The sequence below is a fragment of the Massilia sp. BSC265 genome, assembly GCF_000740675.1.
In the GTDB taxonomy this organism is placed as follows: domain Bacteria; phylum Pseudomonadota; class Gammaproteobacteria; order Burkholderiales; family Burkholderiaceae_D; genus Telluria.
Window position 1 is genome coordinate 1 of the sequence record NZ_JPXI01000022.1, and the last position, 115,343, is coordinate 115,343.

The 115,343-nt window shown below is 65.8% G+C and carries 81 protein-coding genes and 1 tRNA gene (1 of these 82 running past the window's edge); 44 read left to right on the top strand and 38 right to left on the bottom strand.

The features are described from left to right. Nucleotides 1-2 precede the first annotated feature (2 nt). The 10 genes from tuf to rpoC all read left to right on the top strand — a co-directional run bounded on the left by tuf (nt 3) and on the right by rpoC (nt 13,772). A complete protein-coding gene (gene tuf / locus MA09_RS03495; RefSeq protein WP_036245544.1) occupies nt 3-1,193 on the top strand; it encodes an elongation factor Tu in 1,191 nt (396 codons plus the stop codon). A 99-nt stretch (nt 1,194-1,292) separates the two neighbouring features. Beyond that, a tRNA-Trp gene (locus MA09_RS03500) sits at nt 1,293-1,368 on the top strand. Between the two features lie 36 nt (nt 1,369-1,404). Then, complete coding sequence (gene secE, locus MA09_RS03505) at nt 1,405-1,794, top strand: preprotein translocase subunit SecE (protein WP_036245545.1); 390 nt, start codon at nt 1,405-1,407, stop codon at nt 1,792-1,794. Further along, nucleotides 1,794-2,408, top strand: coding sequence for a transcription termination/antitermination protein NusG (gene nusG, locus MA09_RS03510; protein ID WP_036245552.1), 615 nt, complete (start codon nt 1,794-1,796; stop codon nt 2,406-2,408). Before secE ends, nusG begins: the two co-directional genes overlap by 1 nt. Nucleotides 2,409-2,519: 111 nt before the next feature. Then, nucleotides 2,520-2,951 (top strand): 50S ribosomal protein L11, encoded by a 432-nt coding sequence (gene rplK, locus MA09_RS03515; RefSeq protein WP_020653552.1) that lies wholly within the window; start codon nt 2,520-2,522, stop codon nt 2,949-2,951. Beyond that, nucleotides 2,951-3,646, top strand: a complete 696-nt coding sequence (gene rplA / locus MA09_RS03520) for a 50S ribosomal protein L1 (RefSeq protein ID WP_036245554.1) — start codon at nt 2,951-2,953, stop codon at nt 3,644-3,646. Before rplK ends, rplA begins: the two co-directional genes overlap by 1 nt. A 271-nt stretch (nt 3,647-3,917) precedes the next feature. Further along, nucleotides 3,918-4,442, top strand: coding sequence for a 50S ribosomal protein L10 (gene rplJ, locus MA09_RS03525; RefSeq protein ID WP_036245556.1), 525 nt, complete (start codon nt 3,918-3,920; stop codon nt 4,440-4,442). A 69-nt stretch (nt 4,443-4,511) separates the two neighbouring features. After that, nucleotides 4,512-4,889, top strand: coding sequence for a 50S ribosomal protein L7/L12 (gene rplL / locus MA09_RS03530; protein WP_036245558.1), 378 nt, complete (start codon nt 4,512-4,514; stop codon nt 4,887-4,889). 299 nt (nt 4,890-5,188) lie between these two features. Further along, on the top strand, nt 5,189-9,298 hold the full coding sequence (rpoB, locus tag MA09_RS03535; RefSeq protein WP_036245559.1) for a DNA-directed RNA polymerase subunit beta: 4,110 nt from the start codon (nt 5,189-5,191) through the stop codon (nt 9,296-9,298). A 226-nt stretch (nt 9,299-9,524) separates the two neighbouring features. Next, nucleotides 9,525-13,772: a DNA-directed RNA polymerase subunit beta' gene (rpoC, locus tag MA09_RS03540; RefSeq protein WP_036245561.1), complete on the top strand. Its 4,248-nt coding sequence runs from the start codon at nt 9,525-9,527 to the stop codon at nt 13,770-13,772. An 80-nt stretch (nt 13,773-13,852) separates the two neighbouring features. Here rpoC and MA09_RS03545 read toward each other — a convergent pair whose 3' ends face one another. From MA09_RS03545 to MA09_RS03570, 6 genes are all read right to left on the bottom strand, one after another. Further along, complete coding sequence (locus MA09_RS03545) at nt 13,853-14,767, bottom strand: hypothetical protein (protein WP_036245562.1); 915 nt, start codon at nt 14,765-14,767, stop codon at nt 13,853-13,855. Between the two features lie 84 nt (nt 14,768-14,851). Then, nucleotides 14,852-15,805, bottom strand: a complete 954-nt coding sequence (locus MA09_RS03550; protein ID WP_036245563.1) for a hypothetical protein — start codon at nt 15,803-15,805, stop codon at nt 14,852-14,854. Between the two features lie 53 nt (nt 15,806-15,858). Then, complete coding sequence (locus MA09_RS03555; RefSeq protein WP_081897402.1) at nt 15,859-16,284, bottom strand: hypothetical protein; 426 nt, start codon at nt 16,282-16,284, stop codon at nt 15,859-15,861. Beyond that, on the bottom strand, nt 16,281-17,195 hold the full coding sequence (locus MA09_RS03560; RefSeq protein WP_051933136.1) for a CsgG/HfaB family protein: 915 nt from the start codon (nt 17,193-17,195) through the stop codon (nt 16,281-16,283). Before MA09_RS03560 ends, MA09_RS03555 begins: the two co-directional genes overlap by 4 nt. Then, complete coding sequence (locus tag MA09_RS03565; RefSeq protein WP_036245564.1) at nt 17,192-17,617, bottom strand: curli assembly protein CsgF; 426 nt, start codon at nt 17,615-17,617, stop codon at nt 17,192-17,194. Before MA09_RS03565 ends, MA09_RS03560 begins: the two co-directional genes overlap by 4 nt. Nucleotides 17,618-17,639: 22 nt before the next feature. Continuing rightward, nucleotides 17,640-18,068: a CsgE family curli-type amyloid fiber assembly protein gene (locus MA09_RS03570; protein ID WP_051933137.1), complete on the bottom strand. Its 429-nt coding sequence runs from the start codon at nt 18,066-18,068 to the stop codon at nt 17,640-17,642. Nucleotides 18,069-18,547: 479 nt separating this feature from the next. Between MA09_RS03570 and MA09_RS03575 the strand changes: the two genes are divergently transcribed. From MA09_RS03575 to MA09_RS03590, 4 genes are all read left to right on the top strand, one after another. Beyond that, the gene (locus tag MA09_RS03575; protein ID WP_161783191.1) at nt 18,548-21,244 is read left to right on the top strand and encodes an ATP-binding protein; all 2,697 of its coding nucleotides are present in this window, start codon (nt 18,548-18,550) and stop codon (nt 21,242-21,244) included. Between the two features lie 134 nt (nt 21,245-21,378). Next, entirely contained in the window at nt 21,379-22,299 is a 921-nt protein-coding gene (locus MA09_RS03580; protein WP_036245565.1) for a hypothetical protein, read from the top strand. A 223-nt stretch (nt 22,300-22,522) separates the two neighbouring features. Then, nucleotides 22,523-23,044: a superoxide dismutase family protein gene (gene sodC / locus MA09_RS03585; RefSeq protein ID WP_036245566.1), complete on the top strand. Its 522-nt coding sequence runs from the start codon at nt 22,523-22,525 to the stop codon at nt 23,042-23,044. Between the two features lie 55 nt (nt 23,045-23,099). Then, nucleotides 23,100-23,609, top strand: a complete 510-nt coding sequence (locus MA09_RS03590) for a hypothetical protein (protein WP_036245567.1) — start codon at nt 23,100-23,102, stop codon at nt 23,607-23,609. Between the two features lie 12 nt (nt 23,610-23,621). Here MA09_RS03590 and hpaR read toward each other — a convergent pair whose 3' ends face one another. Next, nucleotides 23,622-24,110 (bottom strand): homoprotocatechuate degradation operon regulator HpaR, encoded by a 489-nt coding sequence (gene hpaR / locus MA09_RS03595; protein ID WP_036245568.1) that lies wholly within the window; start codon nt 24,108-24,110, stop codon nt 23,622-23,624. Between the two features lie 115 nt (nt 24,111-24,225). On the opposite strand from hpaR, the gene MA09_RS03600 reads away from it, so the two are divergent. Beyond that, on the top strand, nt 24,226-25,167 hold the full coding sequence (locus MA09_RS03600) for a bestrophin family protein (RefSeq protein ID WP_036245569.1): 942 nt from the start codon (nt 24,226-24,228) through the stop codon (nt 25,165-25,167). 169 nt (nt 25,168-25,336) lie between these two features. Here the strand turns inward: MA09_RS03600 and MA09_RS03605 are convergent, their stop codons facing one another. From MA09_RS03605 to MA09_RS03615, 3 genes are all read right to left on the bottom strand, one after another. Further along, complete coding sequence (locus MA09_RS03605) at nt 25,337-26,992, bottom strand: M28 family peptidase (protein ID WP_036245570.1); 1,656 nt, start codon at nt 26,990-26,992, stop codon at nt 25,337-25,339. 73 nt (nt 26,993-27,065) lie between these two features. Beyond that, a complete protein-coding gene (locus tag MA09_RS03610; RefSeq protein WP_081897404.1) occupies nt 27,066-29,414 on the bottom strand; it encodes a M28 family peptidase in 2,349 nt (782 codons plus the stop codon). A gap of 124 nt (nt 29,415-29,538) precedes the next feature. Beyond that, nucleotides 29,539-30,204, bottom strand: a complete 666-nt coding sequence (locus MA09_RS03615) for an energy transducer TonB (RefSeq protein ID WP_036245572.1) — start codon at nt 30,202-30,204, stop codon at nt 29,539-29,541. A 335-nt stretch (nt 30,205-30,539) separates the two neighbouring features. Between MA09_RS03615 and MA09_RS03620 the strand changes: the two genes are divergently transcribed. The 6 genes from MA09_RS03620 (at nt 30,540) to MA09_RS23980 (ending at nt 36,810) form a co-directional block, all read left to right on the top strand. Then, a complete protein-coding gene (locus MA09_RS03620; protein WP_229413159.1) occupies nt 30,540-31,190 on the top strand; it encodes a response regulator transcription factor in 651 nt (216 codons plus the stop codon). Nucleotides 31,191-31,195: 5 nt separating this feature from the next. Beyond that, entirely contained in the window at nt 31,196-32,134 is a 939-nt protein-coding gene (locus tag MA09_RS03625) for a hypothetical protein (protein WP_051933139.1), read from the top strand. Beyond that, on the top strand, nt 32,131-33,645 hold the full coding sequence (locus tag MA09_RS03630) for a sensor histidine kinase (RefSeq protein ID WP_036245573.1): 1,515 nt from the start codon (nt 32,131-32,133) through the stop codon (nt 33,643-33,645). Before MA09_RS03625 ends, MA09_RS03630 begins: the two co-directional genes overlap by 4 nt. An 18-nt stretch (nt 33,646-33,663) precedes the next feature. Further along, nucleotides 33,664-35,364, top strand: a complete 1,701-nt coding sequence (locus MA09_RS03635) for a M14 family zinc carboxypeptidase (RefSeq protein WP_036245574.1) — start codon at nt 33,664-33,666, stop codon at nt 35,362-35,364. A 421-nt stretch (nt 35,365-35,785) separates the two neighbouring features. Further along, entirely contained in the window at nt 35,786-36,082 is a 297-nt protein-coding gene (locus MA09_RS24435; protein WP_152594547.1) for a hypothetical protein, read from the top strand. Between the two features lie 95 nt (nt 36,083-36,177). Beyond that, nucleotides 36,178-36,810: a C39 family peptidase gene (locus MA09_RS23980; protein WP_161783192.1), complete on the top strand. Its 633-nt coding sequence runs from the start codon at nt 36,178-36,180 to the stop codon at nt 36,808-36,810. Between the two features lie 934 nt (nt 36,811-37,744). On the opposite strand, the gene MA09_RS03655 is transcribed toward MA09_RS23980, so the two are convergent. From MA09_RS03655 to MA09_RS03685, 7 genes are all read right to left on the bottom strand, one after another. Continuing rightward, nucleotides 37,745-38,917 carry a glycosyltransferase family 4 protein gene (locus MA09_RS03655; protein ID WP_051933141.1) on the bottom strand — a complete coding sequence of 391 codons (1,173 nt, stop codon included), beginning with the start codon at nt 38,915-38,917 and terminating at the stop codon, nt 37,745-37,747. After that, nucleotides 38,917-40,128 carry a TIGR04063 family PEP-CTERM/XrtA system glycosyltransferase gene (locus tag MA09_RS03660; protein WP_036245577.1) on the bottom strand — a complete coding sequence of 404 codons (1,212 nt, stop codon included), beginning with the start codon at nt 40,126-40,128 and terminating at the stop codon, nt 38,917-38,919. The genes MA09_RS03655 and MA09_RS03660 overlap by 1 nt, the downstream gene beginning before the upstream one ends. 15 nt (nt 40,129-40,143) lie before the next feature. Further along, nucleotides 40,144-41,421, bottom strand: a complete 1,278-nt coding sequence (gene wecC / locus MA09_RS03665; RefSeq protein ID WP_036245578.1) for a UDP-N-acetyl-D-mannosamine dehydrogenase — start codon at nt 41,419-41,421, stop codon at nt 40,144-40,146. After that, on the bottom strand, nt 41,405-42,541 hold the full coding sequence (wecB, locus tag MA09_RS03670) for a non-hydrolyzing UDP-N-acetylglucosamine 2-epimerase (protein WP_036245579.1): 1,137 nt from the start codon (nt 42,539-42,541) through the stop codon (nt 41,405-41,407). The genes wecC and wecB overlap by 17 nt, the downstream gene beginning before the upstream one ends. Nucleotides 42,542-42,982: 441 nt before the next feature. Further along, a complete protein-coding gene (locus MA09_RS03675) occupies nt 42,983-44,788 on the bottom strand; it encodes a DUF885 family protein (protein ID WP_036245580.1) in 1,806 nt (601 codons plus the stop codon). Nucleotides 44,789-44,804: 16 nt separating this feature from the next. Next, nucleotides 44,805-45,941 carry a branched-chain amino acid ABC transporter substrate-binding protein gene (locus tag MA09_RS03680; RefSeq protein ID WP_036245581.1) on the bottom strand — a complete coding sequence of 379 codons (1,137 nt, stop codon included), beginning with the start codon at nt 45,939-45,941 and terminating at the stop codon, nt 44,805-44,807. Nucleotides 45,942-46,032: 91 nt separating this feature from the next. Further along, a complete protein-coding gene (locus MA09_RS03685; protein WP_036245582.1) occupies nt 46,033-46,518 on the bottom strand; it encodes an Lrp/AsnC family transcriptional regulator in 486 nt (161 codons plus the stop codon). Between the two features lie 147 nt (nt 46,519-46,665). Here MA09_RS03685 and MA09_RS03690 point away from each other — a divergent pair, with 147 nt between their 5' ends. The 4 genes from MA09_RS03690 (at nt 46,666) to MA09_RS03705 (ending at nt 59,597) form a co-directional block, all read left to right on the top strand. Next, nucleotides 46,666-48,633 (top strand): aminotransferase class V-fold PLP-dependent enzyme, encoded by a 1,968-nt coding sequence (locus tag MA09_RS03690; RefSeq protein ID WP_373887834.1) that lies wholly within the window; start codon nt 46,666-46,668, stop codon nt 48,631-48,633. Between the two features lie 154 nt (nt 48,634-48,787). Continuing rightward, complete coding sequence (locus MA09_RS03695) at nt 48,788-56,947, top strand: GH36-type glycosyl hydrolase domain-containing protein (RefSeq protein ID WP_152594548.1); 8,160 nt, start codon at nt 48,788-48,790, stop codon at nt 56,945-56,947. Next, nucleotides 56,944-57,810, top strand: a complete 867-nt coding sequence (locus MA09_RS03700; protein WP_036245583.1) for a hypothetical protein — start codon at nt 56,944-56,946, stop codon at nt 57,808-57,810. Before MA09_RS03695 ends, MA09_RS03700 begins: the two co-directional genes overlap by 4 nt. A 128-nt stretch (nt 57,811-57,938) precedes the next feature. Beyond that, nucleotides 57,939-59,597, top strand: a complete 1,659-nt coding sequence (locus MA09_RS03705; RefSeq protein ID WP_036245584.1) for a CehA/McbA family metallohydrolase — start codon at nt 57,939-57,941, stop codon at nt 59,595-59,597. Between the two features lie 117 nt (nt 59,598-59,714). Here the strand turns inward: MA09_RS03705 and MA09_RS03710 are convergent, their stop codons facing one another. Continuing rightward, the gene (locus MA09_RS03710) at nt 59,715-60,293 is read right to left on the bottom strand and encodes a TMEM165/GDT1 family protein (protein ID WP_036245585.1); all 579 of its coding nucleotides are present in this window, start codon (nt 60,291-60,293) and stop codon (nt 59,715-59,717) included. Between the two features lie 131 nt (nt 60,294-60,424). Between MA09_RS03710 and MA09_RS03715 the strand changes: the two genes are divergently transcribed. Next, nucleotides 60,425-62,278 (top strand): M1 family metallopeptidase, encoded by a 1,854-nt coding sequence (locus MA09_RS03715; RefSeq protein WP_036245586.1) that lies wholly within the window; start codon nt 60,425-60,427, stop codon nt 62,276-62,278. Between the two features lie 28 nt (nt 62,279-62,306). Next, nucleotides 62,307-63,920 (top strand): serine hydrolase, encoded by a 1,614-nt coding sequence (locus MA09_RS03720; protein ID WP_081897407.1) that lies wholly within the window; start codon nt 62,307-62,309, stop codon nt 63,918-63,920. Between the two features lie 95 nt (nt 63,921-64,015). Here the strand turns inward: MA09_RS03720 and MA09_RS03725 are convergent, their stop codons facing one another. Continuing rightward, a complete protein-coding gene (locus MA09_RS03725; protein ID WP_036245588.1) occupies nt 64,016-65,587 on the bottom strand; it encodes a S1C family serine protease in 1,572 nt (523 codons plus the stop codon). Nucleotides 65,588-65,712: 125 nt separating this feature from the next. Next, a complete protein-coding gene (locus MA09_RS03730) occupies nt 65,713-66,513 on the bottom strand; it encodes a class I SAM-dependent methyltransferase (RefSeq protein ID WP_036245589.1) in 801 nt (266 codons plus the stop codon). Between the two features lie 389 nt (nt 66,514-66,902). Between MA09_RS03730 and MA09_RS03735 the strand changes: the two genes are divergently transcribed. The 10 genes from MA09_RS03735 to MA09_RS03780 all read left to right on the top strand — a co-directional run bounded on the left by MA09_RS03735 (nt 66,903) and on the right by MA09_RS03780 (nt 80,062). Further along, complete coding sequence (locus tag MA09_RS03735; protein WP_036245590.1) at nt 66,903-68,537, top strand: TldD/PmbA family protein; 1,635 nt, start codon at nt 66,903-66,905, stop codon at nt 68,535-68,537. Nucleotides 68,538-68,552: 15 nt separating this feature from the next. Continuing rightward, a complete protein-coding gene (locus MA09_RS03740; protein WP_036245591.1) occupies nt 68,553-69,887 on the top strand; it encodes a TldD/PmbA family protein in 1,335 nt (444 codons plus the stop codon). 135 nt (nt 69,888-70,022) lie between these two features. Beyond that, a complete protein-coding gene (locus tag MA09_RS03745) occupies nt 70,023-71,660 on the top strand; it encodes a TldD/PmbA family protein (protein WP_036245592.1) in 1,638 nt (545 codons plus the stop codon). 12 nt (nt 71,661-71,672) lie between these two features. Beyond that, entirely contained in the window at nt 71,673-73,010 is a 1,338-nt protein-coding gene (locus tag MA09_RS03750; protein WP_036245593.1) for a TldD/PmbA family protein, read from the top strand. Between the two features lie 10 nt (nt 73,011-73,020). Next, nucleotides 73,021-73,641: a DUF4159 domain-containing protein gene (locus tag MA09_RS03755; protein ID WP_036245594.1), complete on the top strand. Its 621-nt coding sequence runs from the start codon at nt 73,021-73,023 to the stop codon at nt 73,639-73,641. A 3-nt stretch (nt 73,642-73,644) separates the two neighbouring features. Continuing rightward, on the top strand, nt 73,645-74,649 hold the full coding sequence (locus MA09_RS03760; protein WP_036245648.1) for a MoxR family ATPase: 1,005 nt from the start codon (nt 73,645-73,647) through the stop codon (nt 74,647-74,649). Nucleotides 74,650-74,651: 2 nt separating this feature from the next. Next, nucleotides 74,652-75,557 carry a DUF58 domain-containing protein gene (locus tag MA09_RS03765; protein ID WP_036245595.1) on the top strand — a complete coding sequence of 302 codons (906 nt, stop codon included), beginning with the start codon at nt 74,652-74,654 and terminating at the stop codon, nt 75,555-75,557. Then, nucleotides 75,554-76,525, top strand: a complete 972-nt coding sequence (locus MA09_RS03770) for a BatA domain-containing protein (protein ID WP_036245596.1) — start codon at nt 75,554-75,556, stop codon at nt 76,523-76,525. The genes MA09_RS03765 and MA09_RS03770 overlap by 4 nt, the downstream gene beginning before the upstream one ends. Next, a complete protein-coding gene (locus MA09_RS03775) occupies nt 76,509-78,512 on the top strand; it encodes a DUF4175 family protein (protein WP_036245597.1) in 2,004 nt (667 codons plus the stop codon). The genes MA09_RS03770 and MA09_RS03775 overlap by 17 nt, the downstream gene beginning before the upstream one ends. A 23-nt stretch (nt 78,513-78,535) precedes the next feature. Next, a complete protein-coding gene (locus MA09_RS03780; RefSeq protein ID WP_036245598.1) occupies nt 78,536-80,062 on the top strand; it encodes a hypothetical protein in 1,527 nt (508 codons plus the stop codon). Nucleotides 80,063-80,105: 43 nt separating this feature from the next. Here the strand turns inward: MA09_RS03780 and MA09_RS03785 are convergent, their stop codons facing one another. The 6 genes from MA09_RS03785 to MA09_RS03810 all read right to left on the bottom strand — a co-directional run bounded on the left by MA09_RS03785 (nt 80,106) and on the right by MA09_RS03810 (nt 90,616). Beyond that, on the bottom strand, nt 80,106-80,936 hold the full coding sequence (locus tag MA09_RS03785; protein WP_036245599.1) for a hypothetical protein: 831 nt from the start codon (nt 80,934-80,936) through the stop codon (nt 80,106-80,108). Nucleotide 80,937: 1 nt separating this feature from the next. Further along, complete coding sequence (locus tag MA09_RS03790) at nt 80,938-83,301, bottom strand: hypothetical protein (protein WP_036245600.1); 2,364 nt, start codon at nt 83,299-83,301, stop codon at nt 80,938-80,940. A 2-nt stretch (nt 83,302-83,303) separates the two neighbouring features. Then, complete coding sequence (locus MA09_RS03795) at nt 83,304-85,496, bottom strand: glycosyl transferase family protein (protein ID WP_081897408.1); 2,193 nt, start codon at nt 85,494-85,496, stop codon at nt 83,304-83,306. A 3-nt stretch (nt 85,497-85,499) separates the two neighbouring features. Then, nucleotides 85,500-87,758 carry a hypothetical protein gene (locus MA09_RS03800; RefSeq protein WP_152594549.1) on the bottom strand — a complete coding sequence of 753 codons (2,259 nt, stop codon included), beginning with the start codon at nt 87,756-87,758 and terminating at the stop codon, nt 85,500-85,502. A gap of 50 nt (nt 87,759-87,808) precedes the next feature. Continuing rightward, entirely contained in the window at nt 87,809-88,117 is a 309-nt protein-coding gene (locus tag MA09_RS03805) for a hypothetical protein (RefSeq protein WP_152594550.1), read from the bottom strand. Nucleotides 88,118-88,813: 696 nt separating this feature from the next. After that, a complete protein-coding gene (locus MA09_RS03810) occupies nt 88,814-90,616 on the bottom strand; it encodes an alpha/beta hydrolase (protein WP_081897409.1) in 1,803 nt (600 codons plus the stop codon). A 309-nt stretch (nt 90,617-90,925) separates the two neighbouring features. On the opposite strand from MA09_RS03810, the gene MA09_RS03815 reads away from it, so the two are divergent. Genes MA09_RS03815 through MA09_RS03835 form a run of 5 tightly spaced genes read left to right on the top strand, consistent with a single transcriptional unit; the run spans nt 90,926 to nt 97,938 of the window. Beyond that, nucleotides 90,926-93,679, top strand: a complete 2,754-nt coding sequence (locus MA09_RS03815; protein ID WP_229440540.1) for a cation-transporting P-type ATPase — start codon at nt 90,926-90,928, stop codon at nt 93,677-93,679. Next, nucleotides 93,676-94,449, top strand: coding sequence for an enoyl-ACP reductase FabI (gene fabI / locus MA09_RS03820; protein ID WP_036245602.1), 774 nt, complete (start codon nt 93,676-93,678; stop codon nt 94,447-94,449). Before MA09_RS03815 ends, fabI begins: the two co-directional genes overlap by 4 nt. A 56-nt stretch (nt 94,450-94,505) precedes the next feature. Next, entirely contained in the window at nt 94,506-95,921 is a 1,416-nt protein-coding gene (locus MA09_RS03825) for a bifunctional enoyl-CoA hydratase/phosphate acetyltransferase (RefSeq protein WP_036245603.1), read from the top strand. Further along, nucleotides 95,918-97,108, top strand: coding sequence for an acetate/propionate family kinase (locus tag MA09_RS03830; protein ID WP_051933144.1), 1,191 nt, complete (start codon nt 95,918-95,920; stop codon nt 97,106-97,108). The genes MA09_RS03825 and MA09_RS03830 overlap by 4 nt, the downstream gene beginning before the upstream one ends. After that, on the top strand, nt 97,099-97,938 hold the full coding sequence (locus MA09_RS03835) for a universal stress protein (RefSeq protein WP_036245604.1): 840 nt from the start codon (nt 97,099-97,101) through the stop codon (nt 97,936-97,938). Before MA09_RS03830 ends, MA09_RS03835 begins: the two co-directional genes overlap by 10 nt. A gap of 30 nt (nt 97,939-97,968) precedes the next feature. Here MA09_RS03835 and MA09_RS03840 read toward each other — a convergent pair whose 3' ends face one another. The 4 genes from MA09_RS03840 to MA09_RS03855 all read right to left on the bottom strand — a co-directional run bounded on the left by MA09_RS03840 (nt 97,969) and on the right by MA09_RS03855 (nt 104,140). After that, nucleotides 97,969-99,669 carry a cation:proton antiporter gene (locus tag MA09_RS03840; protein ID WP_036245605.1) on the bottom strand — a complete coding sequence of 567 codons (1,701 nt, stop codon included), beginning with the start codon at nt 99,667-99,669 and terminating at the stop codon, nt 97,969-97,971. A 32-nt stretch (nt 99,670-99,701) separates the two neighbouring features. Next, a complete protein-coding gene (locus tag MA09_RS03845; protein WP_200883025.1) occupies nt 99,702-100,670 on the bottom strand; it encodes a universal stress protein in 969 nt (322 codons plus the stop codon). Between the two features lie 96 nt (nt 100,671-100,766). Then, nucleotides 100,767-103,148 carry a TonB-dependent siderophore receptor gene (locus MA09_RS03850; RefSeq protein WP_229440541.1) on the bottom strand — a complete coding sequence of 794 codons (2,382 nt, stop codon included), beginning with the start codon at nt 103,146-103,148 and terminating at the stop codon, nt 100,767-100,769. Nucleotides 103,149-103,420: 272 nt separating this feature from the next. Next, complete coding sequence (locus MA09_RS03855) at nt 103,421-104,140, bottom strand: autoinducer binding domain-containing protein (protein WP_229440542.1); 720 nt, start codon at nt 104,138-104,140, stop codon at nt 103,421-103,423. Between the two features lie 122 nt (nt 104,141-104,262). Between MA09_RS03855 and MA09_RS03860 the strand changes: the two genes are divergently transcribed. Both MA09_RS03860 and MA09_RS03865 read left to right on the top strand, forming a co-directional pair. After that, nucleotides 104,263-105,507, top strand: coding sequence for an alpha/beta fold hydrolase (locus MA09_RS03860; RefSeq protein WP_229440543.1), 1,245 nt, complete (start codon nt 104,263-104,265; stop codon nt 105,505-105,507). A 2-nt stretch (nt 105,508-105,509) separates the two neighbouring features. Continuing rightward, nucleotides 105,510-106,466: an alpha/beta fold hydrolase gene (locus MA09_RS03865; RefSeq protein WP_036245611.1), complete on the top strand. Its 957-nt coding sequence runs from the start codon at nt 105,510-105,512 to the stop codon at nt 106,464-106,466. Between the two features lie 7 nt (nt 106,467-106,473). Here the strand turns inward: MA09_RS03865 and MA09_RS03870 are convergent, their stop codons facing one another. From MA09_RS03870 to MA09_RS03905, 8 genes are all read right to left on the bottom strand, one after another. Beyond that, nucleotides 106,474-107,250 carry a spermidine synthase gene (locus MA09_RS03870; protein ID WP_036245614.1) on the bottom strand — a complete coding sequence of 259 codons (777 nt, stop codon included), beginning with the start codon at nt 107,248-107,250 and terminating at the stop codon, nt 106,474-106,476. Nucleotides 107,251-107,411: 161 nt separating this feature from the next. Further along, entirely contained in the window at nt 107,412-108,020 is a 609-nt protein-coding gene (locus tag MA09_RS03875) for a glutathione S-transferase family protein (RefSeq protein ID WP_036245615.1), read from the bottom strand. 10 nt (nt 108,021-108,030) lie between these two features. Then, nucleotides 108,031-109,395: a PAS domain-containing sensor histidine kinase gene (locus MA09_RS03880; RefSeq protein WP_229440544.1), complete on the bottom strand. Its 1,365-nt coding sequence runs from the start codon at nt 109,393-109,395 to the stop codon at nt 108,031-108,033. Between the two features lie 5 nt (nt 109,396-109,400). After that, nucleotides 109,401-110,732 (bottom strand): sigma-54 dependent transcriptional regulator, encoded by a 1,332-nt coding sequence (locus tag MA09_RS03885; protein ID WP_036245618.1) that lies wholly within the window; start codon nt 110,730-110,732, stop codon nt 109,401-109,403. Nucleotides 110,733-110,762: 30 nt separating this feature from the next. After that, on the bottom strand, nt 110,763-111,995 hold the full coding sequence (locus tag MA09_RS03890) for an ABC transporter permease (RefSeq protein WP_036245620.1): 1,233 nt from the start codon (nt 111,993-111,995) through the stop codon (nt 110,763-110,765). A 17-nt stretch (nt 111,996-112,012) separates the two neighbouring features. Then, entirely contained in the window at nt 112,013-113,323 is a 1,311-nt protein-coding gene (locus MA09_RS03895; protein ID WP_036245621.1) for an ABC transporter permease, read from the bottom strand. Between the two features lie 17 nt (nt 113,324-113,340). After that, nucleotides 113,341-114,063, bottom strand: coding sequence for an ABC transporter ATP-binding protein (locus MA09_RS03900; protein ID WP_036245622.1), 723 nt, complete (start codon nt 114,061-114,063; stop codon nt 113,341-113,343). A gap of 40 nt (nt 114,064-114,103) precedes the next feature. Then, nucleotides 114,104-115,343: the 3' portion of an efflux RND transporter periplasmic adaptor subunit gene (locus MA09_RS03905; RefSeq protein ID WP_036245623.1), read on the bottom strand. It continues 26 nt past the right edge of the window; 1,240 of the gene's 1,266 nt are visible here — the last part of the coding sequence; its start codon lies off the right edge, out of view — the gene reads right to left on this strand; its stop codon occupies nt 114,104-114,106.

Genomic DNA, 115,343 nt, shown 5'->3' on the forward strand with positions numbered 1-115,343 from the left:
AAATGGCAAAGGAAAAATTCGAACGGACCAAGCCGCACGTCAACGTCGGCACCATCGGTCACGTTGACCACGGCAAAACCACCCTGACGGCTGCAATCGCAACCGTTCTGTCGAAGAAGTTCGGCGGCGAAGCCAAGGCCTACGACCAGATCGACGCGGCTCCGGAAGAAAAGGCACGCGGCATCACCATCAACACCGCGCACGTCGAGTACGAAACCGCAAACCGTCACTACGCCCACGTTGACTGCCCGGGCCACGCCGACTACATCAAGAACATGATTACCGGTGCGGCGCAGATGGACGGCGCGATCCTGGTGTGCTCGGCCGCCGACGGCCCGATGCCGCAGACCCGCGAGCACATCCTGCTGGCGCGTCAGGTTGGCGTTCCGTACATCATCGTGTTCCTGAACAAGTGCGACCTGGTCGACGACGCAGAACTGCTGGAACTGGTCGAAATGGAAGTGCGCGAGCTCCTGTCGAAGTACGAGTTCCCGGGCGACGACCTGCCGATCATCAAGGGTTCGGCACGTATGGCCCTGGAAGGCCAGGCTGGCGAGCTGGGCGAAGATGCGATCATGGCCCTGGCCGACGCTCTGGACAGCTACATCCCGACCCCGGAACGTGCCGTTGACGGCGCCTTCCTGATGCCGGTGGAAGACGTGTTCTCGATCTCGGGCCGCGGTACCGTGGTGACCGGTCGTGTCGAGCGCGGCATCATCAAGGTCGGCGAAGAAATCGAAATCGTCGGTATCGTCGACACCGTCAAGACCACCTGCACCGGCGTGGAAATGTTCCGCAAGCTGCTGGACCAGGGTCAAGCTGGCGACAACGTCGGCCTGCTGCTGCGCGGTACCAAGCGTGAAGACGTCCAGCGTGGCCAGGTCCTGGCCAAGCCGGGCTCGATCAAGCCGCACACCGACTTCACCGGCGAAGTGTACGTCCTGTCGAAAGACGAAGGCGGCCGTCACACCCCGTTCTTCAACAACTACCGTCCGCAGTTCTACTTCCGTACGACTGACGTGACCGGTTCGATCGTGCTGCCGGCCGACAAAGAAATGGTCATGCCAGGCGACAACGTGTCGATCACCGTCAAGCTGATCGCTCCGATCGCGATGGAAGAAGGTCTGCGCTTCGCAATCCGCGAAGGCGGCCGTACCGTCGGCGCCGGCGTGGTTGCCAAGATCATCGCCTAATAAGCGATGCAAGAGGGAAGCGTACAACGCTTCCCTCAAACAGCATTGTCTGGTACGCGCGTACCGTGTATAATGCTGGATTCAGCGAGAAGTTTTCGTAGGGGTGTAGCTCAATTGGCAGAGCGTCGGTCTCCAAAACCGAAGGTCGCGGGTTCGATTCCCTCCGCCCCTGCCACCGAATTCTGGTGCGCAGCACCGAAAGTAAAGAAGAATGTCCAATCAATCCGTGCAAACTGTCAGCACCTCGAATGACAAGTTCAAGGTCGCACTGGCGGTAGTTGCCACGATTGCAGGCGTTGTCGGGTTCTTTTACCTGAAAGGCCAAAACAAACCAGCCTTGGTCGCCGCCGGCGCCCTCGTGGCTGGTTTAGTTTTTGCTGTCCTGCTTTTGTGGACTTCGACCACCGGCCGTGAATTCCTGAGCTTCGCCAAGGAGTCGGTGCGCGAGACCAAGAAAGTTGTTTGGCCGACCCGTCGGGAAGCTACCCAGATCACCGGCATCGTGTTCGCCTTCGTGGTCGTTACTGCGATCTTCCTGTGGGGCACGGATAAGATTCTCGAATTCCTGTTGTACGACCTGATCCTGGGGTGGAAGAGCTAATGAGCGATAACGTGCAAGACAACGCGCCGGGCCAAGACCCGGCGCAAGACGCTGGTGCGGCTCCCGTGAGTGTCCCGGTCAGCAACAAGCGCTGGTACGTCGTACACGTCTACTCGGGCATGGAAAAGAGCGTCATGCGCGCCCTCACCGAGCGCATCGATCGCGCCGGCATGCAAGAGCAGTTCGGCCGCATCCTGGTCCCGACCGAAGAGGTCGTCGAGATGCGCAACGGCACCAAGGCCGTTTCCGAGCGTCGTTTCTTCCCGGGCTACGTCCTGGTTGAGATGGAAATGACGGACGAGACCTGGCACCTGGTCAAGAACACCAGCAAGGTCACCGGCTTCATCGGTGGCAAGTCGAACAAGCCGACGCCGATCCCGGCGCGCGAGATCGACAAGATCATGCAGCAGGTCCAGGAAGGCGTCGAAAAGCCGCGTCCAAAAGTCCTGTACGAAGTGGGCGAGCAGGTCCGGATCAAGGAAGGCCCGTTCACCGACTTCAACGGCAACGTCGAGGAAGTCAACTACGAAAAATCGAAGGTGCGTGTTTCTGTCACCATCTTCGGTCGCGCAACTCCGGTGGAGCTGGAGTTCGGGCAGGTAGAGAAAGTCTAAAACGCCGTTACGGAGCGTTCGCAGCAGCAAGGCGGAATCCGGAAAGAGGAGCCCCGCCGAAGAGTAGTAGCGGTGGGGCGCTACTACTCAATGCCAATCTAGGAGCCATTCATGGCAAAGAAAATTATTGGCTTTATCAAGCTGCAAGTCGCAGCCGGTAAGGCAAACCCATCCCCACCGATCGGCCCGGCACTGGGCCAGCGCGGCCTGAACATCATGGAATTCTGCAAGGCGTTCAACGCCCAGACCCAGGGTTTCGAGCCGGGCATGCCGATTCCTGTCGTGATCACCGCGTTCGCCGACAAGTCCTTCACCTTCGTGATGAAGACCCCGCCGGCAACCTACCTGATCAAGAAAGCCGCTGGCATCACCAAGGGTTCGCCGAAGCCACATACCGACAAGGTTGGCACGCTGACCCGTGCCCAGGCTGAAGAAATCGCAAAAACCAAGCAGCCGGACCTGACCGCCGCCGACATGGACGCCGCAGTGCGTATCATCGCTGGCTCGGCACGTTCGATGGGCATCACGGTGGAGGGTGTGTAATGGCTAAGCTGTCCAAGCGCGTCAAAGAAATGAAAGCAAAAGTGGACCGTAACAAGGTCTACGCGTTCGACAACGCTGTGTCGATCGTCAAGGAATTCGCCACCGCCAAGTTCAACGAGTCGATCGACGTCGCCGTGCAACTGGGCGTGGACCCGAAGAAGTCGGACCAGGTGGTCCGCGGTTCGGTCGTCCTGCCAGCAGGCACCGGCAAGACCGTGCGCGTCGCTGTCTTCGCATCGGGCGACAAGGCTGAAGCTGCCAAGGCAGCCGGCGCCGACATCGTCGGTATGGAAGACCTGGCAGAGCGCGTCAAGGCCGGCGACATGCCGTTCGACGTCGTGATCGCTTCGCCGGACACCATGCGTATCGTCGGTACCCTGGGCCAGATCCTGGGCCCGCGCGGCCTGATGCCGAACCCGAAGGTTGGCACCGTGACCCCGGACGTGGCTGGCGCCGTGCGCAATGCCAAGGCCGGCCAGGTCCAGTACCGTACCGACAAGGCAGGTATCATCCACGCGACCATCGGCCGCAAATCGTTCTCGGACGAGCAGCTGAAGACCAACCTGGCAGCGCTGCTGGACGCCCTGAACAAGGCCAAGCCGGCAAGCTCGAAGGGCGTCTACCTGCGCAAGGTCGCGATCTCGTCGACCATGGGTGCCGGCGTCCGCGTCGACCACGCTTCGATCGCTGCTTAAGCTGTAAAGAATCAAGTCCTCGCAAAACAACGCGAGGCGCATCTTTGGGCTGTCGGGGCAGAACGCCGCTCCGGCAGGCAATCAAAGACCGTTGGGCCGATGGCAGAGGTTGAGCCGGACGTTAATACACCACCCAACGCAGATGGTGACCCGAACAAGTTTTGTAGTCCACGCTGCGTGAGTTCATCCGCGTTAGATTGACTTCTTAACTTCGGACGCCGTGTTCGAACCGATGCAGACATGTTGTCCGCATCATTTAAGGAGATTGACCGTGGGTCTTAATCTGAATGACAAAAAGGCCGTCGTCGAAGAGGTAAGCGCAAAAGTTGCAACCGCGCAGACCATCGTCGTGGCTGAGTACCGTGGCATCCAGGTTGCTCACTTGACCAAACTCCGTGCAACCGCACGTGCCCAGGGCGTCTACCTGCGTGTTCTGAAGAACACGCTGGCTCGTCGCTCGGTTGAGGGTACGCAGTTTGCCGCGCTGGCTGATTCCATGACCGGTCCGCTGATCTACTCGATCTCGGACGACGCCGTTGCAGCAGCGAAAGTCATCAACGACTTCGCTAAAACCAACGACAAGCTGGTCGTGAAAGCCGGTAACTACGCTGGTAAGGCACTGGATGTCGCTGGCGTGACCGCGCTGGCAAGCATCCCGAGCCGTGAAGTCCTCATCGCCCAGCTGCTGGGCGTCATGCAGGCACCGGTGTCGGGCTTCGCACGAGTTCTGGCTGCAGTCGCAGCACAAAAAGGCGAAGGCGCAGCTGCTCCGGCAGCGGAAGCCACCGAGGCGTAATCGCTTCGCGACTTTTTGTTCAAGTAGAAGCAAACCTGTACTACACACACACAATATTTGGAGTTTCAAATGGCAATTAGCAAAGAAGAGTTCCTGGACGCAGTTGGCGCAATGTCGGTCATGGAACTGAACGACCTGGTCAAGGCTTTCGAAGAGAAGTTCGGCGTGTCGGCAGCTGCAATGGCAGCACCGGCAGCTGGCGGCGCCGCTGGCGGCGCAGCTGCTGCTGAAGAGCAGACCGAATTCAACGTCGTGCTGGCTGAAGTCGGCGCGAACAAGGTCGGCGTCATCAAGGCCGTCCGCGAAATCACCGGCCTGGGCCTGAAGGAAGCCAAGGATCTGGTCGACGGCGCACCGAAGACCGTGAAAGAAGCCCTGCCGAAAGCTGACGCTGAAGCCGCTAAGAAGAAGCTGGAAGAAGCTGGCGCCAAGGCCGAGCTGAAGTAATACATATGCATTGGGCACTCTTCGTAGTGCCCAGCGCGGGAGTCAAAGCTTGCGGAACCTGCCGAAAGGGAGGGGATGCGGCTTTGGCTCTTTTGTCGTCCCTGCGGCAAACACAAGCAACCGGGACGCCGGACCGACCATGCAGCACCCAGCATCACCGGCTTCAGAAATATCGTAACACAGCAGTACGGCTGTCTTAATCACCTGGCGGGAAAGCAGAGGCTTCAGGCCTTGCGTGTGGTGCCACCACCACTGGCAATTCCTGAATTCTCATCCTTTCTGTCACTCACGGAGTGTCCATGCACTACTCATTTACTGAGAAGAAGCGCATTCGCAAGTCGTTCGCGAAGCGCGCCAACGTTCACAACGTTCCTTATCTTCTGGCTACCCAGCTCGAATCCTACGAGAATTTCCTGCAGGCCGACGCCGCTCCGTCCGTCCGCAAGAACGAAGGCCTGCAGTCGGCCTTTACCTCCATCTTCCCGATCGTGTCGCACAATGGTTTTGCGCGCCTCGAGTTCCTGTCCTATGTGCTGGGCGACCCTGCGTTTGACGTGAAAGAGTGCCAGCAGCGCGGCCTGACCTTCGCGTCGCCGCTGCGCGCCAAGGTGCGTCTGGTGATCCTGGACAAGGAGTCGCCGACCAAGCCGGTCGTGAAGGAAATGAAAGAGCAGGAAGTGTACATGGGCGAACTGCCGCTGATGACCACGAACGGTTCGTTCGTCATCAACGGTACCGAACGCGTCATCGTCTCGCAGCTGCACCGCTCGCCGGGCGTGTTCTTCGAGCACGACCGCGGCAAGACCCACTCGTCGGGCAAACTGCTGTTCTCGGCACGTATCATTCCTTACCGCGGCTCCTGGCTGGACTTCGAATTCGACCCGAAGGACATCCTGTTCTTCCGCGTCGACCGTCGCCGCAAGATGCCGGTCACGATCCTGCTGAAGGCCATCGGCATGACGCCGGAGCAGATCCTGGCGAACTTCTTCGTCTTCGACAACTTTACCCTCCGCAATGAAGGCGGCGAGCTGGAGTTCGTGTCCGAACGCCTGCGTGGCGAAGTCGCGCGCTTCGACATCGTCGATCCGAAGACCGGCAAGACCATCGTCACCAAGGACAAGCGTATCAACGCCAAGCACGTCCGCGACATCGAGAACGCCGGCATCAAGAGCATTTCGGTTCCGGAAGACTACCTGCTGGGCCGCGTGCTGGCCAAGAACATCGTCGACCAGGACACCGGCGAAGTCATCGCCGTCGCCAACGACGAGCTGACCGAAGAGCTGCTGGGCAAGCTGCGCGACGCGGAAGTCACCGACATCCAGACGCTGTACACCAACGACCTGGACCAGGGCGGCTACATCTCGCAGACCCTGCGCACCGACGACACCGCCGACCAGACCGCCGCTCGCGTGGCGATCTACCGCATGATGCGTCCTGGCGAACCGCCGACCGAAGAATCGGTGGAAGCGCTGTTCAACGGCCTGTTCTACAGCCCGGAACGCTACGACCTGTCGGCTGTCGGCCGCATGAAGTTCAACCGCCGCATCGGCCGTGACGAACTCGTGGGCGACATGACCCTGTCGAACGAAGACATCCTGGCCGTGATCAAGATCCTGGTCGAGCTGCGCAATGGCCGCGGCGAAGTCGACGACATCGACCACCTGGGCAACCGCCGCGTGCGTTGCGTCGGCGAACTGGCTGAGAACCAGTTCCGTGCCGGCCTGGTGCGCGTGGAACGCGCCGTCAAGGAACGCCTCGGCCAGGCCGAAGCGGACAATCTGATGCCGCACGACCTGATCAACAGCAAGCCGATCTCGGCCGCGATCCGTGAATTCTTCGGTTCGTCGCAGCTGTCGCAGTTCATGGACCAGACCAACCCGCTGTCGGAAGTCACCCACAAGCGCCGCGTCTCGGCACTGGGCCCGGGCGGCCTGACCCGCGAACGTGCAGGCTTCGAGGTGCGCGACGTGCACCCGACCCACTACGGCCGCGTGTGCCCGATCGAAACGCCTGAAGGCCCGAACATCGGCCTGATCAACTCGCTGGCACTGTACGCCCGCCTGAACGAATACGGCTTCCTGGAAACCCCGTACCGCAAGGTCGAAGGTTCGAAGGTGACCGACAAGATCGAATACCTGTCGGCGATCGAAGAAGGCCGCTACATCATTGCGCAGGCAAACGCCGCGATCAATGAAGAAGGCCAACTGGTCGACGAACTGGTGTCGGCGCGTGAAGCTGGCGAAACCATCCTGGTCTCGCCGGAGCGCATCCAGTACATGGACGTGGCCCCGGGCCAGATCGTGTCGGTTGCAGCTTCCTTGATTCCGTTCCTCGAGCACGATGACGCGAACCGTGCACTGATGGGCGCCAACATGCAGCGCCAGGCCGTGCCTTGCCTGCGTCCGGAGAAAGCCTTCGTCGGTACCGGCATCGAGCGCACCGTGGCGGTCGACTCGGGCACCACCGTGCAGGCCCTGCGCGGCGGCGTGGTCGACTACATCGACGCGGGCCGTGTGGTCATTCGTGTCAACGACGACGAAGCGCAGGCTGGCGAAGTCGGCGTGGACATCTACAACCTGATCAAGTACACCCGTTCGAACCAGAACACCAACATCAACCAGCGTCCGATCGTGCAAGTGGGCGATCGCGTGGCACGCGGCGACGTCATCGCCGACGGCGCCTCGACCGACCTGGGCGAACTGGCACTGGGCCAGAACATGCTGGTGGCGTTCATGCCGTGGAACGGCCTGAACTTCGAAGACTCGATCCTGATCTCGGAAAACGTGGTCAAGGACGACCGCTACACCTCGATCCACATCGAGGAACTGTCGGTCGTGGCACGTGACACCAAGCTGGGCGCGGAAGAAATCACCCGCGACATCTCGAACCTGGCCGAGAACCAGCTGGCTCGCCTGGACGAATCGGGCATCGTGTACATCGGCGCCGAAGTGCAAGCCGGCGACGTACTGGTCGGTAAGGTCACCCCGAAGGGCGAGACCCAGCTGACCCCGGAAGAGAAGCTGCTGCGCGCGATCTTCGGTGAAAAGGCATCGGACGTGAAGGACACCTCGCTGCGCGTGCCGTCGGGCATGGTCGGCACCGTCATCGACGTGCAAGTGTTCACCCGCGAAGGCATCCAGCGCGACAAGCGCGCCCAGCAGATCATCGACGACGAGCTGAAGCGCTACCGCCTGGACCTGAACGACCAGATGCGTATCGTGGAAGGCGACGCCTTCCAGCGTCTGGAGCGTATGCTGGTCGGTAAGGTCGTCAACGGTGGCCCGAAGAAGCTGGCGAAAGGCGCCGTGATCACCGCCGAATACCTGGCGGACCTGGACAAGTTCCACTGGTTCGACATCCGTCCGGCCGACGACGACACCGCCAACGCACTGGAAGCGATCAAGGAATCGATCAACGAGAAGCGCCACCAGTTCGACCTGGCCTTCGAAGAGAAGCGCAAGAAGCTGACCCAGGGCGACGAGCTGCAGCCTGGCGTGCAGAAGATGGTCAAGGTCTACCTGGCCGTCAAGCGCCGCCTGCAGTCGGGCGACAAGATGGCAGGCCGCCACGGTAACAAGGGTGTGGTCTCGCGTATCGTGCCGGTGGAAGACATGCCGTTCATGGCCGATGGTACCCCGGCCGACGTCGTGCTGAACCCGCTGGGCGTTCCGTCGCGTATGAACGTCGGTCAGATCCTGGAAACCCACCTGGGTTGGGCAGCGAAGGGCCTGGGCCTGCGTATCGGCGACATGCTGCGCGCACAAGCCAAGGCCGAAGAACTGCGCGGCTTCCTGGGCAAAATTTACAACGAAACGGGCCGCAAGGAAGATTTGGACAGCTTCAGCGATGAAGAGATCCTGACCCTGGCGAACAACCTGAAGAACGGCGTGCCGTTCGCAACGCCGGTGTTCGACGGTGCGCACGAGACCGAGATCCGCCGCATGCTGGACCTGGCGTTCCCGGACGAGATCGCGAACCACCTGGGCATGACCCCGTCGAAGAACCAGGTCACGATGTTCGACGGCCGCACCGGCGAAGCATTCGAGCGCAAGGTGACCGTCGGCTTCATGCACATGCTGAAGCTGCACCACCTGGTCGACGACAAGATGCACGCCCGCTCGACCGGCCCGTACTCGCTGGTGACGCAGCAGCCGCTGGGCGGTAAAGCCCAGTTCGGTGGCCAGCGCTTCGGTGAGATGGAGGTGTGGGCACTGGAAGCCTACGGCGCGTCCTACGTGCTGCAGGAAATGCTGACCGTGAAGTCGGACGACGTGAACGGCCGTACCAAGGTTTACGAGAACCTGGTCAAGGGCGATCACGTGATCGATGCCGGCATGCCGGAATCGTTCAACGTGCTGGTGAAGGAAATCCGCTCGCTGGGTATCGATATCGATCTCGAGCGCAGCTAAGCAGGGCCGGCATGGCCGCCAGCCTTCGGGCTCGGCCTGCTGACCCTGAATCGTCGCCCCGGCGCAGGCTGGGGCCTAAGCCCGGTGGAAAAGCCGGCACACTTGGATCCCCGCCTGCGCGGGGATGACGCTTTCAAGGGAAGCAGCTCAGCAAGCACCGGCGAAAATCGGTGAGAAGCTGGCGGAAGTTGTACCAAGTAAAGAATTCAATCACCTGGAGTGATACATGAAAGCACTGCTCGATCTATTCAAGCAAGTTCAGCAAAACGAGAGCTTCGACGCCATCAAGATTGGCCTGGCGTCGCCCGAAAAAATCCGTTCGTGGTCCTACGGCGAAGTCAAGAAGCCGGAAACCATCAACTACCGCACTTTCAAGCCTGAGCGCGACGGCCTGTTCTGCGCCAAGATCTTTGGCCCGATCAAGGACTACGAGTGCCTGTGCGGCAAGTACAAGCGCCTGAAGCACCGCGGCGTCATCTGCGAGAAGTGCGGCGTCGAAGTCACGCTGGCCAAGGTGCGCCGTGAGCGCATGGGCCACATCGAGCTGGCCTCGCCGACCGCGCACATCTGGTTCCTGAAGTCGCTGCCGTCGCGTCTGGGCATGGTCCTGGACATGACCCTGCGCGATATCGAACGCGTGCTGTACTTCGAAGCATACGTCGTGACCGATCCGGGCATGACCCCGCTGAAGAAGTGCCAGATCATGTCGGAAGACGACTACGCCGCCAAGTACGAAGAGTACGGCGACGACTTCACCGCATTCATGGGCGCCGAAGGCATCCGTGAACTGCTGCGCTCGATCGACATCCACCGCGATGCCGAAGCCCTGCGCGTCGAGCTGAAGGAATCGAAGTCCGAAGCGAAGATCAAGAAATACGCCAAGCGCCTGAAGGTGCTCGAGGCGTTCCAGCGCTCGGGCATCAAGCCTGAGTGGATGATCATGGAAGTGCTCCCGGTCCTGCCGCCGGAGCTGCGTCCGCTCGTCCCGCTGGACGGCGGCCGTTTCGCGACCTCCGACCTGAACGACCTGTATCGCCGCGTCATCAACCGTAACAACCGCCTGAAGCGCCTGATGGAACTGCGCGCTCCGGAGATCATTACGCGTAACGAAAAACGCATGCTGCAGGAAGCAGTGGACTCGCTGCTGGACAACGGCCGTCGCGGCAAGGCGATGACCGGCGCCAACAAGCGTCCGCTGAAGTCGCTGGCTGAAATGATCAAGGGTAAGGGCGGTCGTTTCCGTCAGAACCTGCTGGGCAAGCGCGTCGACTACTCGGGCCGTTCGGTCATCGTGGTCGGTCCGCAGCTCAAGCTCCACCAGTGCGGCCTGCCGAAGCTGATGGCCCTGGAACTGTTCAAGCCCTTCATCTTCAACAAGCTGGAACTGATGGGTCTCGCGACCACCATCAAGGCTGCCAAGAAGCTGGTCGAGATCCAGGAACCGGTGGTCTGGGACATCCTGGAAGAGGTCATCAAGGAACACCCGGTCATGCTGAACCGTGCACCGACCCTGCACCGTCTCGGTATCCAGGCGTTCGAGCCGGTCCTGATCGAAGGCAAGGCCATCCAGCTGCACCCGCTGGTCTGCGCGGCGTTCAACGCCGACTTCGACGGTGACCAGATGGCAGTCCACGTGCCGCTGTCGATCGAAGCGCAGATGGAAGCGCGCACCCTGATGCTGGCCTCGAACAACATCCTGTTCCCGTCGAACGGCGAACCGTCGATCGTGCCGTCGCAGGATATCGTGCTGGGTCTGTACTACGCGACCCGCGAGGCCATCAACGCCAAGGGCGAAGGCATGATGTTCCCGGACGTGTCGGAAGTCATCCGCGCGTACGACAACAAGGAAGTCGAGCTGGCCACCCGCATCACCGTGCGTATCGTCGAGTTCCCGAAGAACGCCGAAGGCGAATTCGAGCGCACCGTAACCCGCTACGAGACCACCGTCGGCCGCGCCATCCTGTCCGAGATCCTGCCGAAAGGCCTGCCGTTCTCGGTGCTGAACCGCGCGCTGAAGAAGAAGGAAATCTCGAAGCTGATCAACACGTCGTTCCGCAAGTGCGGCCTGCGTGCGACCGTCGTCTTCGCGGACAAGCTGATGCAGTCGGGCTTCCGCCTGGCGACCCGCGCCGGCATCTCGATCGCCGTCGACGACATGCTGATCCCGGACGTCAAGAAGGGCATGATCGCGACCGCCGAAGCGGAAGTGAAGCAGATCGAGCAGCAGTACGCCTCGGGTCTGGTCACCGCCGGCGAGCGCTACAACAAGGTCGTCGACATCTGGGGCAAGACCTCGGATGAAGTCGGCAAGGCGATGATGGACCAGCTGAAAGTGGAACCGGTCACCAAGCGTGACGGCACCGAAGGCACCCAGGAATCGTTCAACGCGATTTACATGATGGCCGACTCGGGCGCCCGTGGTTCGGCAGCCCAGATCCGCCAGCTGGCCGGTATGCGAGGCCTGATGGCCAAGCCGGACGGTTCGATTATCGAAACGCCGATTACCGCGAACTTCCGCGAAGGCCTGAACGTTCTGCAGTACTTCATCTCGACGCACGGCGCCCGTAAGGGTCTGGCCGACACGGCGCTGAAGACCGCGAACTCGGGTTACCTGACCCGTCGACTGGTTGACGTGACCCAGGACCTGGTCGTGACCGAAGACGATTGCGGCACCACCAACGGCACGCACATGAAGGCGATGGTCGAAGGCGGTGAAGTCATCGAGCCGCTGCGCGACCGTATCCTCGGCCGCGTGACCGGTACCGACGTCGTCAATCCGGAAACCCAGGAAACCGTGTACGAAGCCGGCACCCTGCTGGACGAAGACATGGTGGAAGAGATCGAACGCCTCGGCATCGACGAAGTGAAGGTCCGCACCCCGCTGAACTGCGACACCCGCTACGGCCTGTGCGCCAAGTGCTACGGCCGTGACCTCGGCCGCGGCATGCTGGTGAACAGCGGCGAAGCAGTCGGCGTGGTCGCTGCACAGTCGATTGGTGAGCCGGGTACCCAGCTGACCATGCGTACCTTCCACATCGGTGGTGCGGCATCGCGTGCAGCAGTGGCATCGTCGGTCGAAGCCAAGTCGAACGGCACCGTGCGCTTCACCGCCACGATGCGTTACGTTACCAACGGCAAGGGTGCGCAGATCGTCATCTCGCGTTCGGGCGAAGTCCTGATCACCGACGACCACGGCCGCGAGCGTGAGCGCCACAAGGTGCCGTACGGCGCGACCCTGATCGTCAAGGACGGCCAGGTCGTCAAGGCCGGCACCGCGCTGTCGACCTGGGATCCGCTGACCCGTCCGATCATTACCGAGTACGCCGGTACGATCAAGTTCGAGAACGTGGAAGAGGGCGTTACCGTCGCTCGCCAGGTGGACGAAGTGACCGGCCTGTCGACCCTGGTCGCGATCGATCCGAAGCGCCGCGGTTCGGGCAAGGTCCTGCGTCCGCAGGTCAAGCTGCTGAACGAAGAAGGCCAGGAAGTGAAGATCGCCGGCACCGAACACGCCGTGACGATCGGCTTCCAGGTCGGCGCGCTGATCATGGTGAAGGACGGTCAGCAGGTCTCGGTGGGTGAAGTGCTGGCACGTATCCCGACCGAATCGCAGAAGACCCGTGACATTACCGGTGGTCTGCCGCGCGTTGCCGAACTGTTCGAAGCACGTTCGCCGAAAGACGCGGGCATGCTGGCGGAAGTCACCGGTACCGTGGCATTCGGTAAGGAGACCAAGGGCAAGCAGCGCCTGGAAATCACCGACATGGACGGCAACAAGCACGAGTTCCTGATCACCAAGGACAAGCAAGTGCTGGTGCACGACGGCCAGGTGGTGAACAAGGGCGAGATGATCGTCGACGGTCCGGCCGATCCGCAGGACATCCTGCGCCTGCTGGGTATCGAAGCGCTGGCCCGCTACATCGTGGACGAGGTGCAGGACGTGTACCGTCTGCAGGGTGTGAAGATCAACGACAAGCACATCGAGGTGATCGTTCGCCAGATGCTGCGTCGTGTGCAGATCACCGATGCCGGCGATACCGACTACATCGTTGGCGAGCAGGTGGAGCGTTCGGAACTGCTGGAAGAGAACGACAAGGTCAATGCCGTCGGCAAGCTGCCGGCGCAGTACGAGAACGTGCTGCTGGGTATTACCAAGGCATCGCTGTCGACCGACTCGTTCATCTCGGCCGCATCGTTCCAGGAAACCACCCGCGTCCTCACCGAAGCGGCGATCATGGGCAAGCGCGACGGTCTGCGCGGCCTGAAGGAAAACGTCATCGTCGGCCGCCTGATCCCTGGCGGTACCGGCCTGGCATTCCACCGCGCCCGCAAGGAGAAGGAAGTGTGGGAGGCGGAAGAGCGCCAGGCACTGCTGCAGCAGGAGAAGGCCAACATGGCCGCCGAGCTGCAGGCGATGGAAGACCAGCAGCAGGCTGCGGCTTCGGTCGAGCAGCATCATGGCGAGGGCGAGTGATCGCTGTAGCTAGCTGAAATGAAGACGGCACGCCGAGGGGTGCCGTTTTTTTTTGAGATAACAAAGATGGAATGACCGGATCAGTGCTGGTGGATGCTGGTCCAGTTGCCGTTGCCGACCTGGCTGACGTTGGCCACATAGCCACTGCCTACCTGCCGCACCAGCGCGGTGTTGTTGTTGCCAAGTTGCCCGATGAGCGCTGTGTTGCCGAACACCGTCAAGGTGGGGCTGGACTGCGCAAGACGCACCACGTTGTGGTTGCCGTTCTGGTTGATGTCGGCGTAGTGAATAGCGTTTTCCTGAGAAGCATCGGCACTGTTACCCGTCCCTTGTTGACGGATCATCAGGAACGGACCATCGGTATTGGTTTGCACGGTGCTGACCCTGTTTCCGACGCCGTCCTGGACGATGAGCGGTCCCGAGCCCAGCACCGAATTCGTCACGGCGGAGGCGCTGTTGCCATCGCCAATCTGCGTGATGTTCGGCCCGCCGTACACGGCGTTCTGATGCCTGATCGTGATGCGGTTGTTGTTGCCCGTTTGCGAAGCCCGGCTGCTGGAGTCGGTAATGTTGATCTGCTCGAGGACAGTGACGTTGCCCAAGCCATTCTGGTCAACCGTGGCGTCACTGTACTGGACCCCGGTTTGCCGGATCGTGCCGCTGTTTCCATTGCCGATCTGCCGTACGATCCCGTTGACGGGCCAGATCGATTCGTCTTGCGTAACGCTTGCCCTGTTGCCTGATCCTTCCTGATAGATGATCGCTGCAGTCGTTCCGATCGGTCTCGAGTTGAGCTGGACGACCCTCCCGAGGTTGCTGTTGCCGAGCTGGGTAATGGTGGCGCTGGTAGAGAGCAGCGGCGACTCCACCTGTTCGACATCGGACCTGTTGCCATTGCCTTGCTGCGTGACCGTGACAGTTGGCGCGGCCGAAGAAAGATGGCAGGCACACGCCAGGACAGTGCCGACCGAGATAGCCAAGACCTTCGCTTTCATGGATGACTCCTTCAAGTGAACAGGGGCTTATCGCAGATCACCCAGCGCCCCTAAGGCTGAGGAACAAGGTGCCGGCAGGCCAACTCAGTGCTGGTAGATGTTGGTGTAATTGCCCGAGCCTGTCTGGTTGACGTTGGCCACATACCCCTGGCCGGCCTGGCGCACGAGCGCGGTATTGCTGTTGCCGACCTGGGCAATCAGGGCGTTGTTGCCGGCCCCAACTTGGTCGATCCGCGCCAGGTTGTGGTTGCCGTTCTGGTCGATGCGCGCGGTCAGGCTGCCGCCCAGCTGGGCGGCGTCGGCACGGTTGCCCGATCCCTGCTGGTAGATCGAGAGAGAGTTGTCGAACTCGCCGCCACCTTGCACCGTGTTTGCACTGTTCGCGGTGCCGGTTTGCACGATGGTGGGGCCGCCTGCGAATGCCCCCTCGCTGATCACCGATGCGGTGTTCCCGTCGCCGTTCTGGGTGACATCCGGGCCGGCATACAGGCCGCCGAACTGGCGGATCGACACCCTGTTGTTGCTGCCGTTCTGCACGGCCCGCACGCTCGTATCGGCACTGCTGAGCTGCTCCACGGCGGCGACGTTGCCCGCGCCGGTCTGCTCGACGATGGCCGTGCTCGAGGTGACGATTTCCTGCCTGATCGTGGCGGTGTTGGTATTCCCCAGTTGCGTGATCCGCGCTTCGAGGGGACCGGCCGCCCTGATGGTGCCGTCCTGCGTGATGCCAGCGTTGTTTCCCGAGCCGTTCTGCTGGATATGCGCCGCACCGTTGTTGGGGGCGCGCTGGAACAGGCCTCCGGTGGTCGCGCCGGGACCGCCAACATGGTTGTTATCGCCAATCTGGACGATGGTCGCCAGTGGGCCCGACCTGCCCGACGGATCCGGTGTTCCGAAACCGACCTGCTCCGCTTGCAGGGTATTGCCATTGCCCTGCTGCGTCACCGTGACGCTCGTCTGCAAATTCTGGGCCGCTGCGCCATGGCAGACGCATGCCAGGGCCACGCCGACTGCGATTGTCGAGAGTGCGAATTTCATGGGGGTTGCTCCTCAAAGTGGACAGGGGCTTAGCGAAACTCCACCCAGCGCCCCTAATGCTGAATGATGGTTGCCGTCTTGCCGTTGCCGTACTGGGTGATGCGCGCCATGCCTTGTCGCCCGTGCTGCTCGATGCGGGCGGAGTTGAGGATGCCGTGCTGCTCGATGTCGGCGCGGTTGCGCAATCCGCCCTGCACGATGGTGGCGTCGTTCTGTTGGCCGTATTGCGCTACGTAAGCCTGGTTCTCCAGCCCGCCCTGCAGCAGGCTCGCGCTGTTGCCGGTCCCATCCTGCGTGACCGAGGCCTGGCTTTGCTGGCTGGCCAGGCCCACGACCAGGCGTGCCGTATCGGCGGCAGGCTTCACGAGGGCAGGGAGCGCGAGTTCAGACCGGGCCAGATCGTTCGCCTGGACGCCAGTCGCCACCAGCAGGACGCAGGCCGGCAGCACGAGCCGCCATGTGCGCGGCGCCGCACTCATTGCAGACTCCCTGCGCCCACGGCTGCGATTTGCCGATCCTCGCTCTTCTCATTGCCGGGGACGGGCATGCGCATGGCCGAACGGTGGGGCTGTATCTGTTTGAGGTAGCGCTGCACGACCGGGTGGGACAGGTCCTTGTCGTCCTGGAGCGCCCAGTTGCCGGCATTGATGCCCTGCACGATGAGGTGGGCGACGGCGGCCTCGATGGCTTCGTTGACGCACAGTTGCGTCGGCTCGTTGCGCGTCACGCCCGCCTCGAACTCCGCCAGGTCCTTCACGTTGACGAACTTGAAGACGCTGGGGTGGAGCTCGTAGGAGTAGACCGTCTTCGTGGTGGACACGCTCTGCAGGATCTGGCCGCCGCGGATGTCCACCGTGCGCAGGTTGACGGTCACCTGGTCGACCCGGTACTGCGTCGAGAGCCCGATGCCGAGGAAGCGCGCGCCCACGCCGCCGGTGCGCACGTTGCTCTCGTAGGCGACGATGCCGCCTTCGATCAGCACCGATGCGGCCAGCAGCGGCGGGACCTGCACCGCCGGGGTGCCCGGCGGCTGCGGCGTTTCCAGCGCGCGGATGATCTTGCGCTCGGTGAGCAGGTTCTGCAGGTTCTCGCGCTCGACCGGGACGAACCAGTTGGAATCCTGCAGCGCCCGGATCAGCATCGACGAGGCGCCCTGGGTCACCATGGTGGAGAAGGAGCTGTCCGGCGCCGGCTTGTACTGGCCGGTCTGGTCACGGATGCCATACACGGCCACGGCGATCTTGCCCTTGGGCGCAGGCAGCTCAAGAAGGTCGCGCGTGACGGCGGTGTCGGGCGTGAGCTGGGCGTCTTCGCGCGTCCTGGAGGGAGGGTGCGAGCAGCCAACCACCAGCAGCATGGCGGCCAGCGCGATCGGCAGGCGGCTGTTCATTGGCCCACCTCGAACGAGGTGACGACGCCCGTGGCTTTTTCCGTGGTCGTCACGCGCAGGACGCCGCCGCCCAGGTCGGTCACCGTGATGACGAAGTTTTCGGTGGAGAAGGTGCCGGGAATGAGCTTGCCGTCCTGGCCCATCAGCTTGGAGGTAGCGGAGGAAGCCAGCTGGCTCAGCACCATCCGCTCGAGCGTCTGGTTGAACTGCTGCAGCGGCGTCTGGTTCAGCGACGAGCTGCCGAGACCGGACTTGGCGCCATGCTTGTTGGTGGCCGACGCCAGCGAGAGCAGGGTCGGCCCGTTGTTCGGATGGCCGCCGAAGTTCGGATTGACCGGCGTATACACCAGTTCGGTGGCGCAGGCAGCACTGCTCCAGAACATGAGGCCGCAGGCGAAGTACAGGAACGCTCGTGGGGACATGGCTTACTCCTTCATGACAGGATCAGAATTCGTCGCGTGCGAGATCGGCGTCGTGGACCAGCTGGCGCTGGCGTTCGATGTCGAGGATGGACTCGTAGACGCTGTCGGCAGCGCTGGCCGCGAGCGCCTGCAAGCCGGCGCGCGCCGGCGGCAACTGCAGCTGGAGCAGCCGCCGCTGTGCAAACTCGACCCAGACCTGGCTGCCCCAGCGCGCCGAGGGGCGCTCGCCAATGGCGAGGGTGTAGCGTTCGCTGCCGGGCTTGTCGCGCCATTCGGCGATGAAGTGTTTGCAGAACTCCTGGCCTGCAACCGTGACCGCCTGGTTGGTGATGATGCCCCAGGCGTCTTGCTGTGTCTCGCGGCTGCCTTGCGGTTCCGGCGCTGCATATGCGACGGGGGGCCATGCGAGCGGAAAGATCGAGAACAGGATGCAGCAGGTTTTGCTCATCATCAGGAGACTGTTGCAAAAAATTTATAGATGATTGTAAAAATTATATGAACCGAGTGTGAACGAGGATACGGGCTCGGCATTTGAGGCCTGTCACACTTGCCGGGCGTGTGGGGCAATGCTGTGGGCAGGGCCAGCGCGATGTGCTGGCGTGGGGAAAGAATGAGGGTGATAACGGAAGAAGGGGATCGGATTTGGCGGCAGGATGCTGCGTTCATTCCGACAAGGGGCCGTACTACACCGAATACGGCGTCCTGTGCAGATCGTCAATGTCGGCAAGGTCGACTACTGTCCGCAGAGCTTCCCACAATGTTGTCCACTTAACTCATCCGTACGCCGATCCCTTGTAATGACTGCTATCATGCACCGCTGAGTTATCGGTTTTTTCACAATTTTGCCTTCCGAGCAACATGCCCTGGCCCTTTGACGCGACTTCGGATGCTACGAGCGCATCCGCCCCAATGACGGAAATGGAGCGCCGCATGCGCGCCTTCCCCTGGGAGACCACGCCCGTCGGCCCGGTTGCAAGTTGGCCCCAAAGCCTGAAAAGCGCCGTCCGCACCGTACTCGACCTGCGCCTGCCGGCCTACCTCGCCTGGGGCGACGAGTACGTCCAGTTCTTCAACGACGCCTACCTCCCCATCCTCGGCGACAAGCAGGATGCGGCCCTGGGCAATGACGTCCGCGTCACCTGGTCCGAGATCTGGCCGACCATCGGACCGATGTGGGAGCAGGTGCGCCAGGGCACGGCGCTCGGCTCCGAAGGGCTGCCGCTGACCATCAACCGCTACGGCTACTACGAGACCTGCTACTTCAGCTATTCGTACAGCCCGATCTACGGCAACAGCGGCAAGGTCGAGGGCGTCTTGGTCACCTTTGCCGACATCACCAAGGCCGTGCTGGGCGAACGGCGCCGGGCCTACCAGGTCAAGCTCGCCGACACCCTGCGCCGCGAGACCGAATTCGGTCCCATGCTCAAGGCCACCATCGGCCTCACCAGCGAATACTTCACCAACTCCAACGTCGCCTACGTCGAACTCGACGAACACAAGCGCACGTTCACCGTGAAGGAAGAGTGGAAGGACGGCGTCGAGACCGGCGGCGCCCAGGGCACGCTGCCCGTGGACATGCTGTCGCCGAACCAGCTCGAGGCGCTGCGCGCCGGCACCACCCTCTGCATCGACGACGTCTCGACCGACCCGGAATGCGCCGCCGTCGCCAAACCTTGCCTGATGCTCGGCATCCATTCGGTGGTGGTCATCCCGCTCAAGGATGGCGACCGCCTGCACGGCGCCGGCTTCCTGTACAAGGACCATCCCTACCGCTGGACCGACGACGAGCGCACCCTGGCCGAAGACCTGGCGCGCCGCACCTGGGAGGCGCTGCGCCGCATCCGCGCCGAGGAAGCGCTGCGCGCAGAGACGCGCATGCTCGAGCTGCTCAACCGCGCCGGCAAGGTGCTGGCCTCCACCCTCGACATCGACACCCTGCTGCAGTCGGTCACCGACGCCGCCACCGAGCTGACCGGCGCCGAATTCGGCGCCTTCTTCTACAACGGCCAGGACGCCAACGGCGACGCCTACCTGCTGTACACGCTCAGCGGCGCCCCGCGCGAAGCCTTCGAACACCTCGGCCATCCGCGCCCGACCGCCATCTTCGGACCCACGTTCGATGGCAGCCCGCCTCTCCGCAGCGACGACATCACCAAGGACCCACGCTACGGCAGCATGGGCCCGCACCACGGCATGCCGAAGGGGCACCTGCCGGTGCGCAGCTACCTGGCCGCCTCGGTCAGCTCGCGCTCGGGCGAGGTGCTGGGCGGCCTGTTCTTCGGCCATTCGCAGCCGAAGATGTTCGACGAGCGCACCGAGCAGCTCATCTCCGGCTTCGTGGCCCAGGCCGCGGTGGCGATCGACAACGCGCGCCTGTACGAACTGGCGCAGCGCGCGGCGAAGGAGCGCGAAGGCATCCTGGCCAGCGAGCGCGCCGCTAGATCCGAGGCCGAGCGCCACAGCAAGATGAAGGACGAGTTCCTCGCCATGCTGGCGCACGAGCTGCGCAACCCGCTGGCGCCGATCACCAACGCGGCCCAGCTGCTCAAGATGCCGGGCGTCGACGAGAGCCTGCGCCTCAAGGCCGGCAATATCATCTCGCGCCAGGTGCGCCACATGACGGAGCTGGTGGACGATTTGCTGGACGTCTCGCGCGTCACCCGCGGCCTGGTGAAGCTGGAAACCGAGACGCTGGAACTGACGGGCGTGCTGCGCGCCGCCGTCGAGCAGGCGCGCCCCCACATCGAGGAACGCAAGCATGCGCTGACGGTCGAGGCGCCCATGCATCCGGTGCTGGTGGCAGGCGACCGCACGCGCCTGGTGCAGGTGCTGGTCAACCTGCTGAACAATGCAGCCAAGTACACGCCGCAGGGCGGCAAGATCACGCTGCGCCTGGAAGCCGGCCCGGAGCAGGCGCGCATGACGGTCATCGACAACGGCACCGGCATGGACGCCAAGCTGCTGCCGCACGTGTTCGACCTGTTCACCCAGGCCGAGCGCACGCCGGACCGCTCGCAGGGCGGCCTCGGGATCGGCCTGGCGCTGGTGAAGACCATCGTCCAGATGCACGGCGGCCAGGTCGAGGCGCACAGCGATGGGCCGAATTTGGGCTCGTCGGTGTCGGTGCTGCTGCCCCTGGCGTTCGAGGCCGAAGCGAGCATGGCGCCGGCGCCGCCGCGCCGGGTGGGCGATGCGCAGCCGGTGGTGCCGTGCATGCTCACCATCGTGGACGACAATGTCGATGCGGCGCAGTCGCTGGCGGTGCTGCTGCGCGAGCAGGGGCACACCGTGCACGTGTTCGACGGCGCCGTGCGCACGCTCGCCGCCGGCGAGATCGCGGATACCCACGCCTTCATCCTCGACATCGGCCTGCCCGACATGACCGGCTACGAGCTGGCGCGCCGCCTGCGCCGCGACCACCCCAAAGCCAGCTTCATCGCGCTTACCGGCTACGGCCAGGCGCGCGACCGCGACCTCTCGAAGCAGGCCGGCTTCGACCATCACCTGGTCAAGCCGGTGGAGTTCCGGGCACTGGCGGACATCCTGGCCCGGCTGCCGCAGTGCCAGCCGGTCGATGTGGCGCAAGAGGGTGTGGCAAGGGAAGCGGATATTGCAGACGTAAGTTGATTGTGAGTTGACTTTGTTGCTATAACTCAGCAATATTGTTGAATCCCCGACATCTTTATCGTCCCGTGTCCCGTAAAAAGAACAGTCGCCAGTGGGCGCGCCTGCGAATCCTGTGTTCCGGCGGCCTGCACCTGATGACCCTCATCCCCGATGCGCTCGAGCTGGTGCGCGAGCTGATCCCCAACAGCGCGTCCCAGCTGTTCCTGCACGCGCAACAGACGCCGGAAGACCTGCATGAGGCGAGCGTGCTGGGCGTGCTGCCGCCGCCCAACGGCTACTTTTATGGCGATTCGGTCGACTTCGGCGTGGCGCCAGGCGAAGCGCGCGCCCGCGCCGCCCACGTGCTCGAGGTGCGCCTCGGGCAGGCAGCCAACCCGCTCGGCACCCTGACCCTGTTGCGCGACGACGGCCCGCCTTTCGATGCGGACGACGAGGAAGACCTGGGACGCGTCGCCAACTACTTCGACCATGCGCTACGCAACGCCGTCACAAGCGGCAACGGCCTGCTGGGGGTGATCGAGGACGAGGCCATGCTGTTGGCCACGACCAATGGCGACATCCTGTTCCTGAGCGACTCGGCCGGCGCGCTGCTCGACCAGCTGGCCTCGCAGGAGCAGCAGGTATTCGACCGCTCTACCGTTCCGCCGTTCTGCCTGCGCCTGGTGGAGTCGGTGGTGTACGGCGAGCGCTATCCGTGGCGCGTACCGGCCGGGACGCTGGAGCTGGCCGGCGGCGTGCTGGAAGCGCGCGCGCAGTGGATGAGCGCCGGCTCCTATGACGCCATCCACAGCCGCACCGTCGGCATCTTCCTGAAGTTCGTGGTGCCGATGCCGCTGCGGATCTGGCGTGCGCTGGGCAGCGTCGAGCTGTCGCCGCAGCAGATGGAAGTGGCCTTCTGGATGGGCCTGGGCGGCGGCCGAGAAGCCGCGCGCTCGCGCATGGACGTCAGCGATGCCGTGCTGCGCGACTGCGTGAAGGCGGTCTACGAGAAATTCGGGTGCACCTCCGAGGCCGGCCTGCTGGCCATCCTGCGCCCCGCCATCTCTAGAATGTAAGCGAAAGCAGCGGCGAAGCGGCGAAGGGCTCGGTCGACTTCATTCACCTCTACGACAACGGCCCGGCATCGCTCGGCTGGACGCGTCGCCGCAAGCCGCAGGGCGCGAAATGGGCAATCGATCCGGCGCAACGGGGTGTTCACCGGAACATCCCCCACGCAAGGGGATGGAATACACTTGCGTGGTTTTCTATCATCTCAACCGGATCTCGAAGGAGGTTTGTATGAACATTCGATGGATGTGCGCCGTCATGCTGGGCGCCACTTGTGCCCTTGCCAATGCCGCCGACATGAAGGTCACCATGAAGATGGCGACCGAAAAAGGAGAGGGGGCCGAGGTCGGCACCGTGACCATCAGCGAAACGCGCTACGGCCTCGTGTTCACCCCGGCGCTCACCAAGCTGCCGGCTGGCCTGCACGGCTTCCACGTGCATGAAAACGGCAGCTGCGGTCCGAACCAGAAGGATGGCAAGCCGGTGCCTGCGGGCGCTGCCGGCGGCCACCTCGACCCGTCCAAGACCGGCAAGCACGGCCTGCCCTGGGGCGACGGCCACCTCGGCGACCTGCCGGCCCTGACGGTCGACGAGAAGGGCGCCGCCACCAACCCGGTCTTGGCCCCGCGCCTGAAGCTGGCAGACGTCAAGGGCAAGGCCCTGATGATCCATGCGGGCGGCGACAACCATGCCGACCACCCGGCACCGCTCGGCGGCGGAGGCGGCAGGATCGCCTGCGGCGTCATCCAGTAGCCATCCCTGGCACATCAGCGATGAAATTAAATTTCAAAATAGGCAAGAAAAAGAAATGAAATTTCACTCCCTGATGAGTCTGGCCTTGCTCCTGCTGGCATTCGACAGCGGCGCCATGCTGCTGCACCCCGAGGCTTTTCCTGCACCGCAAACCAAGGTATCCGCCGTCCCGGCAGACGTGCCAGCCCTGGAGGACGGCAGCCCCGGCGACGCAGCCGGTGCCCGGGCCTACCAGAACGGCGACCTGGGGCTGGACATCCAGGGTACGGCAGGCGCCGAGATCCTGCGCGCCGTCCTCGCTTTCTTCATCCATGACGCCCACGCCGCCACGGCGACCGAAGCACCTTCCCCCGCAAACGGGGCCAGCCATGCGCAGGAGCAGGTCATGGTGCAGGCTGCCGAGCCGGCCGGACACGCGCTCCCCGAACCATTGTCGCTCAGCCTGCTGGGTATGGGTTTCGCCGTGCTCGGCTTGACCCGGCGGCGTGGGAACGGGTTCGCCGGGTTGACGCCGGCCCTGCGCCGGCACTTGTTCCCGTGGCCGGCACTGTGCTGGCTCGACTGAGCTGCCTGCGCTTCACTCTCCGGCCTGCTGCCCCTGCCGGCCATCTTCCGGCAGTTCCACCTGGGCCACCGGCGTCGCCTGCGCCGCGATGAAGCCGGCCAGCGCGGCCGACACATCGTCGAGCACGCGCTTGCCCCACGCCTTTTCCATGAGCCGGTACTGACGCTCGATCAGCGGCGCGATCTCGTCGAACAGCGAATCGCCCTGCGGCGTCAGGCGCACCATCACCCGGCGCGCGTCGGCCGCCACGCGCCGGCGCCGCACCAGTCCCATCTCTTCCATGCGCGCCAGCACGCCCGCCATGCTCGGGCTCAGGATCCGGCACAGCTCGCACAGCTCGCGCGGCTCGAGCTGTCCGTGCTCGTCCAGCGCGCGCAGGATGCGCCACTGCTGCTCGGTCACGCCAAAGTGGTTCAGCACCGGGCGGAAGTGCGACATCAGCACGTCGCGCGCTATTAACAGCTGCTGCGGCAGGTCGCGGTTGGTGATACGGCGGGACACTTTTACTCCATTCTGCAGGATGGCAAGCTTGACTGGCTAACATATTAGTGATTAACTTGCGAACATATTAGCGAATATCGGCGTGGGCCGATATCATTTTCAAGCGGCAGAGATCGTGATTATCCGAGACAGGCCTTCCGGCCTCAGGCTGTTCCTGGTGCTGCGCGGTTCGGTCCTGCCGCGCATCCTGCCCACGCTCCTCGTCAACGTGGCGATCGCCATCATGGTCACCTGGACGCACGGCGTGCTCGGCGGCCTGAAGATCACGGTCACCCCCATCCCGTTTACCCTGATCGGCCTGCCGCTCGCGATCTTCCTCGGTTTCCGCAACAATTCGGCCTACGACCGCTTCTGGGAAGGGCGCAAGCTGTGGGGCGAGCTGGTGCTGCGCAGCCGCAGCCTGGCGCGCCAGTGCACGGGCTTGATAGGAGGCGACGGGCCGGCGCTGGCGCGCAACGGCATGAACGACCTGCGGGTACGCATGGTCCTGCGCGGCATCGCCTTCTGCAGCGCCTTGCGCGACCAGCTGCGCCACCGTCCGCCAGACCCGGGCCTGGCCCGTTTCCTGGCGCCGCAGGAATTCGAGCGCATGGAAGGGGTGCGCAACAAGCCGGACTACCTGATGCGCAGAATGGGCCAGGACCTCGGCCAGTGCGTGAAGGAGGGCCGCATCGACGCCTGCCTGGCCGCCAACATCGATGCCACCCTGACCGCGATGACTGCCGCCGCGGCCGCGTGCGAGCGCATCAAGAACACGCCCATCCCTTTTTCCTATTCGGTGCTGCTGCACCGCACCGCCTACCTGTACTGCTTCCTACTGCCCTTCGGCCTGGTCGACACCATCGGTTTCATGACGCCGGTCGTGGTGGCGATCGTGGCCTATACCTTCTTCGGCCTCGATGCCCTCGGCGACGAGCTCGAGGAACCGTTCGGCATGGAGCCCAACGACCTGCCGCTCGACGCCATCTGCCGCACGATCGAGATCGACCTGCGCACTGCGCTGGAAGACGAGGACCTGCCGCCGGCGCTGGAGCCGGTCGATTTCTGCCTGATGTAATTGCCGAAGTCGGCCTGGCCGAGCCGTACAGGGCGATGCCGACGCTTGAATTGCCGCGAACCGTAGGGTGGTCGGCTCCGCCGACCGCGCGTTCAACGCTCGCATGAACAGACATAACGGCTGCGCATGCACCGGTTGAACGCGCGCACGGCGAAGCCGTGCACCCGACTTATTTGGCTGCGGTACGAGCTTTACCGAACGGATCCCCCGCCTTCCACTGCGGCGCCTTCGGCGAATCCGCCACCATGCGTCCCAGGTTCAGCGTGAACTGCGCCTGCTGCACCATGCCCGACAGGTCCCAGCTCGGATCGTATTCATCGTTCGCCTGGTGGTAGCGTGCGCCGTAGGCCTTGCGCTTGGCGTTGTTCGCTTCGACATCCTTCACCCAGCTGCTGCCCGCACCCACCGAGAACGCCGGCACGCCGGCCTTGGCGAAGCTGAAGTGGTCGCTGCGGAAGTAGCCGCCGCCCAGGTCAGGCTTGCTTGGTGCGATCGTCAAGCCCATCCTCGAGGCGGTGGCGGCCGCCATTGCGCCCAGGTCGGTGCGCTCGCTGCCGGGGGTGCTGACATCCTTGACCAGTCCCACGAAGTTCAGGCTGTCCAGGTTCAGGTTGGCGACGGTCTTCTCGATCGGCCACAAGGGCGCCGCGGCATAGGCCGCGCTGCCCAGCAGGCCCTGTTCTTCCGCGGCGACCCACAAGAACATCTGGCTGCGCTTGGCCGGGTTGCGCACGGCTTCCTGCGCCATCGCCAGCAGGGCGGCGGTGCCGGAGGCATTGTCGACGGCGCCGTTGAAGATGGTGTCGCCCTCGGTACCCTGCTTGCCCATGTGGTCCCAGTGCGCGCTGTAGACCACCAGCTCGTCCTTCAGCTTCGGATCGGTGCCCGGCACGATGCCGGCCACGTTGAACTCGTTCAGCGTACGCACTTCGGCGCGCGCCTCGCCCTTCACACGGGCGTTCAGGACGACCGGCTTGAAGTTCTTGTCTTCCGCGGCGGCGCGCAGCTTGTCGAGGTCCTGGCCGGCGGCAGCGAACAGCTTGCGCGCGGTGGCGTCGGTCATCCAGCCCTGCAGGCCGGTGCCCAGCTTGCCCTCGGCCAGCTGGAAGCGCTCGGCATTGGCCCAGCTGTTCTGCACCACGCTCCAGCCGTACGAGGCCGAGGCGTCGGTGTGGATCAGCAGGACGCCGGCCGCGCCCTGGCGCGCCGCTTCTTCCAGTTTATAGGTCCAGCGGCCGTAATAGGTCAGGCCTTCGCCGTTGAAGCGCTTCGGTTCAAGGGCGGTCGGCTTCGGATCGTTCACCATCATCACCAGCACCTTGCCCTTGAAGTCCTGGCCCTTGAAGTCGTCCCAGCCTTCTTCCGGCGCGTTGATGCCGTAGCCCACGAAGACCATCTCGGCGTCGAGCGTGTGGTCGGCTTTCGCATCGCCCGGACCCCAGACCCAGTCGGCGCCGAACTCCGCAGGCAGCGGCTGGCCGCCGGCGATCAGGCCGATATTGCTCTTCGAGGGCAGCGAACGCACGCCGGCGATCTTCACCGGCTGGCGGTAGCTGCCCTTGTTCGCAGGCTGCAGGCCGATCGCGGCGCTCTGGGTTTCGAGATAGGTGACGGTCAGTTCGCCGCCGCGCTGGCCGGTGCCTCGCCCTTCGAGGGCGTCGGACGACAGGAAGGCGAGGTGGGCGCGCAGGGGCGCTTCCTTGACGGTGGCGGCTTGCGCCGACTTGGACATTGACACTTTCTGCGGGGCCGCGTGTGCCGGGTAGGCCAGCGCCAGGCCGCTTGCGAGGGCGGTGAGGACAACGGAGGAGACGATCTTGTGCATGGTTTCCTGCTGCTTGGGTTGAATGGATGGTGCACGGCGTGCCCGCGTGCACCAGCCATTGTATGCCAACAGCTCAGTAAAACCGCAGCACGTCCGCGGAGACCGTCATGCCCGTTCCCGGCATGCGCGGCGGCGCGCCGGGCGGCAGCAGGTGTTCCGGAAGTCCCGGGATGCGCTCCTCGACGATCACCGCCAGCGGGTCGTCGTTCGGTGCGTCGATGGTGAAGCGCAGTAGCTGGTCTTCCATCCCGTACAGCGACAGCGACAACGGGGTTTCCTGCGCGATCAGGACGCGACCGTTCAGGCTGGCGCGGCGCGGTTTGGTGCCGGTCACATGCATCTGGATGTGCGGCGCGCGGTTCTTCGAGCGCAGCGTGAATTCCACCTGGCGCAAGGGCGGATTGGGCGTGGGCGCGGCCAGCCGCGGGTTGCGCAGCATGGTCGCTTCCGGAAAGGCGATGCGGTCCTCGCGCGGCGCGATCGCGAACCACTGGCGCGGGCTGTGCCAGCCGAACACGTCGACGTAGATACTCGGCTTGTCCAGGTTCGGGAACAGCTGCTTCGACCAGGCGTCGAGCGGGCGCTGTTGCCCATCCTGCGGCAGCAGCCAGTAAGCGCGCCAACTGTTCATGTCCTTGAAGTAGACCAGGCGGTTCGGCTCGACGATCGGCCGCTCCTGCAGCGCAGGACCAGAGGCCTGGCCCGGCAGCGCCATGCAGGCTGCGAAGGCTGCGGCTACTCCCGCGCCGACCACGCGTCCCAGCGGCAGCAGCAGGAACAGGCTGGCAAAGCACAGCAGAATGGCGGTGATCAGCACCGCCACCACGTACAGTCCCTGCGGGCCGAGCTCCGTCCAGGCGTCGCGCAGCGCCGGCAGGATGAGCAGCGTCGCAGGAAGCAGGCCGGCGGCCAGGATCAGGACGCGCAGCGGAAGTGGAAGCAGAATCGGCCGCGGCGCCTGCAGCGCCGTGAAGGCGGCCAGCGCCGCGGCCAGCGGCCATGCCAGCAGCCAGGCGGTCTCCGGCGCCCACAAGAGACCCAGCAGCAGCGCCAGCGTCAGCCAGGCCATCGTTCCCAGGAACACGGATGTCGCGCCGGTCAGCCTGCGCAGCAGGTAGAGCGCGCCGACGAACAGGCAGGCGCCAGAAACCAGGAACACGATGGCCGGCCCGGTCTCCTGCGCCTGCGCCAGCGCGGCCAGTTCGTGACGTCGCTCCCACAGCAGCATGCGCATCGCCAGCAGGATCAGCGCCACGCCGAAGAAGCCCTGCACCAGCGGCGCGACCGTGGTGTCGGTCCCGCCCAGGGCCTGGCGGTAGCCGTGCGCCAGCATCAGGCAGGACAGCGCCGCCAGGCTCCAGCACAGGATCGCGGAATGCTGGAAGCTGCCGGCCAGCGGCAAGGTGAACCAGGCGTGCGGGCCGGAGGTGCCGCGTGCGAGCGTCTGCCCGCCGAAGTGGCGCGCCAGGCGCAGCATGCTGTCGCCCAGATTGGCCAGCATGGCCGGGTCGAGGCGCTCCACGGTATCGAGCGCGCGTCGGCCGTCGAAGGGCCGGCCGGTGTTCACGAACAGCAGGGCGGGGGCATCGATGGCGGCCAGCGGACCGATGCGCGGCGTGTCCGGACGCAGCTTGTAGAGGCGCGCCATCAGCGACGAGCCCCCCATGCCGGGCACCGCCTGCGTCCAGCCGCCCAGCGCGCCGCTGCCCGCGCCGGTGGCTGCATAGAGTTGCAGCGGCCCGGCGCTGCCGAAGGCGTCGAACTTGAGCGTCAGGCCGATGCTGCGCGCCAGCGGATGCTGCTCGGCGAAGCCCTTGGCGCCGAGCCCGCCGACCTCTTCGCCATCGAGGAACAGCATGACGATGTCGTTCTTGTGCGCCTCGGGATGCGCCGGGCCGAGGTGTAGCGCCCGCGCGGTCTCGATCATGGCCGCCACCTGGGCCGCGCCGCGCGCCGCGCCAAGGGTGGCGTTGCCGCTGTCGTAGTGCGCCGCCAGCAGCAGCGCGGGGCGGCGCGCCCGGTCCGGCGCGCTGCCGGGCAGGCGCACCACGATGTTATGCACGACGCCGAGCGTCACATCGGTGCCGCCCCAGAAGCGGACGGTCGACTTCTGCACCATGGTGGTTTCTACCCGCGGCCGCAGGCCCATGGCGCGCAGCTGTTCGAGGATGTAGTCGCGCGCCCGGGCATTGGCGGCGGTGGCGATCGGGCGCGGCTGCGCGGCCAGCACGGAGACGTGGCCCATCATCCGGTCGAGCGCGGGCGGTGCAGAAGCCGCATGGGCGGGCGGGGCGGTGCTGCGGGTCGCGCTCCAGGCCAGGATGGCCAGTACGGCAGCGGCAAGCAGGCCGGCCGCCAGCACGGCCAGCGTTCTCCCGGCAGGGGCGCGCGATGGCGCCGTCGGTATTCCAGTGGTCGGCATGGTGCTTCTTTCTCCTTTATTCGTGTTGTTGTCGGTGCTGCTGCGTCGCCGGTGGCGGTCTCCTGGCCGCAGGGCGAAAAAAAAGCCCGCGATGGGAAGCGGGCGAAAAAGGGAAACGGAAAGGCTATTCGAGCGTCCAGACGTAGGCAATCTGCCCCCATCCGGCCTGGGCCACGCCGTTGAGCATGGCCGGCTTGAACTGGCACAGGCTCAGGGCATTCAGCGCGGCGCGGTCCAGTTCGCGGTGGCCGCTGGTCTTCTGGACCCGCGCATCCTGCACCCGGCCGTCGGCGCCGACCAGCAGGGCCAGGGTCACGGTGCCGGTGTCGCCGTTGCGCGCCGCGTTCATTGGATAGTCCGGCTTGGCGCAGCCGTCGGCATTGGCCAGTACGGCGCTGCCCATCTGGCCTGGAGTGCCGTGGGCGCTCGCCTGCCGGGCCGGCGGCGCGTCAATGGCGGCGGGCTGCGCGGGCTCGACGGCCGGTTCGGCGTCACGGGCGGCCTGTATCGCTTCCTCGACCGGGGGCAGCGACACCTCGACTTCCGGCGTCGGCACCACGACCGGCGGCTTGGCGACCCTCACCTGCGGCTGTGGCGGCACCGATGGCGGAGGAGGAGGCGTATCGGGCTGGATCCAGACCGTGGCGTCCTCGATCAGCTTTGGCAGGGTGATGGCCTTGGAATTCATCACATTGATCAGGCCCATGCCTACAAGCACGTGCAGGCCGGCGACGACTGCGAACTTGCCGGCCTTGCCGCCGGTTCCGTCGTTGAGTTGCGTGAAGTGCATGGCGATCTCCTTTTCTTGTTGGATTCTACGACGTCATCGTAGAACTTTTTACGTAAGGAAAGATGTGAAACTGACAGCTGATGGAATCAATATATGCTAGGGCTTGGTAGTCTGTAAAGCGCTTTCTTGGTAATTTTTCTTCCGGTCGAACGCCGTCAGACCGAAAGAACGGGGAACGGTTGGGGTCTCGCGTCCCGGCCCGTTGTATGAAATAATCCTCTTATAACCCGCATGCTTACTAATCCTTGGCACACAGCCCTGCCACAGATTGGTAAGCGAATGGCAGCGTCATATTGCGTGTGCCGAAAGGCGGGTGATCTACAGGAGTGAAAGTGGTGTCCGAACAGAAAAAACCGATCCGCGTCATGCTTGCGGACGATCACCCGATCGTCATGACCGGGTTCGCCATGTCGCTCGAAGCGGCCGGCATGCAAGTGGTGGGGCAGGCTAAGACCCCGAGCGAGGCGGTGGCGCTGTATGCGTCGCAGCAGCCCGACGTCGTCATCCTCGACATGCGCTTCGGGACCGAGCTCACCGGCCTGGATGCTGCGCAGAGCATCCTGAAGGACGACCCGCGCGCCAAGATCATCTTCCTGAGCCAGTTTGACCAGGACAGCCTGATCAAGGAAACCTACCGCATGGGCGCGCACGCCTTCGTCACCAAGGATTGCGACCCGTCCGACCTGGTGACCGCGGTGCGCCATGCGCATGACGGCAAGCTGTACTTCCTGCCGCAAATCGCCTCGCGCCTGGCCAGCATGGCGGTGCGCGGCGACGTGACGCCGCAGTCGCAGTTGGACGAGCGCGGGCTGGAGATCTTCAAGCTGATGGCCGAAGGCCTGACCAACGCCGAGATCGCCGAGAAGCTCGACCTGTCGACCAAGACCATCAGCAACATCAGCCAGTCGATCAAGGAAAAGCTGGGCGTGCACCGCCAGGCCAACATCACCCTGCTGGCCGTGAAGCACGGCCTGATCGAACCCTGAGACCAATGCGCTTTCCGACGTCCCTGCGCGCGGCCGTGGCTGCGCTTGCGCTCCTTGCCGGCGTGGCCCAGCCCGCCCTGGCGCAGCCTGACCTGGCACGCAAGGACGAGGAAGTAACCGGTTTCCGCTTCCAGATCCTCACCGGCGACGACAGCGAGGTCACCCGGCGCATCGCCGAAGACCTGTACAAGCGCCTGGTGCCCACCTTCGCGGGCTTTCGCACCGAACTGGGCCAGCCCCGCCGCATGCTCTACGTGGCGATCGGCCCGGCCGCCCTGCGCGACGCGGTGGCGCGCCGCTGCGACTGCGTGATCATCTCCGCCTTCACTTCCAGTCAGGTGTGGCGCGCGCTCACCGCCAGGACCCCGGCCGCGCGCGCCGGCCTGATCACCGCCGTGTATGCCGAGCCGGCGCCGGCCGACCAGCTGCGCCTGGCCGCGCTGCTGTACGGCCGCCCGGTGCGGGTCGGCGCCATCCTCGGCGAAGACACGACCTTCCTGCGCCCGGCGCTGGAGTCGGAGGTCGACGTGCAGCCCTTCGCCGCCGGCGACGACATCAACCACACGCTCAACCGCATGACGCGCTCCGAGGTGCTGCTGGCCATGCCCGACGGCGACGTCTACAACCCGGAAAACGTGCGCAACATCCTGCTCTCGACCTACCGCCGCAAGCAGGGCGTGATCGGCTTCTCGGCCGACATGGTGAAGGTCGGCGCGCTCGCCACCACCTATTCCGAGATCGAGGACATCAATACCCAGGTGGCCGAGATCGCGGCCGCCTTCGTCGTCACCGGCGACCTGCCGCCGCCGCAGTTCCCGCGCTACTTCCGCACCGTGGTCAACGAGGGCGTGGCGCGCTCGCTCGACGTGCGCGTGACCGACGGCGCGCGCCGCTTCTCGAACCTGCCGGCGAAGCTGGCCGCACGACAGGCGGTCAAGCCATGAAGCTGCGCTTCTGGCGCGGCTGGAGCATCGGCCAGCGCATGGCCTTCATCACCATGCTGCCGGTGACCTTCCTGTTTACCTCCTTCGTGTGGTATTCCTATTATTCGCACCGCGCCCAGGTGGCCGACGAACTGGCCGAGCGCGGACGCACCCTGGCGCGCGCGCTGGCCGAGACCAGCGAATACAACGTCATCTCGGGCAACCTGTCCGACCTGCGCCTGACCATCAACGGTCTGGTGCAGTCCGACAGCAGCATCTACCGCATCGAGGTGGTCGGCACGGACGGCATCCAGGCCGTGCGCGTCGATTCCGAGTCGGCCATCGACGCCCAGCCGCACCACTACGAGGCGCCGATCAAGAAGCAGGTGGTGTGGATCAACCTGTTCACCGACAACGGCACGCCGCACGTCTCGGCCTCGAGCGACCTGCGTCCGCCGACGCTCACCACCGAAATCGTCGGCTGGGTGCGGGTGACGATGTCGCCCTCGAACATGATGGCCAAGCAGACCCGCCGCTTCCGCTTCGAGGTGGGCATGGCCGCGCTGGCGCTGGCCGCCAGCGGCGTGCTGGCCTGGGTGCTGGCGCGCTCGCTCACGGTGCCGCTGCGCGAGGCGATCGGCGCGCTGAGCCGCATCCGCAACGGCGACTTCCGGGTGCAGCTGCCGGTCAACTCGGGCGGCGAGGTGGGCGAGCTGCAGGCCTCGATCGGCGAGATGTCGCTGGCCCTGGACGAATCCAAGCGCGACCTCGAAAACAAGGTGGCCGAGCGCACCCGCGACCTGCTGGCCTCGCGCAACGAGGCGCTGCGCGCCGACGCCGACAAGCGCAAGCTGATCCAGAAGGTGAACTCGATCATCGAGGACGAGCGCAAGAGCATCGCGGTCGAGATCCACGACGAGCTGAACGCTTCCCTGATCGCCGCGCGCCTGGAGGCGCAGTCGATCGGCGCGCTGGCCGCCAAGGCGCCGCCGACCCCGGAGATCGAGGAGATCGGGCGCAAGTCGCAGGCCATCACCAAGCTCGCGCTCGACCTGTACGCCAACGGCCGCCGCCTGGTGCGGCGCCTGCGCCCCGAAGTGCTCGACATGCTGGGCCTGCACGGCGCGGTGGAAGAGATGGTGCGCCACTACGACGGCAGCGCCGGCTGCAGCTTCGAATTTCATGGGGAGGGCGATTTCTCGCGCCTGTCGAACGAGCTGGCGATTTCCGCCTACCGCATCGTGCAGGAAGCGCTGTCGAACGTGATGAAGCACGCGCATGCGACCTCCGCCCAAGTGCGCCTGGTGCTGGACGAAACCGCGCAGACCCTGCGCATCGTGGTGGCCGACGACGGCAACGGCTTCGACCCGGCCAGCGCCTCGGAAGGCATCGGCATCATCGGCATGCGCGAGCGCGTCTACGCCGTGCACGGTGTGATGGACGTGCGCTCCAGCGTCGGCGGCGGCACCGTGGTGGCGATCACGCTGCCGCTGCATACGCCCGCGACCGTCGCGCCGGCCCCGACGTTTTAACCCCCAATACAACTCAATATGTCCACTGAACTGCTGACGCCCTATGAATTAAGTGAACTTCGGGGCAACCCGAACCAGACCACCACGCACGCGGAGTGCATCGCCTGGTACGAAGACCTTGCGCGCCGTTATCCGACCGTGCTGCGCTTCCAGCAGGTGGGGGTGTCGGATGCCGGCGTGCCGATCCACGCGGGCGTGGTGAGCAGCGACGGCGTGTTCGACCGTGACGAGATCAAGCGCGCCGCCCGCCCGGTCTTCTTCAACAACAACGGCATCCATCCGGGCGAACCGGAAGGCGTCGACAGCTGCATGGCGCTGGTGCGCGACTTCTGCACCCAGCCCGAGCGCCTCGCCGCGCTGGGTAGAACCGTGTTCCTGTTCGTCCCGCTGTACAACGTGGACGGCAGCCTGAACCGCGCCGACACCTCGCGCGTGAACCAGGACGGCCCCGAGCAGTTCGGCTTCCGCGGCATGAGCCGCCACCTCGACCTGAACCGCGACTTCATCAAGTGCGACAGCCTGACCGCGCAGGTGTTCAACAAGCTGTTCACGGCCTGGGACCCGGACGTGATGGTCGACACCCATACCTCGAACGGCGCCGACTACAGCTACACCATGACCCTGATCCACACCCAGCCGGACAAGCTGGGCGGAGAGTTGGGCGAGTTCCTGCGTTCGACCATGCTGCCCGCCATGTACGCCGGCATGGAAGCGCGTGGCTGGCCGACCTGCCCGTATGTAAATCCGGTCAAGGACAGCCCGGACGACGGCATCGCCGACTTCCTCGAAACGGCGCGCTTCTCGACCGGCTATGCGGCCCTGCACCACACGATCGGCTTCATGCCCGAGACGCACATGCTCAAGCCGTTCAAGGACCGCTACGCGTCGATGCGCGCGCTGGTCGAGACCGCGCTGGACTTCACGGTGACGCATGCGGAGCAGATCCAGGCATTGCGCCGCGCCGCCAGGCAGCTCGGGCGCACTCGCGCCGAGTGGCCGATCCACTGGGCGATGGACGAGGCGAACCCGGGCAGCTTCCGCTTCAAGGGTTACGAGGCCAAGTACAAGCCGAGCGTGCTGGGCACCTATTCGCGCCTGTGGTACGACCGTTCGAGCCCGTGGGAGCGCGACATCGCCTGGTACAACCGCTTCCCGGCCGACGTCCACGTGCCGGCGCCGCGCGCCTACGTGGTGCCGCAGCAGTGGCGCGAGGCGATCGAGCGCCTGCAGTGGAACGGCGTGCGCATGGAGAGGGTCGAGGCGGATCGCATGGAAGAGGTGGACTACTACCACATCGTCTCGGTCACCTCGCGTCTGAACGCGTATGAGGGCCACATGTTCCACGACGACGTGGTGCTGGAAAAGCGCCGCGGCCTGGTCCAGCTGCGCGCGGGCGATGTCATCGTGCCGCTCGACCAGGACAATGCGCGCTATGCGGTCGAGACGCTCGAGCCGCTGGGCCACGACAGTTTCTTCCGCTGGGGTTTCTTCAACAGCGTGCTGGAGAAGAAGGAGGCGTATTCGGACTATGTGTTCGAGGACCACGCGGCTGAGCTGCTCAATGACGAGCCGGCGCTGGCGGCGAAGTTCGCGGCGTGGAAGGAAGCCAATCCGGCGCTGCTGGGGAACCAGGAGGCGGTGCTGGACTTTATCTTCGCGAATTGCGAGCGCTATCGTGAGCCGGAATGGCGCCGCTATCCGGTGTTCATGATTGGCTGATCTCGATCTCGCTGACGGTATACCCGAAAACAGACGTGAGATGCCATGATTTCGCTAGACCCATTGGAAGTGATGTTTGTGAACATCCGGGATGGAGCCGGGTAGGATACGTCCCAGCCTATGCTTTGGGGTTATTTCTTTACCGACGAGTCGCGGGAAAGGCTTGAGTCCTTCCTGCCCAGCCTCGAGAAGGAGGGCTACCGCTTCGTCAACCTGTTCGTCCCGGAACGCGATGAAGGAGTAGAACCTTATTTCCTCCTGCGCATATGCGCCAGGCTGAAAACCGGGGCAAGTATCAAAGGATATGCCGAGTGCGCTGTGCCCCGTTATCCATCTCCCGTTTGAGAATAATCAAATAGGAAGCCGTCGTAGGTAGCATCGTGGACCTCTCGCTTAGGCGAGTTTCTGAAGGAGGTCAATCATGCTGAAACAACTTACTGCAGGAATTGCACTCGCCTCGATCGTGGGCATGCCAGCCTTGGCTGCGCCCGAGCGGATGACGAGCGCACAACTGGACGAGATCGTCGCCGGTACCGACTGCGGCTGTCCGCCGCCAACGGGCAAGGAGAAGGGAAATAACGGGTGGGGCAATGGCGCCGACCCGAGCAATCCAGGCAGCGACAACGGCCGGACAGCACCGTCGAAGACCAACAACGACAATTTGCCGCCGGGACAAGACCGGCCTAACACCAACCCGACCGGCTCGTCCGGACGATGAGTGGTGCTCACAGGGGCAGGTCCTGGACCTGCCCCTTCCTCCCTCTCCCTGGACTGCGCACGCTGGTACTGGCGCTGGCCTGCCAACTGCTCGTCTTGCCCGCCTGGGCCGAACGTCCGGTACGCTCGCTGCTCGAGATCCGGCGCGAAGCGCTTGTTGTGCAGCGCTGGGACAACAGTTGCGGGGCCGCTGCCCTCGCTACCGTGCTGCGTTACTACAAGGGCGTGCCGACCGACGAGGAAGCCGTCGCGCGCGGCATGCTGCGCCAGACCGACGCTTTGCGGGTGCGTGTGCGTGGAGGCTTTTCCTTGCTCGACATGCAGCGCTACCTTGCACGGATCGGCTTGCAGGGAGACGGTTACACGCGCATGAGGCTGGCCGACCTTGCGCAACGCACACCGATGATCGTGCCGATCACCCTGAACGGCTATCCGCATTTCATCGTCATCCGCCGGGTCACCACGACGGGCGTCAACATCGGGGACCCCAGCTTCGGGAATTATGAGATGGCAGCATCTGCCTTCGCCGCAACGTGGAAAGGCATCGGATTCGAGATCACACAAGGAAGCGGTGAGCCACGACATGAAAGAACTGACAATCGGCGCAGTGTTGTTCGGGGCCGTGATGACCTGCAGCGCCCAGACCAACCAGGAGTTGCAGCGCAAGATCGCGGAGCAGGCGGCGACGATCGAACGCCAGCAGCAACGCATCGAGCTGCTGGAGCGTGAGCTGACCCCGGCGCGGGTCGGGACCGACACGACGGCCAGTGCGGCGCCGCAGGACGCAGCCGCCGACAGCAACCGTGCGCTCGAACGCGCCCTGGTCAGGGAACGCGCAGTGCTGCTGTCGTCCGGATCGGCCGAAGTCGAACCGAACTTCGTGGCCTCGCACAGCTCGGGCGACGGCGGGTTTCGCCGCACCTCCTTCGGCCCGGGGGTGACGCTGCGCGTCGGCCTGCCGAAGCGATGGCAGGCGGAGGCATCGCTGCCCTATGTGTTCGAAGAGATCAGGATCGGCAGCCAGAAGACGCGTTCGGATGGCGTCGGTGACCTGTCGGTGGCGGCCTCGCACCAGATCATCACCGAATCTGACAAGCTTCCAAGCGTCATCGGCGGTCTCAGCTACCAGGCCGCGACCGGCCGTAACACCAGCTACGAGAATGGTCCCCTGGTCGCGCTGGGCGGCGGCTTCCCTTCGCTGCAGGCCTACGTCAGCGCCAACAAGCGCGTCGACCCATTAGTGTTTTTCGGCAGCCTGTCGGCTACCCGATTCCAGGCCCGCGACAAGGACGCTGGCCGCGTCCGGCCAGGGAATATCTACGGACTACGCTTCGGTACGGCGCTGGCGACCGCACCTGCAACCTCGCTGCGCGCCGCCTTCAGCATCAACGTGCTCGACAAAACGCGGATCAACGGCGCCCGCGTTCCCACCGACGACGTGAATGCGTTCCTCGAGCTGGGCGGCTCCGCCGTGCTGACAGCAGACACCGCCATCGACATCCTGTTTGCTGCGGGACTGACCCGCAACACGCCCGACTTTCGCCTGATGGTGTCGGTGCCGACACGGTTTTGATCTGCAGCGACCTTAGGCGGAGGCCGGTCGGCGGTCCAATGGAATGCGCCGACCCGTGCCCGCCTTGCGGCGAAGCGGTGCGGAGGGCCCTCAGGCCAGGGCCAGCTTGCGCTCCTGCCGGAGGATGCCCTGGAAGATCGTGAGCTGGCCCGCGGTGGTGTCGTCCCAGCTGAAGCGCTCCGCATAGCGCCGGGTGGCGGCGCGGTCGGGATAACTGGCGCGCAGGCGCTTCACGCCCTCGGCCACGCCTTGCGGCGTGCGCTCGTTCATCAGGACGCCGGCCTCGGGGGCGGCCACCACTTCCGGCGTGCCATGCACCCGGCTGGCCACCACGGGCGTGCCGCAGGCCATCGATTCGAGCAGCACGTTCGCCCAGCCTTCGCGGCTGGAGGACAGCACCATCGCATCGGCCGCGTTGTACTGGGCGCGCAGCTGGTCCTGCGAGACCGCGCCGAGGAAAGTCACGCGGTGATCGACCTTGAGGCTGCGCGCCAGGTTTTCCAGCATCGGCCGGTTCGGGCCTTCGCCGGCGATCACCAGGCGGGTGTCCGGCAGCAGGGGCAGGGCGCCGATGCTCAGCTCCTGCGCCTTCTGCGGCACCAGGTGGCCGACCGTCAGCAGCGTGAATTCCTTGTTGGCCTGGCGCTCGAGCGGCCGGAACAGCTGCAGGTCGACGCCGTTGCGCAGCGTGGTCACGCGCTCCGGGTCGCCTCCCAGGGCGATCACTTCGTCGCGCAGCGCATTGGCCACGGTGATGACCGCGTCGGCGCGCCGGATGGCCCACTTGATCATCCTGCGCGGCAGGGCAAATTGCGGGAACAGCGTCACGTCCGAGCCGCGCGCGGTGATCACCAGCGGCTTGTTGAAGTAACGGGCCAGCATGGCGGCCGCCACGCCGTCCGGATAGAAGTAGTGGGCGTCGATCAGGTCGAAGTCGAAGCCTTCGTCGATGAGACGGCCGATGGCCGGCTTGGCCGCCTGGGCCAGCAGCAGCGGCGCCACGTTCATGCCGATCTTGGGCAGCACCAAATAAGGCGGGTGTTCGACCTGCAGGCCGAAGCGCACTTCAGAGCGCGGCACCTTGGCCTGGCGTGCATACTGGCCGAAGACCGGGTTCTTCGAGGGGAACCAGGGCGCCGGCGCCACCACGCGTGCCTCGACCTGGCCGCTGGCCACCAGGTGGCGCAGCCGCGTCTGGACGAAAATGCCGTGGCCCGGCTTTTCGCTGTTCGGGAACAGCGTGGAGAACGTCAGGATCTTCATCAGGCGGTGGCTCCGGTCAGGCGGCCGTAGATGCTCTTGTAGCGGGTCACGCTGGCTTTCCAGTTACGCTCGGTTTCCACGTACTGGCGGCCGGCGTCGCGCAGCTTGGGCCACTCGGCCTGGGCGTCCACCAGGGCGCCGACCTTGTCGGCCAGCGCGCGCGGATCGTCCGCCTTGAACAGCACGCCGGTCTTGCCGTCCGCGATCAGTTCGAGGTGGCCGCCCACGTCGGACGCGGCCAGCACGCGGCCCTGGGCCATCGCTTCGAGCGGCTTGAGCGGCGTGACCAGGTCGGTCAGGCGCATCGACAGGCGCGGATACACCAGCACGTCGAGCAGGTCGTAGTACATCTGCACCTGGTCGTGCGGCACGCGGCCGGTGAACACGACCTTGTCGGCAATGCCGAGATCCTTGGCCAGCTGGCGCAGGCGTGCGTCCTCGGGGCCGCCGCCGACCAGCAGCACGCGCAGGTCCGGGCGTTCCGCGGTCAAGGCCGGCACCGCGCGCAGCAGGATGTCCAGGCCTTCGTAGGCATAGAAGGAACCGATGAAGCCGATCAGGCGCGCGTCCGCCAGGCCCAGTTTCGCCTTCAGGGCCTGGTCGGCCACGCCGCCGACGGCGAACTTGTCGATGTCGACGGCATTCGGGATCACCGTGATCTTGTCGGCCGGGATGCCGCGCGCGACGATGTCGCGGCGCAGGCCTTCGCAAATCGTGGTCACGGCATCGGCGCGCTTCAAGGCGTAGCTCTCCAGTGCCCGGGTCAGGCGGTAGCGCAGGCCGTTCTCGGTCGCGGTGCCATGGTCGACCGCGGCATCCTCCCAGAAGGCGCGCACTTCATACACCACCGGGATGCCGAATTTCTTGCCGGCGCGAAGCGCGGCGATCGCATTCAGCGACGGCGAGTGGGCATGCAGCACGTCCGGGCGGACGATCGGGATGATTTCCGCGAGGCGGCGCTCCAGGCCATCGATCACCTGTTTCTGGTTCAGTACCGGCAGCTTTCCAAGGAAGCCGTCGACGACCGGCGTGCGATAGAAATGCAGGCCTTCCACCGTTTCTTCCAGCGCGCTGCCGGAGTTCTGCTTGGATCCGGTGACGTGGAAGGTTTCCCAGCCCATCGCGCGCTGCTCGCGCAGGATCGAACGGGTACGGAAGGTATAGCCGCTATGCAGCGGAATCGAGTGATCCAGGACGTGGAGGACACGCATTGTTGTTCCTTTGATTTACTTGCGGGTGCTGGCGAAGCCGCAGGTATCGATGACGACCTTGCCTTCAAACAGTTCCTGTTTCAGCGCCAGGAAAGGCTTGTGGTTGACCAGCATGACAACGATCTGCGAGCGCGCCAGCGCATCCTGCGGCGTGCGCAGTTCGCCCTTGTCCAGGCTGGCCGGCAGCGCCGAGATGTTCGGCTCGACCACGATGACGCGGCAGTTGTGCGCCGAGGTGATGGCCGACACGATGTCGAGTGCCGGGCTTTCGCGCAGGTCGTCGATGTCCGGCTTGAACGCCAGGCCGAAGCAGGCGATCGTCACGTCGGATTCCTGGCGGCCCGGATGGGCGGCGAGGAAGCGTTCGATTTCCTGCTTGACGTTCTCCAGCACCCAGTGCGGCTTGTGGTCGTTGACCTCGCGGGCCGACTTGATCAGCTTTGCCTCTTCCGGCGCGCTGTGCACGATGAACCATGGGTCCACGGCGATGCAGTGACCGCCCACGCCCGGGCCCGGACGCAGCACGTTGACGCGCGGGTGGCGGTTGGCCAGCGCGATCAGTTCCCACACGTCGATGCCCAGCTTGCCGCAGATGATCGACAGCTCGTTCGCGAACGCGATGTTCACGTCGCGGAAGGAGTTTTCGGTCAGCTTGCACATCTCCGCGGTGCGCGAATTGGTTTCGATGCATTCGCCCTGCACGAAGGTCTGGTACAGCTCGATGGCGCGGGTCGAGCACTCCTTGGTGATGCCGCCGATGATGCGGTCGTTCGAGACCAGCTCGTGGATGACCCTGCCCGGCAGCACGCGCTCGGGGCAGTAGGCGATGTTGATGTCGGCGTCGTCGTTCGGGCCCTGTGGAATCTTCAGGTCGGGGCGCTCCTCGGCCAGCCAGCCGGCCAGCTTCTCGGTCGTGCCGACCGGCGAGGTCGATTCGAGGATGACCAGGTCGCCTTTTTTCAGCACCGGCGCGATCGAACGCGCCGCCGCTTCGACATAGGTGATGTCCGGCTCGTGATTGTCGTGGAACGGGGTCGGCACGGCGATCAGGAAGGCATCGGCAGGCTGCACGGTGGTCGTGGCCCGGAGGTAGCCCTGGTTCACCGCGGCGCTGACGATCATGTCCAGGTCGGGTTCGACGATATGGGTGTGGCCGCCGTTGATGGTGTCGACCGCGTGCTGGTTGATGTCAACGCCAATGACGTTCTTCTTGCGAGAAGCAAACATTGCAGCCGTTGGGAGACCAATGTATCCCAAGCCGATCATTGCAATAGTATCAAACGAGCTGCTCATGATTTTCCCTCAAAAAGTTTACGATTTGCAAAGCGGACGTGCCGTCGCCATAGGGATTGGCGGCGTTGCTCATCCGGGAGTATTCGGCGGCATCGGTCAGCAGGGTGCGGGTGCCGTCGACGATCGAACGGACCGAGGTGCCGACCAGGCGCACGGTGCCCGCGGCCACGGCCTCGGGGCGCTCGGTCGTGTCGCGCATGACCAGCACCGGCTTGCCCAAGGACGGCGCTTCTTCCTGGATGCCGCCGGAATCGGTCAGCAGGATCGAGGCACGGTTCATCAGGTAGACGAAAGGCAGGTAACCCACCGGATCGATCAGGTGGATGTTGGGATTGCCCTTCAGGATGCGTTGTACCGGTTCCTGCACATTCGGATTCAGGTGCACCGGATATAGCACCTCGACATTGTCGAGCTGGCTGATGTCGTTCAGTGCGTGGCAGATGTTCTCGAAGCCGGTGCCGAAGTTCTCGCGGCGGTGGCCGGTCACCAGCACCAGTTTCTTCTTGCTGTCGAGGAAACTGAACTGCGACTCCATCTCGCGCCGCAGCGTTTGGTCAGTCTCCAGGCGCCGCACCACATCCAGCAGGGCATCCACGACGGTATTCCCGGTCACGCAGATATTTTTCGCAGGAACGCCTTCGTTGAGCAGGTTCTGTTTCGCATGCTCCGTCGGCGCGAAATGCACTTTGGCGATCGCCCCGGTCAGCTTGCGGTTGATCTCTTCCGGCCATGGGGAATAAATATTCCCGGTGCGCAGGCCGGCTTCGACATGGCCGACCGCAATCCGTTCGTAATACGCCGCCAGGCTGGTGGCCATGGTCGTGGTGGTGTCGCCATGCACGAGCACGTAGTCCGGGCGCCAGTCCCGCAGCACCGTGCGCATCCCGGCCAGCACTTTGGCCGTGATGTCGGACAAGTCCTGGCCGGGCGTCATGATATCGAGATCGAAATCGGGCTTGATCGAAAACAGCTCGAGTACCTGGTCCAGCATGGACCTGTGCTGAGCTGTGACACAGACTTTGACTTCGAAATCGGCAGCGGCGGCAAGTTCGCGCACCACCGACACCATTTTGATCGCCTCGGGCCGGGTGCCGAAGACGGTAAGTATCTTGAGGGTCATCTGCTCTTACTTCTTACTATATGTGTGCGTTCCGGATGGTGCAGGTGTCTGAGCCACAGTTCAACTGCTGAAAAATGTTGCGTTTCGTGCATTTGTGTCAAGTTACTGCAACATTGTCCCTTACAAATATGCAATTTGTCAAAAGCACCACTCCATTTCCGTGCGGAAACAATATTGGCGTAGCCTACACTATTTTTGACTCGGCGAGCGCACTGTTGAGCTGAGGATTTCCAGGCGGGCTCCGGGGTTTATTGCATGTCAACACTATAAGGTTTTTGCAGGGTTCGCAGGCATATTTCGTTTCCATTAATGCCACGTTGTGGCGTCTTTGCACCTGCTTCGGCGCGAAGATGCCGACCGTCCTACAGAGGACCGTACTCGAGCGTGCATGAAAAAACCGGGGCGCACCCCGGTTTCTCATCCTGCACAGTCTTGCTTCGCTTACTTTGTCTCAGCAATCCAGCGATCCACTTTGGTCTCCAGCACCGCCAGCGGCAGCGTGCCTTCCCCCAGCACGATCTCGTGGAACTTCGGCAGGCTGAACTTGCTGCCCAGCGCCGTTTCCGCCCGCTTGCGCAGCTCCATGATCTTCAGCGAACCGATCTTGTAGCCCAGCGCCTGTCCCGGCCACACCATGTAGCGCTCGATCTGTGCCCGTGCCTCGGCTTCCGAGTAGCCCAGCGTATCCTGGAAATAGGTGATGGCCTGCTCGCGGCTCCAGCCCTTCGCGTGCAGCCCGGTATCCACCACCAGGCGCGCCGCGCGCAGCATCTCGTCGTTCAGGTGGCCGAAGTAATCTTCCGGCTTCTCGAACAGCCCCATCTCCTTGCCCAGGGTCTCGGCGTACAGCGCCCAACCCTCGGTGAAGGCATTGTTGCCGCCGAACTTGCGGAAGTTCGGCAGGCCCAGTTCCTGCACCAGCGCAATGTGGAAGTGGTGCCCCGGCTGGCCTTCATGCAGGTAGAGTGTCACCATGCCGGTGCTGCCGTACTGCTTCGGATCGTTCACCACCGACCAGAACACGCCCGGGCGCGAGCCGTCCGCGGCCGGCGGGGTGTAGTGGTCCGAGGCGGTGGCGCGCGACAGTTCCGGCTCCAGGCGCAGGTCGAGCGGCGCCTTCGGCATCAAGGTGAACAGGGCCGGCAGCTTGGCGCGCACCTTCGCGTCCAGCTCGCGGTAGACGTCGATCACCTGCTGGTCCGAGGTGAAGGGCTTGAACTTCGGCTGCTCCGACACCCAGCGCGGCAGGCCGGCGGCCGGGCCGGTGTAGCCCATCTTCGGGCCGGTCAAGGCGTACTCGCCCTGGATGCGCGCCACTTCCTTCAGGCCGATTTCGTGGATCTGTTCCGGGGTAAGGCTTGTCGTGGTCATCGCCGCCACGCGTGCGGCGTACCAGGCGGCGCCGTTCGGCAGGGCGTTCCAGCCGGCGCTGGTGCGCGTCTTCGGCAGGTAATCCTTCTCCAGGTAGGTCGCCAGGCGCTTGAGCGCCGGATTGAGTTTGTTCCCGATCGTCTTGCGATAGGCCTGCCTCAGGCTGCGCTTTTCGCTCGCCGTGAACTTGGCCGGCATGTTCTTGATCGGCGTGTAGAAGATGCTGTCTTCAAGCTTGCTCGCCACCAGTTGCTTGAACTGGGGCAGGGCGGACTGCATCGGCTCGCGCGGCTGCACCACGCCGCGCTTGACCCCTTCGCGCATGTTGGTGATCGACTGGTCGATGTGCGGCACCAGCTGGGCCAGGCGGCTCAGGTAGGCGCGGTAGTCGCGTACGGTATTCAGCGGCTGGGCGCCCTGGCCGCTGGCGTAGTTCGCCAGGATCACCGGCATGCTGATCATCTGGTCGATCGGGATCAGGTGTTCCGGGAAGGGAGCCAGGCGCAGCGCGCTCTCCAGCTCGAACTTGAGGATGTCGTGGCTGGTCTGGTCGCGGCTGCCGAGGCGCTCGCGCGGGATGCCGGACAGGCGCTTGAGGTAGCTGCGGTACAGCGCGAACTGCTGCTCGCGCAGCTTCGGCGAGATCGACAGGCCCAGCTTGTCGTTGAAGCGGCTGTCGCCGTTCTCGGTGGCCCACACCGGCTCGAAGCGGGCCAGCGACTCGTAGTATTCGTCGGCCAGCGCATTGATCTGGCGGCTCTCCGGGGTGGCGGCCGCGGAGGCGGGCTTGGCCGCGTCCGCCTGGGCGGCGCCGGCGGGCCCGCAGGCGAGCAGCGCGGCCGCGGCCAAGGCTGCCAGCTTGAAGCATGCTTTCATGGCGTTTCCTTGTCAATCAGTAGCTGGCCAGCGGCGTCAATGCGCCGTTCTTGAAGGTGTAGACCGTGACGGCCGTCTTCTTCAGGTTGCCCTTCGGGTCATAGCCGTAGGTGCCGACCACGCCCTGGTAGCTGATGCTGTGCATGGCCGCGCCGACCTTGGCGGCATCGACCGAGTTGGCCGACTTCATGGCCTGGGCGATGAACTTGGTCTGGTCATAGAACGAGGGCGCATACACGTCCGGGTCACGCTTGAAGCGCGCCTTGTAGGCGTTGATGAAGGCCGGGCCGCCCGGCTGCTTGGCGACGATGGCGCCGGCCTGGGCGCAGCGCACGTTCTCGCCGACCGCCGGGCCGCCGAGTTTCGCCATCTCGGGGCTGCACAGGGTGTCGCCGCCGAGCAGCGGCACGTTCAGGCCGAGCGCCTTCATCTGGCGCGCCATCGGGGCGGCCTGCGGGGCGTAGCCGCCGAAGAAGACCGCGTCCACGCGCTTGGCTTTCAGGGCGGTGAGGATGGCGGCAAAATCGGTCGCCTTGTCGGTGGTGTACTCGTGGCCGGCGACCTTGATGCCGTTGGCCTGCGCCTGGCGCTTGAATTCCATGGCGATGCCCTGGCCGAAGGCGGTGCGGTCGTCGATGACGCCGACGTTCTTCACCTTCAGTTCCTTGGCTGCATAGGCCGCCACCGAGCCGCCCACCTGGGTGTCGCTGGCGACGATGCGGAACACGGTCGGGTAGCCGCTTGCCGTGATCTTGGGATTGGTGCCGACGGTCGACATCAGGATGCCGTTGTCGTTGTAGACGCGCGAAGCGGGAATCGCCACGCCCGAGTTGTATGGGCCGAGCACGAATTTCACCTTGGCGTCGGCGAACTTCTGCGCCACGTTGACGCCCTGTTTCGGGTCGCCCTGGTCGTCTTCGGACTGCAGCTCGAAGCGCAGCGTATTGCCCCCGACCTGGATCTTCTGTGCGTTCAGTTCCTCGATGGCGAGGCGTACGCCGTTCTCGTTGTCCTTGCCGGCGAAGGCATTCGCGCCCGACAGCGGGCCGCTCACGCCGATTCTAACGACCTGTTCGGCGGCGTTGGCAGTATTGACGTCGATGGCGAGCAGCGCGGCCAGCGCGAGCGGCGCCATGTGCAGTTTGGATGGCATTCCCTGGGTCTCCGTTGTGTTCGAACGGACGCCATCATGACACGAAACCTGCTGCTGGTTAAGCAGCGCTGATCCAGGTTGGATCCAGAAGTCAGGCAGCCAGCCCGTGCGAGATCAGCTCCAGCGGCAGCGCGGTGGTGCACTTGATCTGCTCCATCGAGAAGGCCGAGGACACGCCGGTCAGGCGCGCCGTCTTGATCAGCTTCTTGTAGAAGCGGTCATAGCCCGCGATGTCGGTGGTGACGACCTTGAGCAGGTAGTCGACGTCGCCGCTCATGCGGTGGAACTCGAGCACTTCCGGCAGCGCGATCACGGCCGCGGCGAAGCGCGCCAGCCATTTTTCGTCATGTTCGGTGGTGCGCACGCTGACGAACACCGTGACCGGCAGGCCGACCTTCTCGCGGTTGACGATGCTGACCCGGCTTTCGATATACCCCTCTTCCTCGAGGCGCTTGACGCGCTTCCAGCATGGCGTGCTGGAAAGGCCGACCTTTTCGCTGAGGCCGGAAATGGAGAGGGTGGCATCCGCCTGCAATGCGGCGAGAATAGCGCAATCAAACTTGTCGAGAGAGTTCATTTTCCCTGTATCGATATATTGAGAACGTATATGCCAGTTCCGCGCCAAAAAGCGGATAAATTAGTATATGTTCACCAGCACGACTTTGTAACATATTCACTAACGATAACACGATCCGCAGCAACTAATTACTTTTTTGTAATTGTGATGATGAACAACGAAGTCTACCTCGACGCCAACGCCACATCGCCGGTCCTCCCGGCCGCCATCGAGGCGGCGCTAGCATGCATGCAAGCCAGCTTCGGGAACCCGAGCAGCAGCCACGCCTGCGGCCTGCGCGCCAAGGCCCTGCTGGATGCCACGCGCGCCGCGGCACGCCGCGTGCTGGGCGCCCCCAAGGGGAGGCTCATGTTCACCAGCGGAGCGACCGAAGGCATCCAGGCCGCCGTGCTGTCAGCACTGTGCGCGGTACGCGAGCGGCGCGCGCGGGGTGAGGCCTGCGGCGACCTGCTGCTCTACGGCGCCACCGAGCACAAGGCCGTGCCGGAGAGCCTGGCGCACTGGAACCGCCTGCTCGGCGTCGGGCTGGAACTGCGCGCGCTGCCAGTCGACGGCGACGGGCGCCACCGCCTGGATGTGCTGCGCGAGCTGGCGCCGCGCGCCGCTTTTGTCTGCACCATGGCGGCCAACAACGAAACCGGCGTCGTGTCCGACCTGGACGGCATCGCGCGCGTGCTCCTCGACACCCGCAGCCCGGCCCTGTGGATGGTCGACTGCGTGCAGGCGCTCGGCAAGCTTCCGCTGGCGCTCGACGCCACCCGCATCGACTACGCGCCCTTCTCGGGCCACAAACTGTATGCGCCGAAGGGCATCGGCCTGCTGTACGTGCGCGAAGGTGCGCCCTACACGCCGCTGATGTGCGGCGGCGGCCAGGAAGCCGGACAGCGCTCCGGCACCGAGAACATGGCCGGCATCGCCGCCCTTGGCGCGGTGCTCGGCGCGCTGGAGGAGGGCGGTACCTTCCGCACCTGCGCGCAGCTGCGCAGCTACCGCGACCGCCTGGCCGGGAGCCTGCGCGAAGCCTTCCCGGGCCTGGTGTTCAACGCCCCGCTCGAGCATGCCCTGCCGACCACGCTGAATTTCTCGGTGCCGGGCATGAGCAGCAAGGAGCTGCTCGACCTGTTCGACGCCGCGGGCGTGCGCGTCAGCGCGGGTTCGGCCTGTTCGGCCGCCAAGGCGGCGCCGAGCTATGTGCTGGACGCGATGGGCGTGCATCCAGAGCGCAGCGCCTCCGCCGTGCGCCTGTCCTTCGGCCCGCTGGTGGACGACGGCTTCATCGAGGCCGCCTGTGCCAGGATCGAACATTGTGGCCGCGCACTGGCGCAGGCCAGGCCCGCAGCACCCCTGCAGCAGCTCGAGTCGGGCGGTGCCAGCGGCTGGCTGCTGTTCGACGACGACGGCCGCCACTGCATCGCGATCGATCCGCCGGAAGCGCAGGCAGCCCGTCTCGCCGCCGACCTGCGCGCACGCGATTGCCGCCTGCTGGCCTGTTTCGACACCAGCCATGGCGCCGGCGGAGCCGATGCCCTGTGCGATCTCCTTGGGCTGAGCCCGGGCTGGCCGGGCGGCGCCCAGCAGGTGCAGTTCGCCGGCAGCACGCTCGATGCCATCGCGCTCGGCCGGGACGTGCTGGCGAAAGCCGGCGATGGCTACCTGCTGGGACGCCCGGAGAATGGCGTGCTGGCGGCGGAGGCGGTGCATTTCGTGTTCGGCATGGCGCCCGAGGACGCCGGCCTCGACGCGGCCCTGTGTTGCCACCGGATCGGCGAACCGGCGGTGTCCCGTCCCGGCGCCGACGCGCTGCCAGACGAGGGCATCGACCTCGACCCGACGACGGCCGCCGCCTACCTGGCGGCCCACCCCGACGCCCTGCTGGTCGACGTGCGCGAGCTGCCGGAACATGCGGCGGCCTGCGCCCAGCTGCGCGGACGCAAGGCGCAGCACGTGCCGCTGTCGCAGCTGGCCGGCCAGGCCGCGCACTGGCTGCGCGAACCGCGTCCGCTGGTGTTCCTGTGCCGCAGCGGCAACCGCAGCGCCCGGGCCGCACGCCTGCTGCGCCGCCTCGGCCATGCCCAGGCCTGGCATGTCGCCGGAGGATTGGCGCTGGCCGGCTGAATCCCCGCCTGTGTACGCCACCGCACAGTGGCTACCGCTGGCTTCTTCTAGCATGGCGGTGGCCGTGCGCGCCCTGCGTTTCCCTTCCCACTGACTCGCTTCAGGCGCGCAGCGCCAGCGGTCGACAGCGCGCGCCTCTGTGTCGAGGTCCCTGTTGAAGCAAAAGAAGAACCCGAAGGCTGAATCCGGCGGCGCCCCAGTCATGACCGACGCGCGCGATGACGGCGCGCCCGGCCTGCGGGTGCAGCTTGCCGAACTCGCCGGCGCATTCGACGCCGCATGCGATGCGCTCGACCGCGCTCGCCAGCGCGGCAGCGAGCTTCCGCCCGCCGCCGGCGCCATCCTCGACAACACTCCCCTGGTCGACGCCCAGCTGCGCCAGGCGCGCAGCCAGCTGCTGCACGACCGCGGCGTGCTGCCGGTCCACGCAGGCGAAGCCCGTATCCTCGTGCTGGCGCGCGAAGCGGCAAGCCGGGACGACGGCCGCATCGAACGCGAGGGCCTGGCGAGCTTCCTCGACGCGTCCCGGCGGGAGGCGCCGCTGCAACTGGCCGAACTGCGCCTGCTCCCAGCAGCCCTGCGCCTGGCGCTGCTCGACGGCCTGCGCCAGGTGGCCGTGCGCGCCGCCCGCGCCTGCGAGGAGCGCATCCTTGCCGCCGACTGGGCCGGCAGGCTGCTCGACACGGCCGCGCACCGCTCCGGCGACCTGGTCCTGCTGGTGGCCGACATGGCGCGGCAGGTGGAGCCGATGGGCAGCAGCTTCGTGGCGGAACTGGCGCGCCGCCTGCAGGGGCAGGGCCCGGTCGTCGCGCAGGCGCTGGCCTGGATCGACGCGCGCCTGGCGGACGAAGGTTCCAGCATCGGCCAGATGGTAGCGGCCGAGCGCGACACCTTGGCGGCGGACAGCACGCGGGTGGTGAACAGCCTGGCCAGCCTGCGCCTGCTTGGCGGGATCGAATGGCGGCTGCTGGCTGAAGGCGCGAGCACCGTCGAGCCCATCCTGCGCGCCGACCCGGACGGCAGCTATCCGCGCATGGACGGTCCGACGCGCGACCTGTACCGCCTCGCCATCGAACGGCTGGCGCGCAGCAGCGGCCGTCCTGAAACCGAAGTGGCGCAAGAGGCGCTGGGCCTGGCCGGCGTGAACCGCGTGCCGAGCGAAGGAGGGCTCGACGCACGGCGACGCCATATCGGCTACTACCTCGCCGGCCCCGGCCTGCCGGCACTCGAAGCACGGCTGCAGCCGAAACCCGGCCTGGCGGCAGGTCTGGGACGGCGCCTGCGATACGCGCCGCTGGCGGCGCGTATCGCCGGGATGGGGATGTTCACGCTGCTGTTCGCGCTGGCTGTCGTCATCGCTGCGCGCCAGCAGGGCGCCGGGCTGGGGCTGCAGGCCGTCATCGGACTGCTCGCCCTCATCGGCGCGAGCGGGCTGGCGCGTTCGCTGGCCGACATGATGGCCGGCTGGCTCGCGTCGCCGTCCCCCACGCCACGCATGGATTTCGGCGACGGCATCCCGGCGGAAGCACAGGCCCTGGTGGCCGTGTCGGCGCGCCTGGTCAACAGCGCCCAGGCCGATGCGCTGTGCCGCGACCTCGAAGTGCGTTATCTCGCCAACCGCGACCCGCGCCTGCGCTTCTGCCTGCTGGCTGACCTCTACGACGCGCCGGCGGAGACCATGGCCGGCGACGAAGCGCTGGTGGGGCATGTCGCCGCCGCCATCGATGCCCTCAACCGCAAATACGCACGCGAACACGCCTTTGCCACCCTCGACGAGGACGGCCAGCCCGCAACGAAAAGGGTCCGCGTCGAGCCCTTCCTGCTCTTGCTGCGCCCGCGCACCTGGAACAGCGGCGAACACGAATGGATCGGGCGGGCGCGGCGCCGCGGCCAGCTGGCCGACCTGAATGCCTTCCTGGCGGGAACGGGGCGAGAGCGTTTCGCGACGGTAGCCGGCAATACGGCCGGGCTGGCCGAAATGCGTTACGTGATCACGCTCGATGCCGCCACCGACCTGCCGCGCGATGCGGCGCGCCGCCTGGTCGGCGCCATGGCCCATCCGCTCAACCAGCCGGCCCTGGATGCCGGCGCCACCCGCGTGGCCGAAGGCCACGCCATGCTGCGCCCGGCCACCGGCGCGGCGCTGCCGGGGCCGCAGGCCTGCCGCTACCAGCGCATGTGGCTCGAAGCCTACGGCACCTGGGCCGCAGGCCTGGCGGGGCGCGAGTGCGAAGCGCAGGGCATGTTCGGCTGGTCCGCCATCTACGAGGTCGATGCCTATGAACGGGTGCTGCGCGGCCGCCTGCCGGACGACGCGCTGCCGGCGCCGGGCATCGTGGATGAAGGCTGCCTGCATGCGGCGAACGACTGCGACGTGCGGCTTGCGGAAGCGCTGCCCGGCAGCTACGGCGAACATGCCGCGCGCCGCCACCGTGCGGTGCGGGCCGCCTGGCAGGTGGCCGGCTGGGTCAAGCCCAAGGTTCGCCTGGACAGCGGCCAGGGCAGCGGAAAGCGCAGCGGCCAGAGACAGCCCGCCGAAGCCAACCCGATGACCGCCGCGGCCCGCTGGCAGTTGTTCGATGCCCTGCGCGACAGCCTGGTGGCGCCGGCGCTGGCGGCCCTGCTGGTCCTGTGCTGGAGCCAGCTGGCGACGCCGGCGTTCTGGACCGCCGTGGTGCTGTCGGTGTTCTTCCTGCCGGCCCTGCTGGGCAGCCTGGTGGCGCTCGCCGACAAGCCGCACGACGCGCCCTGGCGCCAGCACCTCGACAGCTGGGCGCGCGGGGCGCGCGTGCCGCTGGTGCGCGCGGCGCTGGCCACCAGCTTCCTGCCGCATGCCGCCTGGTGCCAGCTCGATGCCGTGGCGCGCGCGCTCTGGCGCAGCCGGGTGTCGCGCCGGCGCCGGCTGGAATGGCGTCCGGCGGCATTGGCGCGCCCGGCCAGGGTGGTGGCCAACAACTGGCTGACCATGTGGTTCGCACCGGCGCTGGCGGTGGCGACAAGCCTGCTGCTGACCTTTGCCAACCCGTATTCCCTGTTCACGGCCGCACCGGTCCTGCTGGTATGGTTCCTGTCGCCATTGCTGGCCTGGTGGACCAGCCTGCCGCAACGCGCGCAGCCGCGCCTGCCAGCGGCGCGGCTGGTCGGCCTGCAGCGCCTGGCACGCCGCAGCTGGAGTTTTTTCGAGGATCACGCCGGTCCCGCCAACAACTGGTTGCCCCCGGAAAGCGCGCAGGAACATCCCCATCCCCTGGTGGACGCCCGTACCACGCCCGCCGGCATGTCGATCTTCCTGCTGTCCACGCTGGCGGCGCGCGATTTCGGTTTCATCGCGCCGGGCGAGCTGCTGCGGCGCCTGGATGTCTCGCTGGCCTCGATGGCCCTGCTCGAGCGCTGGAAGGGCCATTTCCTGGCCGCCTACGACAACACCACCCTGGCCCCCGTCGAGCCGGCGTTTGTGTCTACCCGTGACAGCGGCTGGCTGGCGCTCGGCATGCGCACGCTGGCCGCCGGGCTGGACGAACTGCCGGATGCGCCGATCTCCGGGCCGCGGGCACTGGACGGGATCCGTGCGGCACTGCACGTGATCGACGAGCTGGCCCAGCACCAGGCGCAGGGCGTGCGCGAACTGGTGGCCGCCGCTTGGCGCGCGCTCGACCCGCAGCGCTGCCGCGCGGCCGATACCTTGCCCGGCCTGTCCGAGTGCCTGCGTCACGTGACGGCCGCGGCCGATGCGCTGGAAGCCGGCCTGCCGGAGACGGTCGATGCCGCGCTGCGCGACTGGGCGGCACGCCTGGCCGCACAATGCCATGCGGTGCAGGACGAGCTGCTGGCGCTGGCGCCCTGGATGCGCGCCGAACAGGAGTACGTGCTTGATGCCAGCCTGACGCGTATCCCGACGCTGCGCGAGCTGGCGATCCTGGAGCTGCCGCCCGGCAGCCATCACGGCCTGGCGCGCCTGGTGCGCGAGGGACGCCAGCACGCGCAAAAGCTGCTCGCGGAGTGCGCCCGCCTGGCCGGGCAGGCGCGCAGCTTCGCCGGCATGGATTTCGCCGCGCTGCTCGACCGCGACACCGGCCTGCTGGCCGCCGGTTGCCAAGTGCGCGAAGGACGCGACGGGCGCCTGGATGCGGCCAGTTGCGACCTGCTGGCCGCGGAAAGCCGCATGGCCAGCTTCCTGGCGGTGGCGCAGGGCCAGCTCGGCCAGGGCCACTGGTGGGCGCTCGGACGTCCGCTGCGCATCGCCGGACCGGAACAACTGCTGCTGTCGCGTACCGGCAGCCTGTCGGACTACCTGGCGCCGCAGCTCCTGATGCCGACGTGGCGCGAAACCCTGCTCGACCATGCCGGCCGCGCCGCCGTGCGGGCACAGGCGGCACATGGCGCGCGCCACGACATGCCCTGGGGCTTTTCGGAGTCGAGCTGCAACGCGGTCGATGCCCAGCTGCTGTTCCAGTCCGGACGCTTCGGCATTCCCGCGGCGAGCCTGGAGCGCAGCCTCGATGCCGGCCTGGTGGCGGCGCCCTATGCGGCACTGCTGGCATTGCCGGTGGCGCCGGCCCTCGCGTTGGCCAACCTCGAGCGCATGGCGCAGGATGGCCTGGCCGGCGACTACGGCTTCTTCGATGCGGTCGACCACACCCCCGGCAGGCTGCCGCACGGCGAACGCCGCCACGTGGTGCGCGCCGTCGCCACCCGTCACCAGGGCATGGGCCTGCTCGCGCTGCTCCAAGTGCTCCACGGGGCGCCGATGCAGCGCCGCTTCAGCCTCGACCCGGAGCTGCGGGCGGCCCTGCCGCTGCTGCAGGAACCGCTGCCGGCCTGCGGCGCATTGGCCCGGGCAAGGGACGCAACGGACGACAGGGCGCATCGGCACGCCGGCCCCGCCCAGGGACGGGTCATCGACCGGGCCGACGCCGCCATGCCCGATGTGCAGCTGCTGTCGAACGGCAGCTACCACGTGATGGTGGACAGCATTGGCGCCGGCTACAGCCGCTGGGGCGAACTGCTCCTGAGCCGCTGGCAGCCGGACCCGCTCGGCGCGCGCGGCGGCCTTGCCTGCGTGCTGCGCGACGGCGCATCCGGTGAACTCTGGTCGCCCACGCTGGCGCCGCTCTACGGCGAGCCGGAACGCTACGAGGCGGTGTTCGCGGAAGGGCGCGCCAGCTTCCGCCGCGAAGAGCGCGGACTGGCGATCCTGAGCGAGGTGGTGGTGGCGCCCGAGGACGACATCGAGCTGCGCCACATCCGCATCCGCAACAAGGGAACTGCGGCACGCACGCTGGAAGTGACGAGCCAGGTAGCGCTGCTCGCGCCCGAAGGGGCTGCACCGCAACTGCGCATCGACGCACCGACCCAGGCCATGCTCTGCACCCTGGGGCCGGGCGCCCCGACCGTCCTGCACCTGATGGCGGTGCGCGGCGACGCCGGCGCGCCGGAGTACAGCGGCAGCTGCCACGACCCGGCGGGCCCTATGCCGCCACTTGACGATGGGGTACAGGCATCCCAGCCCGCGCTGGCAATCCGCCGCAGCATCACGCTGGCGCCGGAGCAGGAGGTCAGCATCGAGCTGATGCTGGGCGTCGCCCCGACGCCGGCTACCGCGCGCGAGCTGGCTGCGCGCTACGCCGGAACGCAGGCGGTGGGACAGGCCGTGGAAGCGGCATGGACGCACGGCCAGGCCTTCCTGCGTGCCGCAGGCATCAGCGAAGCCCAGGCCCAGCTCTACAACCGCCTGGCCGGCTGCCTGCTCGACCCGGTGCCCGGCCTGCGGGCGGACGCCGGCGTCATCGAACGCAACGTGCGCGGACGCGCCGCCCTGCGCCCCTATGGCGTGGACGGCAGCCGCCCGCTGCTGGTGCTGCAGCCCGGCCCGGACAGCAGCCTGGCGCGCGAGGTTTTCCAGGCGCATGGCTACTGGCGAGCACGCGGCTTCGAGGCCGACCTGCTGGTGCTGTGCGAGGGCCGCGCCGTGTTCGACCAGGTCATGGCGCTCGCACCCCGCGAAGCGGAGGACATCCACGTCCACCAGTTGGCGGACGTGCCGCAGGAAGACCGTATCCTGCTGCGCGCGGCGGCGCAGGTGCTGCTGCTCGGAGAACGCGGCAGCCTGCTCGAGCAGCTGCGCCGCGCAGCGCCGTCATTGCCGGCGCTGCCGACGCCCTTCGTGGGGCAGGAACAGCCCGCGCCCTGGACGAGCGAGGCGCGCTTGCCGGATGACGAGGCGCTTCGCCATGACAAGGACTTTGGCGGCTTCTCGCAGGACGGGCGCGAGGCCGTGATCCGGAGCAGCCAGGCGCTGCCGGCGCCATGGGAAAACGTACTCGCCAACGGCATGTTCGGCGCCGTGCTGCCGGAGTCAAGCCCAGGCCACACCTGGTGCGGCCGGCGCACCCTGGCCTTGAGCGCGCCCCAGGGCGAAGCCTTCTACCTGCGCGACGAGGACAGCGGCGCCGCATGGTCGCCGACGCCCTGGCCGATGCCGTCGGGCGAGCCCTATCGGACGCGCCACGGCTTTGGCTACACCCTGTTCGAGCACGTGGCGCACGGCATCGGCTCCGAACTGCGCTGCTTCGTGGCGCCCGGTGCGCCGCTCAAGTACGCAGTGCTCAAGCTGCACAACACCTCCAGTGCGCCGCGCCGCCTGTCCGTCACCGGCTACGTGCAGTGGTGGATGGACGATATAAGAGCGACGCCCGGCCTGCAGGTCGTGACCAGCGCCGACGTGGCCAGCGGCGCACTGGTGGCGCGCAACGCGTTTGGAAACTGCCTCGGCGACGGTTTCAACGACAAGGTCGGCTTCTTCCACCTCGATGCGCCCCAGGTAGCCGCTACCGGCGACCGCCGCGAATTCGTCGGCCGCCACCGCAGCCTGGCGCGGCCGGCGGCGCTGGAGCGCAATGGCCTGGCCGGCACGCTGGGGGCCGCCCTCGATCCTTGCGCAGCCTTGCAGACGCGGGTGGAGCTGGCGCCCGGCGCCGGCATCGAGCTCGTGTTCCTGCTCGGCGTCGCCGGGCCGGACCAGCTGGCGGCGAGCCGGGCCGCGCAGCAGTACGGCGGCGCCAAGGCGGCGGCGCTGGCGCTGCGCCAGGTGCATGCCTTCTGGGACGAGCTGCTCGGCAGCCTGCGCGTGTCCACGCCGGATGCCGCCTTCGACCTGTTCGCCAACGGCTGGCTGTCCTACGGCGCGGTGGCCTGCGCCATGGGCGGCACTCCGGCCCAGCAGCTGCAGGGGGCGATGGCGGCGGTGCACGGCAGCCCGGCGGTCCTGCGCGATGCGCTGCTGCGCGCTGCGCGCGCGGACATCGGCGCGGCGGGCGCGATGGTGGAAGACTTCCTGTGGCTGCCCTATGCGCTGCACCGCTACGCCAGCGTGACCGGAGATTACGGCATCCTGCGCGAGCCGGCCGGCGGCGACCCATCCAGCGGCACGCGCCTGGCGCGCGACGACCTGTACCAGTACTGCGTGCACGGCCTGCGCGGCTGCCTGCGCTTCGGGCTGCACGGCATGCCGCTGCAGGATGCGCGCATGCACGAGGACGAAGAAGAACTGGATGCCAGGGGCGAGAGCGTGCGGCTGGCCTTCCTGCTCGCCGGCGTGCTGCAACGTTTCGCCGAAGTGGCCGACCGTCGCGCCGATTTCGGCTTTGCCACCACCTGCCGCGGCGCCGCGCTGGCGCTCAAGGCGCAGGCCGAGGAATACGGCTGGAACGGCACCGCCTATGGCGAAGGCGACGCCGCCACCCAGGCCTGGGCCGCCATGGCGGGCGCCGCGCCCGGCCGCGTCCAGGCGGTGCTCGCCGCACTGGATACGTCCGAGACGGACGACCTGCGCACGGCCGCCTGGGCGGCGCTGGCCCTGGCCGGACAGGGCGCCGGCACGCCGGCCTGGGAGCTGGCCCGTCGCCTGAACCCGCTTGCGGAGGATAGCGGCACACGCGTGCGCCCGGCCTGCGCACCTTACTTCATGATGGATGCCGTAGGAGCCGGGCCGGCCGCCGGCTGGATGCAGATGCTGCTGACCGACGGGCTGCTCGGCCTGCAGCGCACCGTCGACCGCCTGGTGCTGGCGCCGCAGCTGCCGGCGGGCTGGGACAGCATCGGCTTCCGCTACCGCAACGGGCGGACCGGTTATCATGTGACGGTTTTGCCGGCCGCGTCGGGCGAACTCCTGGTGCTGGACGGCACGCCGCAGGGGGGAAAGACGATCGAACTCGTCGACGACGGGCGCGAGCACAAGGTGGAACTGTATGTGGAACGCAGGCCGGAAGACGCGTTCGCCGGCCATCACGACAATGAGTCAGGAACAAGGACATGAACAAACGATTGACCACATGGACCGGCGCCGCCTGCGCCGCCCTGCTGTGCTGCGCCGCGCCGGCAAGCGCGGTGGACTGGAGCGACAACGCCGTCAGCTACCGCTACGGCACCCGCTTCGCCGAGCCCTTCAACCCGGAGCACATCAAGAAGCACATCGTGGCGTTCACCCACGCCAGCGGCTACAAATACGGCAGCAACTACCTCAACCTGGATGTGCTCAAGTCCGACAGCACCGACCCGCGTTCGCTGGGGAGCAGCAGCGGCGCGACGGAGGCCTACCTGCTGTACCGCCACACGCTCGACATCGGCGCGCTGCGCGGCCAGGAAATCCGCTTCGGCAAGGTCAAGGGCGTGGGCCTGACGCTCGGCTTCGACGTCAACCACAAGGAGGACGTCGGTTACAACTCGCGCAAGCGCATGCTGGTGGCCGGCCCCACCCTGATGTGGGACGTGCCGGGCTTCCTGAACACCAGCATCCTGTGGCTGCGCGAATCGAACGCGCCGAGCGGCGCCTTCCCGCCGATCTCGAACGTGCGCGGGCGCTATACCTACGAGACGCACCCGATGTTCGGCGCCAGCTGGGGCATTCCGGTGAACGAACACTGGTCCTTCGAAGGCTTTTTGAACTTCATCGCCGAGAAGGGGCTGGACGAGACCGGCAACCCGACCAGCGCCGAGACCAACCTCGACATGGCGCTGATGGTTGACATCGGCCCGCGCCTGGGCTACGCGAAGAAGAAGATCCGGGTCGGCGTCGGTTACCAGTTCTGGAACAACAAGTTCGGCAATTCGCGCCGGACGACGGGCGGGGCGGGGCAGCGGGCGAGTACCCCGATGGTGCGGGCGGATTTTCATTTCTAGGGCTTTTGCCCAAGCCTTTCAAGGAGTCCGCAAAGCACTTGAATTTGCTCAAAAATTGTAGATAAATTTACAATTTTTGAGTCAAATTGGCGCAAGGTGTTTTCCCATGCAATTGCAAAAATTGCATCATGAAAACCATCACCTTGCCCCCCACTATTGGTGCGCTGTTGCTGGCCCTGTGCTGCAACAGCGCTGCCGCGGCTCCGGCCGAGCACAAGGAATTCGAAGCCACCCTGCACGCGCCCTTCCAGGGCACGGCGGCGGCCGACCGGGCGGATGCGCGCCGAGCCTTCAGCCTGAACTTCAGCTATCCCGGCCTGGAACAGCCGGGAACCGTCTACTGGAAGCTGGAGCTGGTCAACGCGGAAGGACGCGTCGTCCGGCTCTGGCGTGGCGACAGTCCCATCGCCGGTGAGTCCGCTTCCGTCCGGGTCGCCTGGGACGGCCGGCTCAAGGGCACGCCCGCGCCTGCCGGCCTGTACCGCGTGCGCATGCGCGCCGTCCTGCGCGGCGTCTCACACGATGAACATCACGACCCCGTCGAGCAGGACTGGCAGATCGCGGTCGGCGCCCCGGCAGGGCAGCGCATGCCGCGCTTTGCCCCGCTGCCGGGCGTACGAGATGCCGCAGCTGCCGGCACGGCGATGGCCCCCGCCACGGCCTCGCTGCCTTACACGGTCTACCTGGGCAACCTGCACAGCCAGAGCAACCACAGCGACGGCGGCGGCGCGCTCGACGCATGCAAGGGCGCGCAGGATCCGCTCAAGGCGCCCTACGGACCCGAAGCGGCCTTCGCCTATGCCCGCGGCCACGGCCTCGACATCCTGGCCGTCTCGGAGCACAACCACATGTATGACGGCTCGGACGGCACCAATCCCAACGCCGACCCGGCCAAGGCGAAGGAACTGTACAAGGCCGGCCTGACCAGCGCCGCTGCCTTCAATGCCACCAAGCCGGGCTTCCTCGCGCTGTACGGCATGGAGTGGGGCGTCATCAACAACGGCGGCCACATCAACATCTTCAACAGCGACGAGCTGCTGGGCTGGGAGACCAACGCCCTGGGCGAACTCCTGGCCGATACGCCGACCCCGCGCAGCGACTACGGCGCCCTGTACGCCCTGATGCGCCAGCGCGGCTGGGTGGGGCAGTTCAACCATCCCGCGCACAGCGGGCAGTTCAAGGTGAACGGCGTGCCGCTCGCGTACACGCCGGATGGCGACGAGGCGATGGTGCTGTGCGAGGTGATGAACAGCACCGCTTTCTCGACCAACGACACCGAAACCGAAACGCGTCGCAGCAATTTTGAACAAGCCTGCAACCGGCTGCTGGAAGCCGGCTACCACCTGGCCTTCAGCACCAACCAGGACAACCACTGCGCCAACTGGGGCGCGTCCTACACCAACCGCACCGGCGTCCTGCTGCCCAACGGGACGGCCCTGACGCGCGACAGTTTTGTGGCGGCGCTCAAGGCGCGGCGCGTGTTCGCCACCATGGACAAGGGATCGCAGCTGATCCTCACCGCGAACGGCAAGCTGATGGGCGAGCGCTTCACCAACCGCGGGCCGCTCACCCTTCGCGCCAACTTTGCATCCAGCGCAGGCAAGAAGGTGGCGGCGGTGTCGATCTTGGCAGGGGTGCCGGGGCGGAACGGCACCGTCACCGAGGTCTCGAACCTGGCCACGAGCACCTTCACGCCGGCATCGGGCAAGCACTTCTACTATGCGAGGGTGACGCAGGAGGACGGCAACGTACTGTGGTCGGCGCCGGTGTGGGTGACGCAAGAATAACCGTGGATCGTAGGGTGGGCGGGTTTCCCGCCCACGCGTTCAGCCAGCGGTAGCACGGACGCGATGCGGCCTTCTTCCGCTAACTATCACCGCGTGGGCGGGGGGGACCCGCCCACCCTACTGAAATCCGAGGGATTCGCCTGCTCCCAACAAGGTCGCCACGCCGAGCACCGCGAAGATCAGCGCCGCCAGCCCGTGCACGAGCTTGAGCGGCACGCGGTTCGCGATCCGTTCGCCGAAGACCACCGCCGGCACGTTCGCCAGCATCATGCCGAAGGTGGTGCCGGCGACGATCGCCGCCATCGATTCGTAGCGCGCCGCCAGGGCGACGGTGGCGACTTGCGTCTTGTCGCCCATCTCGGCGATGAAGAAGGCGAGCAGGGTGGTCACGAAAACGCCGAAGCGCGCCAGCGGCACATCGTCCGCATCGACTTTGTCGGGAACCATGATCCATGCCGCCATGGCGAGGAAGGACAGGCCCAGCACCCAGCGCATTACCTCGGGCCCCAGCAGCTCGCCCACCAGGGCGCCGACGGCGGCGGCGAAGGCATGGTTGAAGAGCGTCGCCACGAAGATGCCGAGCACGATCGGCAGGGGGCGGCGAAAGCGCGCGGCGAGGAGGAAGGCCAGCAGCTGGGTCTTGTCGCCGATCTCGGCAAGTCCCACGATGCCGGTCGATACGAGAAAGGCGTCCATGAAGCGGCGGGTACGAAAGTCTCGATCATAGCAGAGCCGTCTGTGCATACAGCGCGCGCCAGCCCCATGCGGGTGCTTTCCGGCCACGAATGAAGATGCTATTCTGCCCGCTTCCTTCCACGCGAGAGACCATGAAGACAAGCACCCTGCTGCGCGCCACGGCCTGCGCCTTCCTTTGCCAGTGGAGCGCCTACGCGTTCGCACTCGACCCCCTCAGCTACGCCAAATACGACCAGGTCAAGACCACGGCCCTGCACCTGGACCTGAAAGCCGACTTCACGCGCAAGACCCTGGCCGGCTACGCCGACCTGACCCTGAACTGGATCGACAAGTCGGCCGCCACGCTGGACCTCGACACCCGCGAGCTGAACATCTCCAAGATCGAGGCGCAGGACGCGAAAGGCGCCTGGAAGCCTGTCAAGTACATCCTCGGCAAGCTGGATACCGAAAAAGGCCAGGCCCTGCAGATCGCGCTGCCCGGCCAGCCGGCCAAGGTCCGCATCCACTACCAGACCGCGCCCACCGCGCCGGCGCTGCAGTGGCTCACGCCCAAGCAGACCATGTCGGGCAAGTACCCCTTCATGTTCAGCCAGTCGCAGCCGATCGCCGCGCGCTCCTTCGTGCCGATCCAGGACACCCCGGCGGTGCGCTTCACCTATACCGCACGGATCCAGGCCCCGGAGGGCATGCGCGTCGTGATGAGCGCCGATAACGACCCCAAGGCCACCGGCAAGGGCGGCTGGAAGTTCACCATGCCGCAGCCGGTGCCGTCCTACCTGATCGCGATCGGCATCGGCGAGCTGGAAGCGCGCACCCTGGGCCCGCGCACCGGCGTCTACGCCGAGCCGATGCGCATCAAGGCCGCCGAATACGAGCTGGCCGACACCGAGAAGATGGTGGCCGCGGCCGAATCGCTGTACGGCCCGTATCGCTGGGGACGCTACGACATGCTGGTGCTGCCGCCGTCCTTCCCGATCGGCGGCATGGAAAACCCGCGCCTGACCTTCCTGACCCCGACCATGATCGCGGGCGACCGCAGCCTGGTCGACCTGGTCTCGCACGAGCTGGCCCACAGCTGGTCGGGCAACCTGGTAACCAACGCCTCGTGGAAGCACTGGTGGCTCAACGAAGGCTTCACCACCTACGTCACCACCCGCATCCTCGAGAAGATGTACGGCGAGGAGGTGGCGACCATGAACCTGCAGCTCGAGCAGGAAGAAGCGCTCGACTCGTTGAATAGCATCCCGAAAGAGAAGCAGGCGCTCGTCACCCGCCATCCGGACACCAGTTCCGAGCACTACACCGACGAAGGCTTGGCCTATCCGAAGGGCGCCTGGTTCCTGCGCACCCTGGAGCAGCGCGCCGGCCGCGCCGCTTTCGATGCCTTCCTGCGCGGCTGGTTCGACCAGCACGCCTTCCAGAGCGTGACCACCGACCAGTTCGTCGCTTTCCTGCGTGCGAACCTGCTGGCGAAGAACCCGAAGATCATGAGCGACGCCGAGCTGGATGAGTGGCTGTACGGTCCGGGCATCCCGGCCACCGCACAGAAGGCGGTCTCGGCTCGCCTGGCCAAGCTGAACGACACCACCGCCCGCTGGCTCAAGGGCGACATCAAGACCGCGCAGCTGCCTGCCAAGGAGTGGAATGCCGCCGAGTGGATGAAGTTCCTGAACGACATCGACAACAAGGCCAACGCCGCCAAGCTGGAAGAACTGGACAAGGCCTTCGGCCTGGCCAAGACCGGCAACAACGAAGTGGCCTTCCGCTTCTACCGCGCCTCGGTGCACGCCGGCTATCGCGGCATCCGCCCGGATCTGGAAGCCTTCCTGATGAGTGTGGGCCGCCAGAAGTTCGTGGTGCCGCTGTACGGCGCCCTGCGCGCCAACGCCGAAGACCGGGCCTGGGCCGAGCGTGTGTATAAAGCTGCGCGCGAGCGTTACCACCCGGAGACGCAGGGCAGCGTCGACAAGCAGATGACCAAATAACAGATAGGGGATGAACAGAGTGTTTGCCATGAATCGCATCGCAGCCGCGGCCCTGATCGCGCTGACCGCTTCCGCCACCGGCGCCGTGTTTGCCCAGGACGCAGCGCCTTCCAGCGCCGCCGTGGCGCCTGCCTACGACCTGCGCGCCGACGTCGAGCGCGTCATGAAGGAATTCGACGTGCCGGGCATCGCCATTGCCGTGGTCAAGGACGGCAAGGTTCTGGCCTCCGAAGGCTTCGGCGTGCGCAAGCGCGGCGAGCCGGCCAAGGTCGACGGCAAGACCATCTTCGAGATCGCCTCGAATTCCAAGGCCTTTACTGCTGCCGCGCTGGCCATGCTGGTCGACCAGGGCAAGCTGGGCTGGGATGACCCGGTGATCAAGCACCTGCCGGACTTCCGCATGTACGACGCCTACGTCACCGCCGAGATGACCATCCGCGACCTGCTGGTGCACCGCAGCGGCCTGGGCCTGGGCGCGGGTGACCTGATGTGGTGGCCGACCACCACCTTCACCACCGACGAGATCATCCACAACCTCCGCTACATCAAGCCGGCCACCAGCTTCCGCAGCGCCTACGCCTACGACAACCTGCTGTACATCGTCGCCGGCAAGATCATCGCCACCAAGTCGGGCAAGACCTGGGGCGAGACCATGCACGAGTGGATCCTCAAGCCGGTGGGCATGACCAACACCACCACCAGCCTTGTCGAAAACGCGAAGTTCACGAACGTCTCGGCGCCGCACAGCAAGATCAACGGCAAGGCGGTGCCGGTCAAGGCCATGCCGGTGCCGAATGCGGATGGTGCGGTGGGCATCAACACCAGCGCCGAGGACATCGCACGCTGGATGCAGGTGCTGCTGGATGGCGGCCGGGTGGGCAAGGATGCATCCGGCAAGGAAGTGCGCCTGTGGTCGGACAAGCAGGCGCGCGAGATGTGGACTGCCCAGACCCCGATGACGATCAGCACGCCGCGTCCGCCGCTGGCCGCCACCAAGCCGAACTTCTACGCCTACGGCCTGGGCTTCCAGCTGCGCGATTACCAGGGCAAGCTGGTGGCGATGCACGGCGGCGCCCTGCAGGGCTTCTATACCCGCGTGCTGCTGGTGCCGGAAGCGAAGCTGGGCATCGCGATCTTTACCAACGCGGAAAGCAGCCCCTCGCTGAACGCGCTGCAGTACCGCCTGCTCGACCAGCACCTGGGCGCGGCGCCGACCGATTGGATCGGCCGCATCGCGGACATCGACCGCGAGAACCAGGCCAAGGAACAAGCCCGCATCAAGAGCGAATCCGCCACCCGCGCGGCGACGTCGAAACCGTCGCTGCCGCTGGCCTCGTACGAGGGCGAGTATGAGGATCCGTGGTACGGCAAGGCGAACATCAAGCGCGTGAACAACAAGCTGGTGATGTCGTTCGCGAAGACGCCGGACCTGACCGGTGAGATGGAGCACTTCCAGCACGACACCTTCATCGTGCGCTGGAAGGAGCGCAACTTCAATGCGGACGCCTACGTGACCTTCTCGCTGGACCACGACGGCAGCATCGAGCGGGTGCGCATGAAGCCGGTGTCGACGGAGACGGACTTCAGCTATGACTTCCAGGATCTGCTGTTCGTGCCGGTGAAGAAGGACAGGAAGGTCTGATCTACTGCCTGCTGACCGCGTGGGCGGGAGACCCGCCCACCCTACGATGCGATTCCTGTAGGGTGGGCGGCTACACGTAGAGATATCGAAACGTTTTACTTCCCGTTCCACACCTTCATCATATCCTCCGACCCCTGCGTCCGGATCCCGTTATCCGACAGGATCGCCTCGGTCGCATCCAGCGTCGCCTTGCGCGGCAGGATCATGTTCTCGCCATAGCGCTGGTCGAACTTGAACACGACGTGCTCGTCCTTCAGGTCGCGCAGCGTCGCCACCAGGTGGGCCAGGCTGCGGATCTTGACGCCGTTCACCGTATCGACCACCGAACCGAAACGGTTGTTGTAGCCGCGTACCAGCGGGTGCGGGAAGAACGGGCCGCTGATCACCACCAGCTCCTCGCGCGCCGCGTCCGGCGAATCGCCGCGGCGCGTCATCAGGGGGCTGTCGTTGAACGCGTAAGCGTTCGCTGCAGCCGCATTCGCCACCAGGAAGGATGCGAATTCGCTGGTCGCACGGGTGAACACCACCGGGCCGTAGACGAAGTAGGAGGGGTAGCCGCCGTTCAGGTCGGGAATCAGCAGCGGACGCGGGCCGCTGGTCGGTACCTCGACCTTCATCGGCTTGCCGCCGCGGATGATCGTCATCGGCACCTTGCCGTTCTGCGCCACCTGCTGGATGCGGTACTGGAAGCGCACGCGCAGGTTCGAGCCCAGCTTCACCATGCCCTGGTTGTCGATCGGGTGCTCGCCGATGTGGGTGATGATGTCGCCTTCCTTCAGCGGCCAGCTGGCATCGGTTTTGTACGGACGGTGCACCAGCGCGCCTTCCACCGACCTGTCGAGCTTCAGGAACTGGCGCAGCGCCGGGTTCTCGAGGTTCTGGACGCTGTCGTGCAGCAGCGGCTTGCCGTCGTAGCGGCCGTCCGCCACGTCCTTCAGGAACAGCTCGATCTCTTCGTTCGGGATCACGTAGCCGATGTTCTGGGCATTGGCCGCCATCGAGAAGGCCAGGCCGATCATCTTGTCGCCTGCGATCACCGGGCCGCCGCTGTTGCCCGGGTTGATCGGCGCGTCGATCTGGATGCGCAGGCCCGAGCTGAACGAGCCGTAGCCGACGAACTCCACGCGCGAGACGATGCCGCGGGTGGTCGACAGCGAATTGCCGCCCACCGGGTAGCCATAGGCGAAGACCGCCTCGCGTACGTCCGGCAGCACGGCGGCGCGCTGCACCGGCGGACGCTTGTCGAAGAAGGACGGGTCTTCCAGCTCCAGCACCGCCAGGTCCAGGCCGCGCGCCAGCGCGATCACCTTGGCCGGCACCCGGTCGCCCGACTGGCTGGCCTGCACCTCGACCTGGCTGGCGTAGGCCACCACGTGGGCATTGGTCAGGATGCGCTTGCCCTCGATGATGACGCCCGAGCCGGTCACGTCGTTAGGAGAGGCCTTGGTCCAGGGCTTGTACGGGTCCGGACGGCGCACGGTGGCGAAGATCTTGACCACCGAGTTCTCGACCGCCGGCAGGGCCGGGGCCTTGGTGGCGGACGGGGTGGCGACGGCCGTCGACGGCGGAGTCGATGGGGTCGGCGCTGGAGGCGGGGAAGTGTCCTGTGCGTGGACGAAGCCGCTCAGGGCGAATGCCACGGCGGCGGCGAGGCGTGCGATTTTCATGGATTCCTTCGGTGGTCGAACAGTGCGAATAATCTTGTGATACAAATCGCAAGAATATACACGCTCGCCGCCGAAGGATATACACCAATCGTCACGAGAGGCAGGCCGCATCCCGCTCGGTCGGATTACTGCTTGACGAACTTGAGCGTCATGCGGTCGCTCTCGCCGATCGCCATGGCCTTCTCGCGATCCTTGTCCTTGTTGGCCAGCACCGGGGGCAGGGTCCACACGCCTTTTTCATGGTTGGCGGTGTCCTTCGGGTTGGCGTTGATCTCGGACTTGGCGGCCAGCTTGAAGCCGGCGCTTTCCACCGTCTTGATGACCCAGGCTTCGTGCACGTAGCCGCTCGAGGCTTTTTCGTCCTGCTTCATCGAAGCCGGCAGGCGGTGGTCGACGATGCCCAGCACGCCGCCCGGTTTCAGCACCTTGTGGATTTCCTTGAAGGTGTTCTTCAGCGCGTCTTCACCGCTGCCGACCCAGTTGTGCAGGTTGCGGAAGGTCAGGACCATGTCGACGCTGTTCGGCGCCGCGATCTGGATGGTGGCAGGCGGTTCGAATACGGCTGTCGCGACCTTGTCGTAGATCGCCGGGTTCGAATCGAGCTTGTTCTTGAAAGCCATGCCATAGCGCTTGTCAGGCGCGATCGCCTGGCCTGCGCCGATCAGCTTGCCCTTGTCGCGCAGGTAGGGCGCCAGGATCTCGGTGTACCAGCCGCCCGACGGCACCAGTTCCACCACCGTCATGTTGGGCTTGATGCCGAAGAAGGTCAGTGTCTCGTACGGATGGCGCCACGCGTCGCGCGCCTTGTTGGCGGCGCTGCGGTGTTCGCCCGCGATGGCGGCTTTCAGGGCGTCGTCTGCCAGTGCGACGCTGGAGGCGCCCGCCATGCCGGTAGCCAGCATCGCGGCCAGGATCAGTCGTTTCATCGGTTCGAAGTCTCCAAGTGATTGTGTGCGGCCGGGCAGAACGCCGCCGCCGCGCAGATGATCGGCCACACTTGGCGGACAGTCAAGCGTTCCTTGTGTATGCATATTGTCGCTCTGGCGCTGTCCGGATGAGTGTCCGCAGCGGACACCCGGACACCTGAGCGGACACTTTCCCCGGACAGTGGACGGCTGACAAATCATGGGTTTCAACGACGCTTTGATCTGGCACAACAATTGCCTATTCAAAACCTCGAGTTGCTGCTAAGGTTGACAAGTTTGCCGGGGCCGCCAGCCCCGGTTGAAACCTATCCCTCCGCAGTAAATACAAGAGCGGGCCGCACCACAAGGCGGGACCGCTGCCCAGAAGTAGGTTGATTTCAGGAGACTTTATGGAACGCCGTACCTTTCTCAATTTCAGCAGCCTGGCGCTCGCCTCCACGCTCGTCCCCTTCACCCGCGCGATCGCAGCGGAAGAACTGCTCAGCTCCATGCCCACGGCCGCCAAGAAGGCGCTGGCCGACGTCGCGCTGAACGCCGCCACCAAGGCGGGCGCCAGCTACGCCGACGTGCGCATCGGCCGCTACCTGAACCAGTTCATCACCACGCGCGACCTGAACGTCGAAAACGTGGCGAACACCGAGTCGGCCGGCGTCGGCGTGCGCGTGATCGCGAACGGCGCCTACGGCTTTGCCGCCACCTCGGACATGTCGAACGACGGCATCGCCAACGCGGCGCGCCAGGCGGTCGCCATCGCCAAGGCCAACGCCAAGCTGCAGTCCGAACCGGTGCGCCTTGCACCAGTGAAGGGCGTCGGTGACGTCTCCTGGTCCACCCCGATCAAGAAGGACTGGCGCACCGTGCCGATCAAGGAGAAGGCAGACCTCTTGATCGCCGCCAACAAGGCCGGCATGGAAGGTGGCGCGACCTTCATGAATTCGATGCTGTTCCAGGTGAACCAGCAGAAGTACTTCGCCTCCACCGACGGCTCCTACATCGAGCAGGACGTGCACCGCCTGTGGGCCCCGTTCCAGGCCACCGCCGTGGACAAGACCACCGGCAAGTTCCGCTCGCGCTCGGGCCTGGGCGCGCCGGTCGGCATGGGCTACGAATACCTCGACGCGCGCAAGGAAGACAAGCTGAAAGCCGCCGGCGGCGTCGCCACCCTGTATACCGGCTCCTATGACATCATCGAGGACGCGCGCGCAGCCGGCCGCGATGCCAGGACCAAGCTGACCGCCAAGTCGGTCACCCCGGGCAAGTACGACCTGATGCTGTCGCCGGAACACCTGTGGCTGACGATCCACGAGAACGTCGGACATCCGACCGAACTGGACCGCGTGCTCGGCTACGAAGCCAACTACGCCGGCACCAGCTTCGCCACCCTCGACAAGTGGCAGACCAAAGGCTTCAAGTACGGCAACCCGATGGTCAACCTGTACGCCGACAAGACCACCCCGGGTTCGCTGGGCGCGGTCGGCTACGACGACGAAGGCGTCAAGACCAAGCGCTGGGACATTATCAAGGACGGCATCCTGGTCAACTACCAGGCCACCCGCGACCAGGCCCACATCATCGGCGAGAAGGAATCGCACGGCTGCTCCTACGCCGACAGCTGGAGCTCGGTGCAGTTCCAGCGCATGCCGAACGTCTCGCTGGCGGCCGGCAAGAAGCGCCTGACCCCGGACGAGATGGTCAAGGACATCAAGAAGGGCATCTACATCGTCGGCGACGGTTCCTTCTCGATCGACCAGCAGCGCTACAACTTCCAGTTCGGCGGCCAGCTGTTCTACGAGATCAAGGACGGCAAGATCGGTCCGATGCTGGAAGACGTGGCCTACCAGGCCAACACCCAGGAATTCTGGAACGCCTGCTCGGCCATCTGCGACGAGCGCGACTGGCGCATGGGCGGTTCCTTCTTCGACGGCAAAGGACAGCCGCCGCAGATCAGTATCGTGTCGCACGGGTCGTCGACCACGCGCTTCAACGGCATCAACGTGATCAACACCGCCCGCAAGATCGGCTAAGGCAAGAGGACCCTCATGAGCATCCTTACCCAGGACCAGACCAAGCGCATCACCGACCGCGTGCTGTCGCTCTCGAAGGCCGACGAGTGCATCGTCAACATCGAAGGCGCCCGCATCGGCAACATCCGTTTCGCCCGTAACGCCGTGTCCACCGCCGGCCTGTCCGACGACACCCGCCTCAGCGTGCAGGTCGCCTTCGGCAAGCGCCAGGGCACCGCCACCATCAACGAATTCGACGACAAGTCGCTGGAAAAGGCCGTGCGCCGCGCCGAAGACCTGGCGCGCCTGGCGCCGGAGAACCCGGAATTCATGCCGGCGATCGCCAAGACCGGCTATAAGTCGTCCGAAACCTACGTACAGCGCACCGCCGCCATCGACCCGGAATTCCGCGCCCAGGCCGCCGCCTATGCGATGGAAGCCTGCCGCAAGAAGGGCCTGGTCTCGGCCGGCTTCTTTACCGACCGCGAGACTTTCGAAACGGTCGCCAACTCGAACGGCGTGTTCGGCCACCAGGTCGCCACCTCGCTCGACTTCACCTGCACCGTGCGTACCGAAGACGGCCGCGGTTCGGGCTGGGTCAAGCGCTCGGCGCGCGACGTGGCCCGTTTCGATCCGCGCGAAGCGGCCGACGTCGCCATCGAGAAAGCGCTGCGCTCGGTGGACGCCAAGGCGCTCGAGCCGGGCCGCTACACCGTGGTGATGGAGCCTTCCGCCACCAGCGACCTCTTGACCTTCATGATCGGCGGCTTCAATGCCCGCATGGCCGACGAAGGCCGCAGCTTCCTGTCGAAGAAGGGCGGCCAGAACCGCCTGGGCGACAAGCTGTTCGACCAGCAGGTCAACATCTGGACCGACCCGTGGGACAAGGACGTGCCGGTGCTGCCGTGGGACAACGACATGCTGCCGCGCGAACGGATCCACCTGGTGAAGGACGGCCGCATCAACGCGCTGAACTACTCGCAGTACTGGGCCAGGCAGAAGGGCCAGCGCGCCATCGGCAGCGCCGGCAACATCATCATGGCCGGCACCGACAAGAGCACGGCCGAGCTGATCGCCAACACCAAGAAGGGCGTGCTGGTGACCCGCACCTGGTACATCCGCATGGTGGACCCGCAGTCGGTGCTGGTGACCGGACTGACCCGCGACGGCACCTTCTACATCGAGAACGGCAAGGTCAAGCACCCGATCAAGAACTTCCGCTTCAACGAGAGCCCGGTGACCATGCTGAACAATATCGAGGAAATCGGCAAGCCGCTGGTGATCGGCGGCGACGAGGCGAACTACTCGATGCTGATCCCGGCGATGAAGATCCGCGATTTCAACTTCACGTCGCTGTCGGACGCTGTTTAAAACGTAGCGTGGGCGGCTCTGCCGCCCACGCGGTGATAGGCAAGGGCTCCGCTTTCGAGCGGGATGGTCTCGCTGCCAACTATCACCGCGTGGACGGGGAACCCGCCCACCCTACGAAACCCATACGGATATCAAATGGAACGTCGTAAATTCCTCCAGATCGGCGCCGGCACCGCGGGCGCCATGCTCATCCCCGTCTTCGGCAATGCCATCGCCGCCGATGAGCTCATGAACGCCATGCCGGCCAGCGCCAAGAAGCTTCTGGCCGACACCGCGCTGAACGCGGCCACCAAGGCCGGCGCGTCCTATTGCGACGTGCGCATCGGCCGCTACCTGAACCAGTTCATCATCACGCGCGACCTGAACGTCGAGAACATCAGCAACACCGAGTCGACCGGCGTCGGCGTGCGCGTGATCGCCAACGGCGCCTACGGCTTCGCCTCGACCAACAACCTGACCCCGGACGGCATCGCCAACGCCGCGCGCCAGGCGGTCGCCATCGCCAAGGCCAACGCCAAGCTGCAGACCGAGCCGGTGCGCCTGGCCCCCGTGAAGGGCGTCGGCGAAGTGGCCTGGGCCACCCCGGTCAAGAAAGACTGGCGCGCCATCCCGGTCAAGGACAAGGCCGATATGCTGATCGCCGCCAACAAGGCGGGCCTGGCTGCCGGCGCGAGCTTCATGACCGCGTCGCTGTTCCAGATCAACCAGCAGAAATACTTCGCCTCCACCGACGGCTCCTACATCGACCAGGACGTGCACCGCCTGTGGGCGCCGATCAATGCCACCGCCGTCGACAAGGCCAGCGGCAAGTTCCGTTCGCGCGCGGGCCTGAGCTCGCCGGTGAGCATGGGTTACGAATACTTCGACGCCAAGGCCAGCGACAAGGTGCAGGCCGCCGGCGGCGTGACCACGCTGTACACCAATTCCTACGACATCATCGAAGATGCCAAGCTGGCGGGCAAGCAGGCGCGCGAAAAGCTGAGCGCCAAGTCGGTCGAGCCGGGCAAGTACGATCTGGTGCTGTCGCCCGAGCACCTGTTCCTCACCATCCACGAGAACGTCGGACACCCGACGGAACTGGACCGCGTGCTCGGCTACGAAGCCAACTATGCCGGCACCAGTTTCGTGGGCCTGGACAAGTGGGAATCGAAGAAATTCAAGTACGGTTCCGAGCGCGTGAATTTCGTGGCCGACCGCACCACTCCTGGTTCGCTCGGCCTGATCGGCTACGACGACGAAGGCGTGCCCGCCAAGAAGTGGGACATCATCCGCAACGGTATCCTGGTCAACTACCAGGCCACGCGCGACCAGGCCCACATCATCGGCGAGAAGGAATCGCACGGCTGCTCCTACGCCGACAGCTGGAGCACCATCCAGTTCCAGCGCATGCCGAACATCTCGCTGGAGCCGGGCAAGGCGCGCCTGACCCCGGACCAGATGGTCGCGGACGTCAAGAAGGGCATCTACATCCTCGGCCGCGGCTCCTACTCGATCGACCAGCAGCGCTACAACTCCCAGTTCGGCGGCACGCTGTTCTACGAGATCAAGAACGGCAAGATCACCGGCCAACTGGAAGACGTGGCCTACCAGACCAATACCCAGGAATTCTGGAACGCCTGCTCGGCCATCTGCGACGAGCGCGACTGGCGCATGGGCGGCTCGTTCTTCGACGGCAAGGGGCAGCCGAGCCAGGTGAGCGCCGTCTCGCACGGCTCTTCTACCAGCCGCTTCAATGGCATCAACGTCATCAACACCGCACGCAAGATCGGTTGAGGAGGGGACAATATGAAACAACTGAACCAGGAAGAAGCAAAACGCATCGCCGACCGCGTGATCGGTTTTTCGAAAGCCGACGAGTGCAGCGTCTCGATCGAAGGCAACCGTACCGGTAACATCCGCTTCGCGCGCAACAGCGTGTCGACGGCTGGCCTGACCGAAGACACCCAGCTGGCCGTGCGCGTCGCCTTCGGCAAGCGCGTCGGCACCGCCGTCGTCAACGAGTTCGACGACAGGTCGCTGGAAAAGGCCGTGCGCCGCGCCGAGGAACTGGCGCGCCTGGCGCCGGAAAACCCGGAGTTCGTGCCGGCCGTCGGCAAGCAGGAATACCTGGCCACCAAGACCTTCGTGCCGAGCACGGCCGCCATCGATCCGGCCTACCGCGCCGAAGTGGCCGCCGCCTCGATCGGCCAGGCGCGCGCCAAGAAACTGGTCACCGCCGGCTTCTTCACCGACAGCACCCGTTTCGCCTGCATCGCCAACTCGAAGGGCGTGTTCGGCTTCCAGGAATTCACCGATCTCTCCTTCACTTGCACCGCACGCACCGAAGACGGCCGCGGTTCGGGCTGGGTGACCCGCTCGGCGGTCGATGCGCGCCGCTTCAACGCGCGTGAAGCGGCCGAGATCGCGATCGACAAGGCGCTGCGCTCGGTCGATGCGAAAGCGCTGGAGCCTGGCCGCTACACCGTGATCCTGGAACCGGCGGCAACCTCGGAAATCCTCGGCAACATGTTCAGCTCTTTTGGTGCGCGCGCCGCGGACGAAGGCCGCAGCTTCCTGGCCAAGAAGGGCGGCGGCAATCGCCTGGGCGAGAAGCTGTTCGACGAGCAGGTGAACATCTGGGCCGACCCGTGGAATCCGGACGTGCCGGTCGCTCCATGGGACAACCAGACCATGCTGGCCCGCAAGCGCACCGACCTGATCAAGAACGGCCGCGTCGCGTCGCTGGGCTACTCGCCGTTCTGGGCGCAGAAGACCGGCAACCAGGCCACCGCAGGCCATGGCAACATGATCATGGCCGGCGGCACCAAGTCGCTGGACGAGCTGGTGGCCGACACCAAGAAGGGCATCGTGGTCACCCGCACCTGGTACATCCGCATGGTGGACCCGCAGTCGCTCCTGATTACCGGCCTGACCCGCGACGGCACCTTCTACGTCGAGAACGGCAAGATCAAGCACCCGGTGAAGAACTTCCGCTTCAACGAGAGCCCGGTCACCATCCTCAACAACATCGACGAGCTGGGCAAGCCCGAGATCATCGGTGGCGACGAGGTGCCGTTCCAGATGGTGCTGCCGCCGATGAAGGTCCGCGACTTCAACTTTACCTCGCTGTCCGACGCGGTCTGAGTTTCAAGCAATGGCATCCTACGATTTCTACTTCACCCGCCTGAGCTACGAATCGGGCGACTGGGACGTGGATATCCGTATGCCCAGCAACGTGCTGAACTCGCTCGTCGAGTACACCACGTTGCGGGTGGATCCGACCGAGCGCATCGTCGCCCTGTCGGATCCGAAAATGCTGCAGGCGCCTTTCTGCTACTTCGCGGGGCACAAGCTGGTGCAGTTCACCCCGGCGGAACGGCGCAACCTCGAGAAATACGTGCGTGGCGGCGGCTTCGTCTTCGTGGACGACTGCAACCACGACATCGACGGCTTGTTCGCCAAGTCCTTCGAGGCCGAAATGGTCAAGATCTTCGGCGCCTCCGCACTGAAGAAGATCCCGAATACGCACCCGCTGTATTCCTGCTTCTTCAAGTTCGACGGGCCGCCGACCACCGGCGGGGAACTCAATGGCTGGGGCGACGACCTGGTGCACGAGTACCTGAAGGCGATCGAGTTCGGCGGGCGCATCCGCCTGCTGTACTCGAACAAGGACTACGGATGCGAGTGGGACTACGACTTCCGCAACAAGCGGTTCCTCGCGGTCGACAACACCCGCTTCGCGGTCAATATCATTCAATATGCGTTGGGAGCGTAAGTGGTGGCTGAACGTGATGCGGTAGCGTGGAGTGAACAGGAAATCGCCGGACTGGTGGAGAAAATCGGCGCGCTAAAGAGCAGCATGGCGCGCGTGATCATCGGGCAGGAAGAGGTGGTCGACCTGCTCGTGACCTGCCTGCTGGCGGGCGGCCATGCGCTGGTCGAGGGCGTGCCGGGCCTCGGCAAGACCCTCTTGGTGAAGTCGCTGGCCCAGGCCACCGACATGGAATTCCGCCGCGTGCAGTTCACGCCGGACCTGATGCCCTCGGATATCGTCGGCACCGAGATCCTGGAAGAAGACGCCGCCACGCGCCAGCGCGTGTTCCGCTTCCAGCAGGGCCCCGTGTTCACCCAGGTGCTGCTGGCGGACGAGATCAACCGCGCGCCACCCAAGACCCAGTCGGCATTGCTCGAAGCCATGCAGGAGCGGGCCGTCACCTTTGCCGGCACCACCCACAAGCTGCCGCGCCCGTTCTTCGTGCTGGCGACGCAAAACCCGATCGAACAGGCCGGCACCTATCCGCTGCCGGAAGCCCAGCTCGACCGCTTCCTGCTGCGCATCGACGTGGTCTATCCGACCGAGGACGAAGAGGTGCTGATGGTCTCGCGCACCACCCACGCGGGCCTGGACGACGCCGAACCGGCGATGACGGTCGAGACGCTGCTGCGCCTGCAGCAGCTGGTACGCGATATCGAGATCGGCGAACACCTGCTGCGCTACGCCACCCGCCTGGTGCGCGCCACCCGCCCGGATTTGACGACGGTGGCGGCGGTGAAGCAGCACATCGGCTGGGGCGCCGGTCCGCGCGCCGGCCAGGCACTGGTGCTGGCCTCGAAAGCCCGCGCCCTGATGCAGGGCCGCCTGGCCGTTACGCGCGACGACATCCAGGCCATGCTGCTGCCGGTGCTGGCGCACCGCGTGCTGCGCAACTTCGAGGCGGAGGCCGACGGCATCGCCATCGCCGACATCCTGCAATCCCTGCGTAACGAGATCCGGGTCGATTAATCTTGTCGCTGGCGAAGACCGCGCTGATCGCGCACACGCAGAAGCTCGACCTCGTGATCCGCCATGTGCTGGCGGGGCTCGGCCATGGCATCCACGCCGGGCGCGAGCGCGGGGCGGGCGTCGAATTCTCGGAATACCGGGCCTATGCGCCCGGGGACGAGTGGCGCCGCGTCGACTGGAAGCTGCTGGCGCGCGCCGACCGCTATTTTGTGCGCGAGGCGGAGCGCGACAGCCACGTGGCCGTATGGCTGGTGCTGGACGCCAGCGCCTCGATGCTCGAGCCCAGCCGGCTGGTAGCCGGCGTCGACAAGCTCGCCTATGCGCGCACGCTGCTCGGCTGCGTGGCGGCCATTGCCCAGCGCCAGGGCGACGCCTTCGGGCTGGTGGTCCTGAACGGCGGGAGGGTAGCATTCACACCGGCGATGCGCGGGCCGCGCCAGCTGCAGCGGGTGCTGCTGCAGCTCAGCCGCGTGCAGGCGGAGGGTGACCTGCCGGATGCCGACACCCTGCGCGCCAGCCTGCACTTTGCCCAATCCCCCAGCGTCATCTTTGCGGCCAGCGACCTGCTCGACTGGCCGTCGCCGCTGTCCCAGGCCTTGATCCGCCTGCGCGGCATGCGCCACGACGTGCGCGTGCTGTGCCTGCAGACGCAGGCGGAAGTCGATGCCAGTTTTTCCGCAAATGTGGCTTACCGCGACCCGGAGCAGGGGGAGGGTGTGTACCGCTTCGGCAAGGACCTGCAGGAAGGCTACCGCCAGAACCGCGAAGCACACTTCGCCGCCGTCACCGCGGCCTGCCGCAAGAGCGATATCCCGATCGTGTCCGCGCGTATCGAGCAGCCGCCGGGCGAAGTCCTGCGCCGGATGTTGTGTCCAACATCCCTACGCCGCCCCGGGAGCCGCTCATGAACCAGTTATGGTGGTTCGCATTACCGATTCTGCTGCTGCCAATCTGGTGGCACCGCCGCAAACGCGAACAGCACAAGGCCGAGCTGCTGGCCACGAGCCGCTTCCTGCCGCGCGCCGAGCCGCGCCAGACGCGTGAATGGCGCTGGAACGATCTCATCCTGCTGCTGGTGCGTTGCCTGATGCTGGCCACAGCCATCGCCTGGCTGGCCGACCCGGTCATGCCCTGGCGTGGCGATACGGTGATCGTCGCCACCGGTACCGACCCGACATGGGCAGATGCGCAGGCAGCGCAGGCCGGGCTGGCGAAGGCCGACCGGCTCACCATGCCGGCCGCGCAGACGATCGGCTGGCTGCGCGCCCACCAGCGCGAGTGGCGTCCGGAGGCCCGCCTGCTGGTGCTGGGCGACGTGCCGATGCCGGCGCTGGTGCCGGAGTTCGGCCGCCGGATCGAATTGCGCACCCTGGCGCGCCAGCCGGGAAAGGCCGAGCGCCGCGTCTACATTGCCAGCGAGCGCCCGGAACAATGGCGCCGCGTGTTCACGCTGGAGGGCATTGCCATCGACGAGGCGCCGGGGGCGAACACCACCCTGGTCGTCTGGGACCGCAAGGAGGCGCCGCCGGCATCGCTGCGCGCGCCGCTGTGGCTCGTCGCCGATATCGCCGCCTTCCCGGAACTGGGCAAGGCGTCGCAGGTGGGCGGCCTGCGCTACGCGGACAGCGCGCGCGGCCGTTTGTGGCATTCGGAAGCCTGGCCGCCGACGACGGCGGATGCCGCGCGTACCTTGCTGGACAACTGGCAGCGCCTGCATGCCGGCCCCCCGAGCCATACCGCACCTTCGCGCATCTTCGAGGCATCGGGCGCCGCCCGTGCGCCGGAGCCGAGCGGCGCGCTGCGCGACATGCTGATGGCCGCGTTGGTGGCACTGTTCGTACTTGAAAGGATACTCACGCATGCAAGACGGCGCTGAGATCATCCAACGCGTCTGGCGCGCCGCCCAGTTGCGCCGGCTGCCCTTGTGGGTTGCCGGGGCCTTGCCCTGGCTGGCCATCCGCTCGGCTCCCGGCCTGATCGCCTGGACCATGTGGTGCGCCTGGGACTGGGCCATCCTGCGCCGCCGCGTGGGTGCCGAATGGACCTCCTGGCTCGACGGCGCCGTGCCAGAGATGGAAGACAGCAGCGCGCTGCTCGAGCACGCGCCGACGCCGGTCGCCCAGCTGCAGCGCCGCCGCATCCTCGACCGCCTCGATGCCAGCGTGAGCGGCCAGCAGCTGCGCCGGATCGCGCGCGGCCGCGTGACGGCCGGGGTGCCCTGGTTGTTGGGCAGCGTGGTAGCCGCAGCCGCCGTCTGGTTCGCCACATCCGCTCCCCAGCAGGGTGGCAGCGCCGCACCCGGCAAGCTCCCGGCGGCGATCGCGGCACCGGTCATGAGCCAGCTGGTGGTGCGCGCCGCGCCGCCGGCCTATACCGGCGTCGCGCCGATCGAATCGGCGCCGAAGGACATGCAGGTGCCGGAGCAGACCCTCATGAGCTGGTGCCTGAAGAACCCGTCGGCTGCGGAAGAAGCCATTGAACTCAGCAACGGCGAGCTGCTCAAGCCGGGCAAGGAATGTGCGCGCTGGACTGCCTCCGAATCCGTGTTCTGGCGCTGGCGCGGCAAGCGCTACACGGTCAAGGTCATTCCCGACCAGCCGCCGGAAATCACGATCACCGCGCCAACGCAGATGGTGCAAGAACTATCCGAAACAGCCACCAGCGCCGCCATGGGTGTGAAGGTGCGTGACGACTACCTCATCAAGCGCGCCACCCTGCACATGACGCTGGCGCGCGGCAGCGGCGAGAACATCCGCTTCACCGACCGCGAGATGCCGCTGCCGGCCTCCCCCGACCCGAAGCAGCGCAACTGGTCCAAGCACTGGTCGCTGGCGGAGCTGGGCATGGAGCCGGGCGACGAGCTCTACTTCTTCGTGCGTGCCACCGACAACGCGGCACGTCCGCATACCGTGCAGTCGCCGACCTACACGCTGCGCCTGCCGGCGCCGCTGGAGGAAGCGGAAGAAGAGAGCGCCGCGATGCCGATGCTGGTCAAGCCGCAGAGCCTGCGCAGCCAGCGCCAGATCATCATCGATACCGAACAGCTGATCGCCGACATGCGCAGCACCAGGATCGGCAAGGACGAGGTGGTCGAGCGCAGCCAGAAGATCGCCAGCGACCAGGGCGCGCTGCGCCGCCGTTACGGCCAGTTCCTGGGCGAGGAATCCTCGCTGTTTACGGACGGCGAAGGCGAGGGCGAGCATCACGAGGGTGACGGCCACGACCATGGCGGCGGGGAAGGCAGCACTCAGGACATTCTGCACGAGTACGGCCACGCCCACGACGAAGCCGAGAACGCCACGCTGTACGACGAAGACACCAAGAAGGTGCTGCGCCGCGCGCTGGCGGCGATGTGGGACGCCGAGAAGGCCCTGCGCGCCATCACGCCGAAGGTGGCCCTGGCGCCCGAGCACAAGGCGCTCGAGGTGATCAAGGAACTGCAGCAGGCCGAACGCATCTACCTGCACAAGACCGCCTTCGTGCCGCCGCCGATCAAGGAAGAAAAGCGCATGACCGGCGACATGGACGGTACCGCCAGTTACCGCCGCGAGCAGGGCGGCGCCGACAAGCGCGTGCCGCAAGACCTCGGCCAGCTCGTACAGGCCCTGTCCGGCGACGGTCCGCTGCCGGCCCTGTGGACCCGCGCCGCCCGCGACTGGGTGCGCAGCCGCCTGCAGGACGACGACCAGCGCCTGTCGGCCCAGAAGGCGATCCAGGACGTGGCTGACGGCTGTGTAGCCTGCCGCCCGGTGCTGCGCGCCTGGCTGCGCCAGGGAGCAGGGCAGGGGCAAGTGCTGCTGCAGGCCAGGCCCACGGTCGAGACGCCCTTCGTGCGTGCGTGGCGCGAAGGGGCCAAGCCATGAGCGAAATAATGATGAGCACATTGATGAGCACAAGCGTCATGCTCGCCCTGATCGGCCTTGCCGGCCTCGCCAGCGCGGGCCTGTACGCCTGGCGCCGCAAGTTCATCGACGCCGTGCTGGTGCTGGTCGCCGCGGCCGCGCTCGGCCTGTTTGCAGCCGGCATTCGCCTGCCGGGCGATGCTGGCCAGACGCTGACGCTCGATCCGGACGCACCGGCACCAATGCTGGAGGGTGTACGCGCCTTCGCCGTCAAGGGTGACGGCCTGCGCGCCGCGCAGTGGAACGACCTGCCCGCGCTGCCGCTGCAGTGGCAGCGCCCGGAAGGCGGCACCCTGCGCCTGCACTACCCGCGCCAGCTTGCGCTCGGCCGCACTTTCACCCTGCGCGTACAGCGCGACGATAAAACGGACGCGCGCCTGCAGCTGCTGGCCGAGAACGGCCAGGTGATCGCGGATGCCCGCGGCACGGGCGACCTGGTCGTCAACTGGTTGCCCCCGCTGGCCGAGCGCGTCGTGTTCAAGGCGCGCCTGCTGGATGCTGCCGGCAAAATGGTAGCCGAGGGACCGGTGCCGCTGACCATTGTCGAACCGAACATCCTGCAGGTGCAAGGCCGCTTCGGCGCGCCGTCCTTCGACCTGCGCACCCTGAACGAACTGCTGGCCGGCAGTGGCGCGCTGCTCGACTGGCAGGTAGTGCTCGGTCGCGGCATTACGCGCACCGAGCTGCCTTTGGAAGAAATGAAGGCGCCGAACCTCCTGCTGATCGACGCCGCCTGGTTCGAGCGCGCCAGCGGTGCCGAGCGTTCCGCGCTGCTGGGCCGCGTGGCCGGCGGCGTGCCGCTGCTGGTGCTGGGCGCGAATGCCAACGATCCCGGCATCTGGTCGCGCACGCTGGGACTGCGGCTGCAGGCGCAGCCGGCGGACAAGAGGATCGGCACGCCGTTCGAGTTGCCGGTCGCACCGCTGAACCCTGCCGCGCGTGAAGCAGGCGAGTGGACCGGCTCGGACAACATGGTGTGGACCCGCAACTGGCAGAAAGGCCGCATCGCCTGGCTGGGCGCCGGCGAATGGCACCGCCACGCAATCACCGAACCGCAGGCGCTGGCCTCGTGGTGGCAGGGCGTGCTGGACCGCGTGGGGGTGGAACTGCCCAGGGACGTGGAATGGCTGGAGCCGGAAGAATTGCCGCTGCCGGGCCAGCGCATGGAGCTGTGCGCGCGTGGCGTCAAGGGTGAGGTATCGTTCCCCGACCTTCGACTGACGCGCAGTTGGTCGCCGCGGACCGATGCCGCCTGCGTGGCGGTGTGGCCGGAGCAGCCGGGCTGGCTGCAAGTGAAGGATGCGAAGGCGGGCACGCACGCGGTCTACGTCTACGCCCCCGGCGACTGGCCGCAATGGCAGGCGGCGCAGCGCCGTGAGGCCACCGGCCGTTATGCGGCCCGTACCCCGGTCAAGGCACGGGAAGGGGCCGCACGCGCCTTCCCGGCCTGGCCGTTCGCGCTCGCCTTTGCCCTGGGGATGCTGCTGCTGTGGTGGCGCGAACGCCGTTAGGGCCGGTCTGGCGGCTGCCTGTCGAAGCCCACTGACCTGCCTGCTAGCGCAGCAGCTCCTGGACGGTCGAATCGGGAACGTAGTGAGGGCCGTCGAAGAGATAGGTTTTGTAGCCGGTGTAATGCCGCAGCTGCCCGGCTATCTCCTCTGCTGTCGCTGCGCGAAAACCGCTTCCCGGACCGGGACGGAAGGCCTCGACGATGATGCGGACACGTTGCTTGCCTAGGCGTTTGGCCAGCACGTCGGCATAGTGCCGCGCAGTGTGCGCGTCGCGTGCATGGACGCCGACGCCGTCCTGGAAGAACACGCCAACGTCGGAAGGCAGCCATTGCGCAAGCTTCGCCGCAAGTTCCTCCGGTCCCAGATTGGCGCTGTCGTAGGCGCTGACCCACAAAGGACGGGGCAGCGAATCGAGCACTGCCTTGAGCTTGCCACCGTCGGCCCAGGTCGGATCGATCTCGACGGGGAAATACCACCCGGAGATGTTCAGCGGCATCGGGATGCGGGCCAGTCGCGCCGACGCCCGGCCAAGCTCGGCGACGTCGGCACGCGCCCTCGCTTCATCGAAGCGCCCTGCGAGCCCGACGATCACCTCGCGCGCCCACGGTTCGGAAGCAATCCTTTTCCAGTCAGGCAGCACCGGTGCTGCCGGCAGTCCGCTTCCGGCGACAAAGCTCGTGTCATCGACCACCGTCCACTGGATCAGCAGTTCGCTCGCTCCAAGCAGCTGCCAGCTCCCGCGCGGGTCGACCGTCGCGTTATCGACTTGCCACACGATGCCGCTGACGGCAGGTCGATCCGCTGGCGGCGGCGATGCGCAGCCGGTGAGCCATGCCGCAAGGAGCAGGCCGGCTGCAAGGCGCAGCTTGTTCATGTTAATACTGGGTCGAGAGCGCGAAAACGGTACCGGCCACGCGGCGGTCCCCCGCGGCATGTGCCCGGTACTGGACAAGAACATCGATGTAAGAGCGCGGTGCGGCATATCGGTCTCCCCTGAACCAGTAACGCATGCGGACGCCGGGCCCAAGGGCGGCCGAATGTTTCTTTGCAGCGTCAGAATTGTAATCGGCAGCAAGACTCAGGTGCGGCGTGACGAGGAGCGCGGGAGAGATGTTGCTGAACCGGAAAGTGTGTCCGAGCTGGGTCTCGCTGGACAGATAATTCCGGCCTGCCTCGAGATAGCGCCCCGCCTCGATGTAAAACTGTCCGGTGAACCAAAGGGTGCGCGAGGGCGCGATGTCGGTTCCGGTACCTGCCGAGTAGGCGCCCTGGACCAGCCAGTCGCTTGTCGATGCAGAACCGAGCGCCACCAGCTTGTTGAGGGAAAAGAGCAGGTTGTGCGCCGACCACGGCTTCCAGCGGACGCCAAGCATGCCCTGCACGCTGGCCGCGCCTTTCGGCGCACCTGCTTCGGCAGCCACGGTGTCGAACAGGCGGCCGTAGAGTTCGACCATCTCGCCATTGCGATAACCGAACGGACGCCACCACGTCTCGACTCCCAGCTGCGTATTGTCGTTGCGTACCTGTCCCGGGCTGCCGATCGTTCCGCGCGTATCGCTTGCGCCGTAGCGAAGGCTGGCCTGGGTTCCCCATCGGCGCCCCAGCTCGGCAATGGCTCTTTGCATGCCGAAGCGCTGCTCCGCCGTGGCGGGGAGGCTGCCTGCGTCCTGTGCGTCGAGCACGCGCGAGAAATAGCGGATTGCCGCAAGATCCTGGCCGCTATGTACGGCGGCATAAGCTGCATCCGCCAGGGCAGCCCCTCCCATCTGACCCAGGTCATCCGCCTGCTGGAAGTATCGGGTCGCAAGCGCGCTGTCGTTGACGCGCAAACTCAGGTATGCCCGTTCCAGGGCGGTGATCGACTGCATGCTGGTCGGCTCGCCTTCCAGCATGACGCGTGCCTCCATGCCGCGACCGGTTTCGATCAGCGCGGTCAGGGTGTGCGCGGTCGGGAGCTTGCCTGTAGTCAAGGCCTGGTTGAAATCCCGCCTTGCCTGCTCCGCACGGCCGAGTTGGAGATTGAGCTCCGCACGGGCATACAGCAGCGAGGCATCGTCTTCCACTTCGCGCAGCAATGCGTCCGCCAGCGCCAGGGCTTCATGCTGGCGTTTCGCGGCGCTCAAGCCCTGCAGTAGCAGGCGCCGGAAGGGAATGCTGTCGGGCGACAGGGATACGGCTTCCCGGGCCCGCTCGACCGCCAATGCAAAATTGCCCTGCGCATAGGCCGCGTAGGCTTCCTCCGCCGCCCTGTACGCAGGACTGGCGCCGCTTGTCGCCGGCACGAGGCGGCAGGCTTCCATCTCGCAGCGCAGCTCTGGCAGGCGCCCCGAAGGCAGGGTGCCCGCATGTTGCGGGGCCCGCGCCAGGCCGGCATCGGCGGCGGCAAGCCCGATCGCCGCACGTTCATCGTCATCGGCGGCGGACGAGATGGCTCTCGCGAACCCATCAGCGGCCTGCTTCTCCTCGCCGCGCGCCATGTCGGCCCATGCGGCCAGTGCCAGGAGCGCCGGCGACGTCGGGTGCGCAGCTTGTGCCGCGCTGGCCGCTTCTTCGAAGCGGCCGACCGAAACAAGGGTGTGCACAAGGATGGTCCGCGTTACCAGCGAGGCGGGATCGAACCGGATGCTCGCGCGCGCTGCCTGAATCGCACCGGCATGATCCTTTGCCTGCAAAGCCAGGTACATGCGTTGCCGCCATGTCAGGGCCAGGGTCTGCTTGGCCCGCAGTGCCGCCGCATGTACTCCCGGATCCCGCGGGAAGCGCGCCAGCGCGGCGGCGAGCGTTTCCTGAAGCGCTTGCTCGGCACCGCTGCCGGCCACGGCATCGATCAAGAGCTGGGCGTAGCGCGGATTCGCGGGGTCGGCGGCGACTGCTCGCCGCGCCGCGGCCGCTGCAGCCGGATAGTCGCGCAGCGCGTAAGCGCGGTAGGCCTCGTCGGCATGGCGAAAGCCCCGTGCGCTCGGCCTGGCGCCCGAGACCTTGCCGGCCTGTGCCGCCCTGCCGGCGCGAACACTGTCATTCAAGAGCTTGCGCAATCGCGGCAGGTCGGGCCGCAGCCTGACCGCTTCGCGTGCAAGTTCTTCAGCCGCTTTGTAATTACCCGCCGCATATTGCTTATAAGCTTGTTCAGCGATCGTGTAGGCGGGCCCCGTCAAAGGGAGTTCGCTTTGCGCCACGGCGGGCGTTGCGGCGGACAGGGCGAACAGCACGGGAATCAGGATGGTCGTTTTCAATGTCATGGTCAGGCTGCCATCGGCACGGCCGGCGCCTCGGCCGTCGTGACGATGTGTGCAAGGGCATTGTCATCATTGGCGCGGATTTTTGCACGCTCGCTGTGGGCCCGCTGTTCCGCCAGCGCTTTTTCGATGATTTCCTGGCTGATCATTCCTCTGTCTACCATGTAGTCGCCGATGCGGCCGTGCTGCGCTGGTCGATAGTTCAGTAAGGCCGACTCGAACCGCGCCCGCTCGATGTGCCCCTGGGCAATGAGGATGTCGCCCAGCAGCGGCACGGTGCCGTGGCTGACCTCGAGGCTGTGGCCGTCGCCGCGCAGCAGGCGCAGGCCTTCTGCAATTTCGCCTTCGCGCACGATCTGCTGCAGCGGCTTCTTGCCGAGCACCGTAGCGACCCGTTCGAGCGCAGAATCGTCAAGCGGACTGGCCACTGCCAGCAATGCCTGGCCGCCTTCGTCCTCGCCGATGTACAGCGCCCTGAGTTGCATCGCCAGCTCGAGCGGTATCGCATGCCGAAGCCGCAGTACGCTGTGCCTGTCGAGCGTGGCACGCGGGAGATCCGCCTGGTAGGCGATGGCCTCGGCAAGCGTTTCGTCGTCGAGCCAGCCTTTGGAAACCAGCAGGCGGCCGAGCGGCAGGCGGTTGCTTTGCTGGTCCTTCAGGGCAATCTCCAGATGCGTCTCGTCGACCGCCTGCCATGACTGGAGGAGCTCGCCCAGCCGTTGATGGTTGCGCTTGAGCTGATCTGTGGTGGGGAAGTCGTGCATGGTCTTGTCCCAGGCCAGGCGCTGGCCGCGGAACAGGTAAAGCAGAAAAAGCTTCCATGCGCGTGCAACCGCCATGAAGTTGACGAAGTTGGCCACGATCATCCGCGGCACGGAGAGGAGGCCATGCCGCCATCCATAAAGCTGGTTCACGAAATAGATGCGATGCAAGGCGCGTACCACGAACGCACCGGCGTTGAGATACAGGATCGAATCCCACCACGTTTCGGACAAGAACATCGACGGGTAGTGGTTCGACCACCAGCCGAACTCGGCGGCTACCTGGAAGCAGATGAACTGAATGAACAGGAAATAGGCGAGCATGCTGACGAAGGCCGTCACGATGCCTTTGCGGTCGTGCAGCAGCAGGTAGCGCGAGGCAAGCGAACCCGACCAGGCAATCTGCTCCCAGCTCTGCAGCCCGATACCAAGGACCCAGCGTGCTTTCTGCCGGTAGGCGGTGCGGAACGTATCGGGGAAATACTCGCGCACCGACAAAGGCATTTCCAGCAATAATTGCTCTTCTTTGCGCGTGCCGAACCAATGGCGGCGGGTCACCTTGTACTGGACAGGGAACTTGGCGAAGATCGACTGCATCCCCATGCGCGAAAGCTTGGTCCCGATATCATAGTCTTCGGTCAGGCTGCTGGTGTTGAATGGCTGGTTGTCCGTTTCCGAGCACAAGGCCTGGAGGGCCCGCCGCGAAAAGCAGGTTCCCACGCCGGCCGAGGGGACCATGCCGGCAACGCTCTCCCGCACCACCATGTCCTTGGCGTGGCTCTCCGCGAATTCATCCATGTAGGTGCCGGCGACGAGTTCGTACCATTCCCGCTCGAGCGAAGCGACCGGCAGTTGGATCATGTCCTTGCGCGGCAGCAGGTAGTTGAAAAAGCGCAGCTCCAGGGGATGGAGTACGTCTTCGCTGTCGTGCAGGATGACACCGGCAAACTCGGTGCCGGTCTCGCGTTCATGGAGAAAAATCGCCTGTACGACCCAGTTCAGGCAATCGGCCTTGCAGGTGGGACCGGGATGCGGCACTTCGACCCGCTTGAGCTGCTTGTAGCGGCGCCGCATGCGCTCGACTTCCTTGATCGTTGCGGCATCGTTGACGTAGGTGCCGACGAAGACGACATAGTTCCGGTAATCCAGCACAGCCACCATGTTCTCGATCATGGCTGCGATCACGTCGTACTCCAACCACGCCGGCACCATGATGGCCAGCGGCTGCTCGCCCTTTGCGCACAGGTCGGCCGACGTCAGCGGGCGGTAATTTTTTTTCTCGACCGCCAGGCGCCGGTAGATGGTCCGCACCCAGTACCATGCGTCGATGAAGATATCATCCAGCGCCGAGAGCAGGATCACGATCGCGACGAGCGCGGCCATGAGTTCCAGCGCCGCGTAATAATCGGCCGCAAGGTAGTCGAGCGCGAAATCCATGCCTCAATGTTCCGTATTGCCTGATGCCTTGCGGCGGGCCCGGCTGGCCGCAACGAGCAGTCCGATAAACCCGATGACGAGCAGGATGGCGGCCCCAGTCCATAACTCGCGCGTGCTCAGCAGCTCGGCGGTTTCGTCGATGATGTCCTGGCCATCGGGGTTGTCGCTGTTGATCTCGAGGACCACGCCATTGGCCGCCACGGCCGCGATGTCGGTACGGCCAAGCTGGAAGGGCTTCTCGATGACCGGGGTACGGGCAGCGATGGAATGGAAAACCACGCCGTTTTGCCCTGCCGTGCGCGCCACTTCCAGCAAGGCCACACCGTTCAGGCCCGTGATGTCGAGCAGGGGACGGTCGGCGCTGGCCAGGACGAGGCGCGTGTCCTCGACCCGGACCTTGGCGTGCTCCTGCTTGACCGCTACGTCGAAGGCGAGGAAGGCAGCGCTGGGCTGCAAGGCATTTCCTTTCGCTACAACCTGGAATCGGGCGTGCGAAGGCATGACGCCGACGCTTTCGGCCACACGGATGAGGGTCGGCAGGGATGCACCTGGCGCGTCGAGGTAGTGCGCCGGTACCGCGACCTCGGCGCCGGCGATGAACTGCGGATGCATTCCCGAGAAACTCGCCTCGGGGTCCGCTTTTTTCAAGACGATGTGACTCGAGGGCAGTACATTGACAGGATAGGCTTCGGGCGTCTCCTTGCACTGGTCGCTGAACATCTGGCGCACGAAGCTCACCCGGAGCGTGTTGCTGGGCGCCAGGGCGTAGCGCGGAATGCCGGCGATGATTCTTTGCCGTTTTCCATCGGTCGACAGCTGCGCCGACGCCAGCAGTACGCCGTTGAGCATGACCGAAGCAATCGGCGGCGTGCGGCCGGGGCTGGGCGTGGCTGCCAGGTCGAACACCAGTTCGGCCGGACGCTTGCCACCCGACGCGACCTGGGCAAGGCTGAAGTTCACTGCCCATTCACCGCGGGCAAGCACGTCGAAACTGCCCAGGTTCGCGCCGAGCGCAGCGAAGGTCATCTTCTCCCGCTCGCCACTGATGTCGTTGACCACCGAAACGATGCCGCTCGCCGTATGGCCCAGCCGGCGCCAGAAATCGCCGAACAGGGCTGCGGCCTTTTCGCCGGCATCGGGGGCGATCGCAATCACTGGCTTGCCGAGCAAGTAGTCGAGACGGACTTCCTTCGGCTGCATCGCGCGTTCGTTCGCCTGCAAGGCTGTCTTTTTCCAGTCCATGAATGCCGCCAGCAGCTCGGGATTGCCTGTCCGGCCAAGTTCCTCGGCGAGGGCGTCGAAGCCGCCGCGGATGGCGTTCAACAGCGCGGGGTCGGCAACGACGAGATCCGCCGCATACGGGCCGCGCTGGCCGAGCGCCAGCAGGGCGCCGACCTCGGCCTGGCTGCCCAGCTTGCGCGTGCCGCCCGAGGCGATTGCCGCGAAGGCGGGAACCGACATCAGCGAGGCGGGCACGGATACCTGGCCCAGATCGATCGACTGGCCCACTGCCGGTAGCGTCACGATGCGAACCCGGCGATTCGCGCGTTCGAGCGCCACGCCGATGCGCCACGCGCTGTCGTAGCTGCCCGGGGAGATTCCTTTGCCGGCCACCAGCAGCACCGGGGCGCCGGGCAGGGCGCCCCAGGCGGTCTTCACGTCCTTCACGGCCTTGCTGTCGAAACGGTAAGAGAAGAATGTGGCCGGCTCGATACGCAGGATGTTTCCAGGCGTACGCGTATCGGCGCAGGCTGACTCGGCCGCAACAGCCGTCGTCCATTTCAGGCCGAGGCGCAGGAAGCCGCTTTCGCGCGGCCCCGCGTCCACCCCGATGACGCTGCCCGCATCACCCTTGTCCTCGACGGCTGTCCGCGACGAAACCGGATAGCCATCGATCGACACCACCATCGACGTGCGTCCGCCGTCGGAGCGCATGTAATTGGCGGCCAGCTTGATGGTGCCGTCGGCGATGGGCACGCCGGCAGGCACCGGCAGATACAAGTCGCGCTGATTGTCCGGCGAACCGAGCACGACAGGACCGGCCAGACCCAGGTCTTTCAGCGTGATCTCGCGCCGGATCCATGGATCGCCGGCGAGATTGCGGAAGAAGCCTGCCGCAGTGTCGCCCTGCGTCATTGCTTGTGCTTGCGCTTGCGCCGACGCTGGCGGCAGGGTGAAGGCCGCGACAGCGATCAGGCAAGCAAGGGTTGTGGCGATTCGTGGAGCGTGTATGGTGTTGCGAAGGTTCTCGAGCATTGGCATGGTAAACATCGCCGGCGTCCCGCGGGGCGCCGGCCTTATGTGGAAACGATTCAGGCAGCGGCCAGGGCGGGGGCAGGCAGCGGGAGGTCGACGCTCAACTCATCGACTTCGCGGCCAAGGATGGCGTCCACGATGCGCGACGGCGCCGTACCGACGAGCTTGACGGTGCCGGCGGCCAGGGCCTCCGGCCTCTCGGTCACGTCGACGGTGTTGCCCGCGAAGGTGCGGGCCGTCAGCGTGTTGAGCGTCTGGCTGGGCGTCATCAGCCCGAGGTCGTAGTCGGACTTGATTGCGAATAAATCGCGCACCTGTTCCAGCACCTGCCGAAGCTGGCCGGTGGCGCAGACAACACTTTGCACCCCCGGTTCCTGCGACCGGCGCTGGACCAAGGGAGCCATTTGCATCGCTTCAGGCCGGGTACCAAACACGCTGAGTATTTTCATATGCCATTCGATGGAGAAGTGGACGATCACACCGTTCGATCCTGAACGAACGCAGTTCCTGCCAATCGCCAGACGGCATCAGGAAAAAAGTTTGCTATCTTCGGAAAAATCCAGCCAGCAAGGACGGTGTAGGATTCATCCTACATTATAGTAAAAAAGTATCGCTGGTTTAGGTGACGTCATTAATTTTGTCAATTATTGCGTGTTTCGTTGTGGAAAACTGACGTTAAGTTTCGAAATTTATATTGCACATAACGTCGTATAGTAGGCAATTTGACACGATGATTTTGAGAAATAGATTTTGAACTGCAACTGGACAGGCGCATCAATTGAATGGCTGGCGCCAGGAGAGTTGCCGCTGCCGGGCCAACGCAGGAAACCGTGTACATGCGGGTGAGGGTGGTATGTGCTTTCCCGGCCTGGCCGCTTGCGCTCGCCTTCACGCTGGCGATGCTGCTGCTCTGGTGACGCGAGCGCCGCCAAGAGAATCGCTCCCTTACGAACGGAGCACAGGCGCTGCCGGCGTACCGGATATCCGGGCTGGCGACATGGCTGTGCTGCGAGCGCGTGCGGGGAAATCCTGGCTGGGTCCTCGTGGCTGGAACGGCCGCATTACGCCTGGAGCACGTAGGTCCCGGGGGCATCGATACCAGGAACGGTTGGCGGTGGCGCGCGCCTGCCGCCCGCATGGCTTGCCAGCCATGCTTGCCAGGCTGGCCACCAGCTTCCCTCGTGCGTCGGCGTCTGTTCCTGCCAGCTGTCCGGGTCGAGGTAGGGGGCGTCGTGCGCACGACTTGCGACCTGGTAGGTACGCCCCGGCGTTCCCGGCGGGGATACGACGCCGGCGTTGTGTCCGCCCGAGGTGAGCAGGAAGCTCACTTCGGTGTCGGTCAGATGAACGATCTTGTACACGGAGCGCCACGGCGCGACGTGATCGGTCAAGGTGCCAACGGCGAACACGGGGACGCGGATGTCGTTCAGCGACACCGGGCGTCCATCGACGATATAGCGCATGCTGGCCAGACTATTGTTCAGAAACAGCTTACGCAAGTATTCCGAATGCATGCGATACGGCATGCGCGTGGTATCGGCGTTCCACGAGGCCAGGTCATTGTGGCGGTCAGGAATGTCGAGCAGGTAGTGGCGCTGCCGGCGCGACCAGATCAGGTCGTTCGAGCGGAGCAGCTGGAACGCGCCGGCCATCTGGTGGGTGTCGAGGTAACCCTGTTGCCACATGGTGGCCTCGAGAAAGCTGACCTGGCTTTCGTCGATGAACAGGGAGAGTTCGCCGGGTTCGGTAAAGTCGACCTGCGCGGCGAGCATGGTCATGCTGGCCAGGCGCTCGTCGCCATGGCGTGCCATCGCCGCGGCCGCGATGGCCAGCAGGGTCCCGCCCAGGCAATAGCCGCAGGCGCTGACCCTGGTGGTTTCTTCGCCGTCGACGATGGCATCGATGGCAGCCATGACACCAAGGCGGCGGTAGTCTTCCAGCGACAGGTCGCGGTCCTCCGCTTGTGGATTTTTCCAGGAGATCATGTAGACCGTGTGGCCATGGTTCACCAGGTAGCGCACCAGGGAATTTTCGGGCGACAGGTCCAGGATGTAGTACTTCATGATCCAGGCCGGCACGATCAGCACCGGAACCTCGTGGACCGTCGGTGTCGCCGCGTCGTAGCGGAGCAGCTCCATCAGCGGGTTGGACAGCACCACTTTGCCCGGTGTGACCGCCACGTCTTTTCCAGGCCTGAAGCTGACTGGTGCCGGCGCGCGCGACAGCATCCGGCGCGCATCGTCGGCGGCGCGCATGGCACCGTTGAGCAGGCTGCGGCCACCGCTGTCGAAGGCGATCCGCTGCGCGACCGGGTTAGAAGCCAGGAAATTGGAGGGTGCAAGGCTATCGAGCATCTGCCGGGCCACGAAAGAGACCACGTCCGTGTGATGCTGCGACACGCCGCGTACCCCGGTGGTAGCCCGGTGCCACCACTGCTGGGTCAGCAGGAATCCCTGGCTGATCTGACGGTACGGCCAGGCATGCCATTCCGGACCGTTGAAACGCTTGTCCTGGGCCAGGGGCTGCACAGGGTAGGCGCCGCAATGCAGCCAGCGCTGCCAGCTCACGGCCGCCTGCGTCCCCAGTTCGAGCAGCTTGTTGGGCGAGAGCAGCAGATGGGATGCCCAATCCTGCCAGGCCCCTGCAAGCGCAGCTGGGGAAATGTTGCCCGTCAAGCGGCCAAGCCATGCATTCAGATGAAGGTCGATCTCGGCCTGCTCGATATGCGATTCGGGATAGGCGTGCCGCGTCCCCCCTTGCCAGCTGCTGCCCTCCCGCGCCCGCTCGCTGAGCGGCACGGTCTGGTCCGCCGCCAGTGTGGACCTGGACAGGTCGTTGCCGCTCTCGGTTTCAGTGCCTTGCATTGTGTACTTTCAGGACGTCGTGCTGGTGAGTAGGGCGAGCCTTATTAGATATGGCGCGCGCCGCGCTTGTTTTTGACCTAAGTCAAAAATGCATCAGATTTCGACGCCGTGAGCCTGAAGTTGGCTAACACCCCGTCTCATCCTTCATGAATCGCGCTAGCATTCGACGCATGAGCAGGACCGGCAAGCACACTTCCGACGACGAAGGAAGTCCGTGCGGAATTCCGGTTCCCGATCGAAGCAGCCCGACAGGAGAACAGCGTGCCCGATGCAATTACCCCTCGGTCCGATCAGGCTGACTGGCATACCTTGTCCATCGAGACTGTCTACGAGGCCTTGCACAGTTCACCGGCGGGACTCAGCCAGCAGCAGGCGCAGGCGCAGTTCGCGCGGCACGGGCCGAACCGCCTGCCCGCAACGGCGCGGCGCAGCGCACTCCTCAGCTTCATCCTGCAGTTCCATAACATCCTGATCTACGTCCTGCTGGGCTGCGTCGTGGTCACGGCGGCCCTGGGCCACTGGATCGATGCCGGCGTCATCCTGGCAGTGGTGCTGGCCAATGCAGTGATCGGTTTCATTCAAGAAGGCAAGGCCGAGAGGGAAATGGACGCCATTCGCGGGATGCTTGCGCCCCATGCCAATGTCGTTCGCGAAGGCGAGCGCATTTGTATTGAGGGAGCACAACTGGTGCCCGGCGATATCGTGCTTCTCGAAGCGGGCGACAAGGTTCCCGCCGACCTGCGCCTGGTCAGCGCCCACGGCCTGTCGGTGCAGGAAGCGATACTGACCGGCGAGTCGGTCCCGGTCGACAAGAACGTCAGGCCGGTCGCTTCCGACGCTCCCCTGGGAGACCGTACCTGCATGGTCTTTTCCGGCACGCTGGTCACGGGCGGCCAGGCCAGGGGCGTGGTGGTGGCGACGGGCACCGGCACGCAGATCGGGCGGATCAGCGGCCTGCTGTCGACGGTGGAGACCCTGACGACGCCGCTGGTGACGCAGATGGCGGTGTTCGCCCGGTGGCTCACCATATTCATCCTCATCATCGCGGCACTGTTGCTGCTGTACGGCTACCTGACCCCGCATCGTGACTTCGGCGAGCTGTTCATGGCAGTAGTGGGGCTGTCGGTGGCCGCCATCCCCGAGGGTCTTCCAGCGGTACTGACAATCACACTGGCTTCCGGGGTGCGGGCGATGGCCCGCCGCAATGCCATCGTGCGGCGCCTGCCTGCCATCGAGACGCTGGGATCGGTTTCCGTCATCTGCACCGACAAGACCGGCACGCTCACCCGCAACGAGATGATGGTCGCCTCGGTGATCACTGGGGAGCACCTGTTCTCGCTTGAAGGAACCGGCTATGAGCCGGCCGGTGCGCTGCGCCTGGCCGATCGTGCGGTGGCGCCGTCGGAGCACGCAATACTGCACGAACTTGCCCGTACCGCGGCCCTGTGCAACGACGCCTCGCTGCAATGCAGGGACGGCGTCTGGCAGGTACAAGGAGATCCGATGGAAGGGGCCCTGCTGGCTTTCGCGGGCAAGATGGGGATCGATGCGCGCACCGAGCACGCGTCGTGGACGCGTACCGATGTCATCCCTTTCGACGCCAGGCATCGTTTCATGGCCACGCTCAATCACCACCGCGACGGGCGCGGACACGTTTTCGTCAAGGGCGCACCGGAGCGCATCCTCGCGATGTGCCGGTACCAGCGCGCCGCGGATGGATCGGCGGCGGCGCTCGAGCCTGCCTACTGGAGCGCACGGGCGGAAGCCGTCGCAGCGCTGGGCCAGCGCGTGCTGGCCTTCGCGGTCCAGCAGGTGGACGCGCACCATGCGGTACTCGATCACGAGGGCGTGGACGGTTCGCTGACGCTGCTGGGCATGGTCGGCATGATCGATCCGCCCCGTGCGGAGGCGATCGCCGCGGTGGCCGAATGCCGGCAGGCGGGCATTCGGGTCAAGATGATCACCGGCGACCATGCCAGCACGGCGGCAGCAATCGGCAGGCAGATCGGCCTGGAAAATCCGGATACCGTGCTCACCGGGTCCGACCTGGACGGCATCGACGACCTGCGGCTGCGCCAGGCCGCCCGCGACTGCGACATCTTCGCCCGCACCAGTCCCGAACACAAGCTGCGCCTGGTCATGGCCTTGCAGGCGAACGGGCTGACCGTGGCGATGACTGGCGACGGCGTCAACGACGCCCCCGCCCTCAAGCGCGCCGATGCCGGCATCGCCATGGGACAGAAGGGCAGCGAAGCAGCCAAGGAAGCGGCGGTACTCGTGCTGGCGGACGACAATTTCGCTTCCATCGCCGCCGCGGTGCGCGAGGGACGTACCGTCTACGACAACATCAAGAAGCTGATCAGCTGGACGCTGCCGACCAATGCCGGCGAGGCGATGACCATTATCGTGGCGCTGCTGTTCGGGATGACCCTGCCGGTGACGCCAGTGCAGATTCTATGGATCAACCTGATCACGGCGGTCACCCTGGGGCTGGCCCTGGCATTCGAGCCGACCGAGGACGGCAGCATGCGTCGTCCACCGCGGCCGCGCCACGAAGCGCTGCTCAGCGGCGGTCTGGTCTGGCATATCGTCCTGGTATCCGTGCTGTTCCTGTGCGGCGTGTATGGAATCTATTTCTATGCAACCGAGCGCGGCTATCCAGTCGAGCTGGCGCGCACCATGGCATTGAACACCCTGGTTGTCATGGAAATATTCCACCTGTTCTTCATCCGGAATATCTATGGGACCTCGCTCAACTGGAAGGCGGTGCGCGGCACCAGGGTCGTGTGGACGGTCGTGACCGTGGTCACCGCCGCGCAGTTCGCCATCACCTACCTGCCGCCCATGCAATCCGTCTTCGGCACGGTAGCGGTCGGCTTGTGGGATGGCGTGCTCATCGTTGGTACGGGCGTGGCCCTGTTCGCCGTCATCGAGACCGAAAAACAGATCCGCCTGCGCATGCAGGCCTTTCAGCGGGAGACAGGGCAAGCCCCCGGGGAACACCACCGATACGGGACACAGCAATCGGCACCCCAGGCGCCGCCGACCGGAGGCAAGATATGACGCAAGCAGGAAGCTTACAAGGAAAAAAAGGGTTGATCGTCGGCATTGCGAACGAACAGAGCATTGCCTGGGGCTGTGCGCGGGCCATGCGCGATGCCGGCGCCGAGCTGGCCGTCACCTGGTTCAACGACAAGGCGCGCGCCTACGTGGAACCGCTGGCGCGCCGGCTCGACGCCGACATCGCGATGGCGCTGGACGTCGAGCAGCCCGGCGCCATCGAAGCCGTTTTCGAAGCCATCGCCTCCCGCTGGGGACGGCTCGACTTCGTGCTGCACTCGATCGCGTTCGCGCCCCGGTCCGACCTGCACGGACGGGTCGCCGACTGTTCGCGCGAAGGATTCGCGCGCGCGATGGACATCTCCTGCCATTCGTTCGCGCGCATGGCGCGGCTGGCCGAACCCTTGATGAGCGAAGGCGGCAGCCTGATGACGATGAGCTATATCGGCGCCGAGGAAGTGATTCCCGACTATGGCGTGATGGGGCCGGTGAAGGCCGCGCTGGAAGCAAGCGTACGCTACCTGGCCTGCGAGCTGGGGCCGCGCGGCATTCGCGTCAACGCCATTTCGCCTGGACCCCTGGCCACGCGTGCGGCGTCGGGCATCCCGAACTTCGAGGCACTGTTGGCGCAAACCGCCCGGCGCGCGCCCTTGCGCCGCCTGGTCGACATCGCCGAGGTGGGAGCGCTGTGCGCATTCCTTGCCGGCGACGGCGCCAAGGCCATTACCGGCAACACCTTGTACGTGGATGCCGGGTATCACATCCTTGGCTAGCGCATGTCGAACGCCACGCCACCACACGCAGCAACCGATCATGAAAGGATAGCGCCATGAGCTGGCCGCCGCGCGACTTGCCGCAGACCATTCGCAACCGTACTTTCGACGAGATCGCGGTCGGCGACAGCGCCTCCATCGAACGCACCCTGACCCTGGAAGACATCCAGCTGTTCGCGCTGATGTCCGGCGACATGAATCCGCAGCACCTCGATGCCGAGTTTGCCGCATCGACCCGTTTCCACGGCCTGATCGCCCATGGCATGTGGGGCGCGGCGCTGATCTCGGCCGTGCTGGGAACCCGCTTGCCCGGGCCGGGCACCGTTTACCTGGGGCAAACCCTGCGCTTCCAGGCGCCTGTGCGGGTAGGCGACACCCTGGTCATCTGCGTGACCGTGACCGCGCGCGCTACCGACAAGCCGATCCTGACGCTGGCATGCAGCTGCACCAACCAGCATGGCGCAACCGTCATCGAAGGCGAGGCGACGGTGCTGGCGCCGACCGAAAGGATCGAACGCCCCAGCGCCACCCTGCCGGAAGTACGCATCGGCACCGGCGGCGGCCTGGATCGCTTGCTCGAACGGGTGCGCCCGCTCGGCCGGATCCGCGTGGCGGTGGTCCACCCCTGCGACGCGCTGAGCCTGTCCGGCGCGCTCGATGCGCGTGCGGCCGGCCTGATCGAACCGGTGCTGGTGGCGCCGCGCGCGCGCCTGGAAGCGGTGGCCGCGCAGGCGGGAATCGACCTGGCCGGCGTGGACATCGAAGATGCCGCGCATAGCCATGCCGCCGCCGCCCGCGCGGTCGAGCTGGCCGCCGCCGGCAAGGTGGAGGCACTCATGAAAGGCAGTCTTCACACTGACGAGCTGATCCGCGCAGTACTGAAAGCGGCGCCCGGCCTGCGCACCAAGCGGCGCCTGAGCCACTGCTTCCTGATGCAGACGCCCGCCTATCCGCGGCCCTTCATCATCACCGATGCGGCGATCAACATCGCTCCGACGCTGGAAGACAAGGCCGACATCGTGCGCAATGCCATCGACCTGGCGCATGCGATCGGCGTCGCCGAGCCGCGCGTGGCCATCCTGGCGGCCGTCGAAACGGTCAATCCAGTCATGCCGGCCACGCTCGACGCGGCGGCACTGTGCAAGATGGCCGAGCGCGGCCAGATCTCCGGCGCCCTGCTCGATGGTCCGCTGGCGTTCGACAACGCGGTGTCGGCGGCCGCCGCGCACGTCAAGGGAATCAGTTCGCCGGTGGCCGGCTGTGCGGACGTGCTGGTGGTTCCCGACCTTGAAAGCGGCAACATGCTCGCCAAGCAGCTCGAATTCATGGGCGATGCCAGCAGCGCGGGCGTGGTGCTGGGCGCCAGGGTCCCGATCGTGCTCACCAGCCGCGCCGACTCGGTCGAAACCCGGCTCGGTTCCTGCGCCATCGCACTGCTGCTGGCGCACCATTACCGCAGCGCGCCGCCATGAGCGCCGGCACCCGCATGATCCTGGCGCTCAACTGCGGATCCTCCAGCGTCAAGTTTGCCCTGTTCGAGGCGCGTGGCGCAGACGTGCCGCGCCAGCCGGTGTGGAAAGGCAAGATCGATGCCACCGGCGGCGCGCATCCCTACCGCAGTGCGATGGTCCATGTACTCGAATGTGCACGCGCGCGGCTGGGCGGGCGCGCGTTGGACGCCATCAGTCACCGGGTGGTGCATGGCGGGGAAACATACACCGCGCCGGTGCGCGTGGACGCCGCCGTCCTGGCCGACCTGACCGGCTTCGTCGCGCTCGCGCCGCTGCACCAGCCCTTCGCACTCGAGGCGATTGCCGCACTGATGGCGGATCACCCCCAGATGCCGCAGGTCGCGTGCTTCGACACCGCTTTTCATCACACCCTGCCCCGGGTGGAGCAATTGCTGCCGCTGCCCGCGGCAGTGCGCGCGCGGGGGCTGCGGCGCTACGGCTTTCATGGCCTGTCCTACGAATACATGGCGCAGGTGCTTCCCGAGCGCCATGGCGAACGGGCGCACGGCCGGGTCATCGTCGCCCACCTGGGCAGCGGCGCCAGCCTGTGCGCCATGCACGCCGGCCGCAGCGTGGCCACCTCCATGGGCTTTTCGGCACTCGACGGCTTGATGATGGGAACGCGCAGCGGCTCCCTCGACCCGGGCGTGCTGCTCTATCTGCTCGAGAACGACCGGATGACGGTGGCCGAGCTCACCCATATGCTGTACCGCGAATCGGGCCTGGCGGGGGTGTCCGGGCTGTCTTCCGAGCTGCCGGTCCTGCTGGCCAACGAAGCGCGCACCGATGACACGGGAGCGCGCGTACGCGATGCCCTGGCGCTGTACGTGCGCCGCATCGTGCGCGAGATCGGCGCGCTGGTGGCGGTCCTCGGAGGACTCGACCTGCTGGTGTTCACGGCCGGCGTAGGGGAGCACAGCGCGGCCATCCGCGAACGGGTCTGCGGCGGTCTCGCCTTTCTCGGCATCGTGGTCGACGACGCGGCCAACCAGGCGTGCAGCCATCTGATTTCCGCGCCGGCCAGCCGGGTCACGGTGGCCGTGGAACCGACCGACGAGGAATGGATCGCGGCACGGCACGCGGCCGGGCTGCTGCACAACAGTCATGATCAACCCACACCAATCCAAGGAGATCGACCATGTCCCTGAAAACCATTGTCGTGCACATCGACGGCACCGACCGGTGCAGTACCCGTGTCGCGCTGGCAGCCCAGCTTGCACTTGCATACGATGCCCACCTGATCGGCGTGGCGCCGACCGGATGGTCGCCGCCGGTCGTCATGCCTGGCGTGAGCGAGCCGATCGTGCCGGCGATCCCGGTCGATACCGGGCCGGCCAGGAAGCAATGCATGGCTGCGCTGGCCGCGTTCGAAGCACAGGCACGCCGGTTGGGGGTGCAGACTGTCGAAACGCGCCTGGTGGAGGAAGAACCCGGGCTGGCGCTGGCCCAGCATGGCCTGTGCAGCGATCTGGTCGTGGTCGGGCAGACCAGGGGCGGCGGCAATGCGCCTGCCGCGTGGCAGGACTTTCCGGAATGGGTGATGCTCAACAGTCCGGTCCCGGTGCTGGTGGTGCCGGCGCGCGGGGAGTTCGCAACCGTCGGCACCAGGGTGGCCGTGGCCTGGAACGGCAGCAGCGAGGCGCGCCGCGCGATCGGCACGGCCTTGCCGGTGCTGCGCAAGGCGGACAAGGTGCACCTGGTGATGGTCGATGCCGACCGCAAGCTGATCGAGGCAGACGCCGGGCCTGGCGCCGACATGGGACTCTACCTGATGCGCCATGGCGTCAACGTCGAGGTCGACGTCGACATCACCGGCGGCGATACCGGCGCCGCGCTGGTCGGCGCCAGCGTGGACTGCGGCGCCGATCTGGTGGTGATGGGTGCCTACGGCCGGTCGCGCCTGCGCGAAATGCTGATGGGCGGAGCTACCCGCGCCATGCTCGAGTCGATGCGCGTTCCGGTGTGGATGGCCCACTGAGCTTGTCGCATCTTATCGCGATGCAGGTTTTCAGGTGCGTGTCAGACCGGCTTGGCACATGCTGTCGACCGCACGCTCCGCCGCGTCCTGAAAGGGAAGAAAGACCAGGTCGGCGCCTTTCGACCGCAGCAGTTCGACATCCTGTTCGCGTTGCGTGGAAATAGCGACTTTGCCGGTGTAGCCCTGGCGTTTCAGCGCGTTCATCAGCACCAGGCGCGGATCTTCATGGGTAAGCCCCAGCTCGTGTTGTGGCAAGGCGGACACGACCCAGGCCGCCGACCCGAGTGGTAGCGAGGCCACGGACTCTTCGTCGCAGGCGTCGCCGTAAACCGCGTCGTATCCTGCGGCGTGCCAGCGCCGCAGTTCATCGGGATTGAAGTCCACGGCCAGCAGCCTCACCCCTTTCGTACGCAAGCGCTGCGCGATGGCGGAGCCATAGCGCCCGATGCCGAACAGGATGACATCGTAGGCGCTCTGCGGCGCGTCCGGCGCCGGCGCAGCTTCCCGCTCAGGCACCTTGCGCTCGAAGGGACCAAGGAATGGCTCCAGCCGGCGGTACAGCTCATGCGACCAGGTGATCATGTAGACCGACAGCGCGATCGTGACCAGGCCCACCAGGGTCACCAGCCCCAGGGCATCGGCGTCCACATGGCCCATCGCCATCCCCATCGCCATGAAGATCAGCGAGAATTCGCTGATCTGCGCCACGGTCAGGCCGGCGAGGAAGCCGGTACGCTTGCGGTAGCCCATGCGGCCCATGATCGCCAATACGATCAGCGGGTTCCCGACCAGCACGAACAGGGACAGCAGCAGAGCGGAGGGGATTTGCGCGCCCAGCAGTCCAAGCTCGAGCTGGGAGCCGAGCGCGATGAAAAAGAACAGCAACAGGAAGTCGCGCAGGGAGGACAGTCGCGCCACGACCGCCTCCCGGTAGGGCGTCGATGCTAGCGACACCCCGGCCAACAGCCCGCCCAGTTCCTTGCCGAAGCCTAGGTAGTCGCCGAGCGCTGCCAGCAAGGCGGCCCAGCCCAGTGCGAACGTGATGAGCAGCTCCGGCGAATGCGCGATGCGGCCGACCAGCGGAGTGGCGAGGTAGCGTATGAACAGCCCGGTCGCGCCGAGCATGGCGAGACCGGCCGCCACGACCTGGCCGATGCGCAGCCAGGCGCTTTCTTCGCCACCGCCGCCGGTCGCGCTGCCGATGCCGAAGGCAGAGAGCGCCATCATTGCCAGCACCACCACCAGATCCTGCACGATCAGGAAGCCGATGGCGATACGGCCATGCAGCGAGTCCACCTCTTTTTTGTCGGACAGGAGCTTGACGATGATGATGGTGCTGGAGAAGGTCAGGGCGACGGCGATGTACAGCGAGGTTACCGTGTCCAGGCCGAGCCCCAGGCAGATCAGGAAGCCGATGGCGGAGGTGAAGAACACCTGGCCGAGTCCCGTGGCCAGCGATACCCCGCCGAGCGTGCGGACCAGGTGGAGATCGAGCTTGAGCCCGACGAGGAACAGCAGCACGACCACGCCGAGTTCCGCCAGTGTCGCGATACTGTCGGTGGAATGCACGATGCCGAGCACCGACTGCCCGGCCAGGATGCCGGTGGCGATGTAGGAAACAATCATCGGCTGGTGCAGCAACAGGCCCAGGTAACCGACCAGCGCGGCCAGCGCGAGCAGCGCGGTCAGCTCGTAGAACAGCGAGGTCTGCAGGAAGGCGAGATCAGGCATCGTATCGCATGACGAAGCGGCGCCGATTTCGCTCAGTATGCTTTTACTGGAGAAATGAAACCGTTGGGCTTAAGCGCCAGCAGCGAGCAGCTCAGGGCCTGGACCAGGTTTTCCGCCGTGTTGCCGATCACGAATCCAGGAATGCCCGTCCGTCCGAGGCTGCCCATGACCAGGATGTCGATGTTCCGCTCTTTCGTGAGCTGCGGAATGCGTTGCTCGGGACGGCCGCGGACATGCTCGATCCGGGTAGGTCCGCCGATGCCGGATTGCTTGATTGCGCTTTCCAAATCGCGGCGATGCCGGCGCTGTACGCCGAGCACGGCTTCCAGCAATTCTTCTTCGGGCATCCTGACCCAGGGGCTGCCGCGCAAATACTCCTCGGCCGCGAAATCCCAGCAAGAGACGATCGTCAACTCGGTGTTGCAAGTATCGGCAAGCGAACGCGACAGCTGCAGCAGGCGCAGCGAGAGTGCCTGCCCTTCCGGTTCCGCGCTCTGCGGATCGATCGCGACGGCAACTTTGACCTGGTCCCAGGGTTTGCCGGGCGGGCGGCTCAGCCAGACGGGACAAGGGCATTTGCGTAGCAGTTCCATGTCGACCGCCGTGAATCCCCTGCCGTCGTCATGCCTTTCCGCTTCCTTGAGCACGAGATCGTTCGCCTGCTTCAATGCATGACGGATGATGCGCACGGCGGGGGTGTCGCCGCATTCGACCGTTACCGGGACAGGGCAATCCTGTGCGCCGACGCCGCTGGCCTCGCGGGCCACTTGCAGGGCGCTCTCCAGTTGCTCGGCAAGCCAGCGCGTGTAGCCATCCTTGTAGATGGCCAGGTCGTCGGGAAAGTCGGGGCAGGCGACCAGGGCCTGGAGGTCCGCACGGTAGATGCGCGCGAGGCTGAGAGCTTGCTGTAACGCATCAACGTCGCGGGTCAGCCCGCGGCTGACGAACACAATGTTATTAAATACCTGCATGGCTACTTCTCCCTTGGTCAAGAGGCGCATCAGTCGTGCATGAAGTGTCCCGCATGTTGCCGTTCTAATTATGACAGCAAACGCAGGCAGCGTCCCGGAGAACGCCGCGCCCGCCGCTATGGCCGGTCAGAAGCTGTAGTCGGCCTTGACATAATACGAACGTCCGTTGATCCCGAACGGGCAGGTCTCCCAGCAGTAGGTAAAGCCCAGCTGCGGGAATGGCGCCGCTTTCACGGGATCCCACCTGGTCGGATAGGTATCGAACACGTTGTTGATGCCCGCCGTCAGGCTCAGCTTCTTGGTGAAGTTATAGCGGCCGGTCAGGTCGAGGATCCACTTCGCCGACCAGGTCTGGATGAAGCCCGGCGTGAAGCCCTGGCCCTCCACTTCGCCGAAGTAGTTCGCGCGCGCCGTCGCATTCCACTGTCCGACCGTGTAGTCCGCCGCCACCACGTGGTGCTGGCGCGGCTGCCCCTTCTCGATCAGCGTCACCTGGGTATCGTCGAACAGCTGGGCGCCGCTCAGCACCGAGGATTGCGAATGGCGGTCCTTCACCTTGGTCCGGTTGAAGCCGAGCTGGCCGGACAGCACCAGGGTCGAGCCCTGGCCGCGGGTGGTGTGCTGGGCCACGAGGTCGAAGCCGGTGGTCGTGGTGTCGATCGCGTTGGTGAAGAACTGCGCCTGGCCTACGCGCAGCGGATCGAGGATGGCCTTGATCGGGCAGGCGGCGGCCGTCGGGCAGGGACCGGATTCCGGCGCGATGTTCGACGAGAACACGATGCGGTCGTCGATGTTGGTGCGGTACAGGTCGGCCGTCACCGAAAAGTTCTGGGTTGGGCGCAGGATCATGCCGACGCTGGCGCTCTTCGACGTCTCTTCCTGCAGCGGGGCGATGCCGAAGGCGCGGGTCACGGCGCTGTTCTCGCGCGCGGTCAGGGTTTCGGTCAGCACGCCGGCGGCATTCAGGTTGGTCGACACCGAGCTGTAGAACTTCTGCTGCACGCCGGGCGCACGGAAGCCGGTCGAGGCGCTGGCGCGCAGGCCGATCGTGCGCGACGGGTCGTAGCGGAAGCTCAGCTTGCCGATGGTGGTGTTGCCGAAGTCCGAATAGCGTTCGTGGCGCAGGGCCGCGCCAAGCGAGAGCGTGTCGCCGATCTTGCGTTCGAGGTCGACGTAGTAGGCGGTGTTGTGGCGGCCGTCGTCCACTTCGGTGCCCGGGGTGTAGCCCGGGAAGCCCTGGATGCCGGAAGCGGCGATACCGCCGGTCTGGTCGCGGATGATCTTGCGCGGGTCGTTGGTGCGGCCGTACTGGTAGGAGACCGGGTCGCCGGCCACGATCTGGTAGTTATCCTGGCGCCATTCGAAGCCGGTACCGATGTAGAGCGGGGCGCCGGCAAAGTCGACCGAACCCTTGAAGTCGAGGTTGAGGGTGGTCTGGTCGAACTTCAGCTTGCCGGTATCGGCTTCGAGCGGCGAGCTGCCGTTTTCGTAGTAGTAGCTGACGTTGATCGAGTTCCGCTCGTGGAAACCGAGCTCGCTGCGGCCGTGGTTGACGCTCAGGTCCACGCTCCAGTCGCCGCTCAGGTCATGCTTGTAGCCGACGCCGAGCGAAGCGTCCTTGACGGTGGTGATGATGTTCGGCAGGAAGCCGTTCGGGTACACGGCCGGCACGTTGCGCGCATCGCCCGCCGAACGGAAGAAGCCCGAGGCGTCGCCCTTGCGCTTCGAGGCGCCGCCAAAGGTGTACAGTTCGCCGCCGCCCACCGGCAGCGCGGCGTTCAGCCACAGGTAGCCGTCCTTGGCCAGGCTGTCGCCGATGCGCTGGGTGACGCGCGGCGGGTTCACGCGCAGGGTATCGGGGCCGGCGCGGTTGGTTTCGTTGCGGCGCCGGCCTTCGACCGACAGGTTCAGGTAGCCGCCATCGGCGCCGAGGGCCAGGCCCTTGTGGGCGCTGGCAGTATAGGTGTCGCCATCGCCTTCCTTGGTGGTGCCCACGCTGGCGCTGAGCTGGGTGTCGGTAACACCCTTTTTCAGCACGATGTTGATCACGCCGGCGATCGCGTCGGAGCCGTACTGCGCAGCTGCGCCGTCGCGCAGCACTTCGATCGACTGGATCGCGGACAGGGGGATGGCATTGATGTCGGTACCGGCCGATCCGCGGCCGATGGTCTGCTGCACGTTGACCAGCGCCTGCTGGTGGCGGCGCTTGCCGTTCACCAGCACCAGCAGCTGGTCGGGACCGAGGCCGCGCAGTGTCGCGGGGCGGATGATGTCGGTGCCGTCGCTAATGAAAGTCGTGGTGAAGTTGAACGACGGGTCGAGGTCTTGCAGGACCTTGCCGAGTTCGAGCGAGCCGGCCGACTGCAGGTCTTTCGCGCTGATCAGGCCGACCGGCACGGCGGTGTCCAGTGCGGTCTTGGCCTGGGTCCGCGAACCCAGCACGACCACGGTCGCCGTATCGCCCTGGGCCTGGCTATTCGTCGCTTCCTGCGCGAACGCCGATGCCATGGCCGATACCAGTGTCGATGCGACCAATGCCCGTTTCGTCGTTTGATTCACCATCTTGTCCCCTTGTCGAGAGTTAATCCATCACAAAAAACCAGGTCTCCTATAACTGCTGCGAATTGATTTTGGAGAAATATTTACGTAAGTACAAGTGTCAACTGTGCAATACACAACAGTTTTACTGAATTTCGTGTATTGATGAGACGGGGATGGAAAGGATGATGTGCATGTGCTAGCTGCACGCGGAACGTGTCCTGCCTGTGTCCTGCCTGGCGCTAGATCAGGCCGAGCAGCGCGGCTTTCACGACAGCGGCGGTCTTGTTGGCCGTGCCCAGCTTGGCCAGCGCATTACCGACATGGAAGTTCACCGTCCGTTCTGACAGGGCGAGGATCTGGCCGGTTTCGGACGAGGTCTTGCCGTCGGCCATCCAGCGCAGTACTTCGGCTTCGCGCGCAGTCAGTGTCACGCCAACCGCCGCTGGCTGATACAGCCGCGCCATTGCGGCATGTGTGGCATGGGCAAGCCAGGACATGCTGCCTTCGATGTTGCGCAGTTCGGCGCTCGAGAGAGCGTCGTGCGAGCGCGCCAGGGTCAGCAGGCCTTTGCTGCCGTCGGCGGTGCGCGAGGGCTGGGCCCAGCCGACCCGCAGTCCGTGTTCGCGCGCATCTTCCCATAGCGGGCGGGCGCCGGCAAACAGCTGTTCGCTCCACAGCACCGGCAGCGGAGACGCGGCGCCGTGGGCCACGGTGGGATCGACGGCCAGGTAGCCTGCATGTGCGTAGCGGGCCTGCCATGCGGCCGGGTAGTTGTTGACCATGACGGTGCGCGGGTTCGAGAACGGCAGGAGTGTGCGCAAACCATAGGCGCAGTAATCGAAACCGAGGTCGCGCGCGGCGTGGGCAACCAATCCATGCAGGCTCGCCGCATCCGGCGCCTGCGCCATGGCTGCGAGACAGTCCTCGCGCCAGCCGCTCAGTTGCTCATCCTTCACCACCACCCAGTCCTCTCCGCTGTCAGTTCTTACAGTTTCGATGCCGCCGGGCCTTCCGTAGAATGGAGACCCCAGCCATTGTCACCGTATGTGTTTGGAATAACAACTACTTTCAGGAGATGTCCGTGTCTTATCCACTTCCGCATTTGCTTTCTTGCGGCGGTCGCATCGCCGCGGCCGTGCTGGCGCTCGCGCTGTCGGGAACCATCCATGCCGCATCGCCCGCGCCGGATACCATCAAGGTCGGTCATTACCAGGTGCAGATGGCCACGCTCGGTAGCGGCAACTACACCGTGATCCTGGAATCAGGCTTTGGACGCGACATGGGCGTGTGGCGCAACGTCGCCCCGGCGCTGGCGAAATCGGCGAAGGTGGTGGCCTATTCGCGTGCGGGGCACGGCAAGTCGGATGCGCGGCCGGAAGCGCCGACCATCGCGGCACGCACGGACGAACTGGAGCAGCTGATCGCCACGGCCGGGCTCAAGCCGCCTTTCGTGCTGGTCGGGCATTCCTATGGCGGCTTCCTGGTCCGCAGCTTCGCCGTGCGCCATCCGGAGCAGGTGGCGGGCATGGTGTTCGTGGACTCAAGCGACGAAGCGTTCAACGTCGAGCTGCGCAAGCTCGATGCCGCGGCCGTGGACAAGGACAACAAGCTTACCGAGCAGTTCGTGCCGCCCAAATTCCACGCCGAGCTGCGCAGCGTACAGGCGGTGCTCGACAGCGGCAAGCTGCCGTTCGCCGGGACGCTGCCGGACGTGCCGGTGGCGGTGCTGACCTCGGTACAGAAGCGCGAGCAGCCACAGCTCTTCCTCGAGACCCCGGCGGCGGTACAGGTCTGGCGCGGGCTGCACGAGCGCTTCTTCCGGGCCTTCAGCAACGGCAGCCACATTGTCACCGCCGAGAGCGGCCACAACATCCACCAGGAGCAGCCGCAGCTCGTTGTCTCGGCGGTCGAAGGCGTGATCGCGGCGGCCGAAAGCATGCGCATCAAGCGTGTGCGTGAAGGGGCGCGTGCCGAACTGCTGCGCCGGCTGGAGCAGGGCGGTTCCGATGCCGAGATGGCACAGGCGCTGGAAGCCAGCGGCTTTGGCGAAGCGGACCTCAACCGCATCGGCTACGAGCTGCTCGGGCCGCGCAAGCAGCCTGTGCTGGCCGAACGGCTCATGAAGGCAAATGCCGGCAAGTTCAGCACCTCGGACAACGTGCAGGACAGCTACGGCGAAGTGCTGCTGGCGACGGGCAAGCCGCTGGAAGCGAAGCTGCAGTTCATGAAGGCGGTCACGCTGGCCCAGGCCCAGGGCAAGGATGACAAGGTGCTGGCGGGCTACCGCGCCAACCTGGCCAAGGCCGAGCAGGCCCTGGCGCGTTGAGCATGAAGCGTATTGCGCGATGGTCGGCGGCAGGTCTTCTGGCCGCTACTGCCGCCGCTTATTACAGCGTTCCGGAAATGTTCAGGGAACCCTTGTTGACCCTGAACCGCAGCCTGTCTGGTCTCGAGGAAAAGACCGGCCGATTCGATGCGCATACCGTTCACTATCTGGAGGGCGGCCAAGGCGAGACCGTGCTGCTCTTGCACGGCATATTTGCAGAAAAAGACCATTGGGTCGACTTCGCACGCAGGCTGACCGGTCACTACCATGTGATCGCTCCCGACCTGCCCGGCTATGGCGAGAGCAGCCGTCACGCCGGCCAGCGCTACGATTATGCGACGCAAACGGAAAGACTCAGGCAGTTCATGGATTCGCTTGGCATTGCACGCGCTCATATCGCCGGCAACTCCATGGGAGGCACGATCGCCGCCCTGTTCGCTATCCGCTATCCGGAGCGCGTGGCCAGCCTTGCTTTCATCGGCGCACCGCACGGCATCCGTTCCGAAACAGCCAGCGAGATGGACAGGCTCATCGAGGCCGGCCAGGCGCCGCTGGTGGCGCGCAATGCCGGGGAGTTCGATGCCATGATGAAGCTGGTGTTTGCGGACCGGCCTTTCCTGCCTTATCCCATCCTCCAGGCAGCAGAGCGGGATGCAATCGCCAATGCCGGATCCAACCGGAGAATGTGGGATGAGCAGTTGAAAGACCGCTATCTGCTGCATTACCTGCTGCAGGAACACGTCGGCAGGGTGGCCGTGCCATCGCTGGCATTATGGGGCGGCAGGGACAAGGTGTTCGACGTCTCCGGGGCACAGACCCTGAAAGGATTGTTGCCGCACGTCGACCTCCGTATCCTTCCACGGATGGGGCATCTGCCGATGATGGAAGACCCGAAGGAAACCGCAAGGTTTTACGCGGATTTCCTCCACAGGACGCCGCCGGGAAAACCGGGGCGCTAGCACCGCCTCACGCGTGGTCGCGCATCCATTCCTTCAGGCCGTCGACCCATTTCCTGGCCGGCAGGTTGAGGTGGCGCCGGATCTCGCCCGCGCGTTCGTACAGCAACGAGAAGTCGAGCTGCGGCGCGTTCTTGAAGGCCAGGACCACGATGTTCGCGTCGTGCACCTCGGGCAGCCAGACCACGGCGTCGAACACCTGCTGCATGGTGAGCAGGTTCTTGTCGTAGCTGTCGAAGTGGCCGAAGACATTGGCGGTCATGATCCCGTCTTCCTTCAGGCAGTCATGGCAGCCCTGGTAAAAATCAAGGGAGTCGAGCACCGGGCCACGGGCGTCGTGGTCGTACAGGTCCACCTGCAGGACATCGACCCGGCCGTGGTTGCCGGCATCCAGCACGAAGTCGAGCGCGTTCATCTGGCGCACGTCCAGGCGCGCGTCGTTCTCGGGCAGGCCGAACAAGGCGCGGCAGATGGCGATCACGTTCGGATTCAGTTCGGCCGCGGTAACGTGCGCCTCGGGAAAGCGGCGGTAGCAGAACTTGGTCAGGGCTGCGCTGCCGAGGCCCAGCTGGACGATGCGGCGCGGGTTCTGGAGGAACAGCGTCCACATCATCATCATCTGGACGTACTCGAGCTCGATCGCGTCCGGCTTGGACAGGCGCATCGCGCCCTGCACCCAGGAGGTGCCCAGGTGCAGGAAGCGCACGCCGTCGAACTCGTCGATGGTGGCGGGCGGGTGGCCCGGCTGGGCGAAACGGGGATCGATGCGGGCGTAGGAAGGTGGCATGACAGCCGAATGATACCGTAGGGCGGTCGGCTCTGCCGACCGCGCGTTCAACGGGATGATGCTCAGCCGGGCGTCAGTTCATGCCGGATTTGAACGCGCGGTCGGCGAAGCGTGATCTGGTCCACCGGACCGTGATCTAGTCCACCGGACTAGATCACCCCCTACGCTATGCCATTCCTGCCGAACTCGCGGAAACCCGGCCGCTCGGTCAGGCGGTCGACATAGGCCGCCACGTGGCGCAGGTCCGGCCTGTCCATCGGCGTCAGCATCCAGCGGTTCACCGACAAGCCCAGCACGATATCCGCCAGCGTGAAGGCGCTGCCCGCAACGTAGGCGCCGGTGGCGCGCAGCTGGGCGTCCAGGATGCCGATGTGGCGGTTCCAGGACGCGATGCTGGCTTCGACCTGTGCCCTGTCCTGGTAGGCGGCGTTGTTGCGCACCAGTGCCATGAAGGCGTAGCGCCAGGCCGTGTTCAGGTCGGTGGCCTGCCAGTCCATCCATTGCTCGACACGTGCGCGATCGCGCGCACCGGCCGGCAGCAGGGCGCCCGCGCCCTGTTCGCCGTACTTCGAGCAGAGATAGCGGCAGATGGTATTCGACTCCCACAACACGAAGCCGTCCTCCACGAGCACCGGTACCAAGCCGTTCGGGTTGAGTGCCGCATGTCCCGCGTTCCAGTCTTCGCGCTCGAAGGGGAGTCCGAGCTCGATGCAGGTCCACAGCACTTTGCGCACGTTGATCGACGTGTCCTTACCGATGATCTTCAGCATATGCATCCTTTCATGGTGTTTGCGTTCCCGGCAGTGCCGGAAGGATGAGGGTGACGGCCAGGCCGCCGCCGTCGCGGTTCGAGAGCGAGATGCGCCCGCCGTGGGCTTCGGCGATCTCGCGCGCCAGCGCCAGCCCAAGGCCGGTGCCGCTGCGCTTGGTGGAATAGAAGGGTACCAGGGCGTTGGTCAGCACGGTGTCGCTCATGCCGGCGCCGCGGTCCAGCACGTCGATGCGCAAGGCCTCCTGCACGCGGCGCACCTGCAGCTCGACGTCCCCGGGCTTTGATCCCGATTCGTGCGCATTCTTGAGCAGGTTGAGCAGGGCCTGTTCCATCTGGGCGGCGTCGATCCAGGCCGGCTCCTGCGGCAAGTCGCCCGACAGGCGGAACGGCACCTGGTCGGCCAGCCGGTCCACGAACACGCGCCAGGGCACGGCATCGAGGCGCGGCGTGGGCAGCTTGGCGAAGCGCGCATAGCCGAGAATGAAGGTTTCAAGGTGGCGGGTACGCTCGCCGATGGTCTGCAGGATCTGGGGCAGGCGCTCGGTCTGGCCGCGCCGCACCAGCTCCGCGCCGGAGTGCGCCAGGGACGCGAGCGGCGCCAGCGAGTTGTTCAGCTCATGGCTGATCACGCGGATCACCTTCTTCCAGGTCTGCACCTCCTGGCGCCGCAGCTCGGTGGTCAGGTGGCGCAGCAGCAGCAATTCGTGGCGCCGGCCGTTCAGCGTGAAGCTGCTCCGCGCCAGGTGATAAACCTCTTCTTCTTCCGACTCCCCGGCGGTGAACAGGCCGTCGCCGCCGCGCGCCAGCGCCTCCTTCAGGGCCGGGGCTGCGGTTTCCAGGATGTCGCCCAGACCGTGGCCTTCGAGCTTGCGTCCTTCGGACAGCAGCTGGCGCGCGGCCAGGTTGGCGTAGACGATGGTGCCCGCCGAAGTAGCTGTATTGGTGGCGAAGTCGGTCACCAGCAGCATGGCCACCGGCGTGTTCTGGACCATGGTATCGAGCAGCAGCTCGCGCTGCACCAGGCCGAGGCGCTGTTCGCGCAGCACCTGCCCCAGGTCGTTGTGGGCGGCGATCAGGTCGGCCAGCTCGTCGTTCTGGGGCCAGTGCAGGCTGAAGGAAAAGTCGCCGTCGCGGTAGCTGGCCACCGTGCCCTCGAGGGCGCGGAACAGCGACAGGATCGGCTGGATCTGCGAGCGGATGGTGATGATGGCGATCGGGACGATCGCCGCCAGGCAGGCGAAGAAGACGAGGACGGGATGCTCGGGGAAGAGGTGGTCCAGCCCGAGCGCGATCAGCATGCCGAGGGCCAGCAGGGTGCCGACCAGCGCCGACCAGCGCGTGACCAGCGAGAGTCGGAACCCTGTGCCCTTCATGCCGCTCATGTGGGGCGTGCGATGCCGAGCCGCTCCATGCGCCGGTACAGGGCCTGGCGCGACAGGCCCAGTTCGCTTGATGCCTGCGCCACCACGCCGCCGGCGCGTGCCAGCGCCTGCACGATGGCTTCGCGGTCGGGTTCCGCATCCAGGGTGGGCGCCACCGCGACCGGCAGCCCAAGATCGGCAGCCTTGATGACGTCTCCCTGCGCCAGCAGGCTGGCGCGTGCCATCACGTTCTTCAGCTCGCGCACGTTGCCGGGCCAGGTGTGGGCCTGCAGCGCCGCTTCGGCCGAAGAATGCAGGGTCTTCCCGCGCAGGAAGGAAAGCGCCAGCGGCAGGATGTCGCCCGGGCGCGCGGCGAGCGGCGGCAGGCGCAGTTCGATCACGTTCAGGCGGTAGTACAGGTCTTCGCGGAAGCTGCCGGCGCGGATCATGGCGCCGAGATCGGCGTTGGTGGCGCTGATCACGCGCACCTTCACCTGGCGCTCGCGGTTGGAGCCGAGGCGCTCGAAGCGTCCGGTTTCCAGCACGCGCAGCAGCTTCATCTGGCCGGCCAGCGGCAGGTTGCCGATCTCGTCGAGGAACAGGGTGCCGCCGTCGGCCGCCTCGAACTTGCCTTCCCGAGCCTTCGAGGCCCCCGTATAGGCGCCGGCCTCCGCCCCGAACAGCTCGGCCTCGATCAGTTCCGAGGGCAGGGCGCCGCAGTTCAGCACCACGAAGGGGCCGTCGGCCACCTGCGAATTGGCCTGGATGATGTCGGCGATGCGCTCCTTGCCGGTGCCGTTCGGGCCGGTGATGAGCACCGGTACGTCGGCGCGCGCCACCTGGCAGGCCAGGGTGAGCACGCGCTCGGTAGCCGGGTCCTGCCACACCAGGCCGCGCAGGTCGAAGTTCTGTTCCAGTTCGCGCTTGGCCTTGCGCTCGCGCTGCAGGCGCTGGTTCAGGGCGCGGTTGGCCTGGCCCAGCTCGATCAGGTTGGTCACCGTGGTGAGCAGGCGCTCGTCGTTCCAGGGCTTGGACAAGTAGTCGGCGGCGCCGGCCTTGATCAGCTCCACCGCGGCGTCCAGGTGGGTCCAGGCGGTGAGCAGGATCACCGGCAGGTCCGGGTGGCGCTTGCGGATTTCGCGGAACAGCGCCACGCCTTCCTCGCCGGACGTCGTGTCGGCCGTGAAGTTCATGTCCTGGATGACCAGGTCCACGTGCTCGCGCCCGAGGATGTCCAGCCCTTCCTCGGGCGACGCCGCGCGCAGCGAGGCGATGTCGTGGAGGGAGAACAGGACGTCGAGCGCGATGGCGACCGCGGCGTTGTCGTCGATGATCAGTACGGTGGGCATGACGGCAAGTTTAGCATTAGTTACTTGTCGTTAAGCACTGCGGGTGGCAGTCGCCGGCGAGATGCTGGCAGCGCGCCAGGCCGGGCCGTAGGCCGCCAGGATGCCCAGCGCCCAGAACACCACCGCGCCGCCCACCAGGTAAGTCGCCGGCAATCGCGCCATCTCGAGCTTCGTCACCAGGAGGTGGTTCAGGCCCAGGCCGAGCAGCACGCCGCCGAACACGCCGGCGCTGGTGATCATGACGTTCTCAAGGATGAAGTAGCGCAGGATGTCCAGCTTGCGGGCGCCCAGGGCGCGGCGCACGCCGATCTGCTTGCGGCGCTGGGTCACCCACAGGCTGGCCATGCCGACGATGCCCGAGCAGGTGATCAGGAGCAGCAGCACGCTCACGGTGATCAGCATCCACGACAGGGCGACATCGCCGCGGTAGCGCTTCTGGCGGTCTTCCTCGACCGTCTTGGCTTCCAGGATCATTGGCGTTGCCGACGACTTGCGCAGCGCTTCCTCCGCTTCCTTCATCACGCGGTCGCGCTGGCCCGGTTCGGTGCGGACGGCATACAGGGCGCCGGGATTGCCGTACAGGCGCGCCGGAACCAGCGCCGCCCACTCGCCGCGCTCGCCGACGTCGCCGTGGGCCGACTGCAGCCGCTCGACCACGCCGACGATCTGGGCGCCCTGGGCTTCCTCGCCGGTGCCGAAGTACATCGTCTTGCCGACGGCGGAGCCGTCCGGCCACAGCTTGTCTGCCAGCGCCTTGGTAATGACCAGGTGCTTGGGCAGCTCGCGGCTGGTGTTCTCGTTGAGGTCGACCAGCTCCTGCGGCAGGAAGTCGCGGCCTTCGACGATCTTCAGGCCGAAGGTCTTGACCACGGAGTCGCCGGAGAAGTACACCGACGCCAGCGCGCTCTCGCGTTCCTGGCGGCGATCGAGCGCGACGCTGTTGGTGCTGCCGCTGCCCGAGATCGGCATCTGCGACACGTTCGCGACCGACACCACGCCCGGCACCGCGCGCAGCACGTCGGCTTCGCGCTTCATGGTGGCGAGCATCTGCTCCGGACCGTCGCTGTTCAGGTTGCGCACATTAAAGTAGAAGGTGGCTGCCTCGTCGGACAGGCCGGTCGGGCGCGCCGCCACTTCACGGCGCTCGTTGACGACGTGCAGGGCGTTGGCCAGGATCGCCAGGCTCAGCGCGACCTGCAGCGCGACCAGGATCGGACCGGTCTTGTTGCGCATCAGCGCGGACAGGATGGGCTTGATTTCCATGATGGTCTCTTTCGTTCTTATTGCGATTTCAGCTGGATGGCCGGGGTCACCTGGCAGGCGCGCCAGGTCGGCAGCAGGCCGGCGACGATGGCGGCGGTGACGGACATGACGAAGGTCAGCATCAGCATCTGCCAGTCCATGCGGGCGACCGCCGCCATGCCCTTGCTCTGCATGCCGATCAGCGCCAGCGCGCCGAAGGACAGCACCAGGCCGAGCACGCCGCCCACCAGGCCGACCACGCCGGTCTCGATCAGGAACTGCTGGAACACGTCGCGGCGCGAGGCGCCGAGCGCGCGGCGCACGCCGATCTCGGAGGCGCGCACCGAGAACTTTGCCAGCAGCAGGCCGACCGTGTTGACCAGGCACAGGATCAGGAAGCCGAACGCCAGCCAGGCCGACAACTTGCTGTCGTTGCCGACGACCTTCATGTGCTCCATCCATTCCATCACGTCGTACAGCTTGTTCGGCGCATTGCGCTTCAGGCGGCCCAGCTTGCGCTGCTCGCTTGCATAGTTGTCGAGCCATGACTGCAGTTCGGCGCGGTCGGAAGCGGAACGGGTTTCGAACCAGAACTGGATCCAGGTGCACTCCGAGGTCAGGAGGTTGGCGAAGCCCGGGTCACGGTTGGCGCTGCAGTTCATGCTGCCGTTGTTGCCCATCTCGTGGCGCAGCGCGGTCGAGAACGGAATGAAGAATTCCTCGGCTTTGCCGAAGCGGCTGCCGCCGATCAGCCTGTAGTAGCGCGGGAGCGGATTCCAGGTATTGAGCACGCCGACCACCGTGTAGGGGAAGCCGCCGATCCTGATCTGCTTGCCGACCGGATTGGCGTCGCCGTACAGCTTCTCGGCGACCGCGCGGCCCAGCACCACCACGTCGGCGCCGCGCGCGTCGTCCCCTTCGGTCCAGGGCTGGCCGTGCAGGAAGGGCACGTTGAACATCGCGAAGAAGTCGCGGGTCGGGGCCAGGCCGGAGGCGGTAAAGGCCGGCATGTCGCTGCGCGGCGGCTCGATCGGCTGGAACACGCCGTACATGGCGGTGCGGCGCTCGCCCTGGCCGCTCTTGAGGAGGTTGGCGGCGTCGATGTAGCCCAGCTGGTTGTCGTTGGGACCGTCGCTCGGGACCCAGCCTTCGACCGGGCCGTTGTCCACGTGCGGCACGAACAGGCGTTCGCTCTTCTCGGGAATCGGGTCGCCCGACATCATGTGCAGGATGGTCAGCGTCGAGACGCTGGCGGCCACGCCGATGGCCAGCGTCAGCACCATCAGGGCGGTCAGGGCCGGGTTGCGGCGCAGGCTGCGCACGCCGAGCTTGAAGTAATAGGAGAACATGTCGTGGTCTCCGCTGCTTATGCCGACACGGCGGCGCCGGCGGCCTTGGCATCGACCAGGGTCGGTCCCTTGCGCACCAGGTCCGAGACCTGGCCGTCGATGATGTGCACGTTGCGATGGGTGCGCACCGCCAGTTCCGGGTCGTGGGTCACCATCAGGATGGTGGTGCCGGCCGCGTTGATCTCTTCCAGCAGCTCCATCACGCCGCGCGCCATCTGGGTGTCCAGGTTACCGGTCGGTTCGTCGGCCAGCAGCAGCTTGGGCGAACCGGCCAGCGCGCGCGCGATCGCCACGCGCTGCTGCTGGCCGCCGGACAGCTCGGCCGGGTAGTGCTTCATGCGCGAGGCCAGGCCGACCTTGCTGAGTGCGTCCTCGATGCGCTCCTTGCGCTCGGTCTTGTTGAAGCCGCGGTAGCGCAGCGGCACGTCGACGTTGTCGAACAGGTTCAGGTCGGGAATCAGGTTGAAGCCCTGGAAGATGAAGCCCAGCTTCTCGTTGCGCAGGCGCGAGCGGGCGCTGTCGTCCAGGCCTTTCACGTTGACGCCGTCGAGGACGTACTCGCCCGAGGTGAATTCTTCCAGCAGGCCGGCGATGTTCAGGAAGCTGGTCTTGCCGGAGCCGGACGGGCCGGTCACGGTGACGAACTCGCCCTGCTTGACTTCGATCTCGAAACCGCGCAGCGCGTGGGTCTCGATCATGTGGGTGCGGTACACCTTGCTCAGGTTGGTCATGCGCAGCATGGAATTCTCCTAGTTTGTATTGGTTTTAGCGGTTGATCGCTCAGTTGATCGTGACACGATTGGCGTTGTTGAAGGTGTCGGTGCCGGCGATCACCACCTTGTCGCCCTGCTTCAGGCCCGACAGGACCTCGACGGCGGAAATGCTGGTGGCGCCCAGCTGGATCGGGGTGCGCACGGCGATCCCGTCCTGCACCACGTAGGCATGGCGTCCGCCCTCGCTCTCCACGAAGGGGCCGCGCGGCAGGGTCAGGACGTTGGGGCGCTCCTCGATCAGCAATCTGGCGGTCACGCGCTGGCTCTGGCGCAGGCCCTTGGGCTGCTCGCCGTCGAAGCGCACGCGCGCCAGCACCTGGTTCTTCACGACTTCCGGCGACAGCGCGGACAGCTTGCCGGTGGCCTTGCCCGAAGGCAGGGTGATCTCGGCGTTCATGCCCAGGCCGATGTCGGCCACGTAGGTTTCCGGCACCTCGACTTCGACTTCGAGCTTGGACAGGTCGACCAGGGTCATCAGGGGCGCATTGGCCGCCACCACCATGCGGTTCTGGACGTTGAGGGTGCCGATGAAGCCGTCCACCGGCGCGCGCACGGTCAGCTCGTCGACGCGGCGCTGGGCATTGGCCAGCGAGAGGCGCTGGCGTTCCAGCTCGTTGATCTTGGTCTTCAGGGCCAGCTGGACGTCGTCGCTTTCGAGGTTCGCGGCCTGGGACGCGTGGCGCGCGCGGATCTCGGCCGAGCTCAGGGCATCCTTGGCGCGCTGGTAGTCGATCTTGGCGATGATGCCCACCTGGGCCACGCCTTCGTAGCGTTCCAGGGTGCGCTGGGCCGACAGGCGCTCGATCTCGGCGGTGTCGGCATCGCGCTTGGCCAGCAGCTTCTGCTTGCGCGCCAGGATTTGCTGGCGCGCCACCTCGGCCTTGAGCTGTTCGTAGCTCGAGGTCTCGCGCTTGAGTTCATCGGCCAGGTCGGGCGAATCCAGCACGGCCAGCACGTCGCCCTTCTTGACGGTGTCACCGGCGGCGACCTTCAGGTTGACGGTAGCAGGGGCGGTCGAATACAGGGTCGGGCTGACGGCGGCCACGATGCGGCCGTTCACCGAAGCGTCGCGGACCAGGGTCCCGCGGGTGACTTCGGCGATGCGCAGGCGGGCTTCGCTGACGGAGTGTTCGCTGCTGGTCCAGGCGCCCAGCACGGCGGCGCTGACGGCGAGGAGGGCACACGCGCCGCCCACCCACAGCGCGCGGCGCTTGAGCTTGTGGACCGGGGCCGGGGTGAGGACAGCG

Bases quoted from the DNA above. Each gene is read 5' to 3' on its own strand.
- tuf (WP_036245544.1), top strand. From the start codon at position 3: ATGGCAAAGGAAAAATTCGAACGGACCAAGCCGCACGTCAACGTCGGC.
- secE (WP_036245545.1), top strand. From the start codon at position 1,405: ATGTCCAATCAATCCGTGCAAACTGTCAGCACCTCGAATGACAAGTTC.
- nusG (WP_036245552.1), top strand. From the start codon at position 1,794: ATGAGCGATAACGTGCAAGACAACGCGCCGGGCCAAGACCCGGCGCAA.
- rplK (WP_020653552.1), top strand. From the start codon at position 2,520: ATGGCAAAGAAAATTATTGGCTTTATCAAGCTGCAAGTCGCAGCCGGT.
- rplA (WP_036245554.1), top strand. From the start codon at position 2,951: ATGGCTAAGCTGTCCAAGCGCGTCAAAGAAATGAAAGCAAAAGTGGAC.
- rplL (WP_036245558.1), top strand. From the start codon at position 4,512: ATGGCAATTAGCAAAGAAGAGTTCCTGGACGCAGTTGGCGCAATGTCG.
- rpoB (WP_036245559.1), top strand. From the start codon at position 5,189: ATGCACTACTCATTTACTGAGAAGAAGCGCATTCGCAAGTCGTTCGCG.
- rpoC (WP_036245561.1), top strand. From the start codon at position 9,525: ATGAAAGCACTGCTCGATCTATTCAAGCAAGTTCAGCAAAACGAGAGC.
- MA09_RS03545 (WP_036245562.1), bottom strand. From the start codon at position 14,767: ATGAAAGCGAAGGTCTTGGCTATCTCGGTCGGCACTGTCCTGGCGTGT.
- MA09_RS03550 (WP_036245563.1), bottom strand. From the start codon at position 15,805: ATGAAATTCGCACTCTCGACAATCGCAGTCGGCGTGGCCCTGGCATGC.
- MA09_RS03555 (WP_081897402.1), bottom strand. From the start codon at position 16,284: ATGAGTGCGGCGCCGCGCACATGGCGGCTCGTGCTGCCGGCCTGCGTC.
- MA09_RS03560 (WP_051933136.1), bottom strand. From the start codon at position 17,195: ATGAACAGCCGCCTGCCGATCGCGCTGGCCGCCATGCTGCTGGTGGTT.
- MA09_RS03565 (WP_036245564.1), bottom strand. From the start codon at position 17,617: ATGTCCCCACGAGCGTTCCTGTACTTCGCCTGCGGCCTCATGTTCTGG.
- MA09_RS03570 (WP_051933137.1), bottom strand. From the start codon at position 18,068: ATGATGAGCAAAACCTGCTGCATCCTGTTCTCGATCTTTCCGCTCGCA.
- MA09_RS03575 (WP_161783191.1), top strand. From the start codon at position 18,548: ATGCGCGCCTTCCCCTGGGAGACCACGCCCGTCGGCCCGGTTGCAAGT.
- MA09_RS03580 (WP_036245565.1), top strand. From the start codon at position 21,379: ATGACCCTCATCCCCGATGCGCTCGAGCTGGTGCGCGAGCTGATCCCC.
- sodC (WP_036245566.1), top strand. From the start codon at position 22,523: ATGAACATTCGATGGATGTGCGCCGTCATGCTGGGCGCCACTTGTGCC.
- MA09_RS03590 (WP_036245567.1), top strand. From the start codon at position 23,100: ATGAAATTTCACTCCCTGATGAGTCTGGCCTTGCTCCTGCTGGCATTC.
- MA09_RS03605 (WP_036245570.1), bottom strand. From the start codon at position 26,992: ATGCACAAGATCGTCTCCTCCGTTGTCCTCACCGCCCTCGCAAGCGGC.
- MA09_RS03610 (WP_081897404.1), bottom strand. From the start codon at position 29,414: ATGCCGACCACTGGAATACCGACGGCGCCATCGCGCGCCCCTGCCGGG.
- MA09_RS03615 (WP_036245572.1), bottom strand. From the start codon at position 30,204: ATGCACTTCACGCAACTCAACGACGGAACCGGCGGCAAGGCCGGCAAG.
- MA09_RS03625 (WP_051933139.1), top strand. From the start codon at position 31,196: ATGCGCTTTCCGACGTCCCTGCGCGCGGCCGTGGCTGCGCTTGCGCTC.
- MA09_RS03630 (WP_036245573.1), top strand. From the start codon at position 32,131: ATGAAGCTGCGCTTCTGGCGCGGCTGGAGCATCGGCCAGCGCATGGCC.
- MA09_RS03635 (WP_036245574.1), top strand. From the start codon at position 33,664: ATGTCCACTGAACTGCTGACGCCCTATGAATTAAGTGAACTTCGGGGC.
- MA09_RS24435 (WP_152594547.1), top strand. From the start codon at position 35,786: ATGCTGAAACAACTTACTGCAGGAATTGCACTCGCCTCGATCGTGGGC.
- MA09_RS03655 (WP_051933141.1), bottom strand. From the start codon at position 38,917: ATGAAGATCCTGACGTTCTCCACGCTGTTCCCGAACAGCGAAAAGCCG.
- MA09_RS03660 (WP_036245577.1), bottom strand. From the start codon at position 40,128: ATGCGTGTCCTCCACGTCCTGGATCACTCGATTCCGCTGCATAGCGGC.
- wecC (WP_036245578.1), bottom strand. From the start codon at position 41,421: ATGAGCAGCTCGTTTGATACTATTGCAATGATCGGCTTGGGATACATT.
- wecB (WP_036245579.1), bottom strand. From the start codon at position 42,541: ATGACCCTCAAGATACTTACCGTCTTCGGCACCCGGCCCGAGGCGATC.
- MA09_RS03675 (WP_036245580.1), bottom strand. From the start codon at position 44,788: ATGAAAGCATGCTTCAAGCTGGCAGCCTTGGCCGCGGCCGCGCTGCTC.
- MA09_RS03680 (WP_036245581.1), bottom strand. From the start codon at position 45,941: ATGCCATCCAAACTGCACATGGCGCCGCTCGCGCTGGCCGCGCTGCTC.
- MA09_RS03685 (WP_036245582.1), bottom strand. From the start codon at position 46,518: ATGAACTCTCTCGACAAGTTTGATTGCGCTATTCTCGCCGCATTGCAG.
- MA09_RS03690 (WP_373887834.1), top strand. From the start codon at position 46,666: ATGATGAACAACGAAGTCTACCTCGACGCCAACGCCACATCGCCGGTC.
- MA09_RS03700 (WP_036245583.1), top strand. From the start codon at position 56,944: ATGAACAAACGATTGACCACATGGACCGGCGCCGCCTGCGCCGCCCTG.
- MA09_RS03705 (WP_036245584.1), top strand. From the start codon at position 57,939: ATGAAAACCATCACCTTGCCCCCCACTATTGGTGCGCTGTTGCTGGCC.
- MA09_RS03710 (WP_036245585.1), bottom strand. From the start codon at position 60,293: ATGGACGCCTTTCTCGTATCGACCGGCATCGTGGGACTTGCCGAGATC.
- MA09_RS03715 (WP_036245586.1), top strand. From the start codon at position 60,425: ATGAAGACAAGCACCCTGCTGCGCGCCACGGCCTGCGCCTTCCTTTGC.
- MA09_RS03720 (WP_081897407.1), top strand. From the start codon at position 62,307: ATGAATCGCATCGCAGCCGCGGCCCTGATCGCGCTGACCGCTTCCGCC.
- MA09_RS03725 (WP_036245588.1), bottom strand. From the start codon at position 65,587: ATGAAAATCGCACGCCTCGCCGCCGCCGTGGCATTCGCCCTGAGCGGC.
- MA09_RS03730 (WP_036245589.1), bottom strand. From the start codon at position 66,513: ATGAAACGACTGATCCTGGCCGCGATGCTGGCTACCGGCATGGCGGGC.
- MA09_RS03735 (WP_036245590.1), top strand. From the start codon at position 66,903: ATGGAACGCCGTACCTTTCTCAATTTCAGCAGCCTGGCGCTCGCCTCC.
- MA09_RS03740 (WP_036245591.1), top strand. From the start codon at position 68,553: ATGAGCATCCTTACCCAGGACCAGACCAAGCGCATCACCGACCGCGTG.
- MA09_RS03745 (WP_036245592.1), top strand. From the start codon at position 70,023: ATGGAACGTCGTAAATTCCTCCAGATCGGCGCCGGCACCGCGGGCGCC.
- MA09_RS03750 (WP_036245593.1), top strand. From the start codon at position 71,673: ATGAAACAACTGAACCAGGAAGAAGCAAAACGCATCGCCGACCGCGTG.
- MA09_RS03755 (WP_036245594.1), top strand. From the start codon at position 73,021: ATGGCATCCTACGATTTCTACTTCACCCGCCTGAGCTACGAATCGGGC.
- MA09_RS03770 (WP_036245596.1), top strand. From the start codon at position 75,554: ATGAACCAGTTATGGTGGTTCGCATTACCGATTCTGCTGCTGCCAATC.
- MA09_RS03775 (WP_036245597.1), top strand. From the start codon at position 76,509: ATGCAAGACGGCGCTGAGATCATCCAACGCGTCTGGCGCGCCGCCCAG.
- MA09_RS03780 (WP_036245598.1), top strand. From the start codon at position 78,536: ATGAGCACAAGCGTCATGCTCGCCCTGATCGGCCTTGCCGGCCTCGCC.
- MA09_RS03785 (WP_036245599.1), bottom strand. From the start codon at position 80,936: ATGAACAAGCTGCGCCTTGCAGCCGGCCTGCTCCTTGCGGCATGGCTC.
- MA09_RS03790 (WP_036245600.1), bottom strand. From the start codon at position 83,301: ATGACATTGAAAACGACCATCCTGATTCCCGTGCTGTTCGCCCTGTCC.
- MA09_RS03795 (WP_081897408.1), bottom strand. From the start codon at position 85,496: ATGGATTTCGCGCTCGACTACCTTGCGGCCGATTATTACGCGGCGCTG.
- MA09_RS03800 (WP_152594549.1), bottom strand. From the start codon at position 87,758: ATGCCAATGCTCGAGAACCTTCGCAACACCATACACGCTCCACGAATC.
- MA09_RS03810 (WP_081897409.1), bottom strand. From the start codon at position 90,616: ATGCAAGGCACTGAAACCGAGAGCGGCAACGACCTGTCCAGGTCCACA.
- fabI (WP_036245602.1), top strand. From the start codon at position 93,676: ATGACGCAAGCAGGAAGCTTACAAGGAAAAAAAGGGTTGATCGTCGGC.
- MA09_RS03825 (WP_036245603.1), top strand. From the start codon at position 94,506: ATGAGCTGGCCGCCGCGCGACTTGCCGCAGACCATTCGCAACCGTACT.
- MA09_RS03830 (WP_051933144.1), top strand. From the start codon at position 95,918: ATGAGCGCCGGCACCCGCATGATCCTGGCGCTCAACTGCGGATCCTCC.
- MA09_RS03835 (WP_036245604.1), top strand. From the start codon at position 97,099: ATGTCCCTGAAAACCATTGTCGTGCACATCGACGGCACCGACCGGTGC.
- MA09_RS03840 (WP_036245605.1), bottom strand. From the start codon at position 99,669: ATGCCTGATCTCGCCTTCCTGCAGACCTCGCTGTTCTACGAGCTGACC.
- MA09_RS03845 (WP_200883025.1), bottom strand. From the start codon at position 100,670: ATGCGCCTCTTGACCAAGGGAGAAGTAGCCATGCAGGTATTTAATAAC.
- MA09_RS03850 (WP_229440541.1), bottom strand. From the start codon at position 103,148: ATGGCATCGGCGTTCGCGCAGGAAGCGACGAATAGCCAGGCCCAGGGC.
- MA09_RS03865 (WP_036245611.1), top strand. From the start codon at position 105,510: ATGAAGCGTATTGCGCGATGGTCGGCGGCAGGTCTTCTGGCCGCTACT.
- MA09_RS03870 (WP_036245614.1), bottom strand. From the start codon at position 107,250: ATGCCACCTTCCTACGCCCGCATCGATCCCCGTTTCGCCCAGCCGGGC.
- MA09_RS03875 (WP_036245615.1), bottom strand. From the start codon at position 108,020: ATGCTGAAGATCATCGGTAAGGACACGTCGATCAACGTGCGCAAAGTG.
- MA09_RS03880 (WP_229440544.1), bottom strand. From the start codon at position 109,395: ATGAAGGGCACAGGGTTCCGACTCTCGCTGGTCACGCGCTGGTCGGCG.
- MA09_RS03885 (WP_036245618.1), bottom strand. From the start codon at position 110,732: ATGCCCACCGTACTGATCATCGACGACAACGCCGCGGTCGCCATCGCG.
- MA09_RS03890 (WP_036245620.1), bottom strand. From the start codon at position 111,995: ATGGAAATCAAGCCCATCCTGTCCGCGCTGATGCGCAACAAGACCGGT.
- MA09_RS03895 (WP_036245621.1), bottom strand. From the start codon at position 113,323: ATGTTCTCCTATTACTTCAAGCTCGGCGTGCGCAGCCTGCGCCGCAAC.
- MA09_RS03900 (WP_036245622.1), bottom strand. From the start codon at position 114,063: ATGCTGCGCATGACCAACCTGAGCAAGGTGTACCGCACCCACATGATC.